Below are 110,015 nucleotides of genomic sequence, written 5' to 3' on the forward strand. Positions count from 1 at the left end.
CCCGGTGATAGGGAGTATCGTAACTGACCATGGATTCTCGCCAGAGCGTCCCGGCGAGAATCCATGATGACTTCCGATACACCCTATGACGTGTCGCCGACCGCCTGCCGAACCGCTATCCGGTGGGGCGTCCCGACACTGTTTAATAGCCCCATCCAGTAGCTTTACGCTGTAATGTCGGAAGTCTGCTCGACGTGCGGGCTCCCTGAGGAACTCTGCGTCTGCGAGGACGTGGCCAAAGAGTCTCAGGAGATCAATATCCGCATCGACGAGCGCCGTTACGGGAAGGAGGTAACGATCATCGAAGGGTTCGATCCGAAAGACGTCGACATGGACAGCCTGTCGTCGGACCTGAAGTCGAAGTTCGCCTGCGGCGGAACCGTCGAGGACGGCTCGATCGAACTCCAGGGGAACCATCTCGGCCGCGTGGAGGATTTCCTCCGCGATAAAGGGTTCAACGTCGCGTGATCGCAATCTAACCGCCCGCTCGTCGAGCGTTTTTCATCTGTCCTCGTCACCGCGAGCAGCGGCACCGCCAGCCTGCCAGCCGCTCAGAACGGGGATTCGGGTGTCTCGCCGCTCGTCTCCGCGTCCATCTCCAGGTTGCCGTCCCACGCCTCCAGCCCGCCGGCCATGCTCTCGATCCGCGCGTCGTTCGTCCCCTCGTAGGAGCCGATGAGCCGTGCGGCCTGCACGCTGGCTTTGCCGTGCGGGCAGACGGTGACGATGTGGTCGGCGCCGGCGAACTCCCCGATCCGATTCGGCAACTGGTCGAAGGGGACGTTCTCGCTCCCCGGGATGTGGCCGCGGGCGAACTCGCCCGGCGACCGGATGTCGATGATGCGCGGCCGGTCCTCGCTGTCGAGCAACGCTGCCACCTCGTCGGTGCTAATCTCGCCGTCCATACCCGTGCAAGGAGCGTCGACTCAATAAGCGCCCGGGTCTACCCCGTCCGCAGCACCGCCGTCGGCAACCGATCCCGCCGCTCGACCGGATCGTCGGGCAGGGCTCGCGTCTCGTCGAGGCCGGCGTCGGGCGCCGTCCACAGCAGCGTCGTCCCGGCCGAATCGTACTCGTCGACCGTCGGGGTCGTCACCCGTTCGACGGCCAGCGTCCGGTCGACGAGGAGGAGACGGTCGAGATGGGAGAACAGGTCGTCGGGTGCGCCCACGGCCAGCAGGTGACAGCCGGCGCCCACTGGCTGATCCCCGACGGCGAGCGCCGCCGCGCCCGCCGCTTCGGCCCGGTCGACGAGTTCGGGGAGCGTCGCCTCGACGCTCGCGAGCGCCTCGCGGAGGTGATCGACGCCCGTCTCGGGGTCGACCTCTCCATCCGCCCACAGCGTCAGCATCGACCCCGTGCCCGTGTCCACGGCGCGTTCTTCGATGCTGAACGGGAGGGTGCGGTCACCGACGCGGACCACCTCGGCGTCCGCGACGGGCGTCGCCCCGGCGTTCGGTTCCGGGACGTGGACCGACAGCGGCAGGTTGCGGTCCCAGTCGGGGCGGACGGTCTGGACGCCGACGTACACGGCGTCGCGCTCGTCGCGGAGGCGGTCGAGGAGCGTCGCCAGCGGCACCGCCGCCGTCGTCTCGTCGAGGAGGCGGTCGAGCGTGTCGCTGATGCCCTCCGACTCCTCGCGCCGGCGGGCGAGGCGTTCGGCCACCCGGCCCTCGACCCACAGCATCGTCGGCTCGTCGAAGAGGTCGTCGGGGTACGGCGGCGGCTGGGTGTACTTCACCGTCGCCTCGGCGTCGTCGAGTTTCTCCCGAGCGCGGTCGTGGTAGTCCGCGACGATGGTCCGGGAGAGTGGGTCGCCGTCGGCCGAGCGGCCGATGGCCCAGACGTAGAGGCCGATGGCGTCGAACGTGAGCCGATCCGCGCCCTCGTGGACGAGGTTGCGCAACACCCAGGTCTGGGCCTCGCGCTGGGAGAGGACCGTCTCGCCGGCTATCCGTTCGATGTAGGAGCCGTACAACTGTTCGAGCGTGTAGCAGTACTCCTCGATCTCGTCGCGTGCGACGTTCTCGGGGAGCGGGTCGACGCGCGTGAAATCCAGCGCCGCTCCGACGACGTTCAGCTTCGTCGAGGGGTGCCAACTGTCCTCGAACTCGGCGCGCATGGCGGCGCTACGGGGGGCGCCGGGTTAAACGCCGTGCCCGGGTCGTCAGATCTTCCCCTCGAAGTACGACAGCGGCACCTCCTCGACCACCTGCGCCTCGCCGCTCTGCACCTGCAGGATGCGGTAGGGGACGACGGGTTCGAGGTTCTCGTTCAGGTCGACCGATCCGGACGCGCCGTTGTAGTCGATGGCTTCGCCGTTGCCGATGGCGTCCTTGCCGGCCTGGAATTCCGCGACGGAGACGGTGGTTTCGTCGCCGTTGGACCGGGAGACGGGCCGGATGTTCTGGGCGATACCCGTCCCGCTCGCCTCGCCGGCCCGCTCCATCGCGAAGCCCATGAGGTACGTCGCGTCGTAGGCGTGGGGGGCGAACTGCGTGACGTTGCTCTGGCCGCCCATGTTCTCCTGGAACGTCTGGCTGTTCGCCGTCTGGGGCGACGTGATGTACATCCCTTCGACGATGTCGGAGAGGTCCGACAGGAGTTGCGGGGAGAGGATGGCCTCGGCGCCGACCCACTCGCCGCCGTAGCCGCCCTGATTCCACTGCTGGAGGATGGTTCGACCGTTCCCGGGGTACATGACCGCGCCGACGGCGTCGGGGTCGCCCTCGAACACCGAGTCGAGGGTCGAGGTGTAGTCGCTGGTCTGCTGGGAGTAGGCCACCATGTTCAGCGTCTCGCCGTTGAAGCTCTCGCTGGCAGCCTCCGCGAGCCCCTGGCCGTAGGGGTTGTCGACGAAGAGGAACGACGCCGACTCGGCTTCGAGCGTCTGGTTCAGGACGCGCGCCATCACGAGCGCCTGCTGTACGTCGTTCGGGGAGGTCCGGCCGTAGTATTTGACGTTGTTGCTCTCGTTGACACCGGCGGTCGCCAGCGCTGGCGAGGTGTTGCCGTTCGACACCTCCATCACCCGGTTGTCGCGGGCGATGGGGGCGAGCGTCGTCCCGATCCCGCTGGAGTAGGGGCCGACGAGGCCGACGATACCCTCCTGGTTGATCATCGTCCGGAACTTCTGGGCCGCCCGCGACGGACTCCCTTCCGTGTCGCGGTTGATCGGGTTGATCTGGCGGCCACCGAGGACGCCCCCGGTGCCGTTGATCTCCTCGACGGCGAGGTTGAACGCTCGCTGGTGGCCGCCACCGTAGGCGCTGTTCGTGCCGGTGATCGGGAAGATGGAGCCGAGAGCGATGGTTTCGCCGCCGCCACCGCCGCCGCCGCCGCCGTCGTCACCGCCACCGCCGCCGTCACCACCCTCACCGTCACCACCGTCGCCGTCACCGCCGCCGTCGCCTTCTTGCTGTGAGCAACCGGCGAGCGAGACGAGTCCCGCCGCACCTGTCGCACCGAGGCCTCTGAGCACGTTGCGTCGGCTCTGTTCTGACATGACGTATGTTGTGTTATAACTTGCCACAAATTAATCTATTGTCTGATATAACCGTGGCGTAGGGTGGAACGGAAACACTGTGCTGGCTTCCCCGACGACTCGACCTTCGAGCGCCGAAATTCACACGACACGTCCATCATTATCAATGTGATAGATGGGGCACCCGTACCACCGTCGGGGCGGCGACGACGTGCCGCCGGAACCTACATCATCGTTCCAACGTAACCGAAATGATATTAGTCCTCGTGTGTCATTCCCAGACATGGCACCCGAGACGGGCTTGTTGAACGCAGTCACGACGGGCGTCGTCACCGGAAGCATCGTCGCACTCGGTGCCACCGGACTCGCACTGGTGTACGACATCGCGGAGGTTCCGAACTTCGCACACGGCGACCTGTTGACGCTGGGGGCGTACACGGCACTGCTCGTCAACAAACCGGACACGGTTCCGCTGTTCAATATCCTCTCGACCGGGCCACAGCAGGTGGGTGTCGCCGGCGCCGGCGTCCTCTTTACGCTCTCGGCCGCGGGCGTCCTCGGGACCGTCTATCACCTCGGAGGCGTCCCCGCGTTGAAGGGGAGTTGGTGGGGCGTCGACGTCCCCGACGCGGCGGCGCTCGGCGTCCACGCGGGCATCGCGGCGCTCGTGGGCGCGGGCGTCGTCCTCGGCGCCCCATCCTTCGAGGCGGCGCTCCTCTTCTCGTTCGTGTTGCTCGGGGCGATCGTCCCATTGCTGGAGTCGCTCGTCTTCCGCAAGTTCCGCGAGAAGGACGTGGAACTCGCCCTGATGCTCATCGTCTCGCTGGCGGTGGCGTTCATCGTCCGTTTCGGCATCCAGACCATCTTCGGCGGCGAGATTCGGTTCTACACCGTCGAGACGACGGTTCCCTTCCTCGGCGGCGAACTCGACGTGACGCTCGCGAAGTTCTTCGACTTCTTCGTCGCGTCCGACGGCCTCACCGTCAGCATCCAGGAGACACGCGGCGGCACCACCAACCAGTTGCTCGTGATGGGGTACTCGTGGCTGGAACTCGCCGTCGTCGCCATCGCCGTCGTGGCGGTGGCGTACGGCGCCTACCGCTGGCGCCGGGGAACGGCGGGCGTCGTCGGCCCGCGTCTCGCCGCCGCCCTCGGCGGCGTCTGCGTCCTCGCTCTCGGCGGCGCCGTCTTCTGGGGCGGCGCCGGCGGCACAGTCCCCGACACCTCGATTTACGCGACCCGCATCCGCACTTCGCCGCTCCGGATGGGGATCATCGTCCTCGCGCTCCTCATGATGTCCGGCCTCCACTACCTCCTGCAGGCGACGACGCTCGGGAAGGCCATGCGCGCCACCAGCGACAATCGCGAGTTGGCGATGGTGCGCGGCATCAACACCCGACGAGTGATGATGACCGTCTGGATCGTATCCGGCCTGTTCGCCGCCATCGGCGGCGTCATGCTCGGCTTCCTGTTCAGTTCCATCACGATCAACCTCGGCTTCAACCTCCTGCTCGCCATGTTCGCGGGCGTCATCCTCGGCGGCATCAGCGTCTACGGCGCCATCCTCGGGAGCTACGTCGTCGGCCTCGCGATGGAGGTGGGCATCTTCGCCATCCCCGGCCTCAGCGCCACCTACCGCATCCCCGTCGCGTTCGTCGTCCTCCTGGCCGTCCTGCTGATCAAACCCGAAGGCCTCGTGGGGGGGAGCTAGCATGGCGGCCTCCGACGTCGTCATCTCGTTCATGCTCCTCGTCTCCATCTACGGCATCCTCTCCCTCGGGCTGAACATCAAGTACGGCCACACCGGCCTCCTCGATTTCGGCCACGTGGGCTTCTACCTCATCGGCGCCTACACCGCGGCGCTGTTCGTCCTCGGCCCCGACGACCCGACCGACTTCACCACCTACGTCGTCGGCCTCGGCGACGTGCCCGTGATCGGGACGTGGGCCGTCGCCATCCTCGCGGCGACGCTGCTGGCCGGCCTGATCGGCGGCCTCGTCGCCCTCCCGACGATCCGGTTACGCGAGGACTACCTCGCCATCACCGTCCTCGGCGTCTCCGTCATCTTCCAGCGGGTCGTCCAGTCTGAGACGTGGCTGGCGAACGGTCCCGACGCGCTCCGAGGGTACAGCCCGCCGCTTCAGGGACTGTTCCCGCTGGCGATGGACACGCTCGTCGGCCCGGCGATGTTCGGCCTCATCGTCGCCGTCGTGTGGGCCATCGCAACGGGCGCCCTCGGACAGTTGCGCGACGGGTCGCGGTGGCCGCTGGACCGCGTCTACGCCCTCACCACCTTCAGCCTGTCGCGCCTCCGCCGCCGGACTGACGCCCTCGGCTCGCAGTCGAGCGTCGCCGCGGGCGCCGGCGCCGTCGCGGGCGTCGTCGTCGCCGTCGCGCTGGCGGCGTTCGATCCCCTCCTAGCCGTCGGCGTCCTCGTCTCCCTCTACACCTGGTTCGTCGCGCTGATCGCCGTCGCCCACCGCTACGGCGACCTCGGCCGCCGGGAGTGGGGCGTCGGCGTCGGTCTCGGGACCGGTCTGCTCGTCGCCCTCCTGCCCCTGCCCGTCCTCGACGCGGTCAGCCTCAAGATCGCGGTGACGCTCGGTCTGCTCGCCGTTCTCGTCGCCGCGTACTACTACGGCGTCACCCGGGTCGCGTGGATGGCGGACGTGAAACTCACCGTCGTCGCCGTCGGGTCGCTCTGGTTCGTCTCGCTGTGGTACTTCCTCCTCCCACTCCTCGGCCCCCTCGGCCAGGGCGACGTGTCCGGCGCGCTCAACGTCCTGTTCCAGAACGTCGTCTGGGTCCTCCAGTTCGGCGGCGACGTGGGCATCGACTACTATGTCGCCGGTATCGGGACGCTGACGACCAAAGTGGACTACTCCCGTTTCCAACTCGCCGGCTTCGTCCTCTTTCTCGCCGGCCTGTACTACGTCCTCGAACTCACCGTCCAGTCGCCGTTCGGGCGCGTCCTCCGCGCCGTCCGCAACGACGAGACGGTGGTGCAGTCGCTCGGGAAGGACCCGTTCGTCTACAAGGTCCAGAGCATGGTCATCGGATCGGCGCTCGGCGGGTTCGCTGGCGCGCTCTGGGCCATGTACGCCCAGGGACTCACCTTCACCACCTTCGCGCCCCGCGTGACGTTCATCGCCCTGCTGATCATGTTCGTCGGCGGCGCCGGCAACAACAAGGGGATGCTCCTCGGCGCGGGCATCTTCTGGGCGTTCCAGCAGGCGACGACGCAACTGGCCGCCTACTTCCCGCCAGCCATCCGCGTCAACATTCAGGCGTTCAGGCTGGTGGTCGTCGGCGTCCTCTTCCTCCTCGTGCTCTACTACGTGCCCGAGGGCTTGCTGGGAGGGACGACCGGTTCGACGGGCGAGGAGGTGGACGGATGAGCGACCCGATCCTCGAAGTCGAGGACCTGCGCAAGACCTTCGGCGGCATCGTCGCCGTCGACGGCGCCACCTTCGACATCGAACGCGGGTCGATCACGGGGCTCATCGGCCCGAACGGCGCCGGTAAGACGACGACGTTCAACCTCATCAGCGGCTTCTACGAACCCGACGGCGGCACCGTCCGGTACGACGGGCGCAACCTCCAGGAGATCATGCGCCCCCACCGCGACGAGACGGTCATCTGGGGCGGCGCTAGCGGCATCACCATCGGCGCCCTCGGCGGTATCGTCGGCCTCGGACCGCTCGGCCTGTCCGCCCTGCCCGCGCTCGGTGCCACCGTCGCCGGCACCGCCGTCGGCGTCGGCGGCTACCTCGCCCAGCAGAAGGCGACCCAGCGCCGCCCCGGCCACACCAACAGCCGGCCCTACATGCTCGCCCGCGAGGGCCTCGTCCGAACCTTCCAGCTCACCCGCGAACTCGGCGAGATGACGGCGCTGGAGAACCTGATGCTCGCGCCGCAGGGGCAGGCCGGCGAGAATCTGGCGAACACGTGGTTCCGCCGCGACGCCGTTCACGAGGAGGAAGGACGGGTGCGCGAACGCGCCGAGGAGATGCTCGAACTCCTCGAAATCGACCACGTCCGCGACGAACCCGCGGGCAACCTCTCCGGCGGCCAGCGCAAACTTCTCGAACTGGGCCGGGTGTTGATGCTCGAACCGCGCGTCATCCTGCTCGACGAACCGGTCGCGGGCGTCAACCCCTCGCTCACTCAGAAACTGATGGAACGCATCGAGACGCTCCGCGACGAGGGGTACACGTTCTGCATCGTCGAACACGACATGGAAGTGATCATGGAACTCTCGGATACGATCATCGTGATGAACGAAGGCAAGCGACTGGTCGAAGGACCGCCGGAAGAGATCAGAAACGACGAGGCCGTCATCGACGCCTACCTGGGGGTGGGGTAGATGGCGCTACTCGAAGCCCGCGACGTGGTGTCCGGGTACGGCGACGCGGAGATCCTCCACGGCGTCGACCTCGACGTGGAGGGGCGGGAGATCGTCACGATCATCGGCCCGAACGGCGCCGGCAAGTCGACGATGATGAAGGCCATCTACGGCCTCATCGACTGCTGGGCGGGGTCGGTCACCTTCGACGGCGACGACATCACCGACCTCCGGGCCGACAGGGTGACCGAGCGCGGCATGTGTTACGTCCCCCAGCGCGAGAACGTCTTTCCGACCCTCACCGTCCGCGAGAATCTGGAGATGGGGGCGTACATCAAAACGGAGGTGACCGAGACCGACTTCCAGGACGTGTGGGAGCGGTTCCCCATTCTGGAGGAGCGCCAGAACCAGCGCGCGAGTTCCATGTCCGGCGGCCAACAGCAGATGCTCGCGCTCTCCTCGGCGCTGATGATCGACCCCGACCTCCTCCTCGTGGACGAACCCTCGGCCGGCCTCGCCCCGGACCTCGTCGACGACATGTTCGACCGCCTCGTCGAGATCCGCGACGAGACGGACACGGCCATCCTGATGGTCGAACAGAACGCTCGCAAGGCGCTCTCGGTCTCGGATCGGGGCTACGTCCTCGACATGGGCGAGAACAAGTTCGAGGGCTCCGGCGAGGAGTTGCTGGAGAGCGAGGAAGTGGCCGAACTGTATCTCGGTGGGTAGCGCCCCCGTTTCGATTCTGAAACTGTTGCAGTCGGCGACGGGATCGCCACGTCGACGCCATTCCTACGATGTGATAATTGGCTACGGATTTGTTCACCCTGTACTGCATCCGATCAGCTATGGACCGGATTCCCGACCTGTATCGACGTGCCCTCTGGGGGTCGATGGAGCGTCTCGGCGTCACCGAGTCGATCGAGCGCAAGATCGTCGCCGCGGTGACGATCCAGTTCGGCGTCGCGGCCTTCCTCGCCGTCGTCCCGTTCGTCCTGACGGGGATAGTCAGGGCTGCCGTGACCGTGACACTTCTCGGCGGCGCTGCCGTCGCCCTCGGCAACACGCTGCTGATCGCGCGGCGCGACTTCGTCGGTCCCATCCGGGATCTGGAGGATGCCGCGACGACCATCGCCGCCGGCGAACTCGACGCGGCCGAGGTAACGACCCACGATCAGCACGACGAGATCGGCAGCCTCGTCCGTGCGTTCGACGGTATGCGCACGTCACTGGAGACGATTTCGGCGCAGGCCGACGCCCTCGCCAACGCGGAGTTCGACGCCGCCATCCTCGACGAGGACGTGCCGGGCTCGTTCGGTGACGACCTCGACCGGATGACCGACAACCTCCGTCAGAACACCCGCGAACTGGAGGCGCTGACCGAACACCTCGAACGGACCGCCGACGAGTACGGCGAAGTCATGGCCGCCGCGGCCGACAACGACCTCTCGGTACGGATGGAGCCCGACCCCGAGAGCGAGGCCATGGCCGCCATCGCTCGCTCGTTCAACCGGATGCTCGACGATCTGGAGGAGACGGTCGCGGAGGTGTACGCCTTCGCGGACACCGTCTCGGATCGCACCGTCGACACCTCCGCCAATCTCGACGAGGTGGCGCAGGCGAGCGAGGAGATCAGCGACGCCACCGGCGACATCGCCGTCGACGCCGAAAAGCAGCGCGACCAACTCCAGCGGATCGTGAGCGAGATGAGCGACCTCTCGGCCACCATCGAGGAGATTGCGGCCTCGGCCGACAGCGTCGCGGAGGTGGCGACCAGTACGGCCGAAAAGGGCGACGAGGGCCAGCAGGCCGCCGTCGACGCCCTCGACAAGATGGACGCCATCGAGACGCGGGCGACCGAGACGATGACCCAGCTCCGCGAACTCGACGACCGGATGGACCGCATGGGCGACATCGTCGCCACCATCTCCGACATCGCGGAGCGGACGAACCTCCTCGCGCTCAACGCCTCCATCGAGGCCGCACACTCGGGCGACGACGCCGATGGCTTCGCCGTCGTCGCGGACGAGGTGAAGTCGCTGGCCGAGGAGGCACAGGCCGAAGCGACGGACGTACAGGAGATCATCGACGGCGTGCAGAGCCAGACGACCGCCGCCGTCGAGGAGATGCGCCGGACGACCGACGAAGTCGCCGACGCCGTCGAGACGGTCGAGGCCGCCATCGACTCGCTCGACCAGATCGCGGAACTCGCCCACGAGACCGACGAGGGGATGCGAGAGATCACCGACGCGACCGACCAGCAGGCCGCCTCGACCGAGGAGACCGTCTCCATGATCGAGGGGATCGAGGCGACGAGCGAGGAGACAGCCACCGGCGCCACGGCCGTCGCCGACGCCGCCCGCGACCAGACCGAGTCGCTCGACGACGTGGCGACGCGCGTCGACGAGTTGGCCGAGCAGGCCGATACGCTGCTGGGGCTGTTGGAGGCGTTCGACCTGTCGGCGCGAGACGGCACGGCCGCTCCGTCCTCGGCGGCTGCTGGAGCGGACTGAGGACGACGGCCTTCTTCCCGTCGGGCCAGCGTCGCCCTCGAATTTTTCCGATGGCGGTCGACACGTGGCCCATGGATCTCGTGTCGATCCGTCGAGTCCTCGACTCGCCGGCGCCGCTCCTCGGTGGATCGGCGCTCGTCGACCTCGTCGTTCGGCTCCCCGAGGACGTTCTCGCCCCGCTCGTCTCCGTCACCGGCGGCTTCCTCGGCTCTCCCGCCGTCGGATTCGTCACGACGTGGGTCATGTTCGCCGTCGCGCTCTACACCTTCTGTCATCTCGCCTACGACCACGTCGACGTCCTCCCGGCCGACGCCGTCGGATTCCGAACCGTCTTCACCGCGTGTGCCGTCGCCCTCGCCGTCGGCATTCTGCGTGTCGATCGCTTCGTCGTCCTGTTTCTCCTCTTTCTGCCGGGGCTGTTTCTCTCCGGCGGCGCCCTTCTCGGCTATCTCGTCCGGTATCACGAGTGGGACGTGACCGACGACGCTGGGCGAGGGGTTTCCCTGATTCAGTTCGTCACGCCCCACGCCGACGACACCGCGTCGGAACTCGCGACCGACCTCGCGTACGACGGCTGGCTCGGCCGTCTCGCCGCCACCTGCTACGTCCTCGCGCTGACGGCGATACTCGGCCTCCCGATCCTCTTTGCGGCGTTCGCGACACACGTGCTGCTCTACGCCTTCCCGATTCCCGACCTCCTCTTTCTGGGCTGGGCGAGCGCCGTTCGGGTCCTGCCCCGACTCGACATCGGCCCGAACCGCCCCCGCGTGTTACGGCTGGAGTTCGCCTTCGACCGGTTTCTCATCGACACGATCGAGCACGCGACCCGGTGTATTCAGGGGATGATCGTCACCGGGTTCGTCTTCTTCGGACTGCTGTTTGCGGCGGGCTATCTCTTCGTCGCGGTCACGGCCATCGGACCGGTCGCCGTCGAGATGGTCGGCTTCGTCGTCGGTATCGAGGGTACCCTCCTGCTCTGGGCGTGGGGCGGCGCGCTACTCACGACGACGTTCGCGGGCTGTCACGGCCTCTGGGTCTGGATTCGTGAACTCCGTCGCCTCCCGCAGTTCCTCGACATCTGGGAGGGGCGCACGCTCGCGGCCGACGACCGAACCCCCTCGCGAGTGACCGGGTTCGTCGCCGTCTCGCTCGTCTGCTGGCTGTCGACGGCCGCGTTCGTCGTCGACGGGGTGCTCGGATATCGCCAGTACGCCGTCCTGTGGCCCGCGCTCGTCCTCGTGGGCATCTGGACGATTCACCACACGGTCCGACGGTCCGCTCAACCCGTCACGGTCGAACACGGCTGGATCACCGCCGGACTCGTCGTGCAGCCCGTGGCGTTCGTCGCCGGCACCAGCGCGGGCAGCGTCGCCGCCGCGCTGTCCGACCCCGACGCACTGCTGTCGGTGTTGACGCCCCCGATTGCGGTCGCTATCCTCCTCCTGATCGTGGCGGCCATCCCCGTCGTCACCCGTTACGACGACGCCGGCGACGGCACACGCTACGGGATCGTCGGTCTGCTGTTCGTCCTCGGGTGTCTCGCTGCGGGGGGATCGACCGTCGTTCCGCCACCCTACCGATTCGCGGCGCTGGTCCTTTGGGCGATGGGCTGGGGATTCGCCGTCTTCCTCGGTGCCGTCCGCTACTTCGACCTCTAACCGTGCAATACCTTTTCGTACCGACGGACGAAGGGCTACCCGTGACCGACGACGGCCCTACCGTCTCCGGCGTCTTGCTCCCGGCCGACCGCGCCGTGTCGCTCCGGGTCGTCGTCTTCGTGATCGCGCTCGCCCTCCTCGCGTTCGTGACGCAGGGGTTCGTCTGGTTCTCCGCGACGCTCCTCGACGGGTTGGGACCCTCCGGCGAGGGGATCGCCCTCTTCCTGTGCGGCGTCGCCGTCGTCGCCGCGGCGCTCAACGGCTACGCGAACGACGACCTGCTAGTGAGCGTCCTCGTCTCGGCGGCCCCGCTCGTCGGCTTCGCCGCGTTCACCCTCGCCGTCGCGGCGCTCGGCACCGTCTCGGGGCCGGGAAGCGCCACCCGAACCGCGCTGATACGGGGTGGTCTCACCCTCCCCCTCGGATCGCTTCTCGGCCTCCTCGGCGTCTGGCTCGGTCGCCGGTCCGGCGGCGGCCGCGAACCGCCGATGCCGGACTGAGTCGCCCCCGGATATTATCACTGATAACGAGCCACCAAGGGCTATGTTCCTCCCCCGGGAGGCGTGGCACGAATGAGTGACGGACCGACGCTTTCGGTCGGCGGCGCGGAGTCGTGCGCCGACGACGGGCCAGTGCCGACGCCACGCGCGCCGGATGACGCCGACGCGTGGTACGCCCCGGACGTGGTCGCGCAGTACGAGGTGTCGCCGGGCGTCGTGGCGACGATCCGCGAGACCGAGACCGACGAGTTCGCGTACGCGATCCGGGAACCCGGTCTCGGGCCACAGGATCGGAACGCGATGGAGCGCATCCGCGACCACTTCACGGTCGTCAACCGTCGCCGTCCGCTGACGCGGGAGGGGACGGCCGAACGCGCCGCCGCGGGTTTCGAACCCAAGTATCGCCGGGCGCTCGACCGCCTGATCGACGCCTCGCCGTCGGCGTGGCGCCGGCTCACCTACCACGCGCTCTGTGAGTTGCGCCTGCTGGAGGATCCGACGCCACTGGCGCTCGACGACCGGATCGAGGTGGTCGACGTGGGCCGCGAGGACGACGACGTGGTCGTCCACACCGAGAACTACGCCCCCGCCCGCACCGACTTCGATGCCGACACACGCTTTGTCGACCGGGTGGCCGGCGAACGCCTCCGGCAGTACACCGTCGACTTCGCGGGCTTCGACGTGGACGTGGTCGTCTACCGCGAACACCTCCTCGGGAGCGACCAGTTCTCGACGAAGTACGCCGTCCTCGAACCCGACCTGCTCCCCGGCGACGAGCAACTCATCGAGGAGTGCAAGGAGCGCATCTGGGAGGCCAACGTCGAGGACGTGGTCGAGGACCGCCACACCTTCGTCCGGGAGCGCGCCCGACAGTTCCTCTCCCGACGGCTCACCGCCCGCAACACGCGAGCGTGGGTCGCGGCGACGAAGTACCGCCTGACGACCGCCCTCGCGGAGTACGGCCTCGCCGTCCCGCCCGTGGACAGCCGCTACGCCACCGACCGTCTCGACGACCTCGTCTACTACGTCCTCCGCGACTACGTGGGCCACGGCGTCCTCACCATCCCCATCCGCGATCCGTATCTGGAGGACGTGGAGGCCAACCGCGTCGACGAGCGCGTGAAGGTGATCCCGCGGGCGGACGAACTCCCGGTCGGGCGCGTGCCGACGAACCTCGCCTTCGACGACGAGACGGCGTTCGTCAACGTCGTCACCCAACTCGCCGCGAGTGACGGGACGGAACTCAGCGCGAGTCGGCCGAGCGCGAAGGTGAACCTCGACCTGCCGGGGGTCGCGGAGACGATTCGCTGCGCCGTCGCCCTCCCCGTCATCTCCGAGGACGGCCCGCACGTCTCCATCCGCAAGCAAGCCGCCGACGCCATGACGCCCGTCGACCTGATCGACCGCGACGCCATCTCGACCGAACTCGTCACCCTGCTGTGGATGCTGTACGAGCAACACGGCGTCGTCCTCTTCTCCGGGCCGACAGGGGTGGGGAAGACGACGTTGATGAACGCCCACATGCCCTTCGTCCCCTACGACGACCGCCCCGTCTCCATCGACGAGGGGAGCCGCGAGGTGCGCCTCCCCCACGAGACGGGCATCTCGCTGACGACGCGCGACCACGAGAACGAGTACAAGCGCGTGACGATGGCGCGCCTGATGACCGAGACCAACTACCTGAACCCCGACGTGGAGGTGATCGCGGAGATCAACACGCCCGCCTCCTTCGAGACGTTCGGCGAGACGCTCAACACCGGCCACGGCGTCATCGGCACCACCCACGCCGAGGACGTGGAGACGCTCATCAATCGCGTCATCGAGCAGGGACTCGCACCCTACCTCCTCCGCGAGATCGACCTCGTGGTCTTCCCGCACCACGTCGACGGCGACCGCTACGTCGCGGAGGCGGTCGAGATCCTGAGCGAACGGGAGTACGAAGCCCTCGACCGCGGGACGCTCCCCTCGGGCGTCGTCGAGAAGGGTGGCCGCACGCTCTACTGGAACGTGATCGCCCGCCGCGACACCGAGGGACAGTTCAGCCTCGACTACGCGCACCCGCACCTCGACGACGGCCACCGCGCGCTCGGCTTCCGGCTCTTTCACCGCCTCGCCGACGCGACCGACCGCGAGGTCGAGGACGTGGAGGCGGAGTTCCACCGCAAACACCGCTACGTCCAGTATCTCGTGCAGGAGGAGATCACCGACTTCGAGGCGCTGTTCGGCTTCGTCTCCGATCTGCGGACGGACGAGGCGGCGACGGTGGAACGGGCACGGAGCGAGGCGGACGACTGACTGCGCTGGCTCTCGTCCGTCGGTTCCGGCGGCCGCGCCGTTGCGGGCGACACGAAGCCACAGCTTCCGGACTGGCCAGCGCCACGTCGGTGTGGACGGCTCCGTACTCGCCGTTCCAGTGGATTCGTGCTAGCTGTCCACGCCGTTTTTCACCGGCTTCGCCGCGGTCGGGACGCTCAGCGTTCCTCCACCCAGATCGGCCCCACCCACGCCACGCCCGGATACGGATCGTTACTCGCCTGCGTGACCCGCGCCACGTACACGTCGCCGTCGGTACCGCGTGTCTCGTCCCAGCGCATCCCCGTGATCGGGTCGTCGTCCACCCACTCGCCGGTAACGGTGTAGGCGTCGAGGCCGGCGTCGGGGTTGTCGGTGCCGTCGAGCGTCCGCCAGACCGAATTGTTCTTGACGATTTCGACGGTTTCGACCGGTGCCGTGCCCGCCACCTCGACGCGCACCGTCCGCGTCGACGCGCCGGTGTCGACGACGGCGTCGTCCTGATCGGCCACGTCGACGCCGTTCACACGGAAGTCGACGAGGATGCGATCCGGCTGGGTCGTCGCGTAGACGGAGCGCGCACGGAGCGCGGACATGATCGACTCGCGGGTAAGTTCGGACGCGAGAAAGGCCGTCAGCCCGCCGGGGTAGCTCTGCTCGTTCCACACGCGCCAGATGTTCCCCCACCCGAGGCCGGCGTCTCGCCACTCGCGGAGCGCGGGAAGGTGCGGACGCGTGTGGATGATCGAGTGACCCGGGTACGGGCCGTGGAAGTCCGCGCTTCCGATCATACCGACTCGATAGCCCATGCGGTGTGCGTCTTGGACGTAGTGGCCGTCCTCGTCGATCTCGCCCTGGCCCATCGCCAGCGGGAACGGATTGCCCTCGCTCCCCGGTCGCTCGCTCGATCCCCACTGGGAGTACACCTCGACGACGGGGGCGAGGTCGTCGTCGTAGTCGACGCTCGCGAAGTCGAAGGGGTACATCGCCTCAGCCGGGTGGTGTGGCACCGTCACGACCCGGGAGTCGTGATCGCGGTCCCACTCCCGGAGTCGCGCCCAGACCCGTTCGTAGGTGTCGGCGTCGTCGGCGAGCGAGTCGATCAGCGCCGCGTCCCCGCTGTCCTCGAAGTAGACGTTGAGATGTCCGCCCATGTTGGGCTGTTTCGTCCACTCGTAGGCAGGGAGCGTGACGAACTCGCCCGGGTCGTCGAAGTCGTCGGCGAGGGCACAGAGGTCGTCGAAGTACGTGCGGTGCATCCGGCGGCGTTGCCAACTGGGCGGGATGAAAAACCCCATCGTGTCGTGGTCGGTGTACGCGGCCACGTCGAGGTCCATCACGTCGCGTCCGAACCGGTAGCCGGCCTCGGCGTCGCCAGCGCCGTCCGAGCGGATGGAGTGGAGGTGAATGTCGCCCCAGTACACCCGCCGGTCGTGGTCGTGGGCGACACGCACGGGGTTGGAGACGAACCGCTCGCCGGTTCGATCCTCCGTCAGCGTGAGGTAATGGATGCCGGGCGTGTCGAACCGGATACCGTCGGTTCGGACGACGCCACCGTTCCCGGACTCGAACGTGAGCGTCCGGGGGTAGGTTGCCTCGGCGTCCGTCGACGACAGCGTCACCGTCGCATCGAAGTCCCGGTGGAGGCGTTCGCACTGATCCCACGCCTGCACGGTGAGCGTGAGGGAGTCGCCCGGCGTCGCCGTCGAGGGGAGAATTGCGTGCAGGCGGTCGAACCGCTGGCGTCGGTTCGCGAGCAACGCCCGCGGCGAGGGGGCGCTCGTGGCGAAGACTTTCAGCGTCTCGACGGCCTTGATCAGCGGTCCTATGGCGGTCCGATTCATCGTGTCGTTCCTACCGTGGCGCGTCGCCTATAGGTACTGGGAGATACGGTTACCACGGCGCCACGCGTACGGCCACGTATGGCCAACTCGAACGACGGAGTGGATGCCGACGCTGTCTACGAGGCGATGGACCCGCTCGAACCGTACACGACGGGTGAGCTTGCGGCCCGTTTCGCCGCGTCACGGGCGGCGATCCGGCGACTGCTGGATTCCCTCGCGGGCGACGAGCGCATCCGGAAGAAGGAGCCGGAGCCGGACCGAACCATCTGGATTCGGGAACCGCCGACGCACGAGTGCCCGTCGTGTGACGAGCGGTTCGAGGTGAAACACTTCCACCCGACGTTTCAGGCCGTCCAGTACTGCCCGGCCTGCGGGACCCGGCTCCGACGACGCGCGTAGGACGACCTGATCCCCGCCCCTACTAAGTGCCGCCCTGTCAATCTGCGTGTATGCGAAGCTATACGATCACGAACATCTGGGGAATCCCGATTCGAGTCAACACCTCGCTTCTGATCTTCCTCCCGATCCTCGCGTGGCTGATCGGCAGCGGTCAGCAGATCGAACTGTACGCGGGCCTCATCGGCGGCCTGACGGGCACTGGCTTCGACCTCGCCACCCTCCGGGCCGGGTCGACGCCGTGGCTCATTGGACTGCTGGCGGCGGTCGGCCTGTTCGTCAGCGTCACGATCCACGAACTCGGGCACTCGTGGGTGGCGATGCGCTACGGTCTCGAAATCGAGTCGATCACGCTCTGGATCCTCGGCGGGCTGGCGGCGCTGAAGACGTTCCCGAAGGAGTGGAACCGGGAGTTCTGGATCGCCATCGCCGGGCCGATCACGAGCATCCTCGTCGCGGCCGTCTGTTACGGCGCCGTCCTCGTCGCTCCGAACTCGCTGCAGGTGTCGCGGTTCGTCCTCGGCTGGCTCGCGGTCACGAACGTCGTCCTCGCGGGCTTCAACCTCCTCCCCGCCTTCCCGATGGACGGCGGACGTATCCTGCGGGCGCTTCTCGCGCGCTCCCGGCCGTACGGCACCGCGACGCGTCTCGCCGCCCGCGTGGGCGTCCTCTTCGCGTTCCTCTTTGCCATCGTCGCCGTCCTCAACTTCCAGATCATCCTCCTGCTCCTCGCCTTCTTCATCTACGGCGCGGCGACGACCGAGTCGAAGGCGGTCCTGCTGGACGAACTCCTCGAAGGGCTCACGGTCGGCGATATCATGACTCAAGCGCCGGCGACGGTCGACGCGACGGCGACGATAGAGGCGTTCGGCTCGCAGTTGCTCCGCGACCGCACCCCCGTCCACCTTGTCCTCGACGAGGCCGGCTCGCCCGTCGGTGTCGTCACGCTCGACGATCTGAAAACCGCCAGTCGTCGCGACCACGCGACGACGACGGTCGGTGAGATTATGCGCGACGTACCGCGCATCGGCCCCAGCGACGACGCCTTCGACACGCTCGTGGCGCTTCAGGGGTCGGGCAATCTCGACGCCATCGTCCAGCGCGACGGCGAACTCGTCGGCCTCCTCTCCGAGGCCGACTACGCCCACGCCATGACGATCCAGCGCGGGTTCCGGAGCGGAATCGGCGGATAGGGGTCGTATCGAGCGGCCGGGAGCGCCGCTCAGCCTTTCATCGTGGCAACAATTATCACGGTACGCATCCCACATTCGACCGTATGTCTCAGCAGATTCAACAGGAACTCGACGTGGATCGGTACACGCTCGGCCTCGTCGGACCGGACCAGGAGTGGGCGGGTACGGTCGCGGACGGCGGCACGGTCCGAACCCACACGCCGCCGGCGTGTTGGGGGCCGATGATCACCCCCGAATTCCGCGGCGGGCACGAGGTAACCCGCCCGATTCGAGTGGAGAACGCCGAACCCGGCGACGCGCTGGTCGTCCGCATCAACGAGGTGGAGGTGACGAGTATCGCCACGAGCACCGGAAGCATGGCCGAACGCGAGGGGGCGTTCGGCGACGACCCGTTCGTCGACCACCGCTGTCCCGAGTGCGGCACCGAGTGGCCCGAGAGCGTCGTCGACGGCATCGGCGAGGAGTCGATCAAGTGCGCCGACTGTGGCGCCAACGCCTCCTCCTTCGGCTTCGAGTTCGGCTACACCGTCGCCTTCGACGACGACCGGTCGGTCGGCCTCACGGTCGGCGAGGAGGGGGCGACCGACCTCGCGGAACGGGCGGACGAGGCGATGGCGCTCCCCGAGCACTCCCGTCAGCACCCCATCCTCCTCTACAAGCCCGACGAGATTCCGGGGACGCTCGGTCACCTCCAGCCCTTCATCGGCAATATCGGCACGACGCCACCACGTGAACTCCCCGACTCCCACAACGCCGGCGACTTCGGGCAGTTCCTGATCGGCGCGGGGCACGACTGGGGCCTGCCGGACGAGGAGGCCTTGGAGGATCGCACGGACGGCCACATGGACTCCAACGACGTGCGCCCCGGTGCGACGCTGATCTGCCCGGTGAAAATCGAGGGTGCCGGCCTCTACGTCGGCGACCTGCACGCGAATCAGGGCGACGGCGAACTCTCCCTCCACACGACGGACGTGAGCGGACGGACGGAGCTGGAGGTGGAGGTCATCAAGGGCCTCGACATCGACGGCCCACTGCTCCTCCCCAACGAGGAAGACCTGCCCGACATCGCGAAGCCGTACACCGACGCCGAACGCGAGGCGGGTGCCGACCTCGCCGCGCAGTACGGCGTCGACGAGGTGGTCGACGCGGCGCCGATCCAGGTGATCGGGTCAGGCGCGACCATCAACGACGCCACCGACAACGCGTTCGACCGGGCGGGATCTCTGCTGGATATGAGCGAGGGCGAGGTGCGCGCCCGGTGTACGTTCAGTGGCGGCGTCGAAATCGCGCGCCTACCGGGTGTCGTCCAGTTGTCGATGCTCGCGCCGATGGCAAAACTGGAGGACGTGGGACTCGCCGATGCGGTGCGGGCGCAGTACGGGCTCTAGGCCCCGTTGCCGCCACGCATCGCCGGGAACAGCGCTACCTCGGCGTCGGCCGGACAGTCGTCGTCGAGGGCCGCCCGCTCGCCGTCGACCGTGACGCGGACGCTCGGTCGGAGCGCCCCGTCGTCGTCGACGAGGTGAGATTCGGCGCGCGGGTAGGCGTCGACGAACGCGTCGATCACTCCCGCGACCGTCTCCTCTGCCGGGTCGACGCTGACCCGTTTCTCGCCCGTCGCGGAGCGGAGTGGTCCGTACACGGTCAGATCCATACCTCGTCTCCGCACTCGGCCGGCGTAACTGTGTGGCCCGGTTGTCGTCAGTCGGCGTACTGGGGCTGGGCCGTCCGCTCGAACCGCTGGCTGACGACGCGCCGCACCTGGCTCGCCAGCCGGACGACGGCGTCACGCCGGGCGACGAACAGCGCCGTCGCGAGGACGACGTAGACGGCGCTGAAGCCGAGGAGCACCTCGAACTCCGAGAACGGCAAGTCGAGCACGCCCCGGATGGTCAGGAATTCGATCGCCACCTGCGTGACGAACAGGACGAGGAGGACAACCGCCTCCCGGATGCTGATCTCGAAGTCGACGATCAACGCGATGGCAAAGAGCGACTGCGCGGCGGTCAGCCAGATTTCACCCGCCTGCTTCTGGTCGAACGGGAGCGCACCGTACTGTCCGAGCGCGAGGGAGTAGACGGCGACGAGCGTCCCGATGAGGAGCGTCCACTGGTTGAGCTTCGAGGAGATGAGCGCGTTGAAGCCGGCCGTCGACCGCGCCTTGTTCACGAGGACGAGAACGACGATCAGTTCCGGCGACTCCGAGGCCAGCGGGGCGATCCACTGGATCATGAAGAAGGCGGGAATCCCCATCTGCGTCCCGAGCGATTCGAGGCCGTGGGCGAACGGTTTGACCGCGGTGAAGATGATGAATCCGGAGAACGCGAAGAGTGTGAGGACGCTCGCGATCCGGACGGGGCGAGCGAGTTGTTGGAGGGCGCCCGGCACGCCGCCGTGGTCCGACTCGCCGTCCGGTTCGCCTCGAATCACGATCAGCAGGTACGCGACGTAGATTCCCACGAGGACGACGAAGTCGATGGCACCGATGCCGCCGCCGAGCGGGACGGCGAAGGCCCACACCGTCGCCGCGAAGAGGAAGACGATTTCGAGGCCGATGTCGCGGTCGAGGGTCACGGCATCGGCGAAAAAGCCGTCGCGGCTCTCGACCGCCGGGTCGGACGCCGCGCCGGCACGGAGGATGGTGAACAGCGCGATGCCGGCCCACCCGATGCCGATGAGGATGCGGTTCGCGCCGGTCATGTTGGCGACGGCGAGGTTCCCCGCCTCTGCCCCCTGTGCGGTGCCGGCGAAGGCGCCAGCGTTCCACGCGTAGAGCGCGTCCACTGCGTACTCGGGGGCGACGGCCAACACCGCGAGGACGGCGATAGCGAACGCTCGTGGGACGTCCTTCTCCGCCGTCTCCGCGCCCCACGTGAGGAGAAACGCCGCGCCGAGAATGCCGATGCCGCTCACTGCTACCGTCGCGACCGTCGAGAAGTTGGCGCCGAGGGGGAGCCAGTTCCACAGCCACGGCACGGTCAGGAGAGTTGCTACACCGATCGCGGAGAATGCCTTGCGCGTCATGTTTCACACCGAGGTCGTGGAGGATTCGACGGCACTCCATCACAAAAACCACAAGATAAGTCCAAATCCCTCGTTTTCTGGATATCTGAGTGTTCTGTGGGCGAAATTCGCTCGTTGGCACCCTTGTCCAAGAAATCGGGCTATTCGGGCTGCTATCCCTCGAAAACAGTCGATTCAGCCACTACGTGCCGGGTGCCGGCTACGGCTCCTGCACCTCGGCGTCGGGAGCGATCCGTTTGACGCTCCGAATCCCGCGTTTTGCCCCCTGTTTCGACGCGTATCCTTCCGCGCTGTCCGCGACGATGTTGCCGTTCGAGGCGACGAGTCGCCACCGCCACTCCGAACTCCTGTCCTGATACAACTCGAAGACCGGTTGGGCTGCCATGGGCGCCGTTCGGCCGAGACGAACTTACGCGTTCCGTCGGACGCGGCGACGAAATCCTTACGTACTGGTTCGTGGTAACACGATACATGGCCCTCACCGCCGACTGCCAGCGATGTAGCGAATCGTTCGACTACCGACAGGACGCCTGTCCGAACTGTGGCTGGAAGCCCGAGACGTGGCGACAGGGTGGGCGATACGGCCTCGGCCGTGCCGGTATCGGGGAGCGGGACTGATGGGCGCCGACAACGAGTGTCTCGGCTGTGGCGTCGACTTCGACTACGACGAGGAGGCGTGCCCCGAGTGCGGGTGGGACCCCGCGGAGTTCGCCGCGCGCGGCCGCTACGGGCTAGCGAAACCCGGCCACGGCGAACCCGAGGACGACGGCGACGGCGACCGTGACGGACCGAGTGGCCCACCGCCGGGCCTGGACGGGCTGATCGGATTTTAGTCCGACCGCGACGACAACGGCGGCCGATCCGCCGCCCGACGCGCCTCGTGAAGCGCGTCACACACCGATCCCTGCCCGCTCATGTTGACGCCGGCCGATCGCGTCCGGTGACGGACCAGTTCGAACGACTCGGGGTCGATCGGGTCGCCCTCCGGGGTTCGGAACAGTTCGGGGTGGTCGTCGTCGACGAGGCCCGTCGCGCGCGCCTTCTCCAGATACCGCTCCAGTGGGTCGGCGTCGACGCTCACCGCGAGAGCGCCGTCGCGGACCCAGACGCGGGCCTGGTCGTCGTCGAACTCGATGTCGTCGTGGACGACGGTGACGATCTGTTTGCCGTCGAGGCCTGCGTCGAGGAGCGCCCCGGTGGCGTCGTGCTGACGGGCGAGTCGCGCCTTCTCGTCGAGTTCGGCGCGGACGGGTGCCACGTCGCCGTCGGCGTCGGGAAACGCGGCTCCGAACGACAGGCGCTCGTTGACGCCGCGGTTGATCTCCGCGTCGTGCATGTGTTCGCGGAGTTCGACCGTCGCGCGGGTGACGCCGGGCAACGCTTCGACCTCGTCGCGGGCGTCGGTCGCCATCATCCACGCGAAGGCGGGCGAACACCACGCCGTCGGGAGCGTGAAGGCGACGTGAATCTCGCCGTCGTCGATCCCGATTTCGTCGATGTACTCCAGTTCGACGATGGAAGTGTCGAGTTCGGGATCGGTGACGCGGTCGAGCCGGTCGCGGACCTGCCGCTCGGTCACCGCCCCGTCGTCGCCACCGCCGTCGAGCGAATCCGTCGACATCAGTCGTCCGCGGGCGCCGTGCTCGTTCCGTAGTGGTCTTCGAGGCCGAACTCCGCCGTGATGGCGTCCGACTGGAACTCGCGTTTCTTCTCCTCGATGTCGATGTCGTACAGTTCGGCGGCGTTCTCGCCCATGATCTTCTTTTTCGTCTCCAGATCCAACTCGACGCCGTACTCGTCGCGTTGCTCGTCGGTCAACTCGGCGTTCATCACCACGTCGACCAGCCAGTCGGGGTTCCAGAGCGCGTAGTCGGAGCCGAAGAGGAGGCGATCCTCTCCCAGCCAGAAGAGGAGTTCGTCCATGATCTCACCGAACTTCCGGGGCCGGTGGACGGCCATCGGTGCGGCGACGGCGAGGCCGCCGTAGACGTTCGGCTCCTGCGCGGCGATCCAGCAGAAGTCGTCGAGACGCGGCAGGCCGACGTGTTCGACCACGAAGTTCAACTCGGGGAAGGAGGTGGCGGCGTCGTCCACGTCCGCCACGTCGAACGCGTCGCGGTTGAGCGGCCGGATCGTCGGCCCCTTGTGCGGGTGGATGTTCCGAATCCCGAGTTCGGCACACTTCTCCAGGAATTTGAACGACTCCTCGCTGTCGAGGCGCCACCCCTTCGAGTCGCCGCGCCACTCCGCCGTGTAGAGTTTGACGCCCTGCAGGTCGTATTTGTCGTTCAGTTCCTCCAGATACTCCAGCCCCTCCTCGCCGTCACGCGGATCGAACGTGCCGTTGAGGACGAACCGCTCGGGGTACTCCTCCGCGAGTTCGGCGTTCTGCTCGGTCGTGTTGAACCCCTCGTCGTAGAAGTCGGTGAGGTAGGTGGGCTGGAAGATGCCCATGTCCACCGCGCCGTTCCCGAACAGATCCTGTTTCATCCGATCCGCACCGTACTTGCGATACTCCTCCAGCGACCACTGACGCTCCTCCGGCGTGAACGCCGTGTGGTAGTCGTAGAAACACTGGATGAACTGCTCGCCCCCCTCGTGGACGATGTTCTCCTCGGTCGCATCCCACAGGTGGAGATGCGAGTCGATGATGAACACGTCCTCGCCCTCGTACTCGTACATGCTACGACAACTCGTGGGTATTGGTATCAAATAACCATTATGGTCGTTCGTGACTGTCGGCGGAGCAATATTTTTGCCGACGGGGGTGAACCTCCCCATATGCTCGCCGCACGACTCCACGAGTACACGGAGGAGATGAGCGAGGCACTCGCCATCGACGAGGTGGACCGACCGACCGCCGACGGCCCCGACGACGTGATCGTCGAGGTGGAAGGCGCCGGCTGGTGCCAGACGGACAACCACATCATCGAGGGGATGTGGACCGAGTACGTCCCGCAGGAGTTGCCGATGACGCTCGGGCACGAGAACGCGGGCACCGTCGTCGAAGTTGGCGACAACGTCGACATCGTCGAGGCCGGGGAGCAGGTGATCTGTCACCCGCACATGACCTGTGGCACCTGCCGCCCCTGTCGACTCGGGGAGGATATGTACTGCGAGAACGCGCAGTTCCCCGGGCTGACGACCGACGGCGGCTTCGCGGAGTATCTCCACACGAACGACCGCGCCGTCATCCCGCTCCCGGGCGGCGTCGACCCGGCAGACATCGCACCCCACGCCGACGCCGGCATCACGGCCTACCACGCCGCGAAGAAGGCGGTCCGCGAACTCAACCCGGGCGATCACGCCGTCGTCATCGGCGTCGGCGGCCTCGGCCACATCGGCCTCCAGTGTCTCGACGCCATGAGTGCCGCCGAGATCACTGCGCTGGATATCAAAGGCGAGGCGCGGGACCTCGCGGCCGACCTCGGCGCGCACCACACCGTCGATCCGTCGAGCGCCGACGTGGCCGACGAGATCGACGCCATCACCGACGGCGTCGGCGCCCAGCAAGTGCTCGATTTCGTCGGCGCGGACGTGACGACGGGCTACGCACCCGATATCACCGCCGCGGGTGGCGACCACCACATTATCGGCTACGGCGGCCACATCCACGAGCCGTCACAGGCGCTCGTCAACGGCGAGTTCGCCTTCAAGGGCACGCTCGTCGGCCGCTACGCCGAACTGCAGGAACTCGTCGCGCTGGTCGAACGCGGCGACGTGGAACTGCGGACCTCCCGCTACGCCCTCGACGAGATCAACACCGTCGCCGAGCGCCTCGAACACGGCGAAATCGAGGGGCGAGCGGTCATCGTGCCACCCTGACGCTCGTCACTCGAACTCGGCTTCGTCCCCCTGTCCTCCCTCTCACGGCGCGAGCGCACCCCGTTCCCATCCTCCCGGAACGATCGGTACGATAGAAGCATCCGGTCCCCGTAGCCATCCGTATGTCGACCGACTGGCGCGCGGCGATCCGGGAGAACCGCGAGGCGAAAGACGAGTACTTTCGAACCGACCCACATTCCCCGATTCCGCCCGAGGAGCGCGACGACTTCGAGGGCCTGCGCTACTATCCGATCACCGAGGCGTACCGGTTCGAACTCCCGCTGCACGAACACGAGGACCCCGAGACGCTGACAGTCCCCACCAGTTCCGGCGGCGACCGGACGTATCTCCGGTGGGGCGAGTTCCGGTTCGAGGTGGACGGCGAGACGGTTACGCTCCAGGCGTACAAGAGCGACCCCGACGACGCCCGGTTGTGGGTGCCCTTCCGCGATGCGACGAGCGGCGAGGAGACGTACGGCGCCGGTCGGTATCTGGATCTGGAGGCCGACACCCACCGCACGGACGACGGCACGTGGGTCATCGATTTCAACGAGGCGTACAATCCGACCTGTGCGTACGCCGACCGGTACGAGTGCCCGCTCCCGCCGACGGAGAACTGGCTCGACGTGGCCATCGAGGCGGGCGAGAAAGCCTACGAGTAGGAGTTACTCCGCCGGGTACTCCTTCTCGAAGCCCCGGAACTCGGTCCGGTGGGCCTCCTCGTCCGCGAGGATGGTCACCGCGAGATCTTCCGTGACCGGATCGTCCGCCTCCTCGGCCGCGTCGATGAGCTTCCGATACGTCTCGATGGCGTCGTTTTCCGCGTCGAGCACGCCCCGGATGACCGAGAGTACGTCCGTCGAATCCTCGGGTGGTTGCAGCGAATCCTGCCGGGCGACGAACTCGGCCGATCCCGGTGGGCGCGCGTCTAGCTGCTTGAGACGCTGTCCCAGTTGCTCGGCGTGTCCCAGTTCCTCCTGAATGTCCTGCTGGAGACTCTCTTTGATCTCCTCGGCTCGAACCCCGTCGAGGACGATGGCGTTCGTCTGGTAGTTCATCACGGTCTCGATCTCGTCGCTATACGCCTTTCGCAAGAGTTCGATCACACGATCGGATGTCATGCTATTTTCACTTGTATCTCGACGGGTGTAAACTGTTCCCCAAATCGGCCGCTCGTCGACTCGTCCGTCGCGTTCAGCGCGCCCGCTCCGACACACGCATCTCGACGCCGGTCGTCGTGAACTCGAACCGTGCGCCACCCGCCGCTCCTTCGGTCACGTCGACTGCCCACCCGTGGGCCTCCGCGATGGTCCGGACGATGTTGAGTCCGAACCCCGTGCCTTCGGGGTCGGTGGAGTAGCCCGTCTCGAACACCTTCTCACGCTCCGACTCGGGAATGCCGGGACCGTCGTCCTCGATGTAGAAGCCGTCCGTCGTCCGCCCGACGGTGATCGTCACCTCGGGGGTGTCGTCATCGTCGTTCGCGTGCCCGCCTCGCCGGAAGTCTCCCGAGTCGGCCCCTTCGGCCGGCACGGGCGACGACTGGTTGTCCGCCCCACCGGCGTCGAGTGGGGTGTCGGTCGTCGTCGACGAGTCGGTGGAGCCGTGTTCGACGCTGTCGTCGGCCTCCGGTCGACTATCCGTGGAACCGTGTTCCACGCTATTCCGAAACAGGTTCTCGAACACCTGCGTGAGGCGGCTCTCGTCGGCTTCGACGGTTCCCGGGTCGCCGTCGAATCGGAGCCGTGCGTGTTCGGTGTCGGTGGTCGTCCACGCGTTCTCTGCGATCGAGCGGAGATCGACGGACTTGACGTCGTTTACCGTCCGACCGTATCGAGACAGCGTGAGCAGATCGTCGATCAGTTCGTCCATGCGGTCGAGCGCGCCCGCGATCCGGTCTAACCGCTCGTCGTCCACCTCCATCTGTACGAGGTCGAGGTTGCCGGTGGCGACGGTCAACGGATTGCGGAGATCGTGTGAGACGACGCTCGCGAACTCGTCGAGCCGCTTGTTCTGTCGGGCGAGTTCCTGTTCCCGGCGGGCGAGTTGCTCCCGGGCCGCCATCGAGTCGATGGTGTGGCCGATGCTCTCGCCGAGTTCGGAGAGCGCCTCTTGCTCCTGCGGATCGAACGCGTTCACGCGGTTGGCGTAGACGCTCAGGAAGCCGTGGTTGCGGTTGGCGCCGACGAGGGGGACGACCGCCATCGACTCCACTCCCTTCTCGGCCAGCAGATCCCACCATGGCTTGAGGCTCGGATCGTCGAACACGTCCTGTATCGGCTGGATCTCGCCCGTTCGGATCGACTCGCCGCCCGGCCCCTGGCCGGTCGGATCGGTCGGATCGACGGTGACCTCCAGGGAGTCGATATACTCGTCGTCGTGACCCGCCCACGCCGCCGGTCGCACGAATTCGTCACCGGGCGTGTAGCGGCCGATCCACGCACTGTCGTAGATGTTGGAGTCGGTCAACCGCTCACAGACCTCCTGTTCGAGTTCACTCCGTCCGGTGGCGTTCACCATCTCCTGGGTCGCGATGCGGAGCGTGTCGTTGATGCGGGTCAACTGCTCCGCTCGTCGCCGCTGACACTGCCCGCGGGCGTCGTAGACACCGACGACGAGGCCGACGAGGGCACCCAGAGTCGTGGCGTTGCCCACCGTCCGCGCTGCCGCCGGCACATCCTGTCCGCGAATCGCGGCGTCGACGAACAGCCAACCGACCGCGACGCTCAGCGCCACCATCCCGACGGTGGTCCAGCCGAGCACCCGGTCGGCGTGCTGTGTCGGGGCGATGTCCCCCTCGCGGATCAGCGCACCTGCGCCCGCAACGAATAGCGCCAGTGCTAGCGGGACGATCGCTTCGATCAGTACCAGTGCTGGAAACGCCTGTAAACGCACGGCTGACTGCAGGTGAAACACTGCGAGGACGAGTCCGGCACCGCAGATGATCGTCCCGCTCGTTCGTGCGGACAGTCGTCCCATTCCTCTGTCCGAGTTCGGTCTCCTCCATATATATGCACTGCCCACCAAAATCAGGCGCGATAACTAGGGCCCGATGCAGAGGGCAGGATCTCGGACCGGCATAATAATCACGAAATCGGCTGTAGAACCGGACAGCTGCCCACTCGTGGCGGTCTGTACGGCGGTCCTATACCCCTGCGGGCCTCCGTTCAGGTATGGGCCATTTCTCCAGAACGATAAACGGCGAGACGCCCGAGTCGGTCGCGTACGAAACCCTCCCGGTTCGCGTGCTGATCGTCGGTGCCGGCGCGGCCGGCGCGCGTACGGCCATCGAACTGGTCGAGCGCGGCGTCGCTCCCGAGGACATCCTCGTCGTCGGCAAGCGGCGCCACGGCGACGCGCACACGACGTGGGCACGTGGCGGCATCAACGGTGCGCTCGGGACGCACGACCCCGACGACGACTGGACGGTCCACGCCGCCGACACGCTCACCGAGGGGCACCACGTCAACGACCCCGACAAGGTCGAGACGGTCGCCCGCCGGATGCCCGGCCTCCTCCGCGAACTCGACGAGTGGGGGATGCCGTTCAGCCGCACGGACGACGGCGACATCGACCAGCGCTACTTCGGCGCGCAGTCGTTCCGTCGGACGGCCTTCGCCGGCGACCACACCGGCGAGTCCCTCCTCGACACGCTCGTCGACCGGGCGCAGTCGCTCTCGATTCCGTACCGCGAGAACGTCTTCGTCTCGCGCCTGCTCACCGACGCCGACCGCGTCCTCGGCGCGGCGGCGACCGACCTCGACACCGGCGACTTCCTGCTGTTCGACGCCGATATCGTCGTCCTCGCGGCTGGCGGCTACACCAGCCTCTACCGCCGCCACTCCTCGCGCGACGACGAGAACACCGGCGACGGGCCGGCCCTCGCCTACGCCGCCGGCGCGCGCCTGATGGATATGGAGTTCATCCAGTTCCACCCGACCGGGATGGTCGGCGCGCGCTACGGCGACGAGTGGGACGGCCGCCTCGTCACCGAGGCTGTTCGCGGCGAGGGCGGGCACCTCTACAACGCCCAAGACGAGCGGTTCATGGAACGCTACTCGGCCGAGCAGATGGAACTCGACGCCAGGGACGTGGTCGCGCGGGCCATCGACGCCGAACTCGACGCCGGCCGTGGCACCGCGAACGGCGGCGTCTACCTCGACATCTCCCACCGCGACCGCGATTTCATCCGCGAGCGCCTGCCCCGGATGTACGAGCGCTTCGCGGATCTCGGCGTCGACATGGCGAGCGACCCGGTCGAAGTCGCGCCGACCGCCCACTACGGCATGGGTGGGGTCGTCGTCGACGACGTGGGCGAGACGGACGTGGCCGGTCTCTACGCCATCGGCGAGACGATGGCCGGCGTTCACGGCGCGAACCGCCTCGGCGGCAACTCGCTCGCCGAGACCATCGCCTTCGGGCAGGTGGCCGGCGACGCCATCGCGGCGCGTCTCGCCGCCGGTGACGCCACCGACACCCCCTCGTCGACGCTCCACGACCACGCCCGGCGTCACTTCGCCGCCCTCGAAACGCTCGCGGACAGTCGAGGCTCGACACAGCCGGCGACCCTCCTCGACGACCTGCGCGACCTGCTGTGGACCCACGCCGGCATCCACCGCGACGAAACCGGGTTGGCTGCCGGCCTCGACGCCCTCACGGCCCTCCGCGGGCGGGCCCTCGACCTCGACGTGGGGAACCCGACCAGCCGTTCCTTCGAGTTCGCCCTGAACCTCCAGTTCGGGCTGACCGTCGCCGAGGCCATCCTCCGGAGCGCGCACGAACGCACCGAGTCGCGGGGGGCCCACCACCGCCCCGACCATCCCGAGACCGATCCCGACTGGCGTCGGAACGTCGTCGTCGAACGCGGGACGCTCGGCTCGATGGCGCTCTCGACGACGACCGTCGGCCGCCCGAGCGACCCGGTGCGGACGGCACTCGACGCCGGCTACGAACTCGACTATCACCAGTTGGAGTGAGACGACGACCTAGCCGCCGAGAGCGAGGGGGCCGGCGTCGGCGGATCCCCGATACATATACCCTTCGACGGACTGCGCCGCCGCACAGCCCGTCACCGGGGGTAATACCCCTGTGGAGTGTACGTGGTGATGCGATGGTCCCCAACGACTCCAGTCACCCCACGCGCCGCGCGCTCCTCCGCCGCTGCACTGGCGCCCTCGCGGCGAGCGTCGCGACCGCCGGGTGCGCTTCGGCCCTCCCGCCGCTCGGCTCCGCACAGCGATTCGGCCGGATCGACGTGCCCGACGCCGATCCGCCTCGTTACCGCGAGTGGCTCCCCGCTCCCGGCGCGGTCGACGCCCTTGACGACGCGCACTACGCCTACCTGTTCCGGCGCCCCGGTCCGCTCGACTACCCCGCGCCCGTCCGGTTCACGACGCCGCGCAAACGTCTCCTCACCGACCTCGACCACTTCGGCGTCGGCTACGCGAACTACGACCGCCTGCTCGCCACCGACCTCGGAACGGCCATCGAGGCCGCGTTCGACCCCGCCGCCGTCGCCGGGACGCTCACCGACAGCGGCTACGTGCCCGCCGGATCGCACGGCGACTTCGACAGGCGGAGCAGGCCGAGTGCCTCGGGGCTTGACCCCGAAGGTGAAGGCCGTACGCTCCGCTAAACGTGTTCCGTGCGCTCGATATACTGCTCAATCGTGTTGGTCGAAACGTCGCCTCCCATCCCAACGTAGTACGATTCCTCCCAGAACCCACCGCCCCACAGATACTCCTCCAAGAACGGTTCGTGCTGTTCCCACATCTCTCGTGCTGTGATGCTCTTGACCGTCCGTACAATCTCGCTCGGTGCGTGCTTCGAGTGAGCGGAGAGGAACAAATGTACGTGGTCGGGTGAGATGTGGAGCGACAGTATCTCGTAGCCATACTCGTCGCACACATCGCGGAGACTCGCTTCCAGCGAGTCTTCGATTGGTTCGAGGATGGCATGGCGGTATTTTGGACATTGCAAATCGGAGATTTGCAAGCAGTCAATCTCCGATTGACGACACCACACGAAGTGGTAGTTGACGTTGTACACCGTGTGGTTCGACCGCTTCTCACCCATACAGACTACGTGGACAAGAGTTGAGTATTTTGGTATATAAGTAAACGTGTGAGATGACGAAACGACTGTCCGTGGACTTCGAGGATGACGTGTATAAGGAGTTCTCGAAGAAGTGCATCGAAGTTGATGAACTAAGTCCGACGTAGTTCGCGGACTCGTCAACGACTGGCTCAACGAATCCGAAGAATGACCGACACACAGGCTCTCATCAAGACGCTGGACTTCCAACTCGACATCCAGAGTGACAACGAGAGCCTACTGTACGACGCCACCGTCGAAGCACGGTCGGTGTACAACGAAACCATCCGCCTCGCCAAAGAAGGTGTGGACTGGGACGCCATCCCCGACAGGGTAGCCGACGACGCTGACCTCGTGAAGAACACGACTCAGCGCGTCGTTGCGAAGGAACTCGGTGCGATGGAGAACTACTACGAGTACGACGACTTCGGCCAGCCGAGCCACACCAAGGACGGCGCGTATCCGCTTCGAGCAAACTACGAGGAGGGCTACAACCTGTCGCTCACCGACGATGGCAACGTTGCGTTCCGCATCAGCGCGAAACCGTACAAACACGTCAAGGGCGTCCTCGACGGTGACGACGCCCACCTCGACATTCTCAAGACTGCCCTCACGAACGACGAGTGGAAGATTGGGACGGCAGAAGCCCTGTTCCACAACGACAACGCCGAGTTGCACGTCAACGTCACCAACACCGAACAGACCGTCCGCGTCAAGCAGAACTCACGAACGGTCGTCAGTGTGGACGTGAACGAGGACAACGTGGCTCTCACCGCGCTCTCAGAAGATGGCGTCGAGGACTCGTTGGTTATCGACTTCCCCGAAATCAAGTTCGAGCGCCATCGCTACTTCACGATGCGGAGGCGTGTGCAGAACGCGGGGAAGTCGAGTATGCACGATACGTTGGAAGGGCGTGAGGAACGGTTCGTCCGTGACCGACTCCACAAAGTGAGTCGTCACATCGTGGAGTGGAGCCGTCAGTTCGAGAAGCCGTGTATCGTCTTTGAAGACCTCAAAGAGATGCGCGACAGTATCGACTACGGTACGCGGATGAACCGACGCTTGCACCACCTCCCGTTCCGCGCCCTTCAGTTCTATACGTCGTACAAAGCGTCGTTCGAGAGGATTCCGACCACGTGGATTAACCCCGAGTACACGAGTCAACGGTGTCCGATGTGCGGTCACACGGAGCGTGCGAACCGGAACAAGAAGCGGTTCAAGTGTCGGGGCTGTGGGCATCAAGACCACAGCGACCGTGGTGCAAGCGTCAACATCGCCGTGAAAGGCGTGAAGAAACTCGAATGGAATGTGCCTGCTCTCAACAGCCTTCCCCAAGTCAGGAAGGTGCGACGGCAGGCATCGGGGGTCGTGGACGCCCCGACCGTGACCCACCCGACCGACCGAGGCTATCAGGCCGATGGTCGAGTGGGAGTGTCCGACTAACCCACGGGAAGCCTCGGGGCTTGACCTCGAGGCGGTTCACATCGGCTATCAGGCCTACCGCGGTCTCCGCCGTAACGACGACCCCGCCATGCAGTATCTCGCCGCCGGCATGATCATCCTCTTCGGCGTCACCTACCTGCTGGCGGTCGTCGGCCAGGGCCTGATCGCCTTCCACATCGTCTCCATCAGCTTCCAGAGCGTCTTCCGGCTCCTCGTCCGCCTCCTCCAACTCGTCGGTCTGTCGTTGATCGCCTACTCGCTGCACCTCGCCGCGGGGCGGAACGTCCCGACCCGCTAACGAAAGAGCACCGTCGGCGCACGCTCCACGGCCTCGACCGGCGTGTCGGCGTCGATCGCGGGGAGGCGGATCGTCGCGACCGATCCCGACTCGTCCGCGCTGTCGCCATTGCGCGCCCGAATCCGGAACGACCCGCCGTAGCGCGTCACGATCCAGTTGACCAGCCACAGCCCCAGTCCGGAGCCGTGGACCAGATCCGTCTCCTTGCCTTCCGCGATCACCGCCACCTCCATGTCGTCGATCCCCGGCCCGTCGTCGGTGACGGTGAGTTCGATCCACTCGCCGTCGTCGATTGCCGTCAGTTCCACCCACGGCTCCGCCACGGGGTTGTGCGCCACCGCGTTCGTGACGAGTTCCGACACCGCCTGCTCCAGTTCGGGGCCGGCACAGATCCGCCGCTCCGTCGCGACGGTCGTCTCGACCCTCGCCGTCGCCGACAGATCGACCGTGGCGTCGTCGAAGAGAGTCGCCGGGTCGAGTCGTCTCGGCTCCCGGTCGCGTCGTGCGTTCCGCTCCAGTTCCCGGGCCTGCTCGCTCAGATCCATCAGCTGACCCGCGGTTCGCTCGATGCGTTCCCCGAGGTCGTCGAGGTCGGCCGTCTCGGCTCGCTCCGACCGGAGGTGGTTCCCCACCCCGAGCAGGACGTTCAGGTCGTTGCGGAGGTTGTGTCGGAGCACCCGGTTGAGCAGGCGAACGAGCTGTTCCGTCCGCTTGCGCTCGGTCACGTCGGTCTGGAATCCGAGGAAGTGGGTGGGGTCGCCGTCGGCCGTCACCGTCCGTCGTCCCCATGATCGACCCTCGTCGTGCTCACCGTCGTCGGCATCCGTGCCGTCGGCCCGTGAGTCCTACTCGGTGCGCCGGACGATGTAGACGTCGTACTTGGCGTCGGTCGAGAGAGGATCACCGACGCTCGGTACCGGCGTCGAGACGCGACCGGCGTTCTCGCTCCCGATGAAGATGACCGAGACGTCGAGGTCCGCGGCGACCTCCCGGATCGTGTGGGTGACGTTGTCGATGGTCGTCGCCGTCGGGTGTTCGCTCGGCGTCGGGTGCTCACACCGGAACGTCACGTCGTCGTCGATGGTCTTGACGCGCAGTTCGAACTCCGTGCAGATCTCCTCGGGGTCGTACGGCTCGCCGGGTTCGATCCAGCCGCGCTCTGCCGCGAACGACTCGTCCTCGGGGACGACCGTCAGCGCGACCACCGCTTCGTCCCGGTAGCTGGCGAACTCCCGGGCGCGCTTCAGGGCGGTCTCGGCGAGGGCCGAGCCGTCGAATGGAACCAGTAGGGTCACGGCCGATCGTTCAGTCGGCTCGATCATAATATTGCCCCTGTCTCGGGCCTCCCACTGGCGAAATCAAATATGAGAACACTCGTCCAACGTTTATATACGATGACGAGGCACCACGGTCCATGTCGGAACGCCCCCAAGTCGTCGTTCGTCGCCCGGGGAGTGGGTCGTGACGGCAGACCCACGACGGCCGGATGGAGGGACACGAACGGGTGACGCCGGCCCGGCGTCGCCACCGGAGTCCCCCCGGCCGACGAGCTACGGCACCTCGTTCGACCGGGTGCTGTACGCCCTGTTCGCCCGCCACGCCGACGACGCCCGTCACGTCCGGGACCGCAAGCGCTACCGCGGAACCGATATGCGACTCAGCTTCGACGTGTATCTCGCCCGCGTCTACGGGCTCTCCTGGCTCGTCGCGCTCGCTGTGACGCTTCCCACCGCCGTCGTCGCGGTGACGCTGGCCGACGCCGTGCCCGTTTCGGTGGCTGGCGTCGTCGGGGACGTGGTGCCGTTCGCCCGCTTCGCCCTCCCGATGCCACCGACGACCCTCGTGATGCTCGTCGTTGGCCTCGCCGTCGGCGGCATCACCAAAACCGCCACCGTCCGCCTCGGTGGCGGTTATCTGCGCTGGCTGGCGAACGCCCGCCGCAACGACATCGAGCGGACGCTCCCCGGTGCCGCGCGCTACCTTCACGTCCTCTCCTCCGGCGGCGACGACCACCGGACCATGCTCCGGAAGGTCGCCGACACCGAGCCGTACGGCGAGACAGCAGTGTCCGTTCGGAAGGTGCTGAACACCGCGTCCCTGACCGGGAGCTTGCACGAGGGACTCCGGCGCATCGCCCGCGACACGCCCTCTCGGGAACTGCTCGCGCCGTTCCTCCTGAAGTTCAGCGAACACGCCCAGCAGGGCGAGGCGGAACTCGCGAACTACCTCCGGATGGAGAGCCGGATGCTCGCCCACCGGCAGGACCGCGCCCGGCAGCGCGCCGCCGGCTTGCTCGAACTCCTCTCGGAGGTGTTCATGGTGTTGCTCGTGCTGCCGACGCTCCTCGTGATCGTCCTGACCGTCCTCGCGATCATCTCGCCCGCGCTCTCCGAACCGATCACGACGCCGCTCGGCACGCTCACCGTCCGGGCGCTCGTCGTCTACACCAGCGCGCTGTTCGTCCTCGGCCTCGGTATCGGCGCGAGCGTCGTCGTCGGCGGACTTCGCCCGCCGGGCCAGACCGTCGAGTACGACCGTCCGGCGGGTGCGCTGGCGACGCTCGCCTCCACCCCACACAACCCCGCGAGCGCCGCGGTCGTCGCCCTCTTGCCGGCGCTCGTCGTCGCCGCCGTTCTCCACACTATCGGCTATCCGCCTGCCGACGTGGCCCTCCTCGGCTACGCCGCCTACGCCCTCCCCGTCGGCGTCGTCGGCGTCCGCCGCGCCCGCCTCGACGACGCCAAGGATCGCGAGATCAAGGACTTCGTCCACGCCGTCTCCGGCCACGTCAATCTGGGGCGACCCTTCCCGCAGGCGGTCGAACTCGTCGCCCGCGACGTGGACTTCGGCCCGCTCGATCCGGACGTGGCCGACCTCGCCCTCAATCTGGGGTTCACGTCGCCCGAGACGGGCATCGACGAGAACGTCCGCACGGCGGCGCTCGAACGCTTCGTCGAAACGGTCGGCACACCGCTGGCCGAGCAGACGGTCGGGCTGGTGACGGGCGCGCTCGACTCCGGGAGCGACGCCGGGACCGTCTTCGACACGCTCCAGACCGAAATCGGCAGACTGTATCACGAGAAACGCGAACTCCGGGCGAACCTGCTGGCGTACGTCGCCGTCGGGTGGACGACCGCCCTGCTGGTCGTCGGTATCGCCGTCGCGGTCGGCCTCCACGTCTTCGACGGCTTCGAGCAGCTCGCCTCCGTCCGCGGCCCCTCCGGCTACGTCATCGAGGGATCGACCATCGACATGGCACGCGAGCGCTACCGGCTCTACATCGTCACGCAGTCGACGATGCTGGCGTCGGGGTGGTTCGCCGGCACCGCCAGCCGCGGCCGCTACGAGGCGCTCCTCCACTCCGGCGCGCTCGTGGTCGTCTGTCACGTCGTCTTCGCAGGGGTGGGGATGATATGAGCGACCGCGCGCAGTCGGCACCGGTCGGCGTCGCCATCTTGCTTGCCGTGACCGTCGTGAGTATGGGGGCGCTGACCGTCGCCGTCGGCTCGGTCGTCGAGGCAGGGGCGACACAGGCGGAAACCCGGGCAGCCGCCGGATCGATGGACGCGGCGCTCGACCCCGAGCGGAGCGGCCGCCACGAACGCCGACTCGCGTTGCACGAGGGACGACTCCGGACCGTCGACCGCTCGCTCCGCGTCCTCGACGGCGACGCCGTCGTGTTCGAGCGGTCGGTCGACGGCCTCGTCTTTACCGCCGGACAGCGGCGGGTCCGATACGTCGCCGGCGCGACCGTCGGTGCCACCGGCAACGGCGCCTTCCTCCACGCGTCGCCGCCGCTGTCGGTCCGCGACGGGACGCTCTTCGTCGGCGTGACGGCCCTCGACGCACCCGCCGTCGCCGTCGACGGACCGGGGACGGTGACCCTGCGAACGAACGTGACCCACTCCCGTCGGCGCCTGTCCGGGCAAGGGTACGCCGTCGCCGTCGAGACCCGGACGCCCGCTGTCTGGGAGCGGTGGTTCGAGGACATGGGCGCGACGACCGCTCGCCAGTCGTTCGATAACGACGACGTCCCCAGCGTCGTCGCCCGATTCCCCGACGTTCAGGACGTGTACGTGTTCGTCCACGACATGAATCTGGAGGTGGGTCGGTGACGGACTTGGACCGGGCTCTCGTCCCCGTGGTCGGCAAGGGGCTAGAGGTGCTGCTCGTCTTGCTGTACGTCGCGTCCCTAGTGACCGTCCTCCACGGCGGCGTTCTCCCCGAGTACCGCACGGCAGCCGGCGCGGAGGTGAGCGACCGCACGCTCGTCACGGCCGCCGACCGGATCGAAGCGTCGGTGCCGCCGCCGAGTACCGCCGTCGACGTGACCCGGACCGTCGACCTGCCCGACACCATCGACCGCGCGACGTACCGGCTCCGGGCGGTGAACGGCACGCTCGTCCTCGATCACCCCGACGACGCGCTCTCCGGGCGCGTCCCCCTGGCGCTTCCGGACCGCGTCGTCGCCGTCAGGGGAACGTGGGAGAGCGACGATCCGGCCGTCGTCCGGGTACGCGGCGACGCCGAAGGAGTGCGGGTGATCCTCGAATGAGGGCGCAGACGAATCTGGTCGCGCTCGTCCTCGCGCTCGTCCTCCTCACCGGGGCGACGGTTATCGGCGTCACGTTCGCGGATGCGGCGCTGGCCGACGCCGACCGCGAGCCACTGGATCGCCACGCCGCGACCGCCGTCGCGGATCGCCTCGTCGCCGCCGACGCCCCGACGACGGTGCGCGCGAACGCGCTCAACGCCTCCGTCGTCGACGACCTGAACGCGAGTCGGATCGAGGCGCTCGCCCCGCCTGCTGAGGGGGCTGCCCTCCGGATCACGCTCGACGGCGAGACGGTTGTCGACCGCGGTGCGCCGAGCGGCGGTGCCACCATCCGCCGATCCGTGGTCGTCGTCTCCCGGAGCGAGCCGATTCAGCGGGCGGTCAACGTCACCCGCGGCTCGGCGCTGCGCGTCCCCCGCGGTGTCGGCCGAGCGACCGTCGCCGTCGACCCCGGACCGAACACCACCCTCCGGACCGTCCGCGCGAACGGGCGCGTCGTCCTCTACGACGGCAGCGGACTCGACACCAACACGACCGTCCGCCTCTCCCGGTACGAACCGACGACGATCCGGGTCGCTCCCGGCGCGAACGCGACCGGTCGCGTCGCGGTGACGTACCGCCAACCTCGAACCGAACCCCGAACGCTGACGGTGACCGTCGATGTCTAGGGGGCAGCTCTCCTTGTCGGTCGTCGAGGCCGCTATCGGCGTCGTCCTCGTCCTGGGGGTGGCTGCGGGCTTCGCCGTCGGCGCGACGGCCCCCACGTCGTCGACGCCGCAACTCGACGCGTTGGCACACGACACCGCGACCGTTCTCGGCTCGGAGCCGACCGACCGGGGTCAGGACTCTCGGCTGGCCGCGCTCGCCCGTTCGGATCGGTCGTTCGCTCGGACGCGGGAGTCGACCCGTCGGCGGATCGTCGACCTGCTCCCGGCCGACGTGGTCTTCCACGTTCGCACGCCCCGGGGGTCGTTCGGCTATCCACACCCACCGACCGCCGCTGTGGGCTCGGTGACGGTCCCGACCCGGTACGGCCCGGTCACGATTCGGGTGTGGTACGGATGACCCGGCATCGCGGCCAACTCGTCCTGCTCGCGGCCGCCGTCGTCGTCACCGCGCTGGTGCCTATGTTGCTCGCGTACGCCCAACTCACCGCGGGCATCGGCGCCGGGGGCGACGTGGCCGCGACGGCGCCGGAGCGCGGGACGCTCGACGACACCACGCGGGCGCTCGAACGCGCAGTCGGCGACGCGACGGTCGCGCTGTCGAACGGGACGAGCGCCGACCGTCACGCTAGCGTCGCCGGACGGGCTATCGCCCGACTCGATCCGACCGTCGCGGCGCTCGAATCGTCGGGGACGAATCGGGGCGTGGTCGTCTCGATTACGCGCAATGCCACCGCGGCCCGGCAGTGGGCGGGCACTGCTTGCCCCCGCGGTCCGGACCGGGCGTTCGATGGCTGCGTCGTCACCGAGGGCGTCGTCACCCAGACGCGTGCGAACACGACGGTGCTCGTCGCCGTCGCCGTCGACATCTCGGTTCGGGGTGCCGACGGCACCGCCACGGCGACGGTCGTCGTCTGCGGCGTTCGCGGTGCGGTGGCGGCTCGGACGGCATCCGGAGATTCGCTGCCGGCCTAGGTGTCGCAGTTCGGGCACTCGCGCCGTTGGACGCCGTCGAGGCCGAGCGTCCACTCCATCCGGCTTCCGCAGTCGTCGCAGACGTTCTGCTCGTCGGGTTCGGGATCGTCCGGTTCGTCGCCGAAGAACGGTTGCATCGCTCGGTTCGTCGGGTGCTATCGGTAAATGGTTGGGGCGCGTCGGACGCGGCCGATTCCGGGACGCCGACACACGCCGCCGTGGCGGCCGTCAGGGATCGCTCGCGGCCGCCGATCCGCCGGCGACGGGGTCCGAACCGGGTGGTCGGGTCGGTTCCCGCGCTTCTTCGTGCTGCTCGTCCGCCGGGATGCGGTCGGCTCTCGGCAGCGTCACGGTCGCGATGGCGCCGCCGTCGTCGGCGTTGCGGACGGTGAACTCGCCGTCGTAGGTCTCGACGATCCATCGGACGAGCCAGAGACCGATGCCGTCGCTGTGCTGGAGCGCCGTCTCAGTCGCTTCGGCGTCGGCGTGGACGGCGAGTTCGGCGGGGGTGAACCCCGGGCCGTCGTCCTCGATGCGGAGTTCGACGGCGTCTCGCTGTCCTCGTCGCTCGACCGGACGGACGGTCACTCGGAGCCAGGGGTCGTCGGTGCGTTCCGCGGCGTCGTCGCGGTCAGCGCGCCGACTGCCCGTTGCCCCGTATTCGACGGCGTCACCAGACTGCGTCTGGTTGCCTGTCGAACCGCGTTCGACAGCGTCCTCGGGAGTCGGCGACCGGGGGTGCGTGGAGCCATGTTCGACGGCGTTCCGAAGCAGATTGTCCACGACCGACGAGAGGAGGTCGTTCGCTTCCACGTACGCGTCCTCGATATCCGTCTCGACGGTCACGGTCTCGGTCGAGCGCCGGAGTTCGTCGAGGCGGTCGCGCACGAGTGCCCCGAGGGCGACCGGCTTCGTCTCCGTCGTCGAGCCGAGCTCGTCGAGCCGGTTCGCGGCGCCGCTCAGGCGTTCGATGTGTTCGAGTTGCTCGCGGATCACGTCGGGTGACTCCGGTGGCGACGAATCCGTACCGGTCACGAGGTCGAGGTGGCCACGGATCAGGTTGAGGCTGGTTCGGATATCGTGGCGAAACAGCCGCAGAAACACGCTGTTGCGCTGGTTGAGCGTTCGCGTCCGTTCGTGTTCGGCGCGGAGTTCGAGGAGGGAGCCGACGAGGACGCCAACGACTCCGCCGGCCGCGATGTTGACGAGGACGACGCTTCGCCACCCGACGCCCCTGAGTACCGACGGCATCAGCAAGATGACGAGGACGGCCACCAGCGTCGGCAGACCGAGGCCGAGCGTCGACCACCCGGCGACCCGCCAGACGCGGTCGTCGTCGAGCGTACTCTGAGCGAGCCCGATCCCGGTCACGAGGAAGCTCCCGGCGATCATCCCGCCCATGCTGAGGCTGAGCAGCGACCGTACTTCCGTGGACTCGATCGGAAGGAGGACCCCGGCGCTGCAGACGCCGAACAGCACGACGCCCACGCCGATGAGATAGCTCACCCCGAGGTCTCCCTTCGACACCATCTCACTCGCCTTCTCGGGAACCGATCACATAAACGAATTGATCGGATTATCAGGGTTGATTATCCTCCATCGCCGGACTGACGGTCGTCGCCCTCGTAGCGAGCGTATGACCGATACACCGTCTGAATACGTCGATCACCTGCGCGAGAATCGCGCCGAGAAGGACCGCGTCTTCGCCGAGGAGCGTGGCTCACCCATTCCGCCGGACGACCGCGACGACTTCGACGGCCTCGCGTACTTCGATCCGGACCCCGACTACCGAGTCGAGGCGACCCTCACCGTCCACGACGACCCCGACCCCGTCGACATGGAGACGAGCGACGACCGCACCGTCCGCTACCTTCGGGTCGTCACCTTCGAGTTCGATCTCGACGGCGAGACGCACACGCTCCACGGCTACCGACAGGAGGGTGCGGACGACGGTATTTTCGTCCCCTTCCGCGACAAGACGACGGGCCAGCAGACCTACCGCGGCGGCCGGTACATGGAACTCGCGCCCGAGGGTACCCTCGCCGACGGCGACCACGTCACCCTCGATTTCAACCTCGCGTACACCCCCTTCTGTGCGTTCAGCGACGCCTTCTCCTGTCCGCTCCCGCCCGAGGAGAACTGGCTGGAGACGACGGTGCCGGCCGGGGAGCGTGACCCGCCGCTCTGACTGTCGATGGGGGCAAACGGTTTTCACGCCTCGTCGACGAGAAGGCGTATGAGCGACTCCCAGCCGACTCCGAAACCGGCCGTCAAGCGCGCCGACGATGTCGACTACGAGGAACTGTCGAAAGCCGACGGCGTGCGCAAGGCAGTCATCTTCGACGAGTCCGACGGCGCGCCCAACTTCCGGATGCGCCGGTACCGCCTCGATCCGGGTGCCGAGGTGCCCAAGCACACCAACGCCGTCGAACACGAGGTCCACACCGTCGAGGGCGAGTACGTCGTCGGCATCGAGGACGAGGAACACACGGTGACCGAGGGCGACTCCCTCCTCATCCCCGCGGGCACCGTCCACTGGTTCCGCAACGAGAGCGACGCGGAGAGCTCGTTCGTCTGCATGGTGCCGAACGGTGACGCGGGCATCGAACTGGTCGACGAATAATCGAACGCTCGACGACTCGCCCACTCTCGGCGGAACCGTTTTGCCGACCCGTTCCTTTCCCAACATGAAATGTCCACGTCACGACTCGTCCCCGTCCTCGTCGCCGCGCTGGTACTCCTGAGCGGATGCTCGGGTGTCCTCGGTGGCGACACGCCGACGGCGACACCGACACCGACGCCGGCGCCCACCGAGACGCCGACGGCCGAGGCGTCCTACACCCAGACTCCTCACATGGGCTGTCAGCCCGGCGCCATCCGGAAGGACGGCACCTGCGAACCCGTCACCTCGGGCGGCAACGCCGACATCTTCAGCGCCGAGAACCTCTCGGCCATCACGACCGAGCGAACGACGATCGACGGCACGCCGGGCTATCTCGCCCGGCCCGCGGACGACGGCGAGTACCCCGCAGTCGTGATGATCCACGAGTGGTGGGGCCTCAACGAGAACATCGAACACATGGCGGAGATTCTCGCTGGCCACGGCTACGTCGTCTTCGCGGTCGACCTCTACGACGGCGAGGTGGCGACGAACTCCTCGGAGGCGGCCCAGTTGTCGGGGCAGGTTCGGGAGAACCCCGACGCCGCGGTGTCGAAGATGCGCCGCGCCGTCTCGGGCCTGCGCGCCCGGTCGGACACCACTCAGCAAGTCGCCAGTCTCGGCTGGTGTTTCGGCGGCGGCCAGAGCCTCCAGTTGAGTCTCAGCGACGCCGACCTGAACGCGACGGTCATCTACTACGGCACGCTCACGACGAACCGGTCGACGCTCCAGCGCATCGACGCCCCCGTCCTTGGGGTCTTCGGCTCGGAGGACCAGGTCGTCGGCATCGAGAACGTCCGCGAGTTCAATCGGACGCTCGGTGATCTCGGCGTCGAACGCGAAATCTACGTCTACGAGGGCGCGGGCCACGCCTTCGCCAACCCGAGCGGCGAGAGCTTCCGCCCCGAGGCGACGCGTGACGCGTGGTCGAAGACGCTCCGTTTCCTCGACGAGAACCTGCGGTCCGACGCCGACGCCTGAGCGGAGCGTCGGCGCTTCCGATGCGCCGGCGTGTGATGTCATTCCCTCAACAATCCTTAATATCGTCGGGCGTCGTGTGTGTGGTGGTGTGTCATGACAGTAACAGATCGGTCTCGGATTCTCTCTCCCGATTCTCCGGGCCACGTTGCGGGGCGTGACGCCCAGTCGGCCAACATTTCGGCCGGACAGGCGCTGGCAGAGTTGCTCCGGACGACGCTCGGGCCGAAGGGACTGGACAAGATGCTCGTGGGTACCGACGGGAAAGTCGTCGTCACGAACGACGGCGCGAGCATGCTCGATCGGCTGGATATCGACCAGCCGATTGCGAGGGTCCTCGCCGACGTTGCGTCCCAGCAGGCGGACCGCGTCGGTGACGGAACGACCACAGCCGTCGTCGTCGCGGGGGAACTCCTCGCGGCCGCCGAGGATCTCCTCGATCGCGGCCTCCACCCGACGACGATTATGGACGGCTACCACCACGCGGTGCAGCGAGCGGTCGAGACGCTGGAGAACGACGCCCTCGTGATCGACGCGAGCGATCCGGAGCGGCTTCGAGAGGTCGCCCGCACGGTCATCACCGGGAAGTGGGACGCGTCGGCGACGGCGTTTCTCGCGGCCCGCGCGGTCGAGACGGTACAGGCGATCCGGGACGGGCAGACCGTCGACTTCGCGAAGATCACCCGGAAGACCGCTCCGGGCGGTTCGGTGTTCGACACGCAGGTGTTCGACGGCCTCCTCATCGACATGGCGGAGTCGTCGACCGACGTGGTCTCGCCCGACCCCGGCCCGCCCCGCCGCATCGAGGACGCGACCGTCGCTCTCGTCGACGATCAACTCACCATCGAGACGGTGACGGGTCAGGGGGCCGTGACCGTCGACTCGCCGGCGCAACTCGACGCGTTCCGGGCGTACGAGGACGAAGTCTACGCCTCGCAGGTCGACCGTATCGCCGGCGTCGGTGCCGACGTCGTCTTCTGTCAGAAGTCCATCGACGACCGGGTTCGCTACCTGCTCGCGGCGGAGGGGATTCTCGCCGTCGAGCGCACCCGACAGGACGAACTCCACAAACTCGGCCGCGCCACGGGCGCCCGCCCCGTCGCGTCGGTGGACGAACTCACGACGGCCGAGACGGGGCAGGCAGGTGTCGTGGAGCAACAGACCGCCGGCCCCCACCGGTTCACCGTCGTCAGGGACGCCGAGGGCTTCGATCAGGCCTCCCTGCTCGTCCGCGGCGGCACCGAACACGTCGTCGAGGAGGTCAAGCGGTTGCTCGACGACTGTTTTCACGTTCTCAGACTCGTCGTCGAGGAGGGCCGCGTCGTCCCCGGCGGCGGGGCGACCGAAGCGCACCTCGCTCGCGTGCTTCGGGACGACGCCGCGTCGGTCCCACGGCGGGACCAACTCGCCATCGAGGCGTTCGCGGACGCACTCGACGTGATTCCCCGAACGCTCGCCGAGACGGCGGGACTCGACCCCGTGGACACGCTGCTCGAACTGCGCACCCGCCACCACCGCGGCGAGCGACGGGCGGGGCTCGCCCTCGATACGGGCACGGTGACGGACGTGGTCGACCGCGGTGTCGTCGAACCGGCCGCGGTGAAACAGCGTGCCCTCCGCAGCGCCGCCGAAGCGGCGAACCTGGTGCTCCGTATCGACGACGTGGCCGCCGCCGCGTCACCCGACGGGGACGGCCACGGGGAGACGGACCACGCCCACGGCCCCGGCGAACTCGTCGAGAGTACCGAGGGCTACCCGTGGGCCGTCGGTCACTCGATGAGCCACGACCACGACCACTGAGACGGCTTGTTGTAAGTCGTCACCGGCGGTCGCCGCTCCCGTGGCCGGCGACCGCGTGACCGGTCAGGTCGGCTTGGCGGCCGAGCCACGGTCGCCGCCGACGCCCCCGTTGGAGAGCGTGTCCGGGTCGATGTCGATGTCGAACACCTCGTTCGGCACCGACACCGTCACGCACGTGTTCGGCAGGTCGACGATGCCGGCGATGCGGCTCTCGACCGGGGCCGTACTCAGGATGATGTACGCCTGTTCGGCCGTGTAGCCGAAGTTCGTCAGGTAGTCGATGGCGTCGAGACAGGCCCGTCGCATCCCGATGTTGGCGTTCTTGTAGTGCTGGGTGCCGTCCTCGTCGACGGAGTAGCCCTCGAAGACGACGTAGTTCGAGAAGTCCGGGTCCTGATAGCCGGGTTTGAACATCGCGTAGTCGGTGCCGAACTTCGCCACGCCGTTCTTGATCAGGTCGACGCGCAGGTCGATCCACCCGGCCATCTCGATGGCGCCACAGAACGTGATCTCGCCGTCACCCTGCGAGAAGTGCAGGTCCCCGGTGATGAAGTTCGCGCCCTCGACGAACACCGGAATGTACACCCGCGACCCCCGACCGAGGTTCTTGATGTCGCAGTTGCCGGCGTTCTCCCGCGGTGGGATCGTTCGCGCCGCCTTCTCGGCCGCCTCCGGCACGTCCTCCTCGTCCATCCCGCCAAGGAGCACCTCGTTCGGCTCCGGCGGCAGCGCGAGCGGTGGCTGTTCCTTCCGGGTCTCGTGGTTGACGGCCGTCTCACGGTCGGGCCCCTGGTCGATGAGTTCCTGTTCCCGCCGGTTCCACTCCTCGAGCAGTTCGTGCGACGGGGCGGTGCCCATGATCCCGGGATGGGCACAGCCGGGGAAGCGTACGTCCTCGACGTGCCGGGAGTGTGTCATCACGCCGTCGAGGTCCCAGATGGCCTTGGCCGCGTCGGGGAAGTGGTCGGTCAGGAACCCACCCCCGTTCTCCTGTTCGAAGATGCCGGTGAACCCCCACTCGTGGTCCGGGAACGGTCCCAGATCGAGGATGTCGACGACGAGGATGTCGCCCGGTTCGGCGCCTTTCACCTCGAAGGGACCGCTCAGGTGGTGGTTCGGATCGAGACGCATGTCCCGGATGTCGTTCGCGGTGTCGTCGTTCACCACCTGATTCCCCGTCCAGTCGAGACACTCGATCCGGACTTTCTCCCCCGGTTCGATCGACGCCGCCGGCGGCACGTCGGGGTGCCACCGATTCACGATCGGATCGGGTTGCTCGTCTATCGGTGCGTCGGTATCGACCTCGAAGATCGTCTCTGGCATGGTGTTCGTTACCATACAAACCACAAGAAAATATAATTAAGCATCCAACAATTTCGATATATATCAAATAGATTGTATAATTGACGCATTCAAGTAGTAAATTTGAACTGCCCAACACGCCGCAAATACGGTTCATTCGGTCACTAAAAACGAAATTTATCTTTAATTAAATAATACTAAACATATAATACTGTTGTCAAAAAGGTGAATTTTTTATAGCTGTATGTCATATTTCTCCGCGGCATCGTATGTCACCCAAAATACACGAGGTAGGAGGGGGAGGATCGTGGCACTAATCAACACGCTCGGGATGGGGCTGGTGTACGTCGGAGCGGTGCTGATCGTCAACGGGCTCTGGTTGCTCGGATACGGCGATGGCAAGGACGTCGCGATTCTCAACTTTCTGACAGGGCTGATCACCTTCTTGATCGCCGCCTGGTGGGCGTTCTTCCCCGAAGCGTCCGGTGGGTCGTCGTTCAACGCGGCCGGCACGCTCCTGTTCTCGTTCACGTACCTCTGGGTCGGCGCGAACGCGTGGCGGGGCATCGAGGACCAGCGTGGGTTCGGCTGGTACTGTCTGTTCGTCGCCGCACTCGCGGCGCCGACGGGCTTTCTCGTCTTCCAGGCCGGCGACATCGGCCTCGCGGCGCTCTGGTGGATCTGGGCCGTCCTCTGGTTCACGTTCTGGGTCCTCCTTGGCATCGAACGTGACGAGTACACCTCCGCTGTCGGGTGGTACACGACGGCCGTCGGTATCGTCTCCGGTGCCGCGGGCTACGTGATGGCGATGGGGGCGTGGCCGTGGGCGTGACCGTTCGCGCGTTCTCGCGTCCGACCGCGTGACCGTGAACACGCTCCCGGCGGTCGAGGACTGCCTCGACCTCTACCTGCGGATTCACGACCACTTCGGCACCGAGACGTTCACGCGGGAGCGCCTCGCGGAGGTCGTCGATCACGACGACGACCGCCCACTCAGGCGTCTCCTCGAGTTGCTCGTCGCGTACGGACTGCTCGACCGCCGCGGAGAGCGCTACTCGGTGCAGTGTGCGCCGGACGACGGCATCGACCGCTGGCGGGCAGTGGCGGTGGCACGTGCCGAGCGCCTCCACCGACTCGTCGCTCGGCGGGAATCGGTCACCGACGCCGCGACCCGCGACGACTCGCTGGCCCACGACGGCGAGACGTTCGCGAGTGTCTACGTCGACGACACCGACGACGTCGACGCCGTCGAGACGGCCCTCGTCGACGCCCTGACCGCACACCCGGCGTGCGACGGCGTGGTGTTGCGGGCCGCCGGCGACCTCGCGGCGACGGTCCAGCGCGTCGCGGACCGACTGTCTGCCCACGGTGTCGAACGCCGACCGTGGCGCTTCGAGAAGACGGCGACCGAACTGGTCGGGGCGGAGAAGGACCACCTCGAGTTCCGTCTCTACCTTCGACGACGCAGCGGTTAGCTGTCGTCCGTGTCGACCGTCCCCACCCACCAGACCGCCTCGTGGACGCGCCACCCGCCGCTCTGGAGGTTCTGTGAAATCGTGTGCTCGTTGCCCTCCTCGTCGACGACCCTGACCGCGTAGCGCTCCGTCCCCACGACTTCGAACGTCCGGTCACGGTCGTTGAGACGGAGTTCGTCGCCCACCTCTACGCTATCGAGGCGCGTCGTCAGGGCGTTCGGGGAAAGCGCCGAGCGACCGCTATCGTCCGAGTCCATGCCACTCCGAACTTCGACGCGGCGCCGCATATGCCTTTGCGCTGGTGTCTCCGCCGAGCGTGCGGCGTGCATCTCAAAAATGTCAGAATTAAATGAATATTTTTAAACATTAGTCAACTAACTATTTCGTTGGGCGGTTCGCCCAGGACTCCTATGCCCGAAGTACACTTCGAAGTCGACACCACACGGCCCCCGGACGATCAACCCGGGGCGAATCCGTTCAATCGGTGGCATCCCGAACTCGAACCCGTGGTTCACACCGAACCGGGGGGGACCGTTCGGCTCGAATGTCTCGATTGGACCGGTGGTCAGATCGTCGACAACGACGACCCGAACGAGGTCCGCGACGTGGACCTCAACCAGGTGCATTACCTCAGCGGGCCGGTCGAAGTCGACGGGGCCGAACCCGGCGACCTCCTCAAGGTGACGCTCCTCGACATCGGCGTGCTGAACGAGCGCTCCGAGTTCGGTTTCACCGGAATCTTCTCCCAGCAGAACGGGGGTGGGTTCCTGACCGATCACTTCCCCGACGCGGCCAAGGCCATCTGGGACCTCGACGGCACGTACGTCTCGTCCCGCCACGTCCCGGACGTCCACTACGAGGGGAAGATCCACCCCGGCTTGCTCGGTACTGCACCCTCACAGGAACTGCTCGACGAATGGGTCGACCGCGAGGCGACACTGATCGACCAACACGACGACGACCCCGAATCGATTCCGAACCACCCCACCGGCGAATCCCAGCCGCCCGTGGCGAGTCCCCCCACGCCCGACGGGGCGCAGGCCGGCGAGGCCGAGGGCGACGTTGCCGACCGGATCGAACAGGAAGGCGCCCGAACCGTGCCGCCCCGAGAACACGGCGGCAACACCGACATCAAGGACCTCTCGCTCGGCTCGACGATCTACTTCCCGGTGTTCGTCGAGGGGGCGAAGTTCGGCATCGGCGACATCCACGCCTCGCAGGGCGACGGCGAGATCACGTTCTGCGGCGCCATCGAGATGGCCGGCTACGTCGACCTCAAATTCGAACTCGTGAAAGACGGGATGTCGAAACACGGCATCAGCCATCCCATCTTCGAGCCGGGGCACCGCGGCCCGAACTTCTCGGAGTACGTCGTCTTCGAGGGCTACTCCGTCACCGAAGACGGCGAACAGCGGTACATGGATCCACACGTCGCCTACCGACAGGCGTGTCTCGAAGCCATCGAGTACCTGAAGAAGTTCGGCTACACCGGCGAACAGGCGTTGATGATCCTCGGAACGGTTCCGATCGAGGGTCGACACAGCGGCGTCGTCGACATTCCGAACGCGTGTTCGACGCTCGCACTCCCGAAAGACGTCTTCGAGTTCGACATCAGCCCGGACGAACTCGGCGAGGCGGCGGATCGGGGACAGGTCCCCATCACCGACGACCCGCTCAGCTGATACGTGGCCGCTCTTTTCTCACTCCTCTTCCGCTTCTGCGTCGACGACCCGACGGAGCGCCCCCGCGAGCGTCGTGAGCGAGTCCGTCTCCGACGCGTCCCGGTCGCCCGTCGCCACCTCGTGATACCGCGCGCCGCTCAGGAGCGCCAGCCGAATCGCGTCGTCCGTCGTGAACACGCGCTCGCCGGCCGCGTCGTTCAGTTCCTCCCGCACTTCTCGGAGACGATCGCGCGTCTCCATCGACATGGTGAGCGACACCTGAAACCGGTGGGGGATCTCCTCGTGAAACTCCCTGGCCGCCGTTTCGAGTTCGTCTGTTGACATCATACGGGAGGAGGCGACATCGGATAGTAAACGTTGGGGGGTGGCGGCTGCCGTCGCCGGCCGAACGCAGTATTAAGTGGACCGCAACAGAGATTCACACGATTCGCCCCGAGGACATATGCAACGACGAGACTGGGTTTACGCCCTCGAAACCGGCCTGCTCATCGCCGTCGGCGGCGCCGCGGGTGCCAACCTCCGGTACGCCATCGGCACCGTCCTGCCGGGCCTCCAGGGGACGCTCGTCGCGAACGTGACGGGGAGTTTCCTCCTCGGCGTTCTCCTCTACGAGGCGCTCTACACGGACCTGTTGGCCGAGAAGACCCGCGTCGTCTTCGGGACGGGCTTTCTCTCCTCCTACACGACCTACAGCACCTTCGCCGTCGAGTCGACGACCGTCCCGCTCTGGCTGGGCTTTCTGAACGTCGTCGGCAGTTACGCGCTCGGTATCGTCGCCGTCCTCGCCGGTCGCCGACTCGTCGTCGCGTTCACCGAAACGGGAGGGTCGACCGATGGCTAACCCCGCCTATCTGGTCGCTGTCGGCGGGATCATCGGCGCCCTCCTCCGCCACCTCGTCAGCCTCGCCGTCGAGCGCGAGTCGTTCCCGACGGGGACGCTGACCGTGAACGTCCTCGGGAGTTTCGTCCTCGGGCTCCTGACGGCGCTCGATCCGGGGACGGACCTGCTGTTGCTCGTCGGCACCGGCGCCTGCGGGGCGTTTACCACCTTCTCCTCGTTCTCGTTCAACGTCGTGCGTCTCTGGGAAGGCGGGGACCCCGTGAAGGCCGCCGCCTACGCCGTCGCGAACATCGTCGGAGCGCTCGCCGCCATCGGCCTCGCGCGCGTCGTCGCGTCCCTGCTCTAAACGAGCGCGGCGATCATCGCGGAGACCTGATCCGCCTCGTCCTGATTGATCGTATGTCCCATACCCGGGTAGAGTCGCTTCGTCACGTCGGCATGCAAGCGCTCGAACACGTCGGCCGACTCGTGGACGCGCTCCTCGGGGATGTGTGGGTCCACGTCGCTACACCCGAAGAAGACGGGCGTCCCCTCCAGGTCGCCGGTGTAGTCGTCGGGGTCGATGGTCTCGCCGATGAGGCCGCCGGACAGTGCCGCGAGGCCGCCGTAGCGGTCGGGGTTGCGGGCGACGAACTCGCTCGCGAGACACGCGCCCTGCGAGAACCCGAGGAGCACGACGCGCTCGGTCGGGATGTTGGCATCGTTGGCGTCGCCGATGGCGTCCGCGATGGCCTGCAGGCCGGAGGTTCGACCGGGTTCGTTCGTCTCGACGGGCGCCGTGAACGGGTTGGGGTACCACGTGTTCCGCTGTGCCTGCGGCGCGAGGTAGGCGACGCCCTCGTGGTGGAACTGCTGGGCCATCTGGACGATGCTCCGCGCCGTCGCCCCGCGACCGTGGACGAGGACGACGGCCGCATCCGCCTCGTCGAGGGGCGTCCCGGCCGTTACGAGCGGCTGGTTCTGGTGGGGACCGTCCATCAATTCGTCTCCATCGTGCCGCCGTCGAGCGGTGGTAGCTGTCCCTCGATCATCTCGCGGTCCTCCGCCAGCCACGGCGGCAACTGGAGACTCGATCCGAGTTCCTCGACCGACTCGTCGCGGGTGAAGCCCGGCCCGTCGGTCGCGATCTCGAACAGGATGCCGCCGGGGTCGCGGGTGTAGACGGACTGGAAGTACTGGCGGTCCTTCTGTGGCGTGACGTTCAGTCCCGCGTCGACGAGCGCCTCGCGCCATGCCATCTGCGTCGCCTCGTCGGGCGCGCGGATGGCGACGTGGTGGACGGTGCCGACGCCCTCCCGTCCCCGTTCCGCGTCCGGACGGTCGAGCACGTCGACGACGGCGGCCCGGTCGCTCGCCGCGCGGTAGCGGGTGCGCTCGCCCGCCGCGTCGACCCGCTCGTACCCCAGCAGTTCGAGTATCTCACCCGTCCGTTCCGGGTCGAGCGAGTCGAGCGTGACGCCGTGGAAGCCTCGAACCCCGTGTTCGGCGGGCACCGGCCCGCCGCGCCACGGCTCGACGTCGCTCTCGCCCGTGACCAGTTCGAGCGGCTGGCCGTCGTGATCCGTGAACGGGACGACCGTCTCGCCGAAGCGCTCGACCGGGTCTCCGCGGTCGACACCCGCCGAATCGAGGCGGTCGAGCCAGTAGTCGACCGACTCCGGCGGGACGACGAAGGCCGCCGCGCTCGGCTGGCCCCGGCCGACCCGTCCCGGTGTCCCGTTCCCGAACGGGAAGAACGTCAGGGCCGTTCCCGGCGTCCCCACCTCGTCGCCGTAGTAGAGGTGGTATGTGAACTTGTCGTCGAAGTTGACCGTTCGCTTCACGAGCCGCAGGCCCAGAACGTCGGTGTAGAAGTCGACGTTTCGCTGGGGGTCGCTCGCGATGGACGTTACGTGGTGGATTCCGGCGGTTGCGTGCATGGTGTGTCGGTCGTCAGCGTCGACGGCGACGCGAAAGCCGCGTCGCCGTTGGGGTGCCTCCGCCCCGAAGTAGGGCACCCACGGAAATATACCTTCCCTGACAGTAGTGATATCTGGTTGCATCGGTGTTACCGGCTCGGCGCAGTCGCTCCCGCCGGTCAGATCCCGAACGTCCGTTCGAACTCCGTGACCGCTTCGTCGGTGCCGGCGACGACCACCTCGTCGCCCGCCTCGAACGTGAACCGTCCGGGTTCGAAGTCGGTGATCGTCTCTCCCTCGCGGACCACCGCGACGACGGTCCCGCCGGTTCGCGTCCGCACCGCCTCGTCGACGAGCGTACTCCCCACCAGATCTCCGGCGGGGAGGCGCACGACGTTCACCTGCTTGTCGTACGCCAGTACCTCCTCGTCCTCGAAGACGGTCGAGGCGAGCATCCGGCCGCTGACCGTCGCCAGCGACTGCACGTAGTCGCCGCCCGCGCGGTACAGTTTCTGCACGTCGTCTTCCTCGTTCGCCCGGACGACGATGTAGAGATCCGGGTTCAACTCCCGGGCGATGAGCGTCGCGAAGATGGCCGTCGTGTCGTCGGCGACGGTGAGGATGAGCGCCGACGCGTCCGCGATGCCCACCGATTCGAGTACGTCCGGGTCGCGCGCGTCGCCAACCACGTCGACCCGGTCGTCGTCCTCGACGTCGAGGACCGTCAGTTCGGCACCGGATCCGGAGAGGGCGTCCGCGGCGGCGCGCCCCGAGTCGCCGTAGCCCGCGACGACGATGCGCTGGGGGGCGAACCGCCGGACCGTCGAGGCGGTTGCCTCCTGTAACGCCTCGACCTGTGCCGACTCGCCAGCGACGAGCAACCGCGTCCGTGCGGCCAGTTCGTCGCCCATCTCGACCGGCGTCCGGAAGTCGCCGTCGAACCACGCGCCGATCACGTTCACGCCGAAGCGGTCACGCAGGCGCGCCTCCCGGAACGTCCGCCCGTGGAGGTCGCTGTTCGCCGCGACCGTTACCTCGACGAGTTCGAAGTCGTCGCCGACGGTCACCCCCTCGGCCACGTCCGTCGTGACCGTCGTCGGCACCTGCCTCGCCAGACTCGATCCCAACAACTGCCGGGGCGAGAGAACCTCGTCCGCCCCCGCCGCCCGGTGGTACCGCGCGAGTGCCGCTTCCTCGACGAGTGTGATCACGCGAACGTTCGGCCGGGCGTCCCGGGCCGAGAGGACGATGCTCGCGTTCGTGTCGTCCGCGGCGTCGGCGACGACGACGCGCGCCGACCCGATGCCCGCCGCCTGCAGGTCGTCGGTCGACTCCGGGTCGCCGTGGACGACGCGATACCCCGCCTCGTGGAGTTCGCCCGCCCGCTCTTCGTCCGCCTCGACGAGGACGTACGGCTGATCGCGGGCGTCGAGTTCCGTGATGAAGGCGTCCGTCCGCGGCGTGTGCTCGCAGATGATCACGTGATCCTGCATCCCCAAGACGGAGGCGGGCGCACTCGGCGTGAGCGCCCCCCGGAGCCACGGCACCGCGAACACGTCGACGGCAGTGAGGATGAGGCCGATGCCGGTGAGTTGCATCGTGATCGCCAGCAGATTCATCTGGGGCGACCGCCACGGCGCGTCCTCGCCGTACCCGGTCGTGGTGAAACTCTGCACGACGACTTCGAGCGAGCGATACAGGGGCTGGGGACGCCCCTCCCAGATGGCCATCCCGGTGTTGTAGACGAGCGTGAACAGCACCGTCGTCGCGACGACCAGCGCGAGATAGTAGACGGTCCGACGGCTTCGGAGCGACATGACCGGCACGTTCTCCCCCGCGGTAGTTATATCGCCACGACTCCGTGCCGTCGCTCACGCCCACGGCCTTTTTGCACGCCGGTTCCCACCCCCACCATGCTCCGGCGCCTCCGCGAGAACGGTCCCGCCGTCCTCGTCCCCCTCGCGTGGACGTTCGTCACCGCCGCGCATCTCGATTTCGTCGCCCAACGGACGCTCCTGATCGCCCACGTCGTGATGGCGACGCTCCTCCTCGCGTTCGCGGCGCTCTCGTGGACCGACATGCGCTCCGGGGCGTTGCTCGTCTGGCGACGGGTCATCGTCCTCGGATTCTTCCTGACCGTCGCCGGCGCGTTCGGCCTCGTGCTGTCGTCGCCGTCGTTGCTAGGGCTCGCCGTCGTCGGCTGGATGGTCCTCCCCGCTGCGGGCCTCTGGGACACCGGCCGCCGTGGCGCTCGCCCCGCCCGCGCCTACCGCGCCGGTGGGGCGCTGTCGGGTCTCGGCGCCGTCGCCTACGTTCTCGCCCCCGTCGTCGGCTCGGCGGCGACGCTCGTCGGCCTCTTGCTGGTTGGCGTCGGCCAGACGGCCGGCATCGTCGCCGCCGTCGTGGCAGACTGACCGCTCAGACCAGCCGGTCGTGCAGGTCGTCGGCCACCGCTTCGGTCGTCGCGCTCCCGCCGATGTCCGCCGTCCGCGGCGCGTCGGCGTCGGCCAACTGCGCCGCGACGCCGTCCCACAGCGCCTCGGCCACCGCGTCCTCCTCCAGATGCTCGAACATGAGCGACCCCGAGAGGACGGTGCCGAGCGGGTTGGCGATGCCCTCGCCCATGATGTCGAAGGCGCTCCCGTGGACGGGTTCGAACATCGAGGGGTAGGTGCCGTCGGGGTTGATGTTCGTCGACGGCGCGAGGCCGAGACTGCCCATGATGCCGCCGCCGATGTCGGTGAGGATGTCGCCGAAGAGGTTGGAAGCGACGATGACGTCGTACTCGTCCGGGCGCCGAACCATGTCCATGCTCGCGGCGTCGACCAGCAAGCGTTCCACCTCCACGTCCGGGTAGTCCTCGCTCACCTCCTCGACCATCTCGTCCCAGAAGACCATGCTGTGTGCCTGCGCGTTCGACTTCGTGACGTTCGTCAGCCTCCCGCTTCGCTCGCTCGCCGCCTCGAACGCCGGGCGAAGGAGCTTCTCGGTGCCCTCCCGGGTGAACACCGACGCCTGCACTGCCACCTCGTTGGCGAAGCCCCGGTGTTCGCGCCCGCCAACGTCCGCGTACTCGCCTTCCGTGTTCTGGCGGTAGACGACGAAGTCGATGTCACCGCCCTCGTAGCCGCGGAGGGGACTCTGGACCCCCTCGAACAGGTAGGCTGGGCGCTTGCAGACGTGCTGCTGGAACCCCTTCGTGATCGGGAGGCGGAGGCCGCGGAGGGTGACGTGGTCCGGTACGTCGGGGTGGCCAACGGCACCGAGGAGGATGGCGTCGAACGACTCCAGTTGGTCGAGGCCGTCGTCGGGCATGAGCGCCCCTTCGTCGAGATAGCGCTGGCTGCCCCAGTCGAACCACGTCGTCTCCATCCCGACGCCGTGGGCGTCCGCCACGTCGATCAACAGCGGTTCGACCGCCTCGACGACTTCGTTCCCGATGCCGTCGCCCGGAATGACCGCGATGTCGTAGGTCATGGGGCGTGGTGTCGGAGGGCGGTGATAAAGGATACGGAGGCCGTCGCCGGCGAGTCACGACGGATCGCGGAGCCGAATCGCGGCCGCATCCTCGCCACCCGGGTAGTCCAGTCGGTAGGTTACGTCCGGTTCGCCGTCGCCGAGACGCTCCTCGGCGGGCGACCCGCCCCACGAGTCGGCGACCGAGATGGTCTCGCTCTCCCCGGCCGGCACCAGCCGGCTCAGACGAGTGACCGGCGTGTAAGCGACTACCGGGCCGACGCGGTTGAGCGCCCCGAGGAATCGCCCCGCGGTCGACCCCTCGTTCGTCACGTCGATGGTGATGTCCGGTGCCGTTCTCCCGTCGTGAGTCTCCGGAACGTCGAACGAGGCCGACAGGCGTGGCGTCTCCCCGTCGAGACGCGCGACGATGCCGTCGTCGACGGGCCGCTCTCCGCCGGGCCAGATCAACTGGAGGTCGTCGGTCGCGGTCGACGGCGCCTCGAACAGCACCAGTCCGTCGCTCCGTCCCCGTTCGTACCAGTGGTCCTCCCCCCACGTCGTCCGATACAGGCGGTCGAGCCGCGTCGGGGCGTACCGCACGTCGGCCATTCTGAGTCCGAACGCCTCCCACGAGAGCGGGCCGTCGACGCGAACCGACGCGACGAGATACGGCGTGTCCGCGTGCGAGATCCCGATCGAGTCCGGCGATGATGGCGTCACGACGCCGTACTGGAGGTGGAGGGACTCGACGGTCACGTCGGCAGTCGGCTCGTCGGTCCGTGTCGGCGTCGCCGTCCGCGTCCGCGTCCCTGTCGGTGGCGGCCCGTCGGACTGCCGCCGATTCCCGAGACAGCCGGTCAGGGCAGCGAGCGTTCCGCCCATGCTCGCGACGAACGTTCGTCGGTGCACTGTCGGCGCTTCGGTGCCGGACGACAAGTGTCTTCAGTAGGGGCAAGCGCCGCTTTGACCGACCGGTCAGCCGCTCGCCGAGCAGTTGTTCGGCCCCAACTCCAGTTCGAACGCCGTCTCGTCGTCGACGGATTCCCGGCCGCAGTTGATGGCGACGATGCGGTCGGCGTTGGCCGGTTCCGCCCCCACCTGCGTCACGCGCTCGACGAACGCCGCCTCGTCCATTCCGAAGACGGCGAGTCGCTCACGCAGGTCGCCGAGGCGGGCAACGCGAGGCGCCGTGTCGACACCGGCGTCGGTGTGCCCCGGCGCTATCAGCGTGTCGGCGTCGAACGCGTCGAGACACTCCGTCAGCGTCGCGTACAGCGTTCGGGCCTGTTCGGTGGGGTCGGCATCCTCCTGCAGGTCGGGACGGGCGACGCCGTCGAGAAACACGCTGTCACCGGTGAGCAGTACCTCTCCCACGGCAAAGCCCGTCATCCCCGTCGTGTGTCCGGGGAGCGCGACGGCCCGGAGGGTGGCGTCGCCGATGGCGAGTTCGTCGCCGTCGGTGACCGTCTCGAAGTCACTCCCGTCCGCAACGCCGCGCTCCACCGCCCGCTGTGGCAACACTGGCGTCGCCCCCGTCGCCGCCGCGAGTGCCCGCACGCCGCTCACGTGGTCGGCGTGGACGTGCGTGTCGACGGCGACGGTGAGCGTCGCTCCCAGTTCGTCGGCGTCCTCGCGATACCGCTCGGTGAAGGCACGGAGCGGGTCGATCACGGCCATCTCCGCACCCGAGACGATGGCGTAGCCGAGACAGCCACTCGCCGGCCGGTGGTACTGGTAGACCGTCGTCGCCCCGTCTTCCCACACCACGGTGCGGTCGTACAGCCGCGCCCACGCCTCCATCCCGCCCGCGAGGTTCCGAGCGTCGACGCCAGCGTCGACGAGCTGGTCGGCCACTTCGGCGCTCGCCTCGCCGCGGGGGCAGACCACGACGACCAGCTCCCGTACGTCGGCCGGCAACAGGTCGGCCACGTCGCCGGTGACGCCCGCGGCGACGAACTTCATGTAGGGGACGTGGTGATAGTTCGGCGCCTCGATCCGCCAGCGCTCGATTTCGGTGCGGTCCCGAACGTCCAGCAGGGTCAGGGGGTCGCCGGCGGCGAGGCGACGGCGGAGTTCCGTGGGGGTGACCTGCCCCGCGCGCTCGGTGTCGGTAGCCATACGCCTCCTACGCACCCGACGGCGTTAAGCGCCGGGTCGGTGCGCCGACAGTATAACGAGCGCCGCGAACCAAAGACGGCGCATGGACGGTGACACGCTCGTCGAGACGGTCCGGAAACGGATGGCCACGGAACTCGACCGCCTCGGCTCGGAGAAGGCGCTCGTCGCCGCGACCGAGGCGCAGTTGGACCGCGAGCGCGTGCTGGAATCGACGCTCGCCGCGGAGCGCCGCGCCGCCGCAACGTTCGACGCGTGGGCCGAGAGCGAGGCCGACCCGGACGCTCGGGACGCGTTCGAGCGGGTCGCGGCGCTGGAGCGCGACCATGACGATCGAGTGAGAGAATTGCTGGACGACGCCGATACCGACGCCGCTCCCGACCCCGACGCCCTCCACACCCACCTCCGAAACCTCGATTCGACGCCCGAGCGCGTCGCCGCCGGCCTCGTGGCCCGCCCGCTCGTCAGCGACCGCTCGCTCCTGCAGGTAGTGAACTTCTTCGTCAACGAGGCGGACGAATCGACGGCCGACGTGATCCGCGACCTCCGGTCGGAGACGGCGGCGCTCGTCGACGACGGCGTGGCCCTCCTCGATTCCTGTTGCACCGACGACGCCGACTGGGAGCGCGCCCGCGACGCTGCCGCGGAGACGGTCGCCGTCGCCTACGAAGAGTACGCCGAGACGTTGCAGGGGATGGGTGTCGATCCCGCGCCGGTCTGTTAGTCTTCGGATCGCAGCCGAGCCACGATGTCGTCCGTCCGGTCGGTCGAGCCCAGATCCACCACCTCGTCGCCGACGCCGATCCTGCCGGGGTCGATCACGTCCGCGCAGATACCGCCCCGACCCTTACCCAGGGCGCGGGCCACGCCCTCCTGCTCGGCGAGTTGCTCGACGTGCGAACACGGTGGACGGGGGCGGGTCCCTGTCAGCGTCGCCCCGCCGACGCGGAAGCGGTGGTCGAGCAGGTCGTGGAGGTCGACACCCTCGGTGACGAGGTTGCGTCGGTGCTGGCCGGCCGAAAGCGACAGGCCGAGTTCCGCGTCGATGGCTGCGATATCCTCGCTCGCGATCAGCGTCACCTCGCACACGTCGAACGGGGTGTAGTGGCCCCGCCCCTCGCAGTAGCGGTCGCCGCGGAGGCCGCCCTCGACGGCCGCGACGCGGTCGACCGACTGCATCGGCTCCGACCCCGCATCCGCGACGAAGATGTTCGTGACTCGCTCCATGTTTCGGCTCCGGGGCCGCCGGCCATAACGGTTCGGCACGGGGTCGTGTCGGCGGACTCACAGAACGACGGAATTATATAGTTAATCGTTAACAATACACACGGTAGCGCGGTATGAGCCTCTCGCAACTCGGGCAGATGGCGGTGCCGACCATCGCCACGACGATCCAGAACGCCGGCGTATCGGGAGTGGGTGGAGCCGGATTTCCGACGCACGCGAAGTGGCGACGCCTCGACGACGTGGACCACCTGCTCGTCAACCACCAGGAGAGCGAGCCGATCTACTACATGGATCGGTGGCTCGGTCGGGAACGCGCACACGCGTTCGCGGCCCTGTTCAACGCCTTGCTCGACTCGGGGTTCGAGACGATCGTCGTCACTCCGAAGCAGAAGGACCGCGACTGGACCCGGCCGCTAGAGCGGGTGACGGACGCGACGGTCTACCTCCCAGCGGATCTGCCGGTCGACGCCGACGACGAGTCCGGCGTCGTGTTCGCCTACACCGACGACCAGTACAAGTTCGGGATGGAGAGTGTCCTCCTGAACGTCGCCACCGGGACCGTCGTGGGGCAGGACCTCCCGATGGATCACGGCTGGATCGTCCAGAACACGGAGACGCTCTGGAACGTCTACCGGGCGCTCGACCGGGGCGCCCCGACGACGCGGACGTACGTCCACGTCGCCGGCAACGTCCCTCGCCACCGCTTCCTCGACGTACCTGTCGGGACGCGCGCCGCCGACCTCCTCGACGCCGCTGGCCGGCCTATCGGCTCGCTCTCGGACACCGAAGTCCTTCTGCACGGCGGGCCGGGGTGGTCGTTCCGGACCGACACCACGCCCGAGGAGTTCCGGGTGTCCAAGCGAACCAACGCCGTCCTCGTGATGGATCGAGAGGTCGTCGCGGCAAACACGTACGGCGAGGGGCGGATCGATGTCCTCGACGCTCGTGACTGGGACGACGATCACGAGACCGAACCGACGCGACTCGCCCCCGACGCCGTCGGCGTCCCCCTCGTCACCAATCCGGCCATCGACATCGTCGCACCGGGCGAGCCGCTGGTGTCGTCGGGCGACCGCGTCGAGAAACGAGAGATGATCGCCACGCCGGGCGACGGCATCAGCAACGCCCACCACGCACCCATCGACGGCATCGTGACCGACGTGACGGACACGCGCGTCGACATCCGGGCGGACGTGTGTCCGGTCGACTAGGGTTCGACTGTCGTCGTCGCGTCGGATTTGAGCCACGCACGGGCGTTTCGTCGGTCGCAGATCACCAGCGCCCCGTCGTCCTCGTAGTCGGCGTAGCGGTCGAACTCGGTCGTTTCGGCGATGTCGCCGTCGACCCGTTCGGCACGCGTTCGGTTCTGCATCTATCGACTGTCAGTGGACCGGAAACTTCAGTGAACCGATCCGCGCTCGTCACACGGGGAGGCGGGACCGGGCGAACCCACCGAACGTCCGGAGTTTCGACGGCCGGCGGATCCGAGTCATCTCCGACTCGGTCAGTTCGAAGTCGAACACGTCGAGGTTCGCGGCGAGGTGGTCGCGGCTCGTCGCCTTCGGAATCGCACCGACGCCGTCGTGTTGAATCGCCCACCGGATCGCCACCTGCGCGGCCGTCTTGTCGTAGCGTCGACCGATGCCGACGAGAACGTCGTCGTCGAGGACGCCCCCGTGACACAGCGGGCTGTACGCCGTCAGCAACACGTCGTGACGCCTGCAGTACGAGAGCAGGCGCCGCTGGTCCCAGTAGGGGTGAAACTGCACCTGGTTGGCGAAGATGGGGGCGTCCGACTGTCGTCGCGCCCGATCCAGCAGGCGGATGTCGAAGTTCGAGACGCCGATGTGGCGCACCAGCCCCTCGTCGACGAGTTCGTTCATGGCCTCTAGCGTCTCCGCGAGCGGTGGTCTGCCGGGGAGGCGCACCGGCACGAACGGCGGGCGACCGTTCGGCCAGTGGATCAGGAGGAGGTCGAGGTAGTCCGTTCCCAGTCGGTCGAGGCTCTCCCGGACCGACCGCTGCACCGTCTCGCGGCGCCGACTGTCGCCGTCGAGTTTCGTCGCGAGGAACACGTCCTCGCGATCCACGTCGCTCTCGCGGATGCCGGCACCGACCGCTCGCTCGTTGCCGTAGGCCTGTGCGGTGTCGACGTGGCGATATCCCAAATCGAGTGCCGTCTCGACGGCCCGCCGACAGTCGTCGCCGCGGAGGCGCCACGTCCCGAGGCCGACGGCGGGCACGTCGACGCCGCCGACGGTCACGGTGTCGTCTGTCATACGGTACCACGGGACGCGGTCGTGGTAAGGGTGACGGGTGCCACCGCTGCCGCGACCGACGGCGTCTTTGGCCGCGCGTCCAACCTCCGCCCGTGACCAGCGAGTACGAGTACTCCGGCGACGTGATGGACGTTCTGGGGCAGTTGTTCGAGGCGGGGGCGACGGCGCTCGACGGCTCCACGGGCAGTCGTCCCCCGGTCGACGACATCCGCCAGATCCTCACGAGCGCCGAGACGGTGGCGACGAACAAACTCCCCGACGGCGAGTTTCGGTCGACGCTGCTCGACGGCTGTGAGCGGGCGCTGGCGAACCTCGACGAGAGGGCCTTCGACTCGGCCGCCGTCCGTTGCCGCGAGATGGCTCGCGAAGTCGACACGCGGCGATAGTCGGATACGCTGTAGCCGGATCGAGTCTTTATGCCGACCCGTTCCTACCGCCCGGTATGCGCCTCCACTGGCACCGGACGGATCTGCGGCCATCGGACAACCTCGCGCTGGTGAGCCCCGATGACAGCGAGGAGCCACGCTCCTCGGGGAGCCGGCCTCCGGCCGGCGACGACCCGATCCTCCCGGTGTACGTTTTCGACCCGAAGATTCTCGACCACGCCGCCCCGCCACGCGTCGCGTTCGTCCTCGACAGCCTCGCCGCCCTCCGCGAGTGGTACCGGGACCGCGAGAGCGACCTGCTCGTGGTCCGCGGCGAGGCGCCCGCCGAACTCGCCCGCCTCGCCGACGACTACGGGGTCGACACAGTGTCGTGGGCGCAGGCCTACTCCGGATTGGGTCGACGCCGGGACGACCGGGTGGCCGACCACCTCAACGAGATGGGCGTCGAGACCCGCATCGTCCACGACCACCTCCTCCACGAACCGGGGTCGATCACGACGAACGCGGGGGAGCCGTACTCGGTCTACAGCTACTTCTGGAAGAAGTGGAAAGATCGGGAGAAACGGGGATCGGTGCCGGGGCCGGGCGCGGATCGACTCGCCGACCCACCGCACGACACACCGATCCCCACGCTCGACGACCTGGGCTTCGACCGCCCCGAAGCCGAGATTCCGCCCGGCGGCTACATGGAGGCGCGGCACCGCCTCAACGACTTCTGTTCGGACGACATCTACCGCTACGAGGACGCCCGCGACGACCCGGCGGCGAACGCCACTTCCCGGCTCTCGCCCCACCTGACTCACGGGACCGTTGGCATCCGGACGGTCCACGACCGGGTGGTGCGCGCCCGCGAGACGGCGCCCAACGACGCGACTCGGGAGGCGGTCGAGACGTTCCGCGGCGAACTCGCGTGGCGGGAGTTCTACCACCACGTCCTCTACTTCAACCCCGAGGTGGTGACCGAGAACTACCGCGACTACGAGAACCCTATCGAGTGGCGCGACGACCCCGAGGCTCTACAGGCGTGGAAGGACGGCGAGACGGGCTATCCCATCGTCGACGCCGGGATGCGCCAGTTGCGCGCGGAGGCGTACATGCACAACCGCGTGCGGATGATCGTCGCCTCCTTCCTCACGAAGGATCTCCTGATCGACTGGCGCGAGGGGTACGACTGGTTCCGGCGGAACCTCGTCGACCACAACCCCGCGAACGACAACGGCGGCTGGCAGTGGGCCGCCTCCACGGGCACCGACGCTCAGCCCTACTTCCGCATCTTCAACCCGATGACACAGGGCGAGCGTCACGACCCCGACGCCGAATACATCCGCGAGTACGTGCCCGAACTCCGGGGCGTCGACGCCGATCTGATCCACGACTGGCACGACCTCTCCCCGACCCAGCGCCGGCGGACGGCGCCCGATTACCCGGCGCCCATCGTCGAGCACAGCGAGCGCCGGGAGCAGGCGCTGGCGATGTTCGAACGAGCGCGGGGGGAAGACGACTAACCCAACTGACCCCGGAACAGCAACACGGCGACGACGCCCACCACCAGTGCGAGGAGGACGCTGTCGGTGCGGTGCGCGACTAGCACGACGGCCACCCCGGCGGCAGCGACTCCCCACGGCGCGACCGAGCGCCGCCCCGGCCAGAGGCCGGCCGCGATGGTCAGAAAGACCGCCGTCAGGACGAAATCCAGCCCGTAGCGCGCGGGGTCGCCGATGGCGCTCCCCGCCACCGCGCCGGCGACGGTCGCGACGATCAAGAACGCCCAGATAGCCAGTCCGCTCCCCAGCAGGAACGCGCCCCGGCCGCTCCCGTCGCGGAGGTCACGCACCGTGAGCGCCCAGTTCTCGTCGGTGATGAAGAAGACGCTCGCGTACGTCTCCAGCGGCGACAGCTTCTCGAACCACGGCCGGAGGGCGGCGCCCATCAGGACGTACCGGAGGTTGATGACGAAGGTGGTGAGCAGGACGGCCACGACCGGAATGGGCGTATCCCAGAGTTCGACGGCGACGAACTGGGCGCCGCCGGCGAGGACGGTGGCGCTCATCAGCGCCGCTTCGGTGACGCTCAACCCGACGCGACGGGCGAGCATCCCGAACACGAGGCCGTAACCGGCGACAGCGAGGAACGACGTTCCTCGGGCAGCCGGTGCGACGCGCCGGCGACGCCGAGCGCGACGGGGAGGCAGGCCACGACCCCCGCCCACGCGTCTCCGGCCGCGAACGTCACGTCGTCGTCGGCAGACGACTCAGTCCCGGTGGAGGGCTCGGCGGACATCACCCCTTCCTGTTTCCCGGATGGGAGCAGTAGTGACGGTTACCTTCCCCCGACCTTTTTATCCCCCAGCACGAGGCTCACTACTCATGACCAGCGACGACGACCCGACGGTGCCCATCGTCTGCCCGGCCTGTGACACGACGACCCGGGTTCGGCTCGCGGACGTGGCGGACGCCGTCGACCGACACAACGAGAGCGTCCACGACGGCGAGGAGGTCGCGGCGGTCGACCCCGCCATCGCGGACCGCCTCGCCGACCTCGTGGCCGAGGATATGGGTCTGCTTGACGGCGAGGACGGCTGACGGCGCGAGTCCGGCCTACTCTCACGATCCGGGTCTCGACCCGAACGTGTTCGCCAGAACGCTCGCTTCGAACCGGGACGACAGTCGACGTGGGAAGATGTTCGAATCTACACGCACCCGCCGGTCGGTCGTCCTGTCGACGAGTACGCTCGCACTCACTGCACTCGCCGGCTGTAGCGGCAGTAGCGGCGGTGGTGGCGAGGATGACGGTGGAAGCGGCGGCAGCGGCGGTGGGAGCACCGACACCGAGAGTGATGGGGGTGGTAGCGGTGGCACCCCCAGTTTCGACGGCTGGATGGAGAACGTCGGCAACTACGACGGCGTCGCCGACGAGACGGGGAGTAGCGAGGTGACCGTCGCCGTCGGCGCCTCCGGCAACGGCGGGAATTTCACGTTCGATCCGGCGGCGATCCGGGTGTCGACCGGCACGACGATCGTCTGGGAGTGGACCGGACAGGGCGCCCAGCACAACGTCGCCGCCGAGGGCGGCGGCTTCGAGAGCGACCTCTCCTCCGAGGAGGGGTACACCTTCGAACACACGTTCTCCGAGGCGGGAACGTACAAGTACGTCTGCACTCCCCACCGGACGCTGGGGATGAAAGGCGCCGTCGTCGTGGAGTGACGGCAGTGGCGGTGGTCGTGCGACCACCGGTCACAGCCGAGTCGCACTCTTTTACTCCGCGCCGCTCCGTGCATACGTATGAGCGACACTACAGCGCGCGAGCGCATCACGATCTACTCCGACTACGTCTGCCCGTTCTGTTATCTCGGGCGGCAGTCACTCGATCGGTATCAGGACGAGCGCGAGGAGTCGTTAGAGATCGACTGGCGGCCGTTCGACCTTCGTGCCGGGAAGCGCGGCCCGGACGGCGAGATCGACCACTCCGTCGATGACGGCAAGGACGACGACTACTACCAGCAGGCCCGGGAGAACGTCCGCCGCCTGCGCGAGAACTACGACGCGGAGATGGCCCAGGAGATTGCGACGGATGTCGATTCCCGCCCGGCGCAGGCCGTCTCGCTCCACGTGAAGGAGACGGAGCCGTACGAGACGTGGCTGGCGTTCGACGAGGCGGTCTTCGAGGCGCTGTGGGCCGACGGGCGCGATATCGGCGACGCGGACGTACTCGCCGACTGTGCCGAGACGGCGGGGCTCGACCCTGACCTCGTCTCGGCGGCCCTTGACGACGACGTGCTTCTTGACCGCCTCGACGAGCAGTTCCGCGCGGCGCAACAACAGGGCGTCACAGGCGTCCCCACTTTCGCGTACGGCGGTCACGCCGCCCGCGGTGCGGTGCCGCCGGCGCAGTTGCGGCGACTGGTCGAGGGGACGTGAGCTATCGACGCTCCCGCAGGTAGTCGACCGTCTCTCCGACGACGGCCGGCGTCCGATACGGCGGGTCGAGTTCGACCACGATCGATCCCCCGTAGTTCCGGTCGTCGAGGCAGTCGAACACGCGTCCGATGGACAGATCGCCCGCTCGCGGCGGAAGGTGATGATATCGGCCACCGGGTTCCAGCGTGCCGACCGACTCGTCCGCTGCGAGGCCGTACTCCTCGCGAACGGCCGAGAGCCGACGGTCGTCGTCCGGCACCGTCCCGTGGATGTGGATAGAGGCGAGCGGCCGCATCGCGTCCAGCATCCGAAGCGGCTCCCGCGCGTGACCGAGGTCACACGTGAACTGCAGCGAGTCGGGAACGGCCTCGCGGTCCGTATCGGGCTGCATCTCGATCGCTTGGTGTGCCCGTCGCAGTCGCTGCGCGTCCCCCGGCGTCGTGAGGAGGTACTCGAAGCGCCCCCGAGGACAGACGTTCTCGACGGCGACGGTCGTCGAGAGCCACTCGCTGTCCTCGATTCGTGCTGCGGCTTCGGCGAGGTTGGCGACCAACATCGACCGCAGGGGTTGGAGGTCCGGGTCGTCGCCCGTCGGGAACCGTGGGGGATGGGCCGTCAGCACCGACGGGTCGGCGTACGGCTCCCGGCCGCCGTCGTCGGTGAGGCTCGATTGAGCGTCTTTCACCGCCGACAGACAGCGTTGCCATCCACCATTCGAACAGAGGTCGTACATCGGCGTGCCGTGGACGCTGGCGACGTCGAGACCGTACTCCTCCCGGAGCCGTTGGACGGGTCCTCGGAGCTGATACTCCGCGTTCAGGAAGCCGAAGAGGCCGTCCGACTCGTGTCGTGGCGGGGTGACGAACAGCTCGACGGCGTCGCACTCCCGCCCGACCGCCTCGAGAAACGCCCGTCTCCGGCTGGACTCGCCATCTCGGCCTGCCCGAGACACGAACAGATCCGGCACCGAGAATCGGATGTCGGGACTCGTCATTCGTGGACGTACTGTCGGGCCGCTTGCGTGTCTCGGAGGCGCGTCCCCGGTGTACACTCGTCCAGAATGCGTGTCACCACGTCGAGCGTAATCGGTCGGAAGTTCAGCAGTTCGCTACTCACGTTCACGCGCCGGTCGTCGTACGCGACGAAGGGGTACGTCTCGGTGTCGTTGTTGTGGTGGTGGCCGTGGAGCACCCATCCGTCCCACGACTCGGGAACGTCTTCCGGTCGGTGCGTGCAGTAGAAGCGGTAGTCGCCGTGTTCGAGGACACAGGAGTCGAGCACCGGAAACGGCGCGTCTTCGGGAGCGAGACCTACGTCGTGGTTTCCACGGACGAGCACGTCGCCGTCGAGTCGCTGGAAGTATTCGACCGTCTCCCGCCCGTCCTGCATGTCCATCGCCACGTCGCCGAGGTGGACGAGGAGGTCGGCCGCGTCGACCGTCTCGTAGTGCCGGTCGAGGAGTGTCGAGTCCATCTCGCCGACGCTACTGAACGGCCGGTCGCAGTACTCGATGATGTTCGCGTGACCGAAGTGGTGGTCGGAGATTACGTACCGGCCCATACACGCGGGGTGGGCGGTTTCCTGAAAATTGTTTTGGGGATTCGGATCGTGGTCAGCGATTTCGTATAGCAATACGTGGTTTATTCACCCTGCCCACCCCAATCTATTCCCCGCCGTATCCCTCAGTTCGACCGATGACCAACCACGGACCGAGCAGACGGCGGTTCCTCCAGGCGGGCGCGCTGGCGCTGACTGCGGGGCTGGCGGGCTGTGGATCGTCGGCGCCGGCGGCGCAGGAGGGGAGCGGGGACAGCGCGACGACGACCGGACCGAGTCCCTACACCCGCGTCTACCGCGAGGCCATCGACTCGGTGTTGCTCGTCGAGACCCGGCAGGGGAGCGGCACGGGATGGGTCTACGACGGGACACACGTCGTCACGAATGCCCACGTCGTCGGGGATGCGACGGCGGTCGACCTCCGGACGCGCGACGGCCGCTGGCACACGGGCGAGGTGATCGGCACCGACCCCAACAGCGACCTGGCGGTGATCGAACCCGACGGCCTGACCGACGCGGCGACTCCACTCTCGCTCGCGGAGTCCCCGGCGACCATCGGACAGGAGGTAGTCGCCATCGGCAACCCGTTCGACCTCGACGGGTCGGTGACGACGGGGGTCGTCAGCGGCACGGATCGGTCGATCCCCGCCCCGACGGGGTTCAGCATTCCGGACGCCATCCAGACGGACGCGGCGGTCAATCCGGGCAACAGCGGCGGCCCGCTGATGGCGCTCGACGGACGAGTGGTCGCCGTCATCAACTCCGGCGGCGGCGACAACATCGCCTTCGGCATCTCCGCGGCCCTCGCCCGGCGCGTCCTCCCCGAACTGATCGAGACAGGATCGTTCGAACACTCCTTCCTCGGTGTCTCCGTCACCACCGTCACGCCCGCAGTGGCCGAGGCGAACAGGCTCACGGACCCCCGCGGCCTCTTGGTCGTCACCATCGCCCCCGACGGCCCGGTCGACGGCGTTTTCCAGCCCAGCGAGGACGCCGAGACGGTCGAGGGCGAGCGCATCCCCGTCGGCGGCGACGTGTTGCTGGCGGTCGACGGGACGCGAACGGATACGACGGAGGCGCTCGGGAGCTACCTCGCGCTGGAGACTCGCCCCGGCGACACCGTCTCCATGACGATTCTGCGCGACGGGGAGGAGCAGACCGTCGAGGTGGAACTCGGCACGCGGCCGACGCGGCCCTCGTGAGCCGACGCGACCGATCTGTGTCCGAATTCGACTCGCTGATAATCGGACCGGACCACTCATAAGCTGTCCCGCGTTCCGTTCCAACCACGGAGGCTCTCAGGGTGGACGAACGAGTCATCCTCGTATTGTTGGTTGTCGGTTTCGGAGTGTCGACGCTCGGAACGCCGGCTGCCGCCCAGTCTTCGCCGCCGCCGGACGTGGCCGTCACCGTCGATGGCCTGCCACTCGATGTCGGCGACGTCCACCACACGTCGGCCGATCCGTGGATGAGCGTGACAGTGACGGCTCCCGAGGGCGAGACAGTTCGGTTAGTGGAGGTTCGAGTCGATGGAGAGACCAGACACGTCTTCGAGCCGTCCACTCGTCGGACCGACCGAAACGTCGTTCTCGACCTGTCAAACGGCGAGCATCGGATCACTGTCGTCGCCAAGGCCGGCACCACCGAGACGTACGCCGCGACGATCGTTCGGGACGACCGCGCGCCGACGGTCACGTTCGACCAGCCCCTCCGGGGCATGCCGGTCTCCTATGGCACCGACACGTTGGAACGCCTCGGTACCCAACGACCGACGTTCCTCGTGGACGGTGCTCCCGTCTCGACCCTCCCGGATGTACAGACGCTGACCGTGTCGAACTCCACGCTGACCATCGCTGGCTCCATCGAAGACGACTCCGAGATACGGGCTGTCAGGATCGAACACGCCTACGAATACGCCGCGGTCGGCGGGCGGATGCCCGGAAGCACCGACTTCGCTTACGATCCAGTCGACCGAGTGCCGATCCACCCCGGCATCTCGCTTCCACGGGACAACGTCGACGGCGACGCTTATCCCGAGCGGGTGGATACGTACTTCTCGTCGTCGCCGGGTGACTCGTTCAATCGGACGGTGACGCTCGCGCTCGGAGCCAACTACTTCCGGATCACCGTCGAGGACGCCCTCGGAAACGTCGCTGTCGAACACGTCGTCGTCACCGTCGAGGACGGCACGGGTCCGACGCTGAATGTCACCGACGTTCGCTACGTGTCGAAGACGCGTCTCCACATCGAGGGGACGGTCCGCGACGAGGTGCAGGTCCACGACGTGTGGCTCGAGGAGACGCTGGTGACACTCGACGATATCGAGGCCGATGTCGACCTCGAAGCCCTCGACGGGTCGGACATCTGTACGGCCGCCGACACGCTGGACTTCGACGACGAGGAGACCCTCTGTTCGGTGTACAGTGGAGCGACCGTCTACGTCCGCGAGGACATCGATGCCCTGATCGTTCGCCACCGGTTGATATTCCGGAAACCGACAGTCCCAGACGCCGATCGGAAACGTATCCGCTTTGATACGACGGTGTACCATCCACCGGAAGCCGACCGCTTCGTGATGGGAACGAACGACACCGCTCTCAACCCCCGATACCGGTCGTACACACTCGCGACGTTCCTCGCGCCGAACGTCACCGTGGCCGACAGCCGCACCGGCTACGTTGACGAGAACACCGTCACGGTCAGTGGCCGTGTCGTCGACGGGCAAGTCCGCGAGGTGAGCGTCGAGACAGTCGATCCCACCACGGGCCGCATCGTCGATATCGACCCGGTCGACCTCGGAACGAACGGGTCGTTCACGACGCGGCTCGCGGCCACGCCCGACGAGACGCAGGTTCGAGTGCGCGCCCGCGACGCCAGCGGGGCCGAATACGTGACGAACGCGACGGTTTCGGGGCCGCTCGAACCGACCACGACACCGGCGGGCGACGGTGATGACGGAGCCGATGCCGATACAGGGGTGGAATCGAACGCTGGTGGGGACGACGCGGCCGTGACCAATTCGACGGCGAACGACACGGCCGCTGGTGGGGTTCGCATCCCCGTCGTCGACGTCGTGATCCCCGTTCCGTCGGTGGGCATCCCCGACGCGCTCGGTGCCTCGGTGTCCGCGCCCCTCCCCGTCGTCGGACCGGTCGATATCCCCCTCATTGCCGGCGTGCCGCTACTCCTCGTCGTCGCCGTCGCCGGCGCCCGCGCTCGGAGCGGCTAATCCTGCGGAAAGCGAACGAGGCCGACGGCGAGCAGACACGCCGCGAGCGCGGACCCGCCCCCGGCCGCCACCTCGATGGAGGCGGCGGAGACGACGCCGACGGCGACGCCGCCGAAGAGGGAGAGACCCATCGCCGCGAGCAGGTAATCGACGCTCCGGGGCACCTCGGGCGTCGAGCGAACGCGCGAATCGGTCATCCGTGCTAATTACATCTAATTAGACGCGGGTGTATCTTTCGCCTCGTAGTCACTTCTTGGGGAGCGTTGCCACGAACTCTTCGGGGCCACGCTGTTCGACCACGTAGCCCTCGGCGTCGAAGGCGTCGCGTTCGGCGCGGAATTCGTAGAAGAGCGGCTGTGGATCGTGGTCGTTGACGATTGTCAGTTCCTCCCCGGCGTCGAGGTCGTCGAACGCGGCGTGGATCGTCTCGTGGCGTTGGCTGGGTGGCAGGTCGCGCAGGTCGAGTCGGTCGGTAGCCATGGATAGACGAGCGCGCCCGCCCACGGTGACGCTTGGCCCGAACATATTCGATCCCGAACCTGGCCGGGCGAACACCTTTGTCGATGTGTGCCCTTCCAGTCGGGTATGACACACTCGGACCCGCCGGCGGACGCCGATCCGGCCCGCTGGACGGTGACTCTGGCCGGCGCCGTCGCCGACCCACAGACGATGCGCGCGAGCGACCTCGCGTCGCTGGTCGGGGAACCGATGGAATCGTCGACGGCCTGCGAGGGGGAGACCGCCGAACCGAGTCGGTGGCGCGGCGTCCGCGTCGGGACGCTCCTCGGTCGGGCGCGGCCGCGGGCCGACGCCTCGCACGCGCTGGTTCACTCGGCCGACCCCGACTACGCCTGTGGATTCGACCTCGACCGCCTCCGCGACGCCCTCCTCGCGGTGCGTCTCGACGGCGAGCCGATTCCGACCGAGCGGGGCGGTCCCGTCCGCCTCCTCGTCGACGACGCCGACTGCTGGGAGCGCGTGAAGTGGGTGTCGCGGATCGACGTGCTCGACGAACCACCGGGTGACGCCGACACCGCGCGCGACGTGGTGCCGGCCGACGATTGAGAAATCGCCACGCACTTCTCTCCAACGCGTCAACGCCGCGCATGGTCGGATCGCGGACGGCCACGGCCGCCGTCGGACTGGTCGCCAGCCTTCTCGTGAGCGTCGCCGCGTGGTACTACTTCGACACCCTGCTCGCCTTCCTCTTCCTGCCGTTCGTTCCCATCCTGTGGCGGTCGAGTCGCGACGAGACACCGCCAGTCCGGGAGTGTTCGGCGTGCGGGTTCGCCACGCGCGACCAGTCGTTCGATTACTGCCCGCGTGACGGCACGCCGCTCGACCGGCGCGGCGACGGATCGTGATACTCCCGGCCGTCCGTCCACGGCGAGCGTCGGCACGCCGAGGTGCCGAACCCCGCCGGACAGTTGCACCGTGGGAGCGCCACCGACGTTCACGTATCTTTATATCGTTGTCGTGACAACCGCCTCTCGACAGCCAGTATGGGGGGCCCGAACAGCGACGAGTCGAGTGGGAAGAGTAGCGATTCACGACCGACTGCGACGTTACTGTTGGGTGGTGACGCCGCATTCGGGAGCGACGCGTCACCCGACCTCTCGCCCGAGAGGACGAACGTCCTCGTCGTCTCCGTCGCGCGGTCGGTGCAGGCCGTCGTCGAGGACTGGCGGGAGTACGTAGGGGCGTTGCCCGCCGCGTTCGGCCTGATCACCTACGCGGAGTTCGACCGATCGGCGTCCGCGTCGGCGTCCACCGGCAGACCGCCGCGTCAGCCCCTCCCCGGCAGCAACATCACGCTCACCTCGATGGCCGATCCGTCCGACCTGCGACGGCTCGGCACGGCGGTCACGCTCTATCTCGACGACTGGGCGGACACCGACCGCGAGACGCTCGTCTACGTCGACGCGCTCGCCCCCTTCGTCGACGCGAGTGGCCCCGAATCGACCTTCCAGTTCCTCCATCTGCTGGTCCAGAGCGCCGACCAGCTCGACGCCGACGTGGTCGTCCGCTTCGACCCTTCGACGGCCGACGACCGAACGGTCAACACGTTCCGGCCACTGTTCGACGAGGTGGTCGACGCCACGACGACGGCCGCGTTCGACGCGGACGAACTCCGTGCCGTGCTCGGGAACAATCGCCGGCGGTTCGTGCTCCGGGTGCTCCTCGACACGTCGTCGATCGAACTGGAGCGGCTCGCGACCCGACTCGCACGCTGGGAGAACGATACCGACGAGCCGACGGACGCCGAATACGACCGGGCGTACACCGCACTGGCGTCCATCCACGTCCCACGGCTGGCCGAGGTGGGTCTCGTGGCGTTCGACCGGCCGACCGAACGGGTGCGACTCGCTGACGGGAACTGGTCTACGGAGCGTCTCGAACGATATCTGACGACACCATCGGACGACGACTGAAGCGCGATCCGCGGGACTGCCGGCCACCCCTCGCCGTACCCAGCGGCTCGTTCGTGGCGAACGCTTACGACTACGGATTCGGATCGACGCGGACCTCGCCGTCGCCGTCGATCGTCACGTGACAGCCGGCGAGTTCGAACTCGATCGTGCCACCCTCTCGGGGCGTTCCGTCGTATTTGGGGCTGAAGATACGGTTCAGCGCATCCGGCTGAATCACGCTGTTGAGGTTCACGTCGGTCGGTTCCTTACCGGTCGCTTCGAGGACGGCGTGAACGACGGTGACACTCAGCTCGATATCGCTCGTCTCGTAGTAGTTGACGACGTACACTCCGTCTTCCGCACCGTCGTCGGCTGCCGGGCGATTGTGTGAATTTTGCATGGTGATGCGACGTCGGATACTCCCCCTTTCATTTCAACCAATATTAAAGATGTGTGTGCCTCGGGCGACCGGGCCCCGGGTCACAACACGATAGCAGAATGACAACATCCTGCACGCTACTCGTCGAGGGCGTCGGTCAGGCCCCACTCTTCGGCGCGGGCACGGGCCTCTTCGCGCGCCCGGTCGCGGATGGCCTCGATCTGTGCCTCGTCGGCCAGAAATGCCTCGACAGCGTCGGTGTCGTCGTTGCCGAGGCGGTCGTCGGGCGCGGCCTCGCGGGTTCGGGTCACGAGGTTACGGTCGGCCCCGAGTCGCTCCGCCGGCAGCCCCGGCGACACCCGGAGGTCGTCGGCTTCGTGGGCCTCGGCCAGCGCCGACGCGTCGAGTTCGTAGAGTTCGACGCTGTACGGGCCGGGGCCGGCCACGTCGGCCAGCGCGTCGGCGCCACCCCGGTCGGTCTCGGTGCAGTACGCCAGCACCGGAATCCCGTCCTCGAAGGTGACGACGCCGCGTGTCTCGTCACCGAGCAGGACGGCGTCTTGCGGCTCCAGGACGGCGTAGCCCGTCAGCCGTCGCTCCAGTGCCGTCGCCAGCGCCGCCCCGGGGTCGTCGACGACCCGCGAGCGGATCAGGTCTCCGCGCGGGATCTTCATACTTCGTCCGGCACGACCGCGCTCCGGAAGCGAGCGGCCACGTCCTCGCTTGCCCCGTCGCGCACGTCGAGTCGGCTCGCTGCCTCGCGGAACGCCTGTGACGCGGGCGCGTCCGGTGCGTGGGCCAGGAGAGGTTCACCCGCCTGCCGGGCCTCTCTGGCGGCGTCGCTCTCCGGAATCACGCCCAGCGTCTCGCCGCCGAAGTAGCGGTCGGCCTGTTCGGCGACGCGTTCGATCCCCTCGTCGTCGCGGACGCGGTTGAACAGCGTCCCTGCCGTCTCCGTGCCGTACGACCGGGCGTACTCCTGCACCTTGAGGCCGTCCGAGAGCGCCGGAATCGTCGGCTGGAGGACGATCACCGTCCGGTCCGCGAGGACGATAGGCAGGACCGCGCTCTTCGACCCCAGTGCCGCCGGCGAGTCCAGCAGGAGTACGTCCGTATCGGCGGCGAGTTCCGCGACCACGTCGCGCAATCGTTCGGGATCGGCCGCCTGGAACGCCGCCAAACTCGTCCCGCAGGGGACGACCTTCATCCCGAAGCGTTCGTACACCGCCTCGGAGACAGCGGCGTCCGCCTCCTCGACCAGTAGATCGTGAAGCGTCACCGCCGCGTCGTCGAGGCCGGCGTGAAAGAGCAGGTTCGCCATCCCCGTGTCGGCGTCGACGACCGTCACGTCGTGGGTCTCGGCGAGCGCCATCCCGAGCGCGAGCGTACTCGTCGTCTTTCCCGTCCCACCCTTGCCGCTCGCCACGGCGAACGCCTCGACCATCGCCGTCGAGTACCGCATCTCTCCGGTTAAACGTTCGGTCGGTCGGGCAACCCCAGCGCGTCGAGGTCGATCGGCTCGACGAGCGCCGCCGCGCGGTCGTAGGGCGACACGTCGTCGGCCGTCGCTCCGGGTCGCTCCCGCCCCGCGGCGTCGTACACCGCCTCGACGAACGCCTCGCGCGCCACCCGGTTGGCGAACAGGTCGTGGAGGTAGGTGCCCAGCACCGACCCGCGGGCCGCGCCGAGTTCGGGGCCCGTCCGTCCGTCCGGCGCTGCGAACGGCGTCCGGACCGCCCCCGTCGCTCGCGTCTCGCCGGCGTGGATCTCGTAGCCCTCGACCGTCCCCGTCGCGCCGGCGAGGGGACCACCGCCCTCGACGGTCCACGTCGCGGGTTCGACCCGCTTGTCGGTCGAAAAGCGGGTCGCGACCGGCAGGAGGCCGAGACCCGGCACGGTCCCCCGGTCGCCGGTTCCCTCTCTCGCCGCACCCTCGATCCGCTCCCCGAGGAACTGGTAGCCGCCACAGAGGCCGACGACGGGGCCGTCGACGGCGCGGAGGCAGTCGCCGAGGCCCGCTTCACGGGCGGCCAGCAGGTCGTCGACCGTGTTCTTCGTCCCCGGCAGGACGACGGCGTCGGCGGGGCGGTCGTCCGGCCCCACGCGGTCGAACTCGGCGTCGAGCGGGACGTACACGACCCGAACGCCCGGAACTCGCGCGAGCGGTTCGAGGTCGGTCGCGTTCGAGACGCGAGGGAGACGCGGGACGGCGACGGTGACCGTCCGCTCGGGTACCACACCGTCGTCCGCGCCCACCATTCTCCGTTCGCCTCGCGCCGGCAGGGCGACGCTGTCCTCCTCGGGCAGTCCCGGGTCGTCGTACGGGAGGACGGCGAGGATGGGGACGCCCGTCCGCGCCTCGACCGCTTCGATCCCGTCGTCGAGCAGGGTGCGGTCGCCGCGGAACTTCGTGATCACGACGCCGACGACCCGGTCGCGCAGGTCGTCGGGGAGGAGGTCGAGGGTGCCGACGATGGCGGCGAAGACACCGCCGCGCTCTACGTCGGCAGTCAGGAGGATGTCGGCGTCCGCGATCCGCGCCGTCTCGACGTTCGCGAGGTCGCGGTCGTGGAGATTGATCTCCGCGATGGAGCCGGCACCCTCCGCGACCACCACGTCTGCGTCGGCGGCCAGTCGGTCGTGGGCCGCGACGACCGCCTCTCGGGCGCGCGTCCACCACTCGTCGTAGTATCGACCGGCGGCGACGGTCGTCTCGGCCTCACCGTCGATCACGAGTTGGGACTCGCCGTCGCCCCGTGGTTTCAGGAGCACCGGGTTGTGGTCGGTCGTCGGCCGGACGCTCGCGGCGCGGGCCTGCACGTACTGCGAGACGCCGATTTCACCGAAGCCCGCGCCGGACGCTCGCGGCACCGCGCGGGCGTTGTTCGACATGTTCTGGGCCTTGAACGGCGCCACGTCGTAGCCGGCGTCGGCGAGGCGGCGACAGAGCCCCGCCGCCACCGTGGATTTCCCCACGTGGCTCGCGGTCCCCGCGACGAGAAGGGTCCGAGCGTCGTCGCTCACGCTCGGCCTCCGGCGAAGCGGTCGACCGGCGCCGCGAGCGCGGGTGTCGACGGCTCCCGCATGTCGCTCTCGTTCGCCTCCTCCTCGGCCGCAGCCGCGTCCACCCACGCCGGCCGCGTCACCGTCACCGGCCCCGGAACGATCCGAATCGTGATTTCGACCCGAACGTTCGGCGCCGACGTGGGGGTGTACTCGCGGTGGAGTTCCCGGACCACCCCGTCCTCGTCGACGAGCGCCCACCCCGTCACGTTCCGCGACGCCGGCCACGGATCGCCGCGGATGGCGATCCGAACCGTCGTCCCCTCGCCGACGCCGACGATCCGCGAGTCGTTGACGCTGAGATACCACCGCACGGCTCGCTCGGTTCGATCCACGATGTCACCCGTCCCCGTGCGGGATCGGATCTCGATCCGCTCGTGAGGCTCGTCACTCCCCGACCGGCGGACGTACTCGCTCGTTCCGTTCGCGTACGTCGAGACCGGGGCGACCACGCCCGACTCGTGTCTGATCGCGCCGAGCGTCCGCACCTGCGACCGGTACCGTCTCGGCGACTCCACGACCGCCCGCTCGTGGGTGACGCCCCGCAACTCCCCGTCGACGAACTCCCGGTGGGTGATCCGGAGACGGTAGGACTGATCGGTCAGCGCGGCCTCGTGGGCATCGGCGAGCGCCGACGCGTCCGTGACGCCTGTCGAATCGATGCCCGGCGGCAGCGAGCCCTCGGCCGCTTCCACCCGACGCACGCCCGGCGCGATGGGCAGTCCCTCGCGTTCCATCACGTCGGGACTCGCGGCCCCGTTCGACCCCCGTGCCGCGTCGTCGCCGTCCGCGCCCGACGACGTGAGTCCCGGTCCGACCGCGGCGACGACGCCCCCGACGACGATCACCGCCACCAGACCGACGGCGATCCAGCGAGCGGTCGGGATCGAGGTGTCGTCGTCGCCAGTCGTCGACTCCCTCGACGGGCCGGTGGGGGCACCACCATCGACTGTATCGCCCTCGGTCGCTCGTTCGCGTCGAGCCTCGTCGGTCGGCGTCCGGGTCGTGTCGTCGGTCCGCCGGTCGCCGGCACCCGTCGCCGTCGACCGGTGGCGCGTCCCGTCCCGTCGGTGTCCGCCGGTCGGGGGAGGCGCCGCAGTCGCTCCTGCCGTCGACGAGGGCGACGTGTCGTCGGCGCTTGTGGCTGTCGTCGGCCGTGCCGACGCGTCGTCCGACGATTCCGGTTCCGGGTCGTCGCCAGCCAGATCGCTCGGCTCGCAGTCGAAGAACTGCCGGAACAGGCGTTCGCGCGTCTCGCGCTCGACGGCGTACCGCACCATCTGTCGAAGGTCGGCAGCGTCGACGGTGTCGTCGGCATCGGCGTCGTCGACACCGCGACCCGCGACCCGCCGCGACTCGTCCGCGCCCGGCGGCGTCACCCACAGGTCGCCGTCGACGCGTACCGTCTCCCACCCGCGAGCGTCGTACACCGCCTCGACGAAGGCGGTCCGGTCTTCGGGGGCGAGGCCGTCGAAACAGTCCCGGAACGCCTCGCGCGACACGCGCGTCATGGACGACGGTAGGAACCGCGTAGCAAAGTCGTTGACGCGCCTAGAACTCGGTCCCCTTGCGCGCCCGCTGTCCCGCATCGATGGGGTGTCGCTCCTTTCGCACCTCGCTCACCAGATCGGCCCGGTCGGTGAGGTACGTCGGGCGGTCGTGGCCGCCGGTGCAGACGAGTTCCAGCCCCTCGGGCTTCGACTCGACGAGGTCGATCACGTCGTCGGGATCGATCAGGTCGCGGTTGGCCGCGTAGCCGATCTCGTCGAGGATCAGCATGTGAACGCCGTCCTCGGGAGCACCGTCGAGGGGGAGCGGTGCCGAGAGGTCGGCCTCGCGCGCCGCGTCGACCAGGTCGCGGGCGCGTGCCAGTCCACCCTCGGCCTTCGCAGCGTGGTCGGCGTCCTCGGTGCCATCCCTGAAACCGTGCCAGCCGTAGTGGCCGCTGTGTTCGTAGCTGAAGCCGGCAACCTGCTCGATGGCCTCGTACTCGCCACGCACGTCCTCGACGCTCTCGGCGCCGCCTTTCATGAACTGGAGCAGGTGGACGCGGTAGCCGTGGCCGGCGGCGCGAAAGCCCATACCGAGGGCAGCCGTGGTCTTTCCCTTCCCGTTCCCCCACCACACCTGTACGCGGCCGAACTCCGGAGGTGCTCGGGCTTGCGGGGCGGATGCTTCGCTCTCCTCGCTCATGCCCGCCAACTCGATCCGGCGCGGGCTTCATACTGTCGACTGTAACTGGGCCGAGAGAGTCGCCACTGCTGGATGGCGACTCTTTCGGCCGACTTACAGCCGGCAGTATCAGTGATCCGGTGCGAGCGCCGACACCGTCGCCCGGGCGTCGGTGACGACGCCCGACTCGGGGTCGTCGACGCCGTAGTCGCCGTCCGGGTAGCGCGAGGCCAGACTCGCGGCGAGGGCGTCACGAACGCACGCACGGGCCGCCGCGCCGACGGCCGTGGCGCTCCCGGAGAACTGGGCGGGGTCGCCAGCGGGGTCACAGGCCGCGACGACGGCGTCGGTCGTGGTGCCGGGGACGCCGACGCGGTCGAGGAGCGTCGCGGCCTTCGCCTCGGCGGCGACGGTCAGCAGGTTGGGGAGCGCCCCCGGCGCGAGCGCGCGAGTCGTCCCCACGACGACGTTCACGGTGCCAGCGTGGTGGTCGTCGGCGGTGGTCACGGAGTCGTCGCCAGCGCCGTGGTCTCGACGGCGTCGGTCGTGGACCGGCAGGGCGGCGGGGTTCGAGACGCCGGCGGTGACGACGGCCTCGACGGGGCCGAGTCGGGCCCGGCGGGCGTGGCGCTGGTGGACGCCCGTCAACAGCGCGGGACCGGTCGCGGCGTCGGTATCGAAGCCCGCGGCGTCAAGCCGTTCGGCGACGTAGGCGTCGAGGTCGGTCCGGTGCCACCCCTCGGGGACGGTACAGTTGTAGGCCGCGTCGGCCCGGTGTTCGCCGCCGGCGTGGCCGGTCGAGAGCCAGCGGGTGTTCGGCCGAGCGAGGCGGCAGACACCGTCGCGGACCGTCGCCTCGAACACGGCGGTCACAGCAGGGCGTCGAGGAGGCGATCGTTCTCGTTGGGCCGGCGGACGGCGACCCGGACGTGCGAATCGAGGTCGCGGAAGGTGGTCGCGTCCCGTACGACGATCCCTTCGCGCCGGGCGGCGTCGATCACCTCGCTCACCGATCGGTCGTGAACACCGAGGAGGAGGAAGGGTGCCTCGGAGGGGTAGACCTCGTACGCGGCGGCGAGGCGGTCGGCCATACGCTCGCGCTCGCGGCGCACCCGGTCGCGCGTCTCGGCGACGAACTTCGTCTGGCGGAAGCAGTACGTCCCCACGTCGGCCGCGGGCGTCGAGAGCCCCCAGACCGGCCGAGCGGCGTCGAGTCGCTCGCGCAGGCCGTCCGTCGCGACGGCCAGCCCGGCCCGAAGTCCGGGCAGGCCGAAGATTTTGGTCAGCGACCGCGCGACGATGACCCCGGGTTCGCCAGCGAGCGTCCGCCGGTCGGTGAAGTCGAGAAACGCCTCGTCGACGACGAGAACGGTGTCCGCGGCGCGGCACTGCTGGGCGAACGCCAGCAGGTCGGCCTGCGGGTAGCCGTCGCCAGTCGGATTGTTCGGGTTACAGACGACGACTACGTCGTACGGCGACGGGTCGGTCCCGAGGATTCGGTCGTGGGCGATAAACGTCGGATCGACGCCCTGCAGTCGCACCTCGCGTTCGTACTCCGCGAAGCTCGGTTTCGGGAGGAGTGCATCGTCGCCCGTCTCCAGTGTCACCTCGAACGCGAGGCGGAGCGCCCCGATGCCGCCGGCAGTCGGGGCGACGTTCAACGGTTCACACCCCAGATACTCTCCTGCGGCGGTCCGGAACTCGCAGTAGTCGTCGCCGGGATACTGTGTCGCGGCGCCGTACGCCGATTCGTAGACACCCGCGATGCCCCGTGGTCGCTCCGGATTCGTGTTGGCACTGAAATCCAGGAGCGTCGAATCCGACGCCCCCCCATGTGGCACGCGCGGTACGTCGGCCACGGCGTCAGGGTCCATGCGAGTCGATAAGACGCTCCATTACCTCAAGCGTTCCGTCGGCAACGCGCCCGAGCGCGCCCGCACGCTCGGCTAGCCGGAGCGCACCGCCCATACCCGCACCCTCCTTCGCTTCCCCCGCGGCGTAGCGAGCGAGCGCGTCGTCCCGCCCGGCGAAGCCGGGGTCGGTGACGACGAGGTCGCAGTCGAGGGCCTCGGTCGCCGCCGACAGATCGGCATCGGCGGCGACGTACGTCGTCGCCGCGACGGTCAGCGGCGCTGCGACGCCGGCATGACGGAGCAGCGCGGCAGCGGCGAGCATCTGTGTCCCGCCACCGAGCACCACCTCGGTCCCCGACTCCAGTGCCCCGGCGGTGAGTCCGGCGACGACCGCCAGCACCGGGTCGCCCAGAAACCGGACGGCGAGTTCCGGGTGGTAGGCCGCCTCGCCGGGCGCAACGTCGCTCGCCTCGAACGCGGCGTCGATCACCTCCCGTTTCAGGTCGAGCGGATTCTCCGGCAGCGACGACGAAACGGTGATACCGACGGCTTCGCCGTCTTCTCGAGGTGTCTTCGACACCTCGCTGACCCCGAGCGCCCGACAGACCCCGAGTGCGGTCGTAGTGCCGCCGGGAATCGTCTCGCCGATCACGAGTTCGTCGTCGGGGAGCGCGCGCCCGAGGTCGCGGGCGGCGACCCACGCCCCCGGCGCGGTCGGCACCGGATCGACCTCGCGCACGTCGCGGCCGGGTTTCGCGCCCACGTCGACGGTCGGTGCTCCGGTCGGCTTGGCGAGGCCGGCGTCGACGACGAGCGTCTCGAATCCGACCGCCTCGCGGACCGCGCGGGTGACGGCCGCGGGCGTCGGACATCCCGTCGGACTCACCGGAACCTCCGGTGCGCGCACCAGACGGCCGTACTCGATCAGTTCCGCGTCGGCGCTCGGCGTGTGGGGCAGGAGGTTGGGGTCGGCACCGGCGGCGCTGATGCCGTCGATCCGCGCCGTCGCCGTCGTTCCGGCGACGAGGACGAACCGCGTCACGACAGCGCCTCCGCAATCTGCAGGTCGCGCGGGCGATTCACGTTCACGGCGAGTCGGGCATCGTCGCTGACGTATATGTCGTCGTCGGTTGCCGCGACGACGTTGATCCCGGTCGGCGCGAGTTCGCGTCCGTCGCGCTCGAACGTCGTGTCGACGCTCACCCCTAGCCGCCGCTTCAGGTCGACGGGTACTGCGACGGCGAGCGAGTCCTCCGCCCGAGCCAGCACGCGATTCACCGACTCGGTGGTGAGGAGGGGTACGTCGGCGGCGACGGTCAGCGCCGGACGGCCGATCCGGTCCAGCGCGGCCGAGAGGTCGTCGACGTATCCGTCGCCGGGCGTCTCGACGACCGTGATGCCCGGATTCGACTGTAGATGCGCGCGCGTCCCGGGCGCGTGCGGCGAGACGGCCGCGTACACGCGGTCGACCCGACTCGCGGCGAGGGCGTCACACACCCGGTCGACCATGGGCGTTCCATTCACCGCAACGAGCGGTTTTTCGACCGCTCCGCCGAGTCGTGTCCCTTTCCCGCCGCACATCACCAGAGCGTCCACGCGATCACCCCCGCGTGCAGCGCCGCGATCCGGCCGAGTTCGTTCGCGGCACCCAGCACGTCGCCGGTGATGCCGCCCAGCCGACGCGTTCCCCATCGGCCGACGAGGAGGGCGACGAGCGGGCCGGCGACGAGTGTGGCGGCGAGCGCCGGCCCGCTCCCGCGGGGGGCGGCCAGCGCGGCGGGGACGGCGGCGACGACCACCGGAAGCAGGGCGGCGCTGTCGGCTTCCCCGACGACCGCCGACCCTAGCCCCTCGTGACCGGGCGTGCCGAGGGCGACGAGCGCCGCCATGCCGACCTTGGCGCTCACCTCCGCCGCGAGGACGAGACGGACGGCGACCCGCGGGCCGGAACCGGCGACGCCGAGGCCGCCGAGCGCGAGGGCGACGAGCGCGAGTCCGACCGCGAGCGCGCCGCCGACGCCGGTCTGTGAGTCCTTCAGGACCGACCGCCGGTCCGCGTCGGCGCCGTGGACCGCGGCGGCGTCGCCACAGTCCGCGAGACCGTCGACGTGCGTGACGCCGGTGACGAGATAGAGCGCGACGAGATAGCCCGCGACCGCCGTCGAGACGGGGAGTGGCGCGAGGAGCGGAAGGGCGGCCAGCGCGCCGACGACGTAGCCGGCGACGACGAACGCGACGGGCGTCCGCCGGAAGGCGTCCCACGCCGCTTCGTCGCCGCCGACGGGCAGGCGCGTCAGGAAGGCGAGCGCGCCGCGCACGGCCGTCAACACGCGGCGATCACCCCCACGGCCGCCAGCCCGAACGCCAGCCATCCGGCCCGTGAGACGACGGCGACGCCACGCTCGGCGGCCGCGCGCGTCGGCAGGTCGTCGGACCCCGTCCGACTGTCACCGGCTTCGCTCACCGGACTGCGTCCGGTGGTCTGAGGGACGTCGTCCCTCTCTGCCCGAGGCGTCTCCGACGCCTCGCTGTCGCCGGACCGTGTCCGGCTTCCGGCGGTGCGTCGCACCTCCTCGTCCGGGGACCGTCGATCCTCGATCAGGTCGTACGCGCCGGGCTTGCTCAGCCGAACGCCCAGTACGACGGCGAGCGTCGCCATCGGCCATCCGGCGTTGGGTGAGGCGGGTCGGCGAGCGAGCGGACGGGCGCGGCGGAGGGCGTCGGGCCGCCCCGCGGCGACGGCCAGCAAGCCAGCGCTCGTGCGTGCGGGAATCCACATTACCACGTCGTCGAGGCGGGCGGGCGCCCAGCCCATCGGCACCGAGCGGTAGCCGAAGGTGGAGTCGAGGGTGTTGACGGCCTTGATCCACGCCGCGGCGCCCGCGGCCGCCGGGAGCGAGAGCGGCGCGAGGAGGGCGAAGCCCGCGAGTGGGGCGACGAGGCCGTCGCTCAGGTTCTCTGCGGCGCTCTCGACGGCGGCGCTGCGCACCTCGCCCGCGGAGAGGGCGGCGGCGTCCCGGCCCGCGAGCGAGCGCAGGCGCTCCCGCGCGGCCGCGAGGTCCGTCTCGCTCGCGGCGACGACGGCGCGTGCCTCGTCCAGCAGCATCCGCCGACTGGTCGAGACGAAGCAGGCGAGGCCGGCGAGGGCAGCGCCGACGAGCGGGTCGAGTCGCATCCCGAGGGCGACGACGACGGCGACGACGCCCGCGGCGGCGAAGGGGACGAACAGTGCCGTGGCCACTCCGGCCAGTCGCGGGTGGGACCATTCGCGGTCCAGTGGGCCGAGCGCCCGGCCGAGCCACGCGACCGGGTGGAGGGACGCGGGGGGTTCGGCGACGAGGCGGTCCCCAACCGCGGCGAGGGCGACGCTCCCGGCGGCGAGGAGGGTCACGGCCCGCCCTCCAGCGCGTCGTCGAGGGCGGTCAGCGGTGTGTCGGACACGTCGACGAACCGTCCGCCGATGGCTTCGATGCCGCCGTCGGTGTCGGGGTCGTCGCCGACGTGGACGAGTCGTTCCACCGCGACGCCCAGGTCGGCCGCCACCGTCTCGAACGGGCGGGGATGCGGTTTGCGGAAGCCGCAGGCGGCGCTGGTGACGACGGCGTCGAAGGCGTCGCGGAGGTCCGCGCGGACGAGCGTTCGCGAGACGAGTTCCGGCACGCTACAGTTCGAGCAGAGACCGACGGGGCCGCGTTTACGGGCGGCGGCGAGGGCGGCGTCGACGCCCGGTCGGCGGCGCACGTCGGGGTCGAACGCGGCGACGACGGCGCGTCGGACGACGGTGTCGGACGCGTCGACGCCGCGGCTCCGGAGCGCGGCGGCGACGTGGGCGGGGAGGGGGAGTTCCGCGCCGTCGGGCGTGTCGATGTGCGGGGTGCGGTAGGCGGCCGTCCAGTCGTCGGGGACGGTGACACCCCGGTCGCGAAGCTCTCGAGCGACGGCGTCGGCCGGGTTTGCGGGCATCTCGGCCGTCACGAGCGTCCCGAAGAGGTCGAACGACACGGGCACGCTTTCCGCTCGGTGTGGAGGCACTTTAAGCATCGTCGTCGCGGCTCCGAGGGGTACGGTTACGTCGTTGTCGGCCCAGATCCGACCGTGACGGTCGCCCGCCTCCGCTCGCTCTCGACGCCCGCCGACGCCGCCGACTGGTACGCGGCGGGGCGCGCGTACACCCGGCGCGTCGCCGAAGGGATGGATTTCGACGGCGTCGACCGGATCGACGGCGCGGACGTTGCGGCGACGCTGCGGACCGATCCCGCCGGGCTGTCGCCCCGCGAGGCCGAGTCGGTGGTCGGCGTCTTACTCGGCGATGCCGTCTACTCGGAGCCGTTCTGCGCGTGGATGCCGACGTGGTACGAACTCGCGGTGGTGCCGCTCGCGCGGGTGCTCGAACGGCGCCTGCGAACGATTGCTCGCGAGGTGGCGGCGGCGACGGGCGTGGTCGTGACGGCTCCCCGGCTCTCGCGCCCGCGTGACACGCTCGTGGCGGGCCGGTCACCGCTTGCGGGCGTGTCGGGCTTTCGCGAGCGGTTCGTCCTCGCGGCGGCAGTGACACACGTCGAGTGGTTCGGGCACGCCGCCGCGGCGGACGGTATCGACGTGCCGGCGGCGTTGCTCGACCGTACGCGGCGCGAGACGCTCGCGTACTACGCCGGGATCCGCCCGACGCTGTCGCCGCGAGTTCGCCGCTTCCAGCACCTCCTCTTTTCGGACGACGACTGGGTGCGCGACGTGGACGCGGCGTACGGCCTCGATAGCTGGTTGTTCGCGCTGTGGGCGCGGTTGCTCGGCGCGGAACGCCGGCGGTTGGCGTAGGCCGTCCGACAGACATCCGTCAGACACGCACGAAGGTTTCAAATATTGGGGGTGCGTGACAGGGAACGATGAGCAAGATCACGTTCCGCGCCGACGACGATCTCGTCGAGCGACTGGAGGCGTTCGACGCCTCCAAAAGCGAGGTGATGCGCGAGGCGTTGCGCACTTACCTCGACGACGCGGAGCGTGACGAGTCGTCGAACACCGGATCGGACGGGCTCGAAGCGATGCTCGCGGAGTACGCGTTCGCAGCGCGCGAACCACCGGAGATCAACGTAAACGTCACGGTGGACGGCGAGACGGCGGAGCCGTCGGACGTGTCCGTCGACCGCGAGGCCGACCCGACGGCGCGTAAGACGGAGCGTGACACGGCCGAGGGGACGACGGGATCGCACAACACGTGTTCGCAGTGTGGCGAGGAGATGTCGGCGGGGCACGTCTACTGCCCGAACTGCGGCGAGAAGGCTACACACCGCGTGTTCTGCGACTGTGGCGACGAGCTTCGATCCGACTGGGCGTTCTGTCCGAGCTGTGGTCGTCGCACCCCAGCGGCGGACGTGCTCGACCGGCCGTAAGGCACTCACACCGGTTTGTCTTACAACGGCCGTTAATTTTATAAGGTATTGGTCTCTTGGTATGTCCGCGTAAGACGGTCGTCTTACAGGGTCGCCGGCCACGGGGCGCAAACCCCGCTGTCGGCCGGTTCAGCCGTGTAAGACAGCATACGGGGCGATGCCCCGCCCGTCTTACCGGGGGAATGCAACAATGGAGCGTGTGACACTACGAATTCCGAAGCAGCAGATCGAGGAGGTCGAACAGATGGTCGAGACGGGAGAGTTCCCGAATCGAAGCGAAGCCATCCGCTCGGCAGTCCGCGAGATGCTCAACGAACAGAGCGAGTCCCGTGACGAGAAGCGCAACCGTAACCGCGGCTGGGCGAAGGTGTGACGATGCAGGGATTCGTCCAAGACGCCATCGAGCGCGAGGAGGCCGAACAGCGGGACGCCGACGAGGACGACTCGTTCGGCGACCCGCGCATCGTCATCGTCGGTGCGGGTGGCGCCGGCAACAACACCGTCAACCGCCTGTACAACATCGGCGTCGACGGTGCGGAGACGGTCGCCATCAACACCGACAAACAGCACCTGAAGATGATTGAGGCCGACACGAAGATCCTCGTCGGCAAATCGCTGACTCAGGGGCTCGGTGCCGGTGGCGACCCCTCGATGGGTGAGCGTGCGACCGAGATGGCCCAGGGGACGATCAAGGAAGTCCTCGGCGAGGCCGACCTCGTCTTCGTGACGGCCGGGATGGGCGGCGGTACCGGTACCGGCGCCGCGCCCGTCGTCTCCAAGATCGCCAAAGAGCAGGGCGCCATCGTCGTCGGCATGGTGTCGACGCCGTTCAACGTCGAGCGTGCTCGCACGGTGAAAGCCGAAGAGGGGCTGGAAAAGCTCCGCGGCGAAGCCGATTCGATCATCGTCCTCGACAACAACCGCTTGCTGGACTACGTGCCCAACCTGCCCATCGGCAAGGCGTTCTCCGTGATGGACCAGATCATCGCCGAGACCGTCAAGGGCATCTCCGAGACTATCACGCAGCCGTCCCTGATCAACCTGGACTACGCGGACATGTCCACGATCATGAATCAGGGCGGCGTCGCGGTGATGCTCGTCGGCGAGACGCAGGACAAGAACAAGACACAAGAGGTGGTGAGCGACGCGATGAACCACCCCCTCTTGGACGTGGACTACCGCGGTGCGTCCGGTGGACTCGTCCACATCACCGGCGGTCCCGACCTCACGCTGAAAGAGGCCGAAGGCATCGCCAACAACATCACCGAACGACTGGAGGCGAGCGCCAACGTCATCTGGGGCGCGCGCATCCAGGAGGAGTACAAGGGCAAGGTGCGGGTCATGGCCATCATGACCGGCGTCCAGAGCGCCCAGGTCCTCGGCCCGTCGACGCAGCGACAGGCCGAGAAGTCCCGGCGCAGCCTCAACGGCGAGGATGTTTCGGAATTCGATGCGAGCGACAATGTCGGTCAGGATCAGCGATCCTGGTCCGACGGCGGTCGTGACCGCAATCAGGTCGAACAGCGCAACGGCATCGACGTGATCAAGTAGCGACCGCGACGGCTTTTCGTCGACCAACCGCTCGTTTTCTGCCGCGTCTTACACCGCCTCGATCGATTCGACCAGCCGGCACTTCCGGCAGATGCGACCGCTCGTACTCGATCCACAGCGCTCGCACTCACCCAGGTCGTCGGTGTCGTCGGTATCGCGGTAGCGCTGGGCAGCGAGTTCCGCGAGTTCCTCGTAGCCCGCCATGATCGAGTGGCGCGTCCCAGGGTGGTTCTCCTCCATCTCCAGCAGGAGTTGCTGGATCTCGCCGCGGTAGGCCTCGCTGGCGTGGGGGCACTCCGTGATGTGGGCCGGCAAGTCGGCCAGGTGGGCGTACAGCGCCACCTCCTTCTCCGGCACGTCACGCAGGGGTTTGGCCCGCGGCACGAAGTGGGCGCTCTCGGCCCGGCGGTCGAAGGGGCCGAGACTCGCGTCGAAGTGTTTGGCCATCTGTCGCAGGTCGCCCTCGAAGAAGTTCATGAGCGCCGTCTGGGCCTCGTCGTCGAGGTTGTGACCCGTCAGGAGTTTGTCGGCGCCGAGTTCCTCGGCGTAGGATTCCAGCAGGTCGCGCCGGAACACGCCGCAGTAGGCGCAGGCGGCCATGTTCTCGGGGTCTTTCTCCACCACGTCGTCCATCCGCACACCGAGTTCGTCGGCGTACGACACGACTTCGTGGTGGAGTTCGAGGTCGGCAGTCAGTTCTCGACAGGCGTCGAGGCTCTCGTCGCGGTAGCCCTCGATCCCCTCGTGGATCGAGAGCGCGACGAGTTCGACACGGGGGTCGCGGCCGAACGTCTCCACCAGAATCTGGGTGAGGACGACGCTGTCCTTGCCGCCGGAGAGGCCGATCACCCACGTCTGCGGGTTCTCGGGCGAGGCGTCCGCCGGCAGGAGGTCGTCCTCCCGGATGCGGCGGCGCACGCGTTTTTCGACCGAGGCGCGGAAATGGTCGTCACAGAGGTGGGCGCCCGAGTAGGCGGCGTGCATCACCGCCTCGCGACCACACTTGTCGCAGTCCATCGACGCTCCCTTGCTGGGCGGGCCGTATCACGGTTTCGTCTCCTTCACCAGCACTCGTAGACCGTCCCGCCACGTCGGACGAACTCGTCGGAGACTTTGTACGTGGTTTCGAACGGCCAGTGACCCATAGGAAGTGGCGTCTGTGTCGGCGTCTCCGAACCGCCCCCGTCGTCGGTCGTAATTCCGGTGTTGGTCTGGCCGGTGACCCCGACGACGAAGGTCTCCTCTTCCACGGTGACCGTGATCTCGTTGATGCTGACATCCAGATCGTTGAGGCGGCCGATCTTATCGGGATACTCGGCGAGCATGCTGTTGTACTGGTAGACCCGTTCGTACGCCTCGACGAACGAACCGACGGACTCGCGGGACAGTTCGCTCGGCTGCTCGGGATACGGCTTCGGGTCCGTCGCGGCGCCCGTCGGTGCCGGCGGATCCGAGGCCGAACAGGATTCGGCGATCACCGTTCCCGTCCGCGTCGCAGTTGGTGTCGGTGTCGCGGTCGGCGTTCCCGTTGGTGACGACTCACTCCCCCCGAGACAGCCAGAGAGGCCAGTGAGGACACACGCAGAGCCGAGGAGGGTGCGTCGCGTGAGTGGCACGCTACGGAAACGTCAGTAGAAGTGAACAAATGTCTTGTGGAGGCTGTCGGTCGTCATCGCCAGCGGCTGCCCGAGCGGCGATCTCGGGCCGTCCGAGCGTCCATCGGTAGCAACCGTTTTGCGCGCCGACGCGTAAGGGCGCGTGATGGATCGAGACGCCGCCTTGGACCGGGCCGCGGAGATCGTCGATCTGGTGGACCGAGCGTCGACGGCGAGTCAGACACCGTCGGACCCGGACGACTCACCACCGCTTCTCCCTGTGCCCGTCCGCGAGGTGTGGGTGTACGGCGACGTGGCTCTCGGTCTCGACCCGATCGACCGCCTCGACGTGTACGTCACCAAGGATCTCCACATGCGCGGCGACGCGGACCGCGAGGGCGAGTTCCGGGAGCGCTACGGCGTCGAGGGCGTGGGCAAGACCGTCGACGCCGACTGGGCCGCGGCCTACCCCGAACACCTCCGCGCGAACGACAACGGACACGCGGCGCCGGAGCGCTGCCTCGCCGCGCACCTCGTGAACGACGACGAACCCATCCACCTGGAGGTGTGTAACGCCTCCTTCTCGGACAACGTCACCCAGCGACTCCGGGGGGCGATGGCCCGGGATGCCTACGAGGAGATCCTCGACCCCCGCGGCGTCTGCCTGTACGCCGACGGTCAGCGTGACGACGAGGCGATGGCGAAACTCCGCGGCGGCGAACTCGCCTTTCCCACCCTCTCTGGGGCGCTGGAGATGCTGGGACTCGACGAGGAGACCGCCGCCGAAGCGGCGGACGTGATGCGCGAGCGTCGCGCCGAGGCGACGGGGCGAACGGTGCGGGGCGACGTGGTGTAAGACGGAACGAACAGGTGACGCCAATGCCGACGGCGGACACGAGGCGGCGGCGTCACACGATCGCGACCCGCCCCGTGACGACGGTCAGGTCACAGGGCGGGTGGCCGCGTCGTCGTACTTGAATCCTCACCCCGCCGGCACCCGCCCGATCACCACGTCGAACGGCACCACCTCGGCCCGGCGATAGGTCCCATCCTGCATCGCGTCGATCACCTCCCGACCCATCTCCCGCCACGCCGCCCGGAGGTCGTCGTACGCCGTTCCCACCGCGCGGCGGAGTTCCGTCTCGTGGTCGGCCAATCCGGCTCCGGTTGCTTTCCGGGTCGCGTCCCGCAGATCGCCCTCGTCGTACGGCGGTTCGATCACCTTTCGGTGGTAGTGCCGGCGCGTCCGAACGTCGACGAGGCCGGCCGCTTCGAACGCCTCGACGATTCGCTCGCCGGGCGCCACGTCGGTGGCGACGCCGTCGAGAAACGCTTCCCGAACTCGGCGTTCGAGGTCCACTTCGCGGTCGATCGTCGACTCCACCGCCACGTCGGCGTTGTCGGGTTCGACGGCGGCGACGGCCTCGCTCGCTACTCGACGGAACTCCCGGAGCGCCGCGGTCGGATCGGGCAGGTTGACGAGGAGCGCCTGACACGTCACGAGGTCGGCGGCGTCGTCGCGGACGGGGAGTCGCAGGGCGTCGCCGGCGACGACCGGCAGGTCCGTCTCCTCGCGGGCCACCCGCAGGAGCGACGGATCGGCGTCGACGCCGATCACCTCGCAGCCGTCCCCGGCTTCCGACGCGAGAACCCGCGTCAACTCGCCGGTTCCACACCCCACGTCGAGGACGCGGTCACGGCTCGGCAGGTCGAGGGGGGCGAGCGCCTCGCGCGACGACCACAGCCCGTCGCGCGTCCGGCGGAGGTAGTCGGCCGAGAATCTGCGCACGGACGCCGTACTGTGTCCGGGGGCAAAAGTCGTACTGTCGGCAGTCTCAGTCGTCCCCGTCCCCGTCCCCGGCCCTGCGGCGAGCGGCGAGGGCGGCCGCCAGCACCGACACCGCGGCCGTCGCCGCGCCGAACCCGGGCACCTCGACGGTCGTATTGTCGTCGACCCGGACTGAGTAGCCGGACGACGAGGTGGTCGGGGGCGGTGACGGCGTCCCCGTCGGGGTGGGCGCCGGCGTGTCCGTTTCCGTTCCGGTCGCTGTCGGCGTCGCCGTCGACTCCTGTCCCGGAACCAGCGTCGCCACCACGCCCGCGTGATCGGACGGCCAGAGTCGGTCGCCGTCGACGCTGATCCGGTTGGCCGGGTCGGCGCCGACCCGCGTCACGTCCGTCGCGCCGATGGCACCCTGGACGAGGATGTGGTCGATCCGTGCGCTGAGCGACACCTCGTCGTTCCGGAGGCCCGCGGCGTGACAGCAGGTGTGGCCGACGCCGTCGGCGGCGTCGCGGAACGTCTCCAGCAGTCGGTCGTAGGCGCCGAGTGACCCGCCCGGGCCACTGTTGAGGTCGCCGACGAGGGCGATCGGATCGCGGCGCTCGGCCAGCAAGCCCTCCAGTTCCACTGCCTGTTGCAGGCGCGTCTCGGTCGACGCCGATTCGAGATGTGTATTACAGAACGTCAGTCGTGTGTCGCCGACCGTCGCGTCGGCAATCTGGTAGCCACGCTCGACCGAAATCGCGCGGCCGTCCTCCGACAGCGAGACGGCGGCGTCGAACCGCCCCGCCGTCACCTCGCCGATCGTCACGTCCTCGTGGGCGAGAAGCAGGTCGCGATCGGTTAGCCGCACCGCCTTGCGCTCGCCGTCGACCGTCGCGGGCAGTTGGAAGTCGGTCGTCTCCACGGCGTCGACGACGCGGTACGGGAGGTCGCGGTCGTCGAGCGCCGTCAGCAGCGTCTCCCGGAAGTCGTGTCGCACCTCCGTCGCCGTCGGCGTCGTTCCGCTCGTCGGCTCGCCGGTCCGGATCAGTGCGGCTTCCTGCAGGCCGACCAGATCGGGCTCCGTTCGGCCGATTTCGGCCGCGATGGCGTCGAGACGCGCCGGGACGTGACTCCGATCGACCGATCGGAGCAGGTCGCTCACCGCCGTCTGGACCGCCTCGCTCCCCTCCGTCGCCGCCACGAGGAGGCGAAAGAGGTTGGCGCCGAGATAGCAGTTGCGGGTGGCGACCGTCACCGGTGTCGTCGACTCTTGGGCGCGAGCGTCGCCGACGAGCGGCGTCCCGAGGCCGACGACGCCGGCGCCGATCCCCGCGCCGCCGGCGAGTACGTCGCGTCTGGTGATGCCGTCGCTCATTCGTCGTGGGTTACGGCGGGTCGCGGGAAAAGCGTCGTGACTCCGTTACTCCGCCAGTTCGCGCACGCGGTCGATGTTCCACGCGAAGCCCTTGCCGTCCTCGTTCGGCGTCTCCAGCACGAACGGCGTCTCGCGCAGGGCGGGGTGGGTGACGATCCGGCGCATGCCGTCGACGCCGATCTTCCCCTCGCCGATGTGGGCGTGTTCGTCCTTGTTCGTCCCGCAGGCGTGCTTGGAGTCGTTGAGGTGGATGCAGTGGAGGTCGTCGAGACCGATCACGTCGTCGAATTCGTCGACCGTCTCGTCGACGCCGGCGGGCGTCGAGAGGTCGTAGCCCGCGGCGAACGCGTGGGCGGTGTCGAGACAGACGCCGAGGTCGTGATCGCTCTCGTCGAGGACCGTCGCGAGGTGTTCGAAGTCGCCGCCAAGTTTCGTGCCGCTCCCCGCGTCGCTCTCGACGAGGACGGTCACGCCGTCGGGCACGTCGAGTTCGTCAAGGGCGCTCACGGCGTTGTCGAGGCCGCCGTCGACGCCTGCTCCCGTGTGGGCGCCGAGGTGGACGTTCACGTACGCGATGCCGAGTGTGTCCGCGGCGTCGACCTCGCGTTGCATGCTCTCGATGGACTTCGCGCGCAGGTCGTCTTTGGGCGTACAGAGGTTGACGAGATAGGAGGAGTGGATGACCCACGGACCGTCGAGGTGTTCGGCGGTTCCCTCCCGGAAGGCTGCGGCCTCGTCGTCACCGACGTTCGGGTCCTGCCACACCTGGGGAGAGTGGGTGAAGATCTGTCCGCAGTTGCCGCCGACCTCGCGCTGGTTGTCCACGGCGTTGTCGACGCCGCCGGCGACGGATACGTGTGCTCCAACTCGCATACGAGTGGGTGGAATCGAGCGAGCAAAGGCGCTTCGAATCGCTCGAAGCCAACGGTTTTGGCGGTGTCTGTCGAACGCCCAGTATGGACGGGCCGATAGCGGTGGGCGAGACGGTGGCGGACGTGGGCGTCACGCTCGTCCGGCCGGACGGAACGGCCGAGGACGTGACGCTCGGCGAACTGGTCGCGGACTGTCCGGTGTTGCTCAGTTTCTACACGGCGGATTTCAGCCCCGACTGCATTGACGAGTGGTGCTCGTTCCGCGATTTCGACTGGTTCTCGAGCGGTGATCACGTGCAGGTCGTCGGCTGTAGCAAGTCGAGCGCCGGCCTCCACCGCCGCTTCATCGACTATCTCGATCTGAGCTTCCCGCTCTACACCGATCCCGACCTCGAACTGGCGGACGCCTTCGGCGTCACCTACCGCACGCTCGGCATCACGCGCCGCTCCCGGCGGTCGTGTTTCCTGCTCGATTCGGACCTGACCGTCCGGTATCGGTGGCTGGGCGACCACTGGCTCGACCCCACCCGAGACACGCCGCAGGTGGGCGAGATTCACGAGGCCATCGTCGAAGAACTCGACGTGTCCGACGCCGAGACGTTCGGCTTCTATAGTACCAATTGAAAGTCATCGCACAGCCGATCGCTCACCGTACTGCGATCGGCTGTGCAAACAGTTTCAATCGCTACTATCGCGCTCGCCCGGCCGTCGCTTCGTCCACGCGTCGTCCGCGTACTTGTCTTCCGCCCGCTCGCGCGCCCGGTCGAGTTCGTCGTCGGTCCACTCGCCCGCTTCGGCGTCCGCCCACTCACTCAGTGCCGCTTCGAGGGCGTCGACCGCCTCGGACCGTTCGATGTCCGCGTGGTCGTCGATACCCGTCACTCGTTCGCGGAACGTCGCGGCGTCGGCTGCGGGGTCGGTGAACACGGCGAGGTGACGCTCCGGGCGGACCGCGTAGGTGAGCGAGCCGTGCTGGACGACGGCGTCCGTCCGCCGGTGCTGGGCGTTGCCGCTCACCTTCCGCTCTCGCCCGTCCGCACCGGGCACGACCACGTCGTGTGCGGGGTGGAGTTCGCGCAGGTAACAGGCGGGCGCGTGGGCGGCCGGCCGCTCGGTCTCCGCGAATCGTGCCGGGACGCCCATCCGCTCGAAGGCGTCGAGGATCGGCCGGCAGAGCCGGTGATACGACTCCACGAGGTCGCTGGGGAGTTCCGCTTTCGGTGCGACGATGGTGTAGGAGATGTCGCCGAAGTTGTCGTGGTAGATGCCGCCGCCGCCGGTCGGGCGGCGCGTGACGCCGACGCCCTCGCGCTCGCAGTGGGCCCAGTCGACGGTGTCGGGGTCCTGGTGGTAGCCCAGCGAGAGCGTGCTGGGGTCCCACCGGTACACTCGCAGGGTTCGGGGGCCGCCGGCGGCGGCCGTCTCCGCTGCAATCTCGTCGAGCGCCATGTTCATCGGCCCCGACCACGCCTCCTCGCGGATCAGCCGCCACTCGCGGTCGGCCAGCGGGTCGCGTTCGTCCATACCCCTCACCGCGGGGCGGGGACGCAAAGGGGTTTCGTGGCGAACGACGCCGTCGGATCGTCTCCCCTCGTCTACATAGCTCAATGTACCCGGCCGTACGACGTGATAGGGGGACGTTGGACGGGGGAGCGATGGGTGGCGGCATGGACCGATACGAGGAGTTCAGACCCCCACGTACGGCTCATATAAAGCCCCTTTATTGGAACTGGAAGTCTGTCTGGTGATGGTCGATTCAAACCGGACGTTCGACGGCGCATCGCGGCGCAAATTCATGCTGGTCACGGGTACCGGCGCGGTCGCAGGTCTCGCCGGCTGTGGTGGCCAGTCCGGTGGCAGTAGCGGCGGCGAATCCGGCGGGAGTTCGGGCGGTTCGGAGTCCGACGGCACGCCGACCCAGACCGAGAGCAACGACAGTTCGTCGAGCGGGATGGACACGAGCGTCCTGACCGCCGACGGCTCCTCGACCGTGTTCCCGATCACGAACACGGGTGCGAGCTACTGGAACTCCAACCCCGAGGCGGGCGACGAGGACTACTGGCCGCAGTCGTGGGCCAGCGAGGAGTACGACACGGACATGCGCCTCGCGGACTTCTTCGCGCAGGACTACGGCTACGAATCGACGGGGCAGCGCTCGGTGCCGCCGTTCCGCGCGAGCGTCGCCCTCTCGCACTCGGGGACGGGTGTCGAGGGCGTCATGGAGGGTCGCGTCGACATCGGTGACTCCTCGGCCCCCGCACAGGCCGAACTCGCCGGCTCCGGCGTGAGCGACGCGACGCTCGATAAGTTCACCGACCACGTCGTCGGCGTCGACGGCCAGCCCATCGTCGTCAGTCGCGAAATCTACGACGCGGGCGTCACCCAGATCACCATCGAACAGCTCCGCCAGATCTACCGGCAGGAGATCACGAACTGGTCGGAGCTCGGCGGCCCGGACCGCGAAATCCTCGCGCTCGGCCGCGCCGAGGGTTCGGGGACCGACACCGCCTTCCGGAACAACGTCTTCGGCGACCCGAACGCGCCGATCAGCCCCGACCAGCGCTTCGGCCAGAACCAGCAGCTCCAGCAGGCCATCGGGCAGGTCGACAACGCCATCGCCTACATCGCGCTGGCGTTCGTCGAGCCGGACGGCGCGACGCCGCCCATCGGCCTCGAAATCGACGGCACGGTGTACGAGTACGGCAACAACCTCGGTGCGCAGGAGTACCCGCTCTCGCGTGACCTCCACGCGTACACGTGGGAGGGCACCTCCCGGAAGGAAGCCTGCTTCATCAACTTCCTCCTGAGTGACTTCGGACAGGAGACGTTCGTCGCGTCGAACAACTACTTCAAGCTCCCGAAGGATCGGCTCCGGACCGAGCGCGAGAAGGTCGCTCCGTCGAACTTCTCGTAAGGCGTCCGTCGAGCGGCCGACCTATCGACCGTACCCCAATTTTCGCATGTTACAATCGATACAAACACGCGCGACGCACGAACTCTCAGCGGCCGCCACGTTCGCCCGCAACTACCGCGTGCGGACGGAAGACGGGGCGCTTCTGATGCACCTCCTCGGTGGCCTGTCGACGGCCGTGGCATTCGTCCTGTTCCTGCAGGGCTCCCAGTGGACTATCGTCCCCATCCTCGCTCTCCTCGCGACGGCCGTCATCGGCTGGCGGCGGTATCAGGCGGAACTCGTGAAGGGGCTGACCTTCCTCACCACCGTGGCGACGGTCTCGATCCTGTCGCTCATCATCGTCTTCCTCCTGCTCCGGTCGGCTCCCATCGTCGCGGAGATGGGGCTGTCCCTGCTGACCCGGACCGGCCAGCCGCTGTGGGGCCAGAACGACGTCTACGCGCTGACGCCGATGATGATCGGCACCGCGCTCACGACGGTCATCGCGACGATCATCGCGGCGCCGCTGGGTATCGCCGGCGCCGTCTTCGTCAGCGAAATCGCTCCCCGACGGCTCCGCGAGGTCGTCAAACCGGGTATCGAACTGATGGCCGGCATCCCGTCGATCACCTACGGCTTCATCGGCCTCACCATCTTCAACCAGTACCTCTACACCGAGTTCCGAACGCCGACGATTGGCAACTACTTCGCGGCGGGTATCATGATCGGCATCATGGCGCTCCCGACGGTGGTGAGCGTCGCGGAGGACGCTCTCTCGACGGTGCCGGAGTCGATGCAAAGTGGGTCGCTGGCGATGGGGTCGACGAACTGGCAGACGACCAAGAGCGTCACCATCCCGGCGGCGCTGTCTGGCGTCTCCGCCGGCGTCCTCCTCGGCGTCGGGCGCGCCATGGGTGAGACGATGGCCGCGACGGTCATGCTCTCTCATACCAAGGGGTTTCCGACGCCCGTCTTCGACGTGTTCACCAACTACGGCGAGACGCTGACGACGGTCATCGCCTTCGAGGGCGGCAACGCGAGCGGCCTCCACATGAGCGCGCTGTTCGCCGCCGGCGTCGTTCTCTTTTTCATGGTGATGGTCCTCAGCGTCACCTCCCAGTGGATCGAGTGGCGGATGCACACGAAACTCGGCGGTGAGAACGCGTGAGTAACGTCGAACGCACCGGTCTCGTGACCGGCGAGTCGTCGCTCGGCGATCTGGTGGCCAACGTCGTCATCGCCGTCTCGCTCCTCGGCTTCCTAGCCTCGTGGGGCACCATCTTCCAGTGGCTCGACGAGACGGGGACGTACGTCGGATTTCAGCTGTTTCACCTGCTCGGGGGGTCGCTGTTCGTCCTCGCGGCCGGCCTCGCGTTCGCCGGACTCGGCTCGTATTTCGACTACGTCGATTCGACGCCGTCCGACAGCGCGGGTTTGACCGTCGGCGCTATCTTCGGCCTGCTCTGGGCAATCGTCGGCGGTCTCGCCGCCGCCCAGTGGGGTGGTAACGCACTCGTCGTGTGGGGGTCCGGGGCCGTCGCGTTCGGACTGCTCGGGTGCGTCGCCGCCATCTACCCACGCGAGGATCTCGGCTCGACGCTTCCAATCGCTCTCCTGCTCGGCTTGATCGGCTACGTCATCGTCTCCGGCCACATCAACGCGGGCTGGACGTGGACGCCGGGCTGGACCGGCGCCGAGTTCCCCGGCTCGGAACTCGTCCCCGTCCTCGTCATCCACGGCGCGCTGTTGGGTCTCTGGAGCGCCGCCAAGGCCAGACGGGGGTACGGCGCCCAGGGGCGGCAACACGGCGCCTACTGGCTCGTCGGGCTGACGGTCTTCTCGATGCTCGGCGTTCTCGCCCTGCTGATCATGTTCATCATCGTCCAGGGTCTCGACGTGATGCTGACGGGGGCGAGCCTCACTGGCGGACAGGTGCGCCTGTTCGGCGTGACACTCCCCTGGATCGAGGTGCCGTTCGTGACGAACGTCCCCGGTGGCCTGTTCGTCGACATTCCGGGTGTCATGCCCGCTATCGTCGGCACGCTGTGGCTCGTTCTCGGGGCCGTCACCTTCGCCGTGCCGCTCGGTGTCGGCGCCGCCATCTTCCTCACCGAGTACGCCGAGCAGGGCCGGTTCACCCAGCTCGTCGAGGTGGCGACCAACGGCCTGTGGAGCACGCCGAGCATCGTCTTCGGCCTGTTCGGACTGGCCTTCCTCGTGCCCCGCATCAGCGGGGGCAACTCCATCTTCGTCGGCCAGCTGGTGCTCGGCTTCATGCTCTTGCCCCTCGTCCTGATCACCTCCCGAGAGGCGATCAAGGCCGTCCCCGACGAGTACCGCGACGCCAGCGCGGCGCTGGGAGTCACGAAGTGGGAGACGATCCGCAGTGTCGTCGTTCCCGCAGCGATGCCCGGCGTCATCACGGGCGTCATCCTCGGCGTCGGCCGCATCGCCGGCGAGACGGCACCCCTCCTGCTGGTGTTCGGCGGCTCACCGTTCCCGAGCGCGGGGCCGCAGGTACTCCAGTCGTTCCGCTTCAGCACGACGCCGCCGTTCGTCACCAACGAGGCGCTCCTGTCGCCGGCGAGCGCCCTGCCCTATCAGCTCTACTCGTCGATCACCGCGGGCGTGTTCGACCACCCCGCCTTCTCCAGCACGGAGTACGGGTGGGGGACCGCGCTCGTCTTGCTCCTCCTCGTCATCGGTCTCTACGCCGTCGGCGTCGGGAGCCGGATCTACTTCCGGAGGAAACTACACCATGAGTAACGTCGAACTCGATCAGACCGAAGACGCACAGCCCGATCAGACGACCACCGGCGAGACCGACGAGCGAGTCCGCGAGGAGTGGCTCGACTACGACTTCGCCGGCGAGACGAAACTCTCCGCGACGGACCTCGACGTGTACTACGGCGACGATCACGCGCTCGACGGCATCTCGATCGACATTCCCGCCGAGAGCGTCACGGCCCTCATCGGCCCCTCGGGCTGTGGGAAATCGACGTTCCTGCGGTGTCTGAACCGGATGAACGACCGCATCAAGGCCGCGCGGGTCGAGGGCTCCGTCGAACTCGACGGCGAGGAAATCTACCAGGACGGCATCAATCTGGTCGAACTCCGCAAGCGGGTCGGGATGGTGTTTCAGGCGCCGAACCCGTTCCCGAAGTCGATTCGCGACAACATCTCCTACGGACCGCGAAAGCACGGCGACATCGACAAGGGGCTGCTCGCTCGGTTGCTCGGCCGCGACGACCGGGAGAAGGAGCGCGAACTCGTCGAACGGTCGCTGAAGAACGCGGCGCTGTGGGACGAGGTGAACGATCGCCTCGACGACAACGCGCTCGGCCTCTCGGGTGGCCAGCAACAGCGACTCTGCATCGCTCGCTGTCTGGCGACCGATCCCGAGGTCATCCTGATGGACGAACCGGCGTCCGCGCTCGACCCCATCGCCACGGCGAAAATCGAGGATCTCATCGGTGACCTCGCGGAGGACTACACGGTCGTCATCGTCACCCACAACATGCAACAGGCGGCGCGCATCTCCGACCAGACCGCCGTGTTCCTGACCGGCGGGCAACTGGTCGAGTACGGCGACACCGACCAGATCTTCGAGAATCCCCGGAGCCAGCGCGTCGAGGACTACATCACCGGCAAGTTCGGATAGCCGTGACCCGAGACGAGTACCAGCAGTCGCTTGCCGATCTTCGCGCGGACGTGCTCGCGATGGGTAATCTCGTCGGCAGCCGTCTCGACCGCGCCCTGATGGCGCTGTCGACGGTCGACGAGGCCGCCGCCCGCGCGGTCGCCGGCGCCGACGACGAGGTCGACCGGCGGTATCTCGACCTCGAATCGCGGTGTATCCAGCTACTCGCCCGCCAACAACCCGTCGCCAGCGACCTCCGTTTCGTCGCCTCGTCGTTCAAGATCCTCACCGATCTCGAACGCGTCGGTGATCTGGCGGTCAACCTCGCGCAGTACACGCTGGCGGCGGACCGCAAGCGGTTCGAGGAAGTCGATCTCTCCGCAATCGGCGACCTCGCACGCGAGATGCTCGACGACGCGATGGTCGCCTACCGGACCGACGACGCCGCCCTGTGTCGGGACATCGCCGAGCGCGACGACGAACTCGACGTGCTGTGTCAGCGGGCAAGCGAGCGCGTGGTCCGGGAGTTGATCGAACACGAGGTCGACGAGGGCGACTCCTGGGCCGTCGAGGAGTTGCTGGACGACGTGTCCCGGCTCCTGCTCGTCGTTCGCGACCTCGAACGCGTCGGTGACCACGCCGTCAACATCGCCGCACGCACCCTGTACATGGTCGAAAGCGACCCGGCACTCGTCTAACATGGAAACCCGCAAACTCCAGAAGATCGGCGGTTCGACGTATTCGGTCTCCCTGCCCAAAGAATGGGCCACGGAGCATCATCTCGAAGCGGGGATGCCCATCCACCTCTACCCCCACACCGACGGCTCGCTGGTCGTCCGGAGCGCGGCGCAGGACGGCGGTCCGCTCTCGGCGGTGACGGTCGACCTGCCGACGGCAGACACCAACGCGGTCGAGCGCGCCCTCCGCGCGGCGTACGCCGTCGGCTACGACACCATCACCCTCCTCGCGCCCGAGACCACCGAGTTCACCGCCGACGAGCGGCGGGCCGTTCGCCGACTCGTCCAGACCATGGTGGGACTCTCGGTCACCGAGGAGACGACGGATCGGCTCGTCGTCGAGAACCTGCTCGACGCCTCGGAGGTGTCGATCCGGCAGTCGGTGATCCAGCTCCAGTTCACCGCGTGCTCGATGCACCGCACTGCTATCGAGCGCGTGGCGAATCGAGCCACCGAGCGGGAATCCGACCGGCTCGCCGGACGCGACGACGAGGTGGATCGACTGTTCGAGATGATCACCCGCCACTTCAACCGCTCGCTCGCCGATTTCGCGGAGATCGACGACCTCGACGTGCGTCGGTCGGAGCTGTTCGATTACTATCTTGTCGCGCGCCAGCTCGAACGGATCGCCGACCACGCCGTCCGCATCGGCGCGCTCGCCAGCCGGATCGATCCGACGGTCGACGACGACGTGTTCGCGGAGGTGGGCGCCCTCGCGGGGGCGACTTGTGAGGTGGCCGAGACGGCGACGACGGCCGTCCTCGAAACCTCCGCCGAGCGCGCCCACGAGGCGCTGGATCGACGCGACGCCGTCGGCGACGATCTCCGCGCGCTGGATCGGGCGCTCTTCGAGCGGTCGCCCCCCGGCGCCTACGCCCTCTCGCGCGTACTCGCCAGCCTCACCCGCACCGCCGACTGCGGCGCCAACGTGGCCCGCGTCGCCCTCCGCGCGAGCGTGCGTCCGGACGAGTAGTTATCGCCACGGCGGGTGTGGCGGTCGGATGGTCGAGAGATACGCGGCCAGATCCGCCGCGGTAATCACGCCGATTACGCTCTCCCCGTCGACCACCGGGAGGTGGTAGTGGCCGCTCTCGACCATCAGATCGGCCGCGACGGTGATGGGTTCGTTTCCCGTCGTCGTCACCACGTCGTGGCTCATGACCGTCGAGACGGGCGTCGACGCGCTCTCCTCGCCGTCGGCGACGACGCGCACGAAGTCGGTGGCGGTGAGGATACCCCGCAGGCTGCCCGCCTCGTCGACGACGACCACGGAGCCGATGTCGTGGTCGAGCAGTACCCGTCCCGCCTCCCGGAGTGTGGCGTCGCCGCCGACCGAGTGGACTGGCGCCGACATGAGACTCCCGACGAACACGTCTTCCATCCGGTGTGAGACGCGGTCACACAGTATAACGCTGTCGCGGAATTGCGGCGGGTACAAGTGTGCCTCCGCCGTCCGGAGGTGTATGACGACCCAGCCATCCGTCGTGATCGTCGGCGGCGGCGTCGCCGGCCTGTCGGCGGCCACGTTCGCCGCTCGTGCCGACTTCGAGACGCGCGTTCTGAACAGAGAGGGACGAAGTCCCTCTGGCAGCCGGACGCAGTCCGGCGACGCGGGTGACTCCATCCTCCGTCGCAACGCCCATCTGGAGAACTACCCCGGCTTCCCCGCCGGCGTCAACGCCCGCCTGTTGCTCGATATGATGGCCGAGGGCGCGGACCGGGCGGGCGCCGACCGCCGCGAGGCCGAGGTGACGCGGGTCGCCCGCGATGGCGACGAGTTCGCCGTCGAAACCGCCGCTGGCGAGGAGTACCGGGCCGACTACGTGATCGCCGCGACGAAGAACGCGGTCGACTACCTGCCCGCGGATGTCGAACTCGTCGACCGCGGGAAGTCGTTCGTGGTGACGGACGAACGCGGACGGACGGCCGTCGAGGGCCTGTACGCAGCCGGTCGCCTCGCCGGCAAACCGCATCAGGCCGTCGTGAGCGCCGGCCACGGGGCGGAGGTGGCGGTGACGATGCTAGAGGACGCCGACCACCCCTTCTACCACGACTGGGTGGCGCCCGACGGCTACTTCACCGACCGCGGCCGGGACCTGCCACCGGGGTGTGAGGAAATCGACGACACGGAACGGCGGGCGCGCGAAGACACGGCCCGGGAGACGATGCGCGAGCGGTTCGCGGCGCCACATCCCTCCGACCAGCCGACGCATCCGAGCCTCGACGACGCCTGACTATCCGTGACGGGCGAAGCGCCTTTGCCGCGGACGGACGACGTGCATCGTATGGCCGACGACGACATCGACGACGTGGATCGGGCGATCCTGCACGCCCTCCAGGAGGACGCGCGAAACATGTCGTCGGGCGACATCGCGGAGCGCACCGGCACGTCGGACAGCACGGTCCGCAAGCGCATCCGGCGGCTCGAATCCGCTGGCGTGATCAAGGGGTACAGCGCCGAAGTCGACTACCAGCAGTCGGGCTATCCGCTCCGGATGCTCCTCTTCTGTACGGCCTCGATCCCCGAACGAGGATCACTCATTCCGGAAATCCTCGATATCGACGGCGTCGTCTCCGTGCAGGAACTGGTCACGGGCGAGGAGAACCTGCTCGTCACCGTCGTCGGCGAGTCGGACAACGACATCACGCCCGTCGCCCAGGAACTGCTCGATATGGGCATCACCGTCTCCGACGAGGTACTCGTCCGGAGCCACGAGTCGAAACCCTTCGGGGAGTTCGCACCGGAGTGAGAGGGCACGCCGAATCACGAATCGTTCCCAAAACACGAGTTCTTCGAACGATTCAGTAATACACGACGCCAGCGCCCCGCCTCGGTTGCTCCCCCACCTGCCGTCTCCGGCCCGCAGCGCCGTCCGTACACCGTCCTCGGTCGTCAGGCAGAAACCATAACGTTCTATAATAATATTTTTACAGAACATTTTGATCAAATAGAAGAATTTAATAACCAATCTGTTCGTAGAATGGGGTAGAGATGACCGATACCGCTCGCTGGTAGGCGCATCCGGTCGACAACACGAACGATGACAGGCTCGGATCAGCAGACGACGGTCGGATCGCTCCCGGAGACGACGACATCGACGCCGCTCGCCCCCGCGGTCTTCACGCGACTCGTGTGGCTCCTGTGGGTGGCGAGTCTCGGTGCACTCGTCGCGCGACTCCGATTCGACGGGGCGTGGGAACTTCCGGGCGTGGCTGCCGTCGATGGGCTGACCGTCGTGATGTGGGTCGTCGTCACCTTCTTCAGCGGCATCGTCCACAGCTACTCGCGGCGCTACATGGCCGGGAGCCGGCACGAGACGCGGTTTTTCACCCTCGTGTTCGCGTTCACGCTCGTCGTGATGGCGCTGGTCGCGGCCGACCACCTCGCGCTCTTTGCCGCCGCGTGGCTGGCGATGGGGCTGCTGATGGCCGACCTGATCGGCCTCATCCGTGGCTGGCCGCAGGCCCGCGCCGCCGCGTCGGTCGCCCGCCGGTACTTCCTCGCGAGTAGCGGCCTCCTCGCCGTCGCCCTGCTGACGCTGTGGTTGGCGACCGGCGCGACGACCGTCTCGGGCGTCGTCGCCGGCGTCGACGCCGTTCCGCAGTCGTACTGGCTGGTCGCGGCCGGGGCGCTCCTCCTCGCCGCGATGATCCAGTCCGCGCTTGTCCCCTTCCACACGTGGCTCCTCTCCTCGATGACGGCGCCGACGCCGGCGTCCGCGCTGATGCACGCCGGCTTCGTCAACGCCGGCGGCGTCCTCCTCGTGCGCTTCGCGCCCGTCGCCGTCCGCGATCCGACCTTCATGCTCCTGATCGTGGTCGTCGGCGCGGTCAGCGCCCTCCTCGGCAAACTCCTGAAGTCCGTGCAGACGGACGTGAAGGGTCAACTTGGCTGTTCGACGGTCGGCCAGATGGGCTTCATGATCGCACAGGCCGGCCTCGGTTTCTTCGGCGCCGCCATCACGCACCTGATCCTCCACGGCTTCTACAAGGCCTACCAGTTCCTCGCGTCGGGGAGTCGGGTCGAACGGACGACCCCGACGACTGCGGGCGGATCGAACGGCGACACGTCCACCGACCTCCTCGTGGCGCTCCCCACGGCCGTCGCCGGCGGCGCCGTGTTCGCCCTCCTCACGGGCAAGGGGACCGCGCTCGACAGCGGCCTGTTGCTGGCGCTGTTCGTCGTCCTGACGACGTTCCGCGCGACCCGGGAGATGCTCCAGCACACGTCGCTCCCGGCGACGGTCCGGTACGGCGCCGTGCCGCTCGTCTTCCTGCCCGCCATCGCCGGCTACGCGGCGGCCTACCACCTCGTCACCGCCGCTCTCGTCGGCCTCCCGGTCGTGACGGCGCCCGCGGCGCTGACGCCCGTGCACGGCGCCGTCGCCGCCGGGTTCGTCCTCGCCTACGTCGCCATCGAGAGCGGCGTCTACCGGTCGAGTACGCGCCTCTACGTGATGCTGTCGAACGCCGCGTCCCCACCAACCGACACCGTGCTGACGTCGACGGAGGAATACAATGAGTACTGAGCCAGCGATTCGCGATAGTATCGAGCGCGCAGCGGAATCGGTCGGCACCGTCTGGCCGCTCCACTCGTTCGTGACTGCCAACCCGCTCTCGGGGTTCGAGGACCGTCCGTTTCCCGAGGCGGTCGACCGGGCGGCCGACCTGTTCGGTGGCCGGGGGTACCCCAGCGTCGACGTGTTCCGTGGGGCGTGGGAGAACGGGGGGATCGACCCCGACGCACTGGCCGACGAACTCGCCGACAGCGGCTACGACACCGGCGCGGACCCCGAGGAGCTGCTGGCGCGGATGGACACCGCCGACGCCGACGAGCCCCCGGATTCGGACTCGACGCCCGAGGACCGGGTCGACCACTTCCTCTCGAAGTGGCTGGCGGCCTTCCTCGACGAGGGGCGGGCGGAGTGGCCGATGCCGAACCGCGAGCGCGGGTTCTACGCCGCCTTCCGCCACGCGGCCCGCTACGACCGCGAGATTCCCGACCGCGATGCCGTGACGGGCCTCCCCGACCACCCCACTGACGCCGTCCGCGAGTTGCTCGCGGACCACCCCGAAGGGCGGTGGGAAGCCATCTTCGAACACCACTTCGCCGCGTTGCCGGGGTGGACAGGATTCGTCAAACACCGCGCCGGGACGGATGGCGACTGGCAGTCGACCTGCCCGATCACGCTCCCGGGCTATCTGGCCGTCCGCCTGTTCCTGACCGAACAGGTGGGCGCGCCGGTCGATCCGGGGCCGCGTGCGACGGCCGACGCCGACGACGCGACCGACGACCGCCCGCCGCTCCCCGAAGTGTGGTTGCGCGCGTGGGAGGCGACGTACCGGGACGACCTCGTCGGCGCCGTCGCGGACGCGAGCGCGTCGCTGGCCGACGACGACAGCGACGACGACGGCCGCCCCGACGCCCAGTTCGTCTTCTGTATCGACACGCGCTCGGAGCGCATCCGCCGCCACATCGAGGCCGCTGGCGCGTACGAGACCCACGGCTACGCTGGCTTCTTCGGCATCCCGATGCGTCACGAGTCCTACGGATCGAACGTGGCCGTCGACGCCTGCCCGCCGATCCTCGACCCGAAGTACCGCATCGACGACCGGCCGACCGACGACGACCCGCAGACCGCTCACGACCGTTGGGTCCGCTTCACCGACGCCGGCACCCACCTCCTGAAGGCGATCAAGTCGAACGCCGCGACGGCGTTCAGCTTCGTCGAGAACACCGGCGTCGGCTACGGCGCCGCGCTGGCGGCGCGGACGCTCGTGCCCGGCCGCGTCTACGACGCCATCGACACCGTCGACGACCGCGTGCCCGACGAACACGAGTTCTGCGAGCCGACGGTGGATCACGACCCGGACGCCGAAGGTGCGCTCCCGAGAGGGCTGACCCTCGACGAGAAAGTGTCCTACGCCGAGACGGCGTTCGACCTGATGGGCTGGGAGGAGTTCGCCCGCCTCGTCGTCTTCGCCGGCCACGCCAGCCAGACGGCGAACAATCCCTACGAATCCAGTCTCGACTGTGGCGCCTGCGCCGGCAACCCCGGCGGGCCGAACGCGCGCGTCCTCGCCACCATCTGTAACGACCCGGCTGTCAGGAACGCCCTCGATGACCGTGGGTTCGACATCCCCGACGACACCGTCTTCGTCGCCGCCGAACACAACACGACGACCGACGAGGTGACGCTGTTCGCGGACGCTGTGCCCGAGAGTCACGACGACGACATCGCCCACCTCCGCGACGTTCTGGAGACGGCGCGGGCGGGTGCGGCAGCCGAGCGCACCGGCAGCGTCCGCGACGTCGAGCGCCGCGCCGCCGACTGGGCGGAGACGCGTCCGGAGTGGGGTCTCGCCGGCAACGCCGGGTTCGTCGTCGGCCCGCGGGCGCTGACCGACGACCTCGACCTCGACGGCCGCGCGTTCCTCCACTCCTACGACTGGTCGACCGACCCGGACGGCGACGCCCTCGAAGCCATCCTGACCGGCCCGCTGGTCGTCACGCAGTGGATCAACACCCAGTATTACTTCTCGACCGTCGACACCGCCGTCTACGGGAGCGGGTCGAAGATCACACACAACCCGGTCGGGAACGTCGGCGTCTACCAGGGCAACGGCGGCGACCTGATGACCGGCCTGCCCCTCCAGTCCGTGTTAGCGGCCGACGACGACCCCCTCCACCAGCCCCTCCGCCTCTCGACCCTGATCCACGCGCCCGTCGAGCGGGTGACGGAGCTTCTCGCACAGCACGAGCAGGTCCGGACGCTTCTGGACAACGGGTGGCTGTCGCTGAGCGTCGTCGACCCCCAGCAGGACCACGCCGTCTTCCACTACGACGGCGACCTGACGTGGACCGCGGCGTCCGAGGCCGTCCGGGAAGCCGGACCGGCACCCGAGCCCGAAGCAGTGCCCGCGACGCCGCCGACGGCGGACGACTGAGCGGCCACTTCTCGCCCGCCGACATCGATACTGTGAGCGCCACGAGACTCTCGTATCGCTGACGCCCCTCGATTTCCTATCGCGACATACGATATACGGTCCCGACGCGGGGGGCTTTTGTCCCTCGCGCGCGGAGTCGGAGTATGGTGAAAAACGTGGCCAGCGTGGTGGCCGAACTCGACCCCGAGGATTTCTATCTGCTCTCGGGCGTCGAGCAGGGGATGCGGTTCAGCGAGTGGGTCAACCGCGACAAACTGCCCGACTACGCCAACCTCACCGCCGAGGAGGTGGACTACCGGCTGGACCGGTGTATGAAACGCGACCTGATCCAGCGCCGGACTATCCAGTACGAGGGTTACCAGCTCACCTTCGAGGGGTACGACGTTCTCGCCCTCCACACCTTCGCGGAGCGCGACACGGTCGAGGGCGTGGGCGCACCGCTCGGCGTCGGCAAGGAAAGCGACGTGTACGAGGCCCAGTCTTACCGCCCGCTCGCCCTCAAGTTCCACCGTGAGGGCTACACCAACTTCCGCGAGGTGAACAAGGAACGCGAGTACACCGCCGATCACCACCACGTCTCGTGGCTCTACACCGCGCGCAAGGCGGCCGAACGGGAACACGACGCGCTCGAAACGCTCTACCCCGACGTGTCGGTCCCGCGCCCTATCGATCACAACCGCCACGCCATCCTGATGGAGAAGTTCGAGGGCGTCGAACTCGCACGGGCGAAACTCGACGACGCGCAGGTTGTGGGCGTCCTCGATCTCGTACTCGACGAGGTGGCGACGGCCTACGAGGCGGGGATGGTCCACGCCGACCTCAGCGAACACAACGTCGCCGTCGCGGAGTCCGGCATCACCATCTTCGACTGGCCCCAGTCGGTGTCGACGGACCACGCCAACGCCGGCGAACTCCTCGAACGCGACGTGGAGAATCTGGTTGGCTTCTTCCGGCGGAAGTATCCCGCCGTCGTTCCCGAAGTAGACACCGCGGCCGTCGCCGACGCCCTTACCGCCGGTGAGTTCGAGACGGTCAGAGAGTTCGCGGCAAGTCGAAGTTCTTAACCCCAACCGTCTGGTAGCACCGACAACTCGCTGGTCGACGGGCCCCAGCGGGCACCCGACTCGTCGGGACGACATGTGACCCGCCACTCGGCGGCGTTGAATCGCAAGCGCCCGTGGGCAACAACCATGGCACGAAGCTTCTACTCCCACATCCGGGACGCGTGGCAGAACCCCGACGACGGGGCACTCGCCGAACTGCAGTGGCAACGCAAACAGGAATGGCGCGATCAGGGCGCCATCGAGCGCATCGAGCGCCCGACCCGCCTCGACAAGGCGCGCAACCTCGGCTACAAGGCCAAACAGGGCATCGTCGTCGTGCGGACTTCGGTCCGCAAGGGCGGCGCCCGCAAGCGCCGATTCAAGGCCGGTCGCCGCTCGAAGCGGCAGGGCGTCAACCGCATCGGTCGCCGCAAGAGCATCCAGCGCATCGCGGAAGAGCGCACCGCGCGCAAGTACCCCAACCTCCGCGTGCTCAACTCCTACTGGGTGGGCGAGGACGGCTCGCAGAAGTGGCACGAGGTGATCCTCGTCGACCCCGAGCATCCCGCCATCCAGAACGACGACGACCTGAACTGGATCTGTGACGACAGTCACCGCGGCCGGGCGTTCCGCGGCAAGACCAGCGCGGGTCAGAAAGGTCGCGGCCAGCAGAAGCGCGGCAAGGGCACGGAACACACCCGACCCAGCATCAACGGCGACCGGCGTCGCGGCAAGTAACGCCCTCTCCTCTCCGTTTCTCCCCACCGACCAGCCGTGCGTCGGTTTTCGGTCCGATAAATCGTATGTCGCGATATCGAATTCGGTTGGTGACGCCTCACAAGTTCCGAATGTAGTAACCTACAAACCACCAATCCTCCAACAATATCTGGATCATCGCCGGCTCAGAGATGTCAAATAGCTCGGTCAAGGCCTCTTTAGTCAGAATACTGTAGTATTGTGGAGAGGAATCGACAGCGACCACAAATTGAGATCAAACTCGTGTAGCTGAGGTGTCAAAGAAAGATGTACTAACAAGTCCTTACACGTCATAACATATAACTCCTTTCGCGGCGAAGGCTTCTCCATGAGCGGTTCAAGCTACGATGAAACGATTCAGTTTCGTGCCGGGGCCGAAAAAGAGGCTGCGGAGCTGCTTGATGAGGTTCATATTGGTGGCGTCAATGTGAGCGAACTTGCTCGGACCGGGTTGGTTGAGATGCTCCGCCGGTCGTTGGACGAACAGGACGAGATTACGGTCTACGAACGATACAGTCGCGGTGAAATCGATGAAGACGTGGCTCGGGTTCTCCTCGGGGAGAAGATCGACCAAATGGAAGCAGAGAAGGACGCATTCGAGTCGGCAATGGAGCGAGATACGTCGGCCTTCCTTGCTGATAGCGATGGCGAGTGACCCTCGCCACCCACTCCTGGCCGATACGAGTTCCCTGATCGCCGTTGCGAACACCGATCAATGGGACGTACTGGCGGAGTCGCTCGCTCTCACGACCACAAACGTCTGCAAGCACGAACTGCAGAACCATGTCAACTCGAACACGCACGCGCCGGAAGGCAGCCGCGAACAGTATCTGAAACGAGGCAGCCAGCGCGTGCTTGCGCACTTAGACGACGAGTCCTCATCGTGGTCGTGTGTGACTGTCGTTCCCCGGCCACACGGCCCGGATGCCGGTGAAGAATCGCTGAAGCAAGAACTGTCCGAACACGGCGACTCGTATCAGGTCGTCTCGCTGCTCGATGGAGCCGCACGCCGATCGATCAGGCGACTGGTTGACGACCACGGATACGACATTGACGTTGTGGGCCCGCCGTATCTACTCTACGTTCTCTTCGATAACGAACTCATTTCGAAGGCAGAGTTCTGTGAGGCGTCAGGCGAGATGATTAGGACGGAAGGGTGGACGGGATACGAGGTCGTCAAGTACGCGTGGGCCAGTATTCCTGTGGATTGTTCTGAGTTCCTTGACGACGATATCCTCCCTCCCTGAGAGCTTACCAATTGCTGGAACGCTCATACAGAATACAGGCTCTGTTGAAATCCTCAGCAAGAGACATATCCTGACTCGAATCACTCAGTACAGTCGTTCGAGTGAGTATCCCACGCCATCACGCTTCCAAGTGACTGACGACAGTCACCGTCCCATTCTCTTCCACACGGAGTTCGTACCCCTCATAGGTTCGAACTGATTCGTTCCACTGTACAGTTCCGTTAGTACGAACGATAATACGATAGTCAGTGGATTCTTCTAAAGATCGGCCAACATCTACGGTTCCTTTTGATGTATATGTCTTATTATATACTACCTCTTGGCTTTCCAGTTCTTTAGCACGGATGTTCACTCTGTCTTCGGTTTGAATGTTGACTTGGAAAAAAATGGCTCCGTTGAAATCCTATTACGTAG

123 protein-coding genes (1 of these 123 running past the window's edge) are annotated in these 110,015 nt (G+C 67.9%); 69 read left to right on the top strand and 54 right to left on the bottom strand.

Annotated elements, in window-relative coordinates:
- Both DU502_RS03455 and yciH read left to right on the top strand, forming a co-directional pair.
- Positions 1–8, top strand: partial view of a transglutaminase TgpA family protein gene (locus tag DU502_RS03455; protein ID WP_121919765.1) — the 3' end only. Its footprint begins 2,176 nt before the window's first position; only the last 8 of its 2,184 coding nucleotides appear in the window; the start codon falls outside the window, past its left edge; the stop codon is at positions 6–8.
- Positions 9–174: 166 nt separating this feature from the next.
- Entirely contained in the window at positions 175–468 is a 294-nt protein-coding gene (gene yciH, locus DU502_RS03460; protein WP_049935096.1) for a stress response translation initiation inhibitor YciH, read from the top strand.
- An 83-nt stretch (positions 469–551) separates the two neighbouring features.
- Here yciH and DU502_RS03465 read toward each other — a convergent pair whose 3' ends face one another.
- From DU502_RS03465 to DU502_RS03475, 3 genes are read right to left on the bottom strand one after another with little or no spacing between them, the layout of a single operon-like run.
- Positions 552–905 (bottom strand): rhodanese-like domain-containing protein, encoded by a 354-nt coding sequence (locus DU502_RS03465; RefSeq protein ID WP_121919764.1) that lies wholly within the window; start codon positions 903–905, stop codon positions 552–554.
- Positions 906–943: 38 nt separating this feature from the next.
- The gene (locus tag DU502_RS03470) at positions 944–2,122 is read right to left on the bottom strand and encodes a hypothetical protein (RefSeq protein ID WP_121919763.1); all 1,179 of its coding nucleotides are present in this window, start codon (positions 2,120–2,122) and stop codon (positions 944–946) included.
- A 45-nt stretch (positions 2,123–2,167) separates the two neighbouring features.
- A complete protein-coding gene (locus DU502_RS03475; RefSeq protein WP_121919762.1) occupies positions 2,168–3,505 on the bottom strand; it encodes an ABC transporter substrate-binding protein in 1,338 nt (445 codons plus the stop codon).
- A 262-nt stretch (positions 3,506–3,767) separates the two neighbouring features.
- On the opposite strand from DU502_RS03475, the gene DU502_RS03480 reads away from it, so the two are divergent.
- The 8 genes from DU502_RS03480 to DU502_RS03515 all read left to right on the top strand — a co-directional run bounded on the left by DU502_RS03480 (position 3,768) and on the right by DU502_RS03515 (position 14,795).
- Complete coding sequence (locus DU502_RS03480; protein ID WP_121919761.1) at positions 3,768–5,195, top strand: branched-chain amino acid ABC transporter permease; 1,428 nt, start codon at positions 3,768–3,770, stop codon at positions 5,193–5,195.
- 1 nt (position 5,196) lies between these two features.
- Positions 5,197–6,882 carry a branched-chain amino acid ABC transporter permease gene (locus DU502_RS03485; protein ID WP_121919760.1) on the top strand — a complete coding sequence of 562 codons (1,686 nt, stop codon included), beginning with the start codon at positions 5,197–5,199 and terminating at the stop codon, positions 6,880–6,882.
- Positions 6,879–7,850, top strand: a complete 972-nt coding sequence (locus DU502_RS03490; RefSeq protein WP_121919759.1) for an ABC transporter ATP-binding protein — start codon at positions 6,879–6,881, stop codon at positions 7,848–7,850. The genes DU502_RS03485 and DU502_RS03490 overlap by 4 nt, the downstream gene beginning before the upstream one ends.
- The gene (locus DU502_RS03495) at positions 7,851–8,558 is read left to right on the top strand and encodes an ABC transporter ATP-binding protein (RefSeq protein WP_121919758.1); all 708 of its coding nucleotides are present in this window, start codon (positions 7,851–7,853) and stop codon (positions 8,556–8,558) included.
- Positions 8,559–8,677: 119 nt separating this feature from the next.
- Complete coding sequence (locus DU502_RS03500; protein ID WP_121919757.1) at positions 8,678–10,342, top strand: methyl-accepting chemotaxis protein; 1,665 nt, start codon at positions 8,678–8,680, stop codon at positions 10,340–10,342.
- A 71-nt stretch (positions 10,343–10,413) separates the two neighbouring features.
- A complete protein-coding gene (locus DU502_RS03505) occupies positions 10,414–12,000 on the top strand; it encodes a hypothetical protein (protein WP_124897005.1) in 1,587 nt (528 codons plus the stop codon).
- A gap of 41 nt (positions 12,001–12,041) precedes the next feature.
- Entirely contained in the window at positions 12,042–12,500 is a 459-nt protein-coding gene (locus tag DU502_RS03510; RefSeq protein ID WP_121919755.1) for a hypothetical protein, read from the top strand.
- A gap of 72 nt (positions 12,501–12,572) precedes the next feature.
- A complete protein-coding gene (locus DU502_RS03515; RefSeq protein ID WP_121919754.1) occupies positions 12,573–14,795 on the top strand; it encodes a type II/IV secretion system ATPase subunit in 2,223 nt (740 codons plus the stop codon).
- 176 nt (positions 14,796–14,971) lie between these two features.
- On the opposite strand, the gene DU502_RS03520 is transcribed toward DU502_RS03515, so the two are convergent.
- Entirely contained in the window at positions 14,972–16,636 is a 1,665-nt protein-coding gene (locus DU502_RS03520) for a DUF3604 domain-containing protein (protein ID WP_121919753.1), read from the bottom strand.
- Positions 16,637–16,714: 78 nt separating this feature from the next.
- Here DU502_RS03520 and DU502_RS18520 point away from each other — a divergent pair, with 78 nt between their 5' ends.
- The 3 genes from DU502_RS18520 to DU502_RS03535 all read left to right on the top strand — a co-directional run bounded on the left by DU502_RS18520 (position 16,715) and on the right by DU502_RS03535 (position 19,613).
- Complete coding sequence (locus DU502_RS18520; protein WP_199722678.1) at positions 16,715–17,035, top strand: FeoC-like transcriptional regulator; 321 nt, start codon at positions 16,715–16,717, stop codon at positions 17,033–17,035.
- A gap of 50 nt (positions 17,036–17,085) precedes the next feature.
- Positions 17,086–18,225, top strand: coding sequence for a site-2 protease family protein (locus tag DU502_RS03530; protein WP_121919752.1), 1,140 nt, complete (start codon positions 17,086–17,088; stop codon positions 18,223–18,225).
- Between the two features lie 83 nt (positions 18,226–18,308).
- Positions 18,309–19,613, top strand: coding sequence for an acetamidase/formamidase family protein (locus tag DU502_RS03535; RefSeq protein WP_121919751.1), 1,305 nt, complete (start codon positions 18,309–18,311; stop codon positions 19,611–19,613).
- On the opposite strand, the gene DU502_RS03540 is transcribed toward DU502_RS03535, so the two are convergent.
- The 3 genes from DU502_RS03540 to DU502_RS03550 form a co-directional block, all read right to left on the bottom strand.
- A complete protein-coding gene (locus tag DU502_RS03540; RefSeq protein WP_121919750.1) occupies positions 19,610–19,879 on the bottom strand; it encodes a ubiquitin-like small modifier protein 1 in 270 nt (89 codons plus the stop codon). The two genes, DU502_RS03535 and DU502_RS03540, sit on opposite strands and share 4 nt — an antisense overlap.
- Positions 19,880–19,926: 47 nt before the next feature.
- Positions 19,927–21,249: a sodium:calcium antiporter gene (locus DU502_RS03545; RefSeq protein WP_121919749.1), complete on the bottom strand. Its 1,323-nt coding sequence runs from the start codon at positions 21,247–21,249 to the stop codon at positions 19,927–19,929.
- Between the two features lie 199 nt (positions 21,250–21,448).
- A complete protein-coding gene (locus DU502_RS03550) occupies positions 21,449–21,634 on the bottom strand; it encodes an HVO_2922 family protein (protein ID WP_121919748.1) in 186 nt (61 codons plus the stop codon).
- Between the two features lie 86 nt (positions 21,635–21,720).
- On the opposite strand from DU502_RS03550, the gene DU502_RS18115 reads away from it, so the two are divergent.
- Entirely contained in the window at positions 21,721–21,867 is a 147-nt protein-coding gene (locus DU502_RS18115) for a hypothetical protein (RefSeq protein WP_166033620.1), read from the top strand.
- Positions 21,867–22,082 carry a hypothetical protein gene (locus DU502_RS03555; protein WP_121919747.1) on the top strand — a complete coding sequence of 72 codons (216 nt, stop codon included), beginning with the start codon at positions 21,867–21,869 and terminating at the stop codon, positions 22,080–22,082. Before DU502_RS18115 ends, DU502_RS03555 begins: the two co-directional genes overlap by 1 nt.
- Here DU502_RS03555 and DU502_RS03560 read toward each other — a convergent pair.
- Positions 22,079–22,870 (bottom strand): metal-sulfur cluster assembly factor, encoded by a 792-nt coding sequence (locus DU502_RS03560; protein ID WP_121919746.1) that lies wholly within the window; start codon positions 22,868–22,870, stop codon positions 22,079–22,081. The two genes, DU502_RS03555 and DU502_RS03560, sit on opposite strands and share 4 nt — an antisense overlap.
- The gene (locus tag DU502_RS03565; RefSeq protein WP_121919745.1) at positions 22,870–23,931 is read right to left on the bottom strand and encodes an amidohydrolase family protein; all 1,062 of its coding nucleotides are present in this window, start codon (positions 23,929–23,931) and stop codon (positions 22,870–22,872) included. Before DU502_RS03565 ends, DU502_RS03560 begins: the two co-directional genes overlap by 1 nt.
- Before the next feature lie 99 nt (positions 23,932–24,030).
- Here DU502_RS03565 and DU502_RS03570 point away from each other — a divergent pair, with 99 nt between their 5' ends.
- Complete coding sequence (locus tag DU502_RS03570; protein ID WP_121919744.1) at positions 24,031–25,074, top strand: NAD(P)-dependent alcohol dehydrogenase; 1,044 nt, start codon at positions 24,031–24,033, stop codon at positions 25,072–25,074.
- A 122-nt stretch (positions 25,075–25,196) separates the two neighbouring features.
- The gene (locus DU502_RS03575; protein WP_121919743.1) at positions 25,197–25,736 is read left to right on the top strand and encodes a DUF1684 domain-containing protein; all 540 of its coding nucleotides are present in this window, start codon (positions 25,197–25,199) and stop codon (positions 25,734–25,736) included.
- A gap of 3 nt (positions 25,737–25,739) precedes the next feature.
- On the opposite strand, the gene DU502_RS03580 is transcribed toward DU502_RS03575, so the two are convergent.
- On the bottom strand, positions 25,740–26,195 hold the full coding sequence (locus tag DU502_RS03580; RefSeq protein WP_121919742.1) for a DUF892 family protein: 456 nt from the start codon (positions 26,193–26,195) through the stop codon (positions 25,740–25,742).
- Between the two features lie 73 nt (positions 26,196–26,268).
- Positions 26,269–28,053 carry a GAF domain-containing protein gene (locus tag DU502_RS03585; protein ID WP_121919741.1) on the bottom strand — a complete coding sequence of 595 codons (1,785 nt, stop codon included), beginning with the start codon at positions 28,051–28,053 and terminating at the stop codon, positions 26,269–26,271.
- Between the two features lie 194 nt (positions 28,054–28,247).
- Here DU502_RS03585 and DU502_RS03590 point away from each other — a divergent pair, with 194 nt between their 5' ends.
- Together DU502_RS03590 and DU502_RS03595 are read left to right on the top strand one after the other, a co-directional pair.
- Entirely contained in the window at positions 28,248–30,050 is a 1,803-nt protein-coding gene (locus tag DU502_RS03590; RefSeq protein WP_121919740.1) for an L-aspartate oxidase, read from the top strand.
- Between the two features lie 134 nt (positions 30,051–30,184).
- Positions 30,185–30,709, top strand: a complete 525-nt coding sequence (locus DU502_RS03595) for a hypothetical protein (RefSeq protein WP_121919739.1) — start codon at positions 30,185–30,187, stop codon at positions 30,707–30,709.
- On the opposite strand, the gene tnpA is transcribed toward DU502_RS03595, so the two are convergent.
- Positions 30,706–31,149, bottom strand: a complete 444-nt coding sequence (gene tnpA / locus DU502_RS03600) for an IS200/IS605 family transposase (RefSeq protein ID WP_121919738.1) — start codon at positions 31,147–31,149, stop codon at positions 30,706–30,708. The genes DU502_RS03595 and tnpA overlap by 4 nt on opposite strands.
- Before the next feature lie 186 nt (positions 31,150–31,335).
- On the opposite strand from tnpA, the gene DU502_RS03605 reads away from it, so the two are divergent.
- The gene (locus tag DU502_RS03605) at positions 31,336–32,610 is read left to right on the top strand and encodes an RNA-guided endonuclease InsQ/TnpB family protein (protein WP_121919737.1); all 1,275 of its coding nucleotides are present in this window, start codon (positions 31,336–31,338) and stop codon (positions 32,608–32,610) included.
- A complete protein-coding gene (locus tag DU502_RS03610; RefSeq protein WP_241966785.1) occupies positions 32,585–32,908 on the top strand; it encodes a DUF7521 family protein in 324 nt (107 codons plus the stop codon). The genes DU502_RS03605 and DU502_RS03610 overlap by 26 nt, the downstream gene beginning before the upstream one ends.
- Here DU502_RS03610 and DU502_RS03615 read toward each other — a convergent pair.
- Together DU502_RS03615 and DU502_RS03620 are read right to left on the bottom strand one after the other, a co-directional pair.
- Positions 32,905–33,681 carry a sensor histidine kinase gene (locus DU502_RS03615; RefSeq protein WP_121919736.1) on the bottom strand — a complete coding sequence of 259 codons (777 nt, stop codon included), beginning with the start codon at positions 33,679–33,681 and terminating at the stop codon, positions 32,905–32,907. The genes DU502_RS03610 and DU502_RS03615 overlap by 4 nt on opposite strands.
- A gap of 72 nt (positions 33,682–33,753) precedes the next feature.
- Entirely contained in the window at positions 33,754–34,203 is a 450-nt protein-coding gene (locus DU502_RS03620; protein ID WP_121920122.1) for a universal stress protein, read from the bottom strand.
- A gap of 277 nt (positions 34,204–34,480) precedes the next feature.
- On the opposite strand from DU502_RS03620, the gene DU502_RS03625 reads away from it, so the two are divergent.
- Genes DU502_RS03625 through DU502_RS03650 form a run of 6 tightly spaced genes read left to right on the top strand, consistent with a single transcriptional unit; the run spans position 34,481 to position 39,103 of the window.
- Positions 34,481–36,325: a type II secretion system F family protein gene (locus tag DU502_RS03625; RefSeq protein WP_241966792.1), complete on the top strand. Its 1,845-nt coding sequence runs from the start codon at positions 34,481–34,483 to the stop codon at positions 36,323–36,325.
- Complete coding sequence (locus DU502_RS03630; protein WP_121919735.1) at positions 36,322–37,023, top strand: DUF7289 family protein; 702 nt, start codon at positions 36,322–36,324, stop codon at positions 37,021–37,023. The genes DU502_RS03625 and DU502_RS03630 overlap by 4 nt, the downstream gene beginning before the upstream one ends.
- Complete coding sequence (locus tag DU502_RS03635) at positions 37,020–37,463, top strand: DUF7266 family protein (protein WP_121919734.1); 444 nt, start codon at positions 37,020–37,022, stop codon at positions 37,461–37,463. Before DU502_RS03630 ends, DU502_RS03635 begins: the two co-directional genes overlap by 4 nt.
- Positions 37,460–38,131: a DUF7263 family protein gene (locus DU502_RS03640; RefSeq protein ID WP_121919733.1), complete on the top strand. Its 672-nt coding sequence runs from the start codon at positions 37,460–37,462 to the stop codon at positions 38,129–38,131. The genes DU502_RS03635 and DU502_RS03640 overlap by 4 nt, the downstream gene beginning before the upstream one ends.
- A complete protein-coding gene (locus tag DU502_RS03645; protein ID WP_124897006.1) occupies positions 38,124–38,528 on the top strand; it encodes a DUF7262 family protein in 405 nt (134 codons plus the stop codon). Before DU502_RS03640 ends, DU502_RS03645 begins: the two co-directional genes overlap by 8 nt.
- Positions 38,525–39,103 (top strand): DUF7261 family protein, encoded by a 579-nt coding sequence (locus DU502_RS03650; RefSeq protein WP_121919731.1) that lies wholly within the window; start codon positions 38,525–38,527, stop codon positions 39,101–39,103. Before DU502_RS03645 ends, DU502_RS03650 begins: the two co-directional genes overlap by 4 nt.
- Here DU502_RS03650 and DU502_RS18120 read toward each other — a convergent pair.
- Both DU502_RS18120 and DU502_RS03655 read right to left on the bottom strand, forming a co-directional pair.
- A complete protein-coding gene (locus tag DU502_RS18120) occupies positions 39,100–39,240 on the bottom strand; it encodes a hypothetical protein (protein ID WP_166033622.1) in 141 nt (46 codons plus the stop codon). The genes DU502_RS03650 and DU502_RS18120 overlap by 4 nt on opposite strands.
- A 91-nt stretch (positions 39,241–39,331) precedes the next feature.
- On the bottom strand, positions 39,332–40,633 hold the full coding sequence (locus tag DU502_RS03655; RefSeq protein WP_121919730.1) for a sensor histidine kinase: 1,302 nt from the start codon (positions 40,631–40,633) through the stop codon (positions 39,332–39,334).
- A 106-nt stretch (positions 40,634–40,739) separates the two neighbouring features.
- Here DU502_RS03655 and DU502_RS03660 point away from each other — a divergent pair, with 106 nt between their 5' ends.
- From DU502_RS03660 to thsA, 4 genes are all read left to right on the top strand, one after another.
- A complete protein-coding gene (locus tag DU502_RS03660; RefSeq protein WP_121919729.1) occupies positions 40,740–41,291 on the top strand; it encodes a DUF1684 domain-containing protein in 552 nt (183 codons plus the stop codon).
- Between the two features lie 48 nt (positions 41,292–41,339).
- Positions 41,340–41,726, top strand: coding sequence for a cupin domain-containing protein (locus DU502_RS03665; protein ID WP_121919728.1), 387 nt, complete (start codon positions 41,340–41,342; stop codon positions 41,724–41,726).
- 69 nt (positions 41,727–41,795) lie between these two features.
- The gene (locus DU502_RS03670) at positions 41,796–42,743 is read left to right on the top strand and encodes a dienelactone hydrolase family protein (RefSeq protein ID WP_121919727.1); all 948 of its coding nucleotides are present in this window, start codon (positions 41,796–41,798) and stop codon (positions 42,741–42,743) included.
- 93 nt (positions 42,744–42,836) lie between these two features.
- Complete coding sequence (thsA, locus tag DU502_RS03675) at positions 42,837–44,540, top strand: thermosome subunit alpha (protein WP_121919726.1); 1,704 nt, start codon at positions 42,837–42,839, stop codon at positions 44,538–44,540.
- 63 nt (positions 44,541–44,603) lie between these two features.
- Here thsA and fmdA (DU502_RS03680) read toward each other — a convergent pair whose 3' ends face one another.
- Positions 44,604–45,863 (bottom strand): formamidase, encoded by a 1,260-nt coding sequence (fmdA, locus tag DU502_RS03680; protein ID WP_121919725.1) that lies wholly within the window; start codon positions 45,861–45,863, stop codon positions 44,604–44,606.
- Between the two features lie 286 nt (positions 45,864–46,149).
- On the opposite strand from fmdA (DU502_RS03680), the gene DU502_RS03685 reads away from it, so the two are divergent.
- A complete protein-coding gene (locus DU502_RS03685; RefSeq protein ID WP_199722677.1) occupies positions 46,150–46,674 on the top strand; it encodes an AmiS/UreI family transporter in 525 nt (174 codons plus the stop codon).
- Positions 46,675–46,708: 34 nt separating this feature from the next.
- On the top strand, positions 46,709–47,317 hold the full coding sequence (locus tag DU502_RS03690; protein WP_124897007.1) for a hypothetical protein: 609 nt from the start codon (positions 46,709–46,711) through the stop codon (positions 47,315–47,317).
- Here the strand turns inward: DU502_RS03690 and DU502_RS03695 are convergent.
- Positions 47,314–47,574 carry a transcriptional regulator gene (locus DU502_RS03695; RefSeq protein WP_121919723.1) on the bottom strand — a complete coding sequence of 87 codons (261 nt, stop codon included), beginning with the start codon at positions 47,572–47,574 and terminating at the stop codon, positions 47,314–47,316. The two genes, DU502_RS03690 and DU502_RS03695, sit on opposite strands and share 4 nt — an antisense overlap.
- A 153-nt stretch (positions 47,575–47,727) precedes the next feature.
- Between DU502_RS03695 and fmdA (DU502_RS03700) the strand changes: the two genes are divergently transcribed.
- Positions 47,728–48,999 (top strand): formamidase, encoded by a 1,272-nt coding sequence (gene fmdA / locus DU502_RS03700; RefSeq protein ID WP_121919722.1) that lies wholly within the window; start codon positions 47,728–47,730, stop codon positions 48,997–48,999.
- An 18-nt stretch (positions 49,000–49,017) separates the two neighbouring features.
- Here the strand turns inward: fmdA (DU502_RS03700) and DU502_RS03705 are convergent, their stop codons facing one another.
- Positions 49,018–49,323 carry a hypothetical protein gene (locus DU502_RS03705; RefSeq protein ID WP_124897008.1) on the bottom strand — a complete coding sequence of 102 codons (306 nt, stop codon included), beginning with the start codon at positions 49,321–49,323 and terminating at the stop codon, positions 49,018–49,020.
- A gap of 118 nt (positions 49,324–49,441) precedes the next feature.
- Between DU502_RS03705 and DU502_RS03710 the strand changes: the two genes are divergently transcribed.
- Together DU502_RS03710 and crcB are read left to right on the top strand one after the other, a co-directional pair.
- On the top strand, positions 49,442–49,840 hold the full coding sequence (locus DU502_RS03710; protein ID WP_121919720.1) for a CrcB family protein: 399 nt from the start codon (positions 49,442–49,444) through the stop codon (positions 49,838–49,840).
- The gene (crcB, locus tag DU502_RS03715) at positions 49,833–50,186 is read left to right on the top strand and encodes a fluoride efflux transporter CrcB (RefSeq protein ID WP_121919719.1); all 354 of its coding nucleotides are present in this window, start codon (positions 49,833–49,835) and stop codon (positions 50,184–50,186) included. Before DU502_RS03710 ends, crcB begins: the two co-directional genes overlap by 8 nt.
- On the opposite strand, the gene DU502_RS03720 is transcribed toward crcB, so the two are convergent.
- The 3 genes from DU502_RS03720 to DU502_RS03730 form a co-directional block, all read right to left on the bottom strand.
- Positions 50,183–50,818 (bottom strand): alpha/beta hydrolase, encoded by a 636-nt coding sequence (locus DU502_RS03720; protein ID WP_121919718.1) that lies wholly within the window; start codon positions 50,816–50,818, stop codon positions 50,183–50,185. The genes crcB and DU502_RS03720 overlap by 4 nt on opposite strands.
- Positions 50,818–51,759: a ring-cleaving dioxygenase gene (locus DU502_RS03725; RefSeq protein WP_121920119.1), complete on the bottom strand. Its 942-nt coding sequence runs from the start codon at positions 51,757–51,759 to the stop codon at positions 50,818–50,820. The genes DU502_RS03720 and DU502_RS03725 overlap by 1 nt, the downstream gene beginning before the upstream one ends.
- 158 nt (positions 51,760–51,917) lie before the next feature.
- On the bottom strand, positions 51,918–53,555 hold the full coding sequence (locus DU502_RS03730) for a potassium channel family protein (protein ID WP_121919717.1): 1,638 nt from the start codon (positions 53,553–53,555) through the stop codon (positions 51,918–51,920).
- A gap of 96 nt (positions 53,556–53,651) precedes the next feature.
- Here DU502_RS03730 and DU502_RS03735 point away from each other — a divergent pair, with 96 nt between their 5' ends.
- The gene (locus DU502_RS03735) at positions 53,652–54,152 is read left to right on the top strand and encodes a hypothetical protein (protein WP_121919716.1); all 501 of its coding nucleotides are present in this window, start codon (positions 53,652–53,654) and stop codon (positions 54,150–54,152) included.
- Positions 54,153–54,156: 4 nt separating this feature from the next.
- On the opposite strand, the gene DU502_RS03740 is transcribed toward DU502_RS03735, so the two are convergent.
- From DU502_RS03740 to DU502_RS03750, 3 genes are all read right to left on the bottom strand, one after another.
- The gene (locus tag DU502_RS03740) at positions 54,157–55,215 is read right to left on the bottom strand and encodes an isocitrate/isopropylmalate dehydrogenase family protein (protein WP_121919715.1); all 1,059 of its coding nucleotides are present in this window, start codon (positions 55,213–55,215) and stop codon (positions 54,157–54,159) included.
- A 54-nt stretch (positions 55,216–55,269) separates the two neighbouring features.
- The gene (locus DU502_RS03745; RefSeq protein ID WP_124897009.1) at positions 55,270–56,106 is read right to left on the bottom strand and encodes a hypothetical protein; all 837 of its coding nucleotides are present in this window, start codon (positions 56,104–56,106) and stop codon (positions 55,270–55,272) included.
- A 66-nt stretch (positions 56,107–56,172) separates the two neighbouring features.
- Complete coding sequence (locus tag DU502_RS03750) at positions 56,173–57,315, bottom strand: MBL fold metallo-hydrolase (RefSeq protein WP_121919713.1); 1,143 nt, start codon at positions 57,313–57,315, stop codon at positions 56,173–56,175.
- Positions 57,316–57,397: 82 nt separating this feature from the next.
- On the opposite strand from DU502_RS03750, the gene DU502_RS03755 reads away from it, so the two are divergent.
- Positions 57,398–58,036 (top strand): rubrerythrin family protein, encoded by a 639-nt coding sequence (locus DU502_RS03755; RefSeq protein WP_121919712.1) that lies wholly within the window; start codon positions 57,398–57,400, stop codon positions 58,034–58,036.
- On the opposite strand, the gene DU502_RS03760 is transcribed toward DU502_RS03755, so the two are convergent.
- On the bottom strand, positions 58,033–58,539 hold the full coding sequence (locus DU502_RS03760) for an MOSC domain-containing protein (protein ID WP_121919711.1): 507 nt from the start codon (positions 58,537–58,539) through the stop codon (positions 58,033–58,035). The genes DU502_RS03755 and DU502_RS03760 overlap by 4 nt on opposite strands.
- Before the next feature lie 113 nt (positions 58,540–58,652).
- Between DU502_RS03760 and DU502_RS03765 the strand changes: the two genes are divergently transcribed.
- Positions 58,653–59,750: an NADH dehydrogenase subunit gene (locus DU502_RS03765; protein ID WP_121919710.1), complete on the top strand. Its 1,098-nt coding sequence runs from the start codon at positions 58,653–58,655 to the stop codon at positions 59,748–59,750.
- Here the strand turns inward: DU502_RS03765 and DU502_RS18125 are convergent.
- Both DU502_RS18125 and DU502_RS03770 read right to left on the bottom strand, forming a co-directional pair.
- Positions 59,747–59,911, bottom strand: coding sequence for a DUF7331 family protein (locus DU502_RS18125; RefSeq protein ID WP_166033624.1), 165 nt, complete (start codon positions 59,909–59,911; stop codon positions 59,747–59,749). The genes DU502_RS03765 and DU502_RS18125 overlap by 4 nt on opposite strands.
- A 49-nt stretch (positions 59,912–59,960) precedes the next feature.
- A complete protein-coding gene (locus DU502_RS03770; RefSeq protein WP_121919709.1) occupies positions 59,961–60,818 on the bottom strand; it encodes an aldo/keto reductase in 858 nt (285 codons plus the stop codon).
- Positions 60,819–60,910: 92 nt separating this feature from the next.
- On the opposite strand from DU502_RS03770, the gene DU502_RS03775 reads away from it, so the two are divergent.
- Together DU502_RS03775 and DU502_RS03780 are read left to right on the top strand one after the other, a co-directional pair.
- Positions 60,911–61,204, top strand: a complete 294-nt coding sequence (locus DU502_RS03775) for a hypothetical protein (RefSeq protein ID WP_121919708.1) — start codon at positions 60,911–60,913, stop codon at positions 61,202–61,204.
- A gap of 56 nt (positions 61,205–61,260) precedes the next feature.
- Entirely contained in the window at positions 61,261–62,709 is a 1,449-nt protein-coding gene (locus tag DU502_RS03780) for a cryptochrome/photolyase family protein (protein ID WP_121919707.1), read from the top strand.
- On the opposite strand, the gene DU502_RS03785 is transcribed toward DU502_RS03780, so the two are convergent.
- Complete coding sequence (locus tag DU502_RS03785; RefSeq protein WP_121919706.1) at positions 62,706–63,299, bottom strand: AzlC family ABC transporter permease; 594 nt, start codon at positions 63,297–63,299, stop codon at positions 62,706–62,708. The two genes, DU502_RS03780 and DU502_RS03785, sit on opposite strands and share 4 nt — an antisense overlap.
- Positions 63,275–63,484, bottom strand: a complete 210-nt coding sequence (locus DU502_RS03790; protein ID WP_121919705.1) for a hypothetical protein — start codon at positions 63,482–63,484, stop codon at positions 63,275–63,277. Before DU502_RS03790 ends, DU502_RS03785 begins: the two co-directional genes overlap by 25 nt.
- Positions 63,485–63,570: 86 nt before the next feature.
- Between DU502_RS03790 and DU502_RS03795 the strand changes: the two genes are divergently transcribed.
- The 3 genes from DU502_RS03795 (at position 63,571) to DU502_RS03805 (ending at position 65,122) form a co-directional block, all read left to right on the top strand.
- Positions 63,571–63,786: a hypothetical protein gene (locus DU502_RS03795; protein ID WP_121919704.1), complete on the top strand. Its 216-nt coding sequence runs from the start codon at positions 63,571–63,573 to the stop codon at positions 63,784–63,786.
- Positions 63,787–63,883: 97 nt separating this feature from the next.
- Positions 63,884–64,408: a halocyanin domain-containing protein gene (locus DU502_RS03800; RefSeq protein ID WP_121920118.1), complete on the top strand. Its 525-nt coding sequence runs from the start codon at positions 63,884–63,886 to the stop codon at positions 64,406–64,408.
- Positions 64,409–64,486: 78 nt separating this feature from the next.
- A complete protein-coding gene (locus tag DU502_RS03805; RefSeq protein WP_121919703.1) occupies positions 64,487–65,122 on the top strand; it encodes a DsbA family oxidoreductase in 636 nt (211 codons plus the stop codon).
- Position 65,123: 1 nt separating this feature from the next.
- On the opposite strand, the gene DU502_RS03810 is transcribed toward DU502_RS03805, so the two are convergent.
- Entirely contained in the window at positions 65,124–66,116 is a 993-nt protein-coding gene (locus DU502_RS03810) for a sugar phosphate isomerase/epimerase family protein (protein WP_121919702.1), read from the bottom strand.
- A complete protein-coding gene (locus DU502_RS03815) occupies positions 66,113–66,682 on the bottom strand; it encodes a metallophosphoesterase family protein (protein WP_121919701.1) in 570 nt (189 codons plus the stop codon). The genes DU502_RS03810 and DU502_RS03815 overlap by 4 nt, the downstream gene beginning before the upstream one ends.
- Positions 66,683–66,816: 134 nt before the next feature.
- Between DU502_RS03815 and DU502_RS03820 the strand changes: the two genes are divergently transcribed.
- Together DU502_RS03820 and DU502_RS03825 are read left to right on the top strand one after the other, a co-directional pair.
- Complete coding sequence (locus DU502_RS03820) at positions 66,817–67,881, top strand: S1C family serine protease (RefSeq protein ID WP_121919700.1); 1,065 nt, start codon at positions 66,817–66,819, stop codon at positions 67,879–67,881.
- 146 nt (positions 67,882–68,027) lie between these two features.
- Positions 68,028–69,908, top strand: a complete 1,881-nt coding sequence (locus tag DU502_RS03825) for a hypothetical protein (RefSeq protein WP_121919699.1) — start codon at positions 68,028–68,030, stop codon at positions 69,906–69,908.
- Here the strand turns inward: DU502_RS03825 and DU502_RS03830 are convergent.
- Positions 69,905–70,105: a hypothetical protein gene (locus DU502_RS03830; protein WP_121919698.1), complete on the bottom strand. Its 201-nt coding sequence runs from the start codon at positions 70,103–70,105 to the stop codon at positions 69,905–69,907. The genes DU502_RS03825 and DU502_RS03830 overlap by 4 nt on opposite strands.
- Before the next feature lie 49 nt (positions 70,106–70,154).
- Positions 70,155–70,388, bottom strand: a complete 234-nt coding sequence (locus DU502_RS03835) for a DUF2249 domain-containing protein (RefSeq protein WP_121919697.1) — start codon at positions 70,386–70,388, stop codon at positions 70,155–70,157.
- A 105-nt stretch (positions 70,389–70,493) separates the two neighbouring features.
- On the opposite strand from DU502_RS03835, the gene DU502_RS03840 reads away from it, so the two are divergent.
- The 3 genes from DU502_RS03840 (at position 70,494) to DU502_RS03850 (ending at position 72,340) form a co-directional block, all read left to right on the top strand.
- On the top strand, positions 70,494–70,973 hold the full coding sequence (locus tag DU502_RS03840) for a molybdopterin-dependent oxidoreductase (RefSeq protein ID WP_121919696.1): 480 nt from the start codon (positions 70,494–70,496) through the stop codon (positions 70,971–70,973).
- A gap of 41 nt (positions 70,974–71,014) precedes the next feature.
- A complete protein-coding gene (locus DU502_RS03845; protein ID WP_121919695.1) occupies positions 71,015–71,272 on the top strand; it encodes a zinc ribbon domain-containing protein in 258 nt (85 codons plus the stop codon).
- A 138-nt stretch (positions 71,273–71,410) separates the two neighbouring features.
- Positions 71,411–72,340 (top strand): DUF7504 family protein, encoded by a 930-nt coding sequence (locus DU502_RS03850; RefSeq protein WP_121919694.1) that lies wholly within the window; start codon positions 71,411–71,413, stop codon positions 72,338–72,340.
- A gap of 70 nt (positions 72,341–72,410) precedes the next feature.
- Here the strand turns inward: DU502_RS03850 and DU502_RS03855 are convergent, their stop codons facing one another.
- The 13 genes from DU502_RS03855 to DU502_RS03915 form a co-directional block, all read right to left on the bottom strand.
- The gene (locus tag DU502_RS03855; protein ID WP_121919693.1) at positions 72,411–72,719 is read right to left on the bottom strand and encodes a HalOD1 output domain-containing protein; all 309 of its coding nucleotides are present in this window, start codon (positions 72,717–72,719) and stop codon (positions 72,411–72,413) included.
- A 116-nt stretch (positions 72,720–72,835) separates the two neighbouring features.
- Positions 72,836–73,372 carry a hypothetical protein gene (locus DU502_RS03860; protein WP_121919692.1) on the bottom strand — a complete coding sequence of 179 codons (537 nt, stop codon included), beginning with the start codon at positions 73,370–73,372 and terminating at the stop codon, positions 72,836–72,838.
- Positions 73,369–74,142 (bottom strand): nucleotide-binding protein, encoded by a 774-nt coding sequence (locus tag DU502_RS03865; RefSeq protein WP_121920117.1) that lies wholly within the window; start codon positions 74,140–74,142, stop codon positions 73,369–73,371. Before DU502_RS03865 ends, DU502_RS03860 begins: the two co-directional genes overlap by 4 nt.
- A 26-nt stretch (positions 74,143–74,168) precedes the next feature.
- Positions 74,169–75,722 carry a cobyric acid synthase gene (locus tag DU502_RS03870; RefSeq protein WP_121919691.1) on the bottom strand — a complete coding sequence of 518 codons (1,554 nt, stop codon included), beginning with the start codon at positions 75,720–75,722 and terminating at the stop codon, positions 74,169–74,171.
- Positions 75,719–77,272, bottom strand: a complete 1,554-nt coding sequence (locus tag DU502_RS03875; protein WP_121919690.1) for a hypothetical protein — start codon at positions 77,270–77,272, stop codon at positions 75,719–75,721. The genes DU502_RS03870 and DU502_RS03875 overlap by 4 nt, the downstream gene beginning before the upstream one ends.
- 40 nt (positions 77,273–77,312) lie before the next feature.
- Positions 77,313–77,954: a cob(I)yrinic acid a,c-diamide adenosyltransferase gene (locus tag DU502_RS03880; protein WP_121919689.1), complete on the bottom strand. Its 642-nt coding sequence runs from the start codon at positions 77,952–77,954 to the stop codon at positions 77,313–77,315.
- Positions 77,955–78,062: 108 nt separating this feature from the next.
- Entirely contained in the window at positions 78,063–78,797 is a 735-nt protein-coding gene (locus DU502_RS03885) for an adenosylcobinamide amidohydrolase (protein ID WP_121920116.1), read from the bottom strand.
- 5 nt (positions 78,798–78,802) lie between these two features.
- Positions 78,803–79,807 (bottom strand): aminotransferase class I/II-fold pyridoxal phosphate-dependent enzyme, encoded by a 1,005-nt coding sequence (locus DU502_RS03890; protein WP_121919688.1) that lies wholly within the window; start codon positions 79,805–79,807, stop codon positions 78,803–78,805.
- On the bottom strand, positions 79,797–80,828 hold the full coding sequence (locus tag DU502_RS03895; protein ID WP_121919687.1) for a nicotinate-nucleotide--dimethylbenzimidazole phosphoribosyltransferase: 1,032 nt from the start codon (positions 80,826–80,828) through the stop codon (positions 79,797–79,799). Before DU502_RS03895 ends, DU502_RS03890 begins: the two co-directional genes overlap by 11 nt.
- Positions 80,825–81,367 (bottom strand): NTP transferase domain-containing protein, encoded by a 543-nt coding sequence (locus DU502_RS03900; RefSeq protein ID WP_121919686.1) that lies wholly within the window; start codon positions 81,365–81,367, stop codon positions 80,825–80,827. The genes DU502_RS03895 and DU502_RS03900 overlap by 4 nt, the downstream gene beginning before the upstream one ends.
- Positions 81,367–82,158 (bottom strand): adenosylcobinamide-GDP ribazoletransferase, encoded by a 792-nt coding sequence (cobS, locus tag DU502_RS03905; RefSeq protein ID WP_121920115.1) that lies wholly within the window; start codon positions 82,156–82,158, stop codon positions 81,367–81,369. The genes DU502_RS03900 and cobS overlap by 1 nt, the downstream gene beginning before the upstream one ends.
- Positions 82,110–83,177, bottom strand: a complete 1,068-nt coding sequence (locus DU502_RS03910; RefSeq protein WP_121919685.1) for a CobD/CbiB family cobalamin biosynthesis protein — start codon at positions 83,175–83,177, stop codon at positions 82,110–82,112. Before DU502_RS03910 ends, cobS begins: the two co-directional genes overlap by 49 nt.
- The gene (locus DU502_RS03915) at positions 83,174–83,794 is read right to left on the bottom strand and encodes an HAD family hydrolase (protein ID WP_121919684.1); all 621 of its coding nucleotides are present in this window, start codon (positions 83,792–83,794) and stop codon (positions 83,174–83,176) included. Before DU502_RS03915 ends, DU502_RS03910 begins: the two co-directional genes overlap by 4 nt.
- Before the next feature lie 87 nt (positions 83,795–83,881).
- Here DU502_RS03915 and DU502_RS03920 point away from each other — a divergent pair, with 87 nt between their 5' ends.
- The 4 genes from DU502_RS03920 to ftsZ all read left to right on the top strand — a co-directional run bounded on the left by DU502_RS03920 (position 83,882) and on the right by ftsZ (position 86,727).
- On the top strand, positions 83,882–84,601 hold the full coding sequence (locus DU502_RS03920) for a hypothetical protein (protein WP_394338921.1): 720 nt from the start codon (positions 83,882–83,884) through the stop codon (positions 84,599–84,601).
- 68 nt (positions 84,602–84,669) lie between these two features.
- On the top strand, positions 84,670–85,176 hold the full coding sequence (locus DU502_RS03925) for a double zinc ribbon domain-containing protein (protein ID WP_121919683.1): 507 nt from the start codon (positions 84,670–84,672) through the stop codon (positions 85,174–85,176).
- A 190-nt stretch (positions 85,177–85,366) separates the two neighbouring features.
- Positions 85,367–85,549 (top strand): ribbon-helix-helix domain-containing protein, encoded by a 183-nt coding sequence (locus DU502_RS03930; RefSeq protein WP_121919682.1) that lies wholly within the window; start codon positions 85,367–85,369, stop codon positions 85,547–85,549.
- A 2-nt stretch (positions 85,550–85,551) separates the two neighbouring features.
- Positions 85,552–86,727: a cell division protein FtsZ gene (gene ftsZ / locus DU502_RS03935; protein WP_121919681.1), complete on the top strand. Its 1,176-nt coding sequence runs from the start codon at positions 85,552–85,554 to the stop codon at positions 86,725–86,727.
- 48 nt (positions 86,728–86,775) lie between these two features.
- On the opposite strand, the gene ncsA is transcribed toward ftsZ, so the two are convergent.
- Both ncsA and DU502_RS03945 read right to left on the bottom strand, forming a co-directional pair.
- The gene (gene ncsA / locus DU502_RS03940) at positions 86,776–87,744 is read right to left on the bottom strand and encodes a tRNA 2-thiolation protein NcsA (protein ID WP_121919680.1); all 969 of its coding nucleotides are present in this window, start codon (positions 87,742–87,744) and stop codon (positions 86,776–86,778) included.
- A 44-nt stretch (positions 87,745–87,788) separates the two neighbouring features.
- Positions 87,789–88,343, bottom strand: a complete 555-nt coding sequence (locus DU502_RS03945; RefSeq protein ID WP_124897010.1) for a hypothetical protein — start codon at positions 88,341–88,343, stop codon at positions 87,789–87,791.
- 145 nt (positions 88,344–88,488) lie between these two features.
- On the opposite strand from DU502_RS03945, the gene DU502_RS03950 reads away from it, so the two are divergent.
- Positions 88,489–89,178: a DUF7095 family protein gene (locus DU502_RS03950; protein ID WP_121919678.1), complete on the top strand. Its 690-nt coding sequence runs from the start codon at positions 88,489–88,491 to the stop codon at positions 89,176–89,178.
- Positions 89,179–89,304: 126 nt separating this feature from the next.
- Here the strand turns inward: DU502_RS03950 and DU502_RS03955 are convergent, their stop codons facing one another.
- From DU502_RS03955 to DU502_RS03965, 3 genes are read right to left on the bottom strand one after another with little or no spacing between them, the layout of a single operon-like run.
- Positions 89,305–90,111 (bottom strand): methyltransferase domain-containing protein, encoded by an 807-nt coding sequence (locus DU502_RS03955; protein ID WP_121919677.1) that lies wholly within the window; start codon positions 90,109–90,111, stop codon positions 89,305–89,307.
- A gap of 46 nt (positions 90,112–90,157) precedes the next feature.
- Positions 90,158–91,465, bottom strand: coding sequence for an endonuclease/exonuclease/phosphatase family protein (locus DU502_RS03960; RefSeq protein ID WP_121919676.1), 1,308 nt, complete (start codon positions 91,463–91,465; stop codon positions 90,158–90,160).
- A 45-nt stretch (positions 91,466–91,510) separates the two neighbouring features.
- Entirely contained in the window at positions 91,511–92,338 is an 828-nt protein-coding gene (locus DU502_RS03965; RefSeq protein ID WP_121919675.1) for a deoxyribonuclease IV, read from the bottom strand.
- Between the two features lie 83 nt (positions 92,339–92,421).
- Here DU502_RS03965 and DU502_RS03970 point away from each other — a divergent pair, with 83 nt between their 5' ends.
- Positions 92,422–92,961, top strand: coding sequence for a redoxin domain-containing protein (locus tag DU502_RS03970; protein WP_121919674.1), 540 nt, complete (start codon positions 92,422–92,424; stop codon positions 92,959–92,961).
- Positions 92,962–93,015: 54 nt separating this feature from the next.
- Here DU502_RS03970 and DU502_RS03975 read toward each other — a convergent pair whose 3' ends face one another.
- On the bottom strand, positions 93,016–93,861 hold the full coding sequence (locus tag DU502_RS03975) for a lipoate--protein ligase family protein (RefSeq protein WP_121919673.1): 846 nt from the start codon (positions 93,859–93,861) through the stop codon (positions 93,016–93,018).
- A gap of 223 nt (positions 93,862–94,084) precedes the next feature.
- Here DU502_RS03975 and DU502_RS03980 point away from each other — a divergent pair, with 223 nt between their 5' ends.
- Genes DU502_RS03980 through DU502_RS04005 form a run of 6 tightly spaced genes read left to right on the top strand, consistent with a single transcriptional unit; the run spans position 94,085 to position 100,580 of the window.
- Positions 94,085–95,251, top strand: coding sequence for a PstS family phosphate ABC transporter substrate-binding protein (locus DU502_RS03980; RefSeq protein ID WP_121919672.1), 1,167 nt, complete (start codon positions 94,085–94,087; stop codon positions 95,249–95,251).
- 46 nt (positions 95,252–95,297) lie between these two features.
- A complete protein-coding gene (gene pstC, locus DU502_RS03985; protein WP_121919671.1) occupies positions 95,298–96,398 on the top strand; it encodes a phosphate ABC transporter permease subunit PstC in 1,101 nt (366 codons plus the stop codon).
- Positions 96,395–97,996, top strand: a complete 1,602-nt coding sequence (pstA, locus tag DU502_RS03990) for a phosphate ABC transporter permease PstA (protein WP_121919670.1) — start codon at positions 96,395–96,397, stop codon at positions 97,994–97,996. Before pstC ends, pstA begins: the two co-directional genes overlap by 4 nt.
- Positions 97,989–98,891 (top strand): phosphate ABC transporter ATP-binding protein PstB, encoded by a 903-nt coding sequence (pstB, locus tag DU502_RS03995; RefSeq protein WP_121919669.1) that lies wholly within the window; start codon positions 97,989–97,991, stop codon positions 98,889–98,891. The genes pstA and pstB overlap by 8 nt, the downstream gene beginning before the upstream one ends.
- Before the next feature lie 2 nt (positions 98,892–98,893).
- The gene (gene phoU, locus DU502_RS04000) at positions 98,894–99,568 is read left to right on the top strand and encodes a phosphate signaling complex protein PhoU (protein ID WP_121919668.1); all 675 of its coding nucleotides are present in this window, start codon (positions 98,894–98,896) and stop codon (positions 99,566–99,568) included.
- 1 nt (position 99,569) lies between these two features.
- Positions 99,570–100,580, top strand: coding sequence for a phosphate uptake regulator PhoU (locus DU502_RS04005; RefSeq protein WP_121919667.1), 1,011 nt, complete (start codon positions 99,570–99,572; stop codon positions 100,578–100,580).
- On the opposite strand, the gene DU502_RS04010 is transcribed toward DU502_RS04005, so the two are convergent.
- Positions 100,581–100,988: a CBS domain-containing protein gene (locus tag DU502_RS04010; protein ID WP_121919666.1), complete on the bottom strand. Its 408-nt coding sequence runs from the start codon at positions 100,986–100,988 to the stop codon at positions 100,581–100,583.
- 82 nt (positions 100,989–101,070) lie between these two features.
- On the opposite strand from DU502_RS04010, the gene DU502_RS04015 reads away from it, so the two are divergent.
- From DU502_RS04015 to DU502_RS04050, 8 genes are all read left to right on the top strand, one after another.
- Positions 101,071–101,841 carry an FAD-dependent oxidoreductase gene (locus tag DU502_RS04015; protein ID WP_121919665.1) on the top strand — a complete coding sequence of 257 codons (771 nt, stop codon included), beginning with the start codon at positions 101,071–101,073 and terminating at the stop codon, positions 101,839–101,841.
- Between the two features lie 51 nt (positions 101,842–101,892).
- The gene (locus tag DU502_RS04020; RefSeq protein WP_121919664.1) at positions 101,893–102,357 is read left to right on the top strand and encodes an Lrp/AsnC family transcriptional regulator; all 465 of its coding nucleotides are present in this window, start codon (positions 101,893–101,895) and stop codon (positions 102,355–102,357) included.
- A 291-nt stretch (positions 102,358–102,648) separates the two neighbouring features.
- Positions 102,649–104,136, top strand: coding sequence for a proton-conducting transporter transmembrane domain-containing protein (locus DU502_RS04025; protein ID WP_121919663.1), 1,488 nt, complete (start codon positions 102,649–102,651; stop codon positions 104,134–104,136).
- Positions 104,126–106,555, top strand: a complete 2,430-nt coding sequence (locus tag DU502_RS04030) for a DUF2309 domain-containing protein (RefSeq protein WP_121919662.1) — start codon at positions 104,126–104,128, stop codon at positions 106,553–106,555. The genes DU502_RS04025 and DU502_RS04030 overlap by 11 nt, the downstream gene beginning before the upstream one ends.
- 143 nt (positions 106,556–106,698) lie before the next feature.
- Positions 106,699–107,619, top strand: a complete 921-nt coding sequence (locus DU502_RS04035; RefSeq protein ID WP_121919661.1) for a serine/threonine-protein kinase RIO2 — start codon at positions 106,699–106,701, stop codon at positions 107,617–107,619.
- 126 nt (positions 107,620–107,745) lie between these two features.
- Positions 107,746–108,336, top strand: a complete 591-nt coding sequence (locus tag DU502_RS04040) for a 50S ribosomal protein L15e (RefSeq protein WP_121919660.1) — start codon at positions 107,746–107,748, stop codon at positions 108,334–108,336.
- 346 nt (positions 108,337–108,682) lie between these two features.
- Positions 108,683–109,009, top strand: a complete 327-nt coding sequence (locus DU502_RS04045) for a hypothetical protein (protein WP_121919659.1) — start codon at positions 108,683–108,685, stop codon at positions 109,007–109,009.
- A complete protein-coding gene (locus DU502_RS04050; protein WP_121919658.1) occupies positions 108,999–109,601 on the top strand; it encodes a hypothetical protein in 603 nt (200 codons plus the stop codon). Before DU502_RS04045 ends, DU502_RS04050 begins: the two co-directional genes overlap by 11 nt.
- The last annotated feature ends 414 nt before the right edge of the window (positions 109,602–110,015 follow it).

The sequence above is a fragment of the Haloplanus aerogenes genome (genome assembly GCF_003856835.1).
Lineage (GTDB): Archaea > Halobacteriota > Halobacteria > Halobacteriales > Haloferacaceae > Haloplanus > Haloplanus aerogenes.

Coding starts and splice junctions, on each gene's coding strand:
- yciH (WP_049935096.1), top strand. CDS start 175: ATGTCGGAAGTCTGCTCGACGTGCGGGCTCCCTGAGGAACTCTGCGTC.
- DU502_RS03465 (WP_121919764.1), bottom strand. CDS start 905: ATGGACGGCGAGATTAGCACCGACGAGGTGGCAGCGTTGCTCGACAGC.
- DU502_RS03470 (WP_121919763.1), bottom strand. CDS start 2,122: ATGCGCGCCGAGTTCGAGGACAGTTGGCACCCCTCGACGAAGCTGAAC.
- DU502_RS03475 (WP_121919762.1), bottom strand. CDS start 3,505: ATGTCAGAACAGAGCCGACGCAACGTGCTCAGAGGCCTCGGTGCGACA.
- DU502_RS03480 (WP_121919761.1), top strand. CDS start 3,768: ATGGCACCCGAGACGGGCTTGTTGAACGCAGTCACGACGGGCGTCGTC.
- DU502_RS03485 (WP_121919760.1), top strand. CDS start 5,197: ATGGCGGCCTCCGACGTCGTCATCTCGTTCATGCTCCTCGTCTCCATC.
- DU502_RS03490 (WP_121919759.1), top strand. CDS start 6,879: ATGAGCGACCCGATCCTCGAAGTCGAGGACCTGCGCAAGACCTTCGGC.
- DU502_RS03495 (WP_121919758.1), top strand. CDS start 7,851: ATGGCGCTACTCGAAGCCCGCGACGTGGTGTCCGGGTACGGCGACGCG.
- DU502_RS03500 (WP_121919757.1), top strand. CDS start 8,678: ATGGACCGGATTCCCGACCTGTATCGACGTGCCCTCTGGGGGTCGATG.
- DU502_RS03505 (WP_124897005.1), top strand. CDS start 10,414: ATGGATCTCGTGTCGATCCGTCGAGTCCTCGACTCGCCGGCGCCGCTC.
- DU502_RS03515 (WP_121919754.1), top strand. CDS start 12,573: ATGAGTGACGGACCGACGCTTTCGGTCGGCGGCGCGGAGTCGTGCGCC.
- DU502_RS03520 (WP_121919753.1), bottom strand. CDS start 16,636: ATGAATCGGACCGCCATAGGACCGCTGATCAAGGCCGTCGAGACGCTG.
- DU502_RS18520 (WP_199722678.1), top strand. CDS start 16,715: ATGGCCAACTCGAACGACGGAGTGGATGCCGACGCTGTCTACGAGGCG.
- DU502_RS03530 (WP_121919752.1), top strand. CDS start 17,086: ATGCGAAGCTATACGATCACGAACATCTGGGGAATCCCGATTCGAGTC.
- DU502_RS03535 (WP_121919751.1), top strand. CDS start 18,309: ATGTCTCAGCAGATTCAACAGGAACTCGACGTGGATCGGTACACGCTC.
- DU502_RS03540 (WP_121919750.1), bottom strand. CDS start 19,879: ATGGATCTGACCGTGTACGGACCACTCCGCTCCGCGACGGGCGAGAAA.
- DU502_RS03545 (WP_121919749.1), bottom strand. CDS start 21,249: ATGACGCGCAAGGCATTCTCCGCGATCGGTGTAGCAACTCTCCTGACC.
- DU502_RS03550 (WP_121919748.1), bottom strand. CDS start 21,634: ATGGCAGCCCAACCGGTCTTCGAGTTGTATCAGGACAGGAGTTCGGAG.
- DU502_RS18115 (WP_166033620.1), top strand. CDS start 21,721: ATGGCCCTCACCGCCGACTGCCAGCGATGTAGCGAATCGTTCGACTAC.
- DU502_RS03555 (WP_121919747.1), top strand. CDS start 21,867: ATGGGCGCCGACAACGAGTGTCTCGGCTGTGGCGTCGACTTCGACTAC.
- DU502_RS03560 (WP_121919746.1), bottom strand. CDS start 22,870: ATGTCGACGGATTCGCTCGACGGCGGTGGCGACGACGGGGCGGTGACC.
- DU502_RS03565 (WP_121919745.1), bottom strand. CDS start 23,931: ATGTACGAGTACGAGGGCGAGGACGTGTTCATCATCGACTCGCATCTC.
- DU502_RS03570 (WP_121919744.1), top strand. CDS start 24,031: ATGCTCGCCGCACGACTCCACGAGTACACGGAGGAGATGAGCGAGGCA.
- DU502_RS03575 (WP_121919743.1), top strand. CDS start 25,197: ATGTCGACCGACTGGCGCGCGGCGATCCGGGAGAACCGCGAGGCGAAA.
- DU502_RS03580 (WP_121919742.1), bottom strand. CDS start 26,195: ATGACATCCGATCGTGTGATCGAACTCTTGCGAAAGGCGTATAGCGAC.
- DU502_RS03585 (WP_121919741.1), bottom strand. CDS start 28,053: ATGGGACGACTGTCCGCACGAACGAGCGGGACGATCATCTGCGGTGCC.
- DU502_RS03590 (WP_121919740.1), top strand. CDS start 28,248: ATGGGCCATTTCTCCAGAACGATAAACGGCGAGACGCCCGAGTCGGTC.
- DU502_RS03595 (WP_121919739.1), top strand. CDS start 30,185: ATGGTCCCCAACGACTCCAGTCACCCCACGCGCCGCGCGCTCCTCCGC.
- tnpA (WP_121919738.1), bottom strand. CDS start 31,149: ATGGGTGAGAAGCGGTCGAACCACACGGTGTACAACGTCAACTACCAC.
- DU502_RS03605 (WP_121919737.1), top strand. CDS start 31,336: ATGACCGACACACAGGCTCTCATCAAGACGCTGGACTTCCAACTCGAC.
- DU502_RS03610 (WP_241966785.1), top strand. CDS start 32,585: ATGGTCGAGTGGGAGTGTCCGACTAACCCACGGGAAGCCTCGGGGCTT.
- DU502_RS03630 (WP_121919735.1), top strand. CDS start 36,322: ATGAGCGACCGCGCGCAGTCGGCACCGGTCGGCGTCGCCATCTTGCTT.
- DU502_RS03640 (WP_121919733.1), top strand. CDS start 37,460: ATGAGGGCGCAGACGAATCTGGTCGCGCTCGTCCTCGCGCTCGTCCTC.
- DU502_RS03645 (WP_124897006.1), top strand. CDS start 38,124: ATGTCTAGGGGGCAGCTCTCCTTGTCGGTCGTCGAGGCCGCTATCGGC.
- DU502_RS03650 (WP_121919731.1), top strand. CDS start 38,525: ATGACCCGGCATCGCGGCCAACTCGTCCTGCTCGCGGCCGCCGTCGTC.
- DU502_RS18120 (WP_166033622.1), bottom strand. CDS start 39,240: ATGCAACCGTTCTTCGGCGACGAACCGGACGATCCCGAACCCGACGAG.
- DU502_RS03655 (WP_121919730.1), bottom strand. CDS start 40,633: ATGGTGTCGAAGGGAGACCTCGGGGTGAGCTATCTCATCGGCGTGGGC.
- DU502_RS03660 (WP_121919729.1), top strand. CDS start 40,740: ATGACCGATACACCGTCTGAATACGTCGATCACCTGCGCGAGAATCGC.
- DU502_RS03665 (WP_121919728.1), top strand. CDS start 41,340: ATGAGCGACTCCCAGCCGACTCCGAAACCGGCCGTCAAGCGCGCCGAC.
- DU502_RS03670 (WP_121919727.1), top strand. CDS start 41,796: ATGTCCACGTCACGACTCGTCCCCGTCCTCGTCGCCGCGCTGGTACTC.
- thsA (WP_121919726.1), top strand. CDS start 42,837: ATGACAGTAACAGATCGGTCTCGGATTCTCTCTCCCGATTCTCCGGGC.
- fmdA (WP_121919725.1), bottom strand. CDS start 45,863: ATGCCAGAGACGATCTTCGAGGTCGATACCGACGCACCGATAGACGAG.
- DU502_RS03695 (WP_121919723.1), bottom strand. CDS start 47,574: ATGGACTCGGACGATAGCGGTCGCTCGGCGCTTTCCCCGAACGCCCTG.
- fmdA (WP_121919722.1), top strand. CDS start 47,728: ATGCCCGAAGTACACTTCGAAGTCGACACCACACGGCCCCCGGACGAT.
- DU502_RS03705 (WP_124897008.1), bottom strand. CDS start 49,323: ATGTCAACAGACGAACTCGAAACGGCGGCCAGGGAGTTTCACGAGGAG.
- DU502_RS03710 (WP_121919720.1), top strand. CDS start 49,442: ATGCAACGACGAGACTGGGTTTACGCCCTCGAAACCGGCCTGCTCATC.
- crcB (WP_121919719.1), top strand. CDS start 49,833: ATGGCTAACCCCGCCTATCTGGTCGCTGTCGGCGGGATCATCGGCGCC.
- DU502_RS03720 (WP_121919718.1), bottom strand. CDS start 50,818: ATGGACGGTCCCCACCAGAACCAGCCGCTCGTAACGGCCGGGACGCCC.
- DU502_RS03725 (WP_121920119.1), bottom strand. CDS start 51,759: ATGCACGCAACCGCCGGAATCCACCACGTAACGTCCATCGCGAGCGAC.
- DU502_RS03730 (WP_121919717.1), bottom strand. CDS start 53,555: ATGTCGCTCCGAAGCCGTCGGACCGTCTACTATCTCGCGCTGGTCGTC.
- DU502_RS03735 (WP_121919716.1), top strand. CDS start 53,652: ATGCTCCGGCGCCTCCGCGAGAACGGTCCCGCCGTCCTCGTCCCCCTC.
- DU502_RS03740 (WP_121919715.1), bottom strand. CDS start 55,215: ATGACCTACGACATCGCGGTCATTCCGGGCGACGGCATCGGGAACGAA.
- DU502_RS03750 (WP_121919713.1), bottom strand. CDS start 57,315: ATGGCTACCGACACCGAGCGCGCGGGGCAGGTCACCCCCACGGAACTC.
- DU502_RS03755 (WP_121919712.1), top strand. CDS start 57,398: ATGGACGGTGACACGCTCGTCGAGACGGTCCGGAAACGGATGGCCACG.
- DU502_RS03760 (WP_121919711.1), bottom strand. CDS start 58,539: ATGGAGCGAGTCACGAACATCTTCGTCGCGGATGCGGGGTCGGAGCCG.
- DU502_RS03765 (WP_121919710.1), top strand. CDS start 58,653: ATGAGCCTCTCGCAACTCGGGCAGATGGCGGTGCCGACCATCGCCACG.
- DU502_RS18125 (WP_166033624.1), bottom strand. CDS start 59,911: ATGCAGAACCGAACGCGTGCCGAACGGGTCGACGGCGACATCGCCGAA.
- DU502_RS03770 (WP_121919709.1), bottom strand. CDS start 60,818: ATGACAGACGACACCGTGACCGTCGGCGGCGTCGACGTGCCCGCCGTC.
- DU502_RS03780 (WP_121919707.1), top strand. CDS start 61,261: ATGCGCCTCCACTGGCACCGGACGGATCTGCGGCCATCGGACAACCTC.
- DU502_RS03785 (WP_121919706.1), bottom strand. CDS start 63,299: ATGCTCGCCCGTCGCGTCGGGTTGAGCGTCACCGAAGCGGCGCTGATG.
- DU502_RS03790 (WP_121919705.1), bottom strand. CDS start 63,484: ATGTCCGCCGAGCCCTCCACCGGGACTGAGTCGTCTGCCGACGACGAC.
- DU502_RS03795 (WP_121919704.1), top strand. CDS start 63,571: ATGACCAGCGACGACGACCCGACGGTGCCCATCGTCTGCCCGGCCTGT.
- DU502_RS03800 (WP_121920118.1), top strand. CDS start 63,884: ATGTTCGAATCTACACGCACCCGCCGGTCGGTCGTCCTGTCGACGAGT.
- DU502_RS03805 (WP_121919703.1), top strand. CDS start 64,487: ATGAGCGACACTACAGCGCGCGAGCGCATCACGATCTACTCCGACTAC.
- DU502_RS03810 (WP_121919702.1), bottom strand. CDS start 66,116: ATGACGAGTCCCGACATCCGATTCTCGGTGCCGGATCTGTTCGTGTCT.
- DU502_RS03815 (WP_121919701.1), bottom strand. CDS start 66,682: ATGGGCCGGTACGTAATCTCCGACCACCACTTCGGTCACGCGAACATC.
- DU502_RS03820 (WP_121919700.1), top strand. CDS start 66,817: ATGACCAACCACGGACCGAGCAGACGGCGGTTCCTCCAGGCGGGCGCG.
- DU502_RS03830 (WP_121919698.1), bottom strand. CDS start 70,105: ATGACCGATTCGCGCGTTCGCTCGACGCCCGAGGTGCCCCGGAGCGTC.
- DU502_RS03835 (WP_121919697.1), bottom strand. CDS start 70,388: ATGGCTACCGACCGACTCGACCTGCGCGACCTGCCACCCAGCCAACGC.
- DU502_RS03840 (WP_121919696.1), top strand. CDS start 70,494: ATGACACACTCGGACCCGCCGGCGGACGCCGATCCGGCCCGCTGGACG.
- DU502_RS03845 (WP_121919695.1), top strand. CDS start 71,015: ATGGTCGGATCGCGGACGGCCACGGCCGCCGTCGGACTGGTCGCCAGC.
- DU502_RS03850 (WP_121919694.1), top strand. CDS start 71,411: ATGGGGGGCCCGAACAGCGACGAGTCGAGTGGGAAGAGTAGCGATTCA.
- DU502_RS03855 (WP_121919693.1), bottom strand. CDS start 72,719: ATGCAAAATTCACACAATCGCCCGGCAGCCGACGACGGTGCGGAAGAC.
- DU502_RS03860 (WP_121919692.1), bottom strand. CDS start 73,372: ATGAAGATCCCGCGCGGAGACCTGATCCGCTCGCGGGTCGTCGACGAC.
- DU502_RS03865 (WP_121920117.1), bottom strand. CDS start 74,142: ATGGTCGAGGCGTTCGCCGTGGCGAGCGGCAAGGGTGGGACGGGAAAG.
- DU502_RS03875 (WP_121919690.1), bottom strand. CDS start 77,272: ATGACGCGCGTGTCGCGCGAGGCGTTCCGGGACTGTTTCGACGGCCTC.
- DU502_RS03880 (WP_121919689.1), bottom strand. CDS start 77,954: ATGAGCGAGGAGAGCGAAGCATCCGCCCCGCAAGCCCGAGCACCTCCG.
- DU502_RS03890 (WP_121919688.1), bottom strand. CDS start 79,807: ATGGACCCTGACGCCGTGGCCGACGTACCGCGCGTGCCACATGGGGGG.
- DU502_RS03900 (WP_121919686.1), bottom strand. CDS start 81,367: ATGTGCGGCGGGAAAGGGACACGACTCGGCGGAGCGGTCGAAAAACCG.
- cobS (WP_121920115.1), bottom strand. CDS start 82,158: ATGGCTGGCGTTCGGGCTGGCGGCCGTGGGGGTGATCGCCGCGTGTTG.
- DU502_RS03925 (WP_121919683.1), top strand. CDS start 84,670: ATGAGCAAGATCACGTTCCGCGCCGACGACGATCTCGTCGAGCGACTG.
- DU502_RS03930 (WP_121919682.1), top strand. CDS start 85,367: ATGGAGCGTGTGACACTACGAATTCCGAAGCAGCAGATCGAGGAGGTC.
- ftsZ (WP_121919681.1), top strand. CDS start 85,552: ATGCAGGGATTCGTCCAAGACGCCATCGAGCGCGAGGAGGCCGAACAG.
- ncsA (WP_121919680.1), bottom strand. CDS start 87,744: ATGGACTGCGACAAGTGTGGTCGCGAGGCGGTGATGCACGCCGCCTAC.
- DU502_RS03950 (WP_121919678.1), top strand. CDS start 88,489: ATGGATCGAGACGCCGCCTTGGACCGGGCCGCGGAGATCGTCGATCTG.
- DU502_RS03960 (WP_121919676.1), bottom strand. CDS start 91,465: ATGAGCGACGGCATCACCAGACGCGACGTACTCGCCGGCGGCGCGGGG.
- DU502_RS03965 (WP_121919675.1), bottom strand. CDS start 92,338: ATGCGAGTTGGAGCACACGTATCCGTCGCCGGCGGCGTCGACAACGCC.
- DU502_RS03970 (WP_121919674.1), top strand. CDS start 92,422: ATGGACGGGCCGATAGCGGTGGGCGAGACGGTGGCGGACGTGGGCGTC.
- DU502_RS03975 (WP_121919673.1), bottom strand. CDS start 93,861: ATGGACGAACGCGACCCGCTGGCCGACCGCGAGTGGCGGCTGATCCGC.
- DU502_RS03980 (WP_121919672.1), top strand. CDS start 94,085: ATGGTCGATTCAAACCGGACGTTCGACGGCGCATCGCGGCGCAAATTC.
- pstC (WP_121919671.1), top strand. CDS start 95,298: ATGTTACAATCGATACAAACACGCGCGACGCACGAACTCTCAGCGGCC.
- pstB (WP_121919669.1), top strand. CDS start 97,989: ATGAGTAACGTCGAACTCGATCAGACCGAAGACGCACAGCCCGATCAG.
- DU502_RS04005 (WP_121919667.1), top strand. CDS start 99,570: ATGGAAACCCGCAAACTCCAGAAGATCGGCGGTTCGACGTATTCGGTC.
- DU502_RS04010 (WP_121919666.1), bottom strand. CDS start 100,988: ATGGAAGACGTGTTCGTCGGGAGTCTCATGTCGGCGCCAGTCCACTCG.
- DU502_RS04015 (WP_121919665.1), top strand. CDS start 101,071: ATGACGACCCAGCCATCCGTCGTGATCGTCGGCGGCGGCGTCGCCGGC.
- DU502_RS04020 (WP_121919664.1), top strand. CDS start 101,893: ATGGCCGACGACGACATCGACGACGTGGATCGGGCGATCCTGCACGCC.
- DU502_RS04025 (WP_121919663.1), top strand. CDS start 102,649: ATGACAGGCTCGGATCAGCAGACGACGGTCGGATCGCTCCCGGAGACG.
- DU502_RS04030 (WP_121919662.1), top strand. CDS start 104,126: ATGAGTACTGAGCCAGCGATTCGCGATAGTATCGAGCGCGCAGCGGAA.
- DU502_RS04035 (WP_121919661.1), top strand. CDS start 106,699: ATGGTGAAAAACGTGGCCAGCGTGGTGGCCGAACTCGACCCCGAGGAT.
- DU502_RS04040 (WP_121919660.1), top strand. CDS start 107,746: ATGGCACGAAGCTTCTACTCCCACATCCGGGACGCGTGGCAGAACCCC.
- DU502_RS04045 (WP_121919659.1), top strand. CDS start 108,683: ATGAGCGGTTCAAGCTACGATGAAACGATTCAGTTTCGTGCCGGGGCC.
- DU502_RS04050 (WP_121919658.1), top strand. CDS start 108,999: ATGGCGAGTGACCCTCGCCACCCACTCCTGGCCGATACGAGTTCCCTG.